Below are 113,030 nucleotides of genomic sequence, written 5' to 3'. Positions count from 1 at the left end.
GGCGGTCGGTCGTAGGGAGGTTCGACTTCATCACTGACAACGACTATGCCGCCCTCGAACCCTCCTGAGCGCAAGCCGCCGGCGAACGACACGGCGGCCAGGCCGCCACCCAGCACGACCACGGGGCCGTGCGGCGCACCGGCGGTCATTTGAGCAGGCCGCCCTTGCGGATCACCGTGAGCGCCCGGTGAACGTGCGCCGTCAGCACGGCCCCGGCGAGGTCGGCGTTGCGTGCCATCACCGCGTCGAAGATGGCCCGATGCTCATCGTGTACCTCGACAGGCGGCGGCCCCTTGATCGCTGAGACGCGGCGATAACGTTCGGACTGCTGGTACAGCAGGCTGCGAAACTTGAGCATCCAGCGCGACTTGCAGGCTCCCACCAGCGCCTCATGGAACTGGCGGTTGCAGCCCTCCCAGTCGTCGAACGCGCCCTTGGGGTCGATACGCAAGCGTTGCTCGGCCAACGACAGCTTGTGAAACGCGCTGACGACACTCGCCTCCCAGTCATCCTTGCCGAGTGCGATGCTTTCGCGTACCGCCTCGCATTCGAGCATGACGCGCATGCGAGTCAAGTCTTCGAGGTCGGCGAGCGACATCGGCGCGACGCTGAATCCGCGCTGGCCTTGCGCCATGACCAGGGAATCGGACACCAACAGCGCCAGCGCCTCGCGCAGCGTCCCGGCACTGACCTGGTAGTTCGCCTTCAGGTGCTCGACGCGCAGCTTTTTCCCGGCCGGGTGGCTCCCGTCAATGATGTCTCGGCGCAGTTGGCGGTAAGCCGTCTCGATCAGTGTTCGCGGCTCATCTCCGGCATCACGGGTTTGGAGGACGTCAGCGTCGGCGAGTGACATGGAGGAAAAGTGGGTTTGAAAGTGGACTGTCGCGAACTGGACGATTCTAAGAGAAAAATCTCGATGAAATAGCGGGTTTACACCATGAACAATAAATACAAGTATTTGCAAGAATCTCGATATTGATTTCAAATCATCCCGAAAACCAAGCCCGTCCCTGACGGCGCTGGCCACTTGACATGCCGTACTTCTTGATCAGGTTCCAATGACTACACCTCCATCTCCGGAGATCGGCAAGAGCATTGTCGCCGCCGGCTTGCGGACCAACTATCACGATGTTGGCCGGGGCTTTCCGGTGCTGATGATCCACGGGTCCGGTCCGGGTGTCAGTGCTTACGCGAACTGGCGCCTGGTGATGCCCGAACTGGCAAAGGACCGCCGTGTCGTCGCGCCCGACATGGCCGGGTTCGGGTTCACCGACCGCCCACCCGGCGCGACTTACACGATGGATGGCTGGATCGAGCAGGCGGTCGGGCTGATCGACGCCCTCGATCTGGCGCAGGTCGACCTGGTGGGCAACTCGTTCGGCGGAGCGTTGTCGCTTGCGCTCGCGATTCGCCACCCCGAGCGGGTGCGCCGTCTCGTGCTGATGGGCGCCGCCGGTGTGAACTTCGAGCTGACTCCCGCGCTCGACGCGATCTGGGGCTACACACCGTCGATGGACAACATGCGCAAGGTCATGGACTGGTTTGCCTATGACCGCAATCTGGTGAGCGACGAACTGGCCCGGCTGCGCTACGAGGCGAGCAAGCGCCCGGGCTTCCAGGAATCGTATGCCGCGATGTTTCCGGCACCGCGGCAGCGCTGGGTCGAATCGCTGACCAGCCGTGACGAAGACATTCGGAAGCTGCCACACGAGACCTTGATCATCCATGGCCGAGAAGATCAGGTGCTGCCGCTCTCGAATTCGATCCGGCTGTCGCAGCTGATCCTGCGTTCGCAGCTCCATGTGTACGGCTGCTGCGGTCACTGGACCCAGATCGAGCACGCGCAGCGCTTCGCCCAACTCGTCGGCAATTTCCTGGCCGAGGCCGACGCAGCCTGAGCGCGCGATGGACCGGACTCAAGCCATGTCCAGTGCTGCGGCGTCCGTCACTGCATGCCGGCATCTCGTTCGTCTCAGGCAGACCGGGGAGTCGTACGACTGCACCGAATCGGAGACGCTGCTGCAGGGCATGGTGAGGCTTGGCCGCAAGGGCATTCCCGTTGGCTGCGTGAATGGGGGCTGTGGCGTCTGCAAGATCAGCGTATGCGTGGGTAGCGTGCGCAAGGTGGGTGCGATGAGCCGCGCGCATGTGTCGGCCGAGGAAGAGGCGCGCGGAGTCTGCCTGGCCTGCCGGGTGTCACCGCTCCAGTGCGTCGAGGTCGAGGTGGTGGGCAAGCTGAAGAAGGCGCTCGGCTTTCAGTGGGGTGCCGGCGCTTCGTTCCGAAGCGGCCCGGCGGACGAAACGAATCAATCTCAAGGAGACATGAAATGAACGTGATGAGAATCGGGCATGTCAGCATCAAGGTGATGGACCTGGCCGCCGCCGTGAAGCACTACGAGAACGTGCTTGGCATGAAGAAGACGATGGAAGACAAGCACGGCAACGTGTACCTGAAGTGCTGGGACGAGTGGGACAAGTACTCCGTGATACTGACACCGTCCGACCAGGCGGGCTTCAATCATGTGGCCTACAAGGTCAAGAGCGATGCCGACCTGGATGTCCTGAAGATAAAGGTCGAGGCCAGCGGCATCAAGACCAAGGTGTTGCGCGAAGGCACGCTGCCCTCGACCGGCCGAATGCTGCAGTTCACGCTGCCCAGCGGCCACGACATGCGGCTGTATGCGATGAAGGAATGCGTGGGCACCGAAGTCGGCTCCGTGAACCCGGACCCCTGGCCTGATGGCCTCAAGGGGGCCGGCGCGCACTGGCTCGACCACGTTCTGCTGATGTGCCCGTTCGACCCGGGTCAAGGCATCAACAAGGTGGCCGAGAACACCAAGTTCTTCATTGACGTTCTCGGCTTCTTCCAGACCGAGCAGATCACCGTGGGGCCGGAGGGTGCGTTCCAGCTGGCCTCGTTCGTCTCGTGCTCGAGCAAGCCCCACGACATCGCGTTTGTCGGCGGCCCGACCCCGGGCCTGCACCACATCTCGTTCTTCCTCGACTCCTGGCACGACATTCTCAAAGCCGGCGACGTGATGGCGAAGAACAAGGTCCGCATTGACATTGCGCCCACACGCCACGGCATCACCCGTGGCGAAACGATCTACTTCTTTGATCCCAGCGGCAACCGCAACGAGACCTTCGCTGGCCTGGGCTACCAGGCCCAGCCGGACCGGCCCGTGACCACGTGGACCGAGGACGAGGTGGGGCGCGGAATCTTCTATCACACCGGCGTGCTGCCGGGCTCGTTCACCGAGGTCTACACCTGAGCTGCAGATGGACCAGCCACTCATCGAAGCCCTCGGCGACGAGCTCTACGCCGCCTTGCGCGGCTGCAGTGTCGTCGAGCCGCTGACGAACCGGCACGCCGACATCACCATCGCCGACGCCTACCTCGTCCAGCAGCGCATGCTGGCGCGGCGCCTGGAGGCCGGTGAGCGCGTGGTCGGCAAGAAGATCGGCGTGACCAGCGCGGCGGTGATGAACATGCTGGGCGTGTTCCAGCCCGACTTCGGCTACATGCTCGACGGCATGATCGTGGCGCAGGGCGAATCGATCGCGATGTCCACGCTGATCCAGCCCAAGGCCGAAGGCGAGATCGCGTTCATCCTCAAGCGCAGCCTGATGGGCCCGGGGCTGAGCAACGCCGACGTGCTGGCGGCCACCGAATGCGTGATGCCGTGCTTCGAGATCGTCGACTCGCGCATTCGCGACTGGAAGATCAAGATCCAGGACACGGTGGCTGACAACGCGTCCTGCGGCGTGTTCGTCCTCGGCGACAACGCCGTCGACCCGCGCCGCATCGACCTGTCGACCTGCGGCATGGTGCTCGAGAAGAACGGCGAGATCATCGCCACCGGCGCCGGCGCCGCGGCGCTCGGGTCGCCGGTCAACGCGGTGGTGTGGCTGGCCAACACGCTGGGCCGCCTGGGCATTTCGCTCAAAGCCGGCGAAGTCATTCTGTCGGGTGCGCTGGCCGCGATGTTCCCGGCCAAGGCCGGCGACAACTTCCGCGTCACGATCGGCGGCCTCGGCGGCTGCTCGGTTCGCTTCCATTGATACCGAGAGTACCCTGCCATGAAGAAGATCAAGTGCGCCCTGATCGGGCCCGGCAACATCGGCACCGACCTGCTGGCCAAGCTGCAGCGCAGCGCGGTTCTGGAGCCGGTGTGGATGGTCGGCATCGACCCCACCTCCGACGGCCTGAAGCGGGCCCGCGAGATGGGCATCAAGACCACTGCCGAGGGCGTCGACGGCCTGCTGCCGCACGTCAAGGCCGACAGCGTGCAAATCGCCTTCGACGCCACCAGCGCCTACGTGCATGCCGAGAACTCACGCAAGCTCAATGCGCTCGGGGTGATGATGATCGACCTGACGCCGGCCGCGATCGGCCCGTTCTGCGTGCCACCGGTGAACCTCGAGGAGCATGTCGGCAAGCGCGAGATGAATGTCAACATGGTCACCTGCGGCGGGCAGGCGACGATCCCGATGGTCGCCGCGGTGAGCCGCGTGCAGGGGGTCGCCTACGGCGAGATCGTCGCCACCGTGTCGAGCCGCTCGGCCGGCCCTGGCACGCGCAGGAACATCGACGAATTCACCCGCACCACGGCGGGCGCGATCGAGAAGGTCGGCGGCGCGAAAAAGGGCAAGGCCATCATCATCATTAACCCGGCAGAGCCGCCGCTGATCATGCGCGATACGGTGCACTGCCTGACCGAGGGCGAGCCTGACCAGCCCAAGATCACCGCGTCGATCCACGCGATGATCAAGGAGGTGCAGAAGTACGTGCCCGGCTACAAGCTCGTCAACGGTCCGGTATTCGACGGCAAGCGTGTCTCGATCTTCCTCGAAGTCGAGGGCCTGGGCGACTACCTGCCGAAGTACGCCGGCAACCTCGACATCATGACCGCGGCGGCCGCCCGCACCGCCGAGATGTTTGCCCAGGCAATGCTGGCCGGCAAGCTCACGCTCGAAGCCGTGGCCGCCTGAACCGCCACATCCAAGGAGAACACGGCATGACGCTCAAAGGCAAGAAGATCACGGTGCACGACATGACGTTGCGCGATGGCATGCATCCCAAGCGCCACCAGATGACGCTGGCGCAGATGAAGAGCATCGCCTGCGGCCTGGACGCCGCGGGCGTGCCGCTGATCGAAGTGACGCACGGCGACGGACTGGGCGGATCCTCCGTCAACTACGGCTTTCCCGCGCATACCGACGAGGCCTACCTGGGCACCGTGATTCCGCTTATGAAGCAAGCCAAGGTCAGCGCGCTGCTGATCCCCGGCATCGGAACCGTCGATCACCTGCGCATGGCCAAGGACCTGGGCGTGCACACCATCCGTGTGGCCACCCATTCCACCGAAGCTGATGTCTCCGAGCAGCACATCACGATGGCGCGCAAGCTGGAGATGGACACCGTCGGGTTTTTGATGATGGCGCACATGAACAGCCCCGAAGGGCTGGTCAAGCAAGCCATGCTGATGGAAGGCTACGGCGCCAACTGCATCTACGTCACCGACTCGGCCGGCTACATGCTGCCCGACGACGTCAAGTCGCGCCTGGCTGCGGTGCGCGAAGCGCTCAAGCCGGAGACCGAACTGGGCTTTCACGGCCACCACAACCTGGCGATGGGGATTGCCAACTCGCTCGCCGCCGTGGAGTGCGGCGCGAACCGCATAGACGCGGCCGCCGCCGGGCTCGGCGCCGGTGCCGGCAATACGCCGATGGAGGTGTTCGTCGCGGTGTGCGACCGCATGGGCATCGCCACCGGCGTCGACGTGTTCAAGATCCAGGACGTGGCCGAAGACCTGGTGGTGCCGATCATGGACCACGTCATCCGCATCGACCGCGACTCGCTGACGCTGGGTTATGCCGGCGTCTACTCTAGCTTTCTGCTGTTCGCCAAGCGCGCCGGCCAGAAGTACGGCATACCGGCCCGCGACCTGCTCGTCGAACTAGGGCGGCGCGGCATGGTCGGGGGCCAGGAAGACATGATCGAGGACACAGCGATGACGATGGCCCGCGAGCGCGCAGGTGCCGGACGCCTGGCGGCCTGAGGGGACGGGCAATGCAACTCGACCCCGACACCATCGCCGGCCTGGCCGAGCACCTCGAACGCTGCCAGCTCGAGGCGCGCGACACGCCCAAGATCACCGACGAACACCCCGGCATGGACTGGGAAGACGCCTACGCAGTCCAGGACGCGATCCTGAAGCGCAAGATCGGGCGCGGCGCGCGCGTCGTCGGCTACAAGGCCGGGCTTACGGCCCACGCCAAGATGAAGCAGATGGGCGTCAGCGAGCCGGTGTTCGGTTTCCTGGTCGACGAGTTCACCGTGCCCGAGGGCGGCGCGGTCAAGGTCAGCGAGCTGATCCACCCGAAGGTCGAGCCCGAGATCTGCTTCGTCACCAAGACGGTGCTCAAGGGCCCGGGCTGCCACATCGGCATGGTGCTGGCAGCCTGCGACTTCGTGCTGCCCGGCATCGAGGTCATCGACAGCCGCTACCGCGACTTCAAGTTCGACGCCAGGAGCGTGATCGCCGACAACACCTCGGCATCGCGCTTCGTGGTCGGCGGGCGCATCGCCAGCGCGCAGGATCTGGACCTGCGCACGCTGGGCATCGTGCTTGAGAAGAACGGCGTGCCGGTGGCCTTCGGTGCCGGCGCGGCGGTGGTCGGTCACCCGGCCGCGGCGGTCGCGATGCTGATCAACCACCTGGCCACGCGCGACCAGGGACTGCCGGCCGGCAGCCTGGTGTTGTCGGGTGGCATCACCGAGGCGGTGGCGGTGCAGGCGGGCGACAGCATCACACTGAAAGTGCAGCATTTGGGCAGCGTCGGTATTCGATTCGTCTGACGAAGGAAGCCCTCAGGATTTCGGGCGGAGGATGCCGGGTTTGGCACGGGTCTCTCGACTATTAACCTAACTAACGTTTGCCACTTGACTAGGAGAATCATGACATCTCAAACCATCAACTTCGTGCGCAAACCGGTCGACATCGCTGCCTTGATCGAGGACGAGCGAGTCCACGGCAGCCTGTACACCGACGAAGCCGTCTTCGAACTCGAGATGACGAAGATCTTCTACGGAGGCTGGGTCTTCGTCGGGCACGACTCCGAAGTGCCGGAAGTCGGCGAATACGTTCGGCGCACTATCGGGCGCGAAGAGGTGCTGATGGTGCGCCAGCGCGACGCCTCGGTGGCAGTGCTGGTGAATCGCTGCGCGCATCGCGGCAACATGCTCTGCGTGGCCAAGCACGGCAAGGAGAAGTACTTCACCTGCGCTTACCACGGCTGGGTCTACGATCTGGCGGGCAATCTGAAGGACGTACCCTACCCGGGTGGCTTCGCAAAGGAGAAGTCGGAGCTTGGCATGAAGGTGCTTCACACCGAACAGTACCGGGGCTTCGTGTTCGCGACTTTCAATGCGGCGACACCACCGCTGATCGATCACCTCGGGCGCGCCAAGATCCTGATCGACCGCGCCTGTGACATGTCGCCGACCGGCCGCATCAAGCTCACCGCGGGCTGGACCAAGCAGCGCTTCGAATCAAACTGGAAGATGCTGCCGGAGAACGACACCGATGGCTACCACGTCAATGACGTTCACAGTTCGTTCGCGCAGGTGATCAACTCGCAGTACGACTCTGCGGTCATCGCAGGCGAGGATACACTTTTGTCCGAAACCAAGGCCTGGGGCAATGGCCACACCGAGCTCTACTTCTCGCCGACTTACACCCAGAATCTGACCTGGCTCAATACCTCGGCTGACCGCTTTCCCGAATATCAGGCCATGATGAAGCAGGCCCATGGCGACGAGAAGGGCGGGCGCATTCTGCGCGATGGCCCGCCGCACGCGGCGATCTTCCCGAACCTGTTTCTCGGCGAGATGAACATCGTGTTCTTTGAGCCGATCAGCGCGCACGAGTGCGTGCACTGGCACACCCCGATGCTGCTCGATGGCGCGCCCGACGAGGTCAACCAGCGGATCATCCGCAACTCCGAAGCGGCGATGGGCCCTTCGGCCTTCCTTCTTGCCGACGACAGCGTGATCTCCGAGCGACAGCAGATGGCGCTGCGCGACCGTGCCGGCTGGATGGACCTGTCGCGCGGCCTGAACCGCGAGCACGTCGATGCGATGGGCGTGACTGTCGGTCACGTGACCGACGAGTGCACCAATCGCGGCTTGTGGCAGCACTACAAGAAGATCATGACGGCGCCGTCATCGTCCGCCTGAGCGCAGGCGGCGTTGACCGACCTCGCTCGAACAGGGTCACGTCCCGACAATTCGCCCGCCAAGTCGGGCACAAGGAGAATTGATGACATCCACCACGGATGCCGTGCGCACCGTCAAGCCGGACGCCATCGGAGCGGACGAGTACCGCGAGATCTGCGACTTCCTGTACATGGAGGCGCGCCTGGCCGACGAGTCGCGCTACCTCGAATGGGAAGCTCTCGTCGATGAGGACATGATGTACTGGGTGCCGCGCGGCGAGGGCGACTACGACATGAACAAGCATGTCTCGATCACCGCCGACAACCGCTCGCGGCTGCGCACGCGCATTGCACAACTTGCCACCGGCAAGCGCCACTCGCAGCTGCCGGTATCGCGCCTTCGACGCGTGGTGAGCAACATCGAAATTTCGCGTCACGAGGCAGGCGGCTGGCGCGTGCTGTCGAACTTCGTGCTCTACGAACTGCGGCGCTCCTCGACCGGCAAGATCGAGGTCTGGCCCGGCCGGGTCGAGCACCATCTGCGTCGCAAGCCGGACGGCGCGCTCGCCATGTTCTTCAAGAAGGTGATGCTGATCCACGGCGACGAGGCCGTGCCGAGCCTGGCGTTCATCATCTGATGCGTGCCATGGTCACCGCCGCGACCAAGAAGCCCCGTGCCCGTGCCGCAATCATTGGCCTGGGCTTCAGCGCGATGTCGCGCCAGCCGATCGGCACGATCCGTGAACTGGCGGCGACCGCGATCGCGGCGGCTGCCGCCGATGCCGGCTTGCGCCTGAAAGACATCGACGGCCTGCTGCTCAACAAGAGCCCGACCGCGGCCACCGACGAACTGCCGCTGCGCCTGCACAACGATCTCGGGATGCGCGACCTGGCGCTGCTGGCGGCGATGGACTCCGAAGGCTGCACCGCCGTGCAGATGGTGCAATACGCCGCGCTCGCGGTCGAGGCCGGACTGGCCAAGTCGGTGGTCTGCGTCTTCGCCGACACGCCGCTGAAAGGCAAGGGCGGCGGAGATACCTTCGCGATGGCGATGCCGCTGTCGGGCATCGAGAGCTGGGAGGCGCGGCAGGGCTTCTTCGGTGCCAGCGCCGGCTATGCGCTGGCGGCGCGCCGCCACATGGCGCTGTTCGGCACCACGCACGAGCAATTCGGTGCTTACGCCATCGCCTGCCGCCAGTGGGCGGCGCTGAACCCGCAGGCCTTCCTGCGCAAGCCGATGACGATGGCCGACTACCTGGCTTCGCCCTTCGTCGTCGAGCCGTTCCGGGTGTTCGACTGCTGCTTCCCGGTGAACGGCGCGATCGCGCTGGTCGTGACCTCGGTAGAGCGCGCGGCGGATGCGCCCCTGCCCGCCACCTACATCCACGGCATGGGCCAGGGCCACCGCGGCCGTTCGGGCCTGCGCGGCGACGAGGCCGAGGTCGACACCGGCGCCACGCAGGCCGGCAGGACCGCCTACCGCAGCGCCGGTGTCTCAGCACGCGATGTCACGCAGGCACAGTTCTACGACGCCTTCTCCTACGTGGGCTTGCTGAGTCTGGAAGGCTACGGCCTGTGCCGGCGTGGCGCGGGCGGCGCTTTCGTCGCGCGCGGCCACACCGCGCCCGGGGGCAAGTTGCCGGTTAACACGGGCGGGGGGCATCTGTCTGGCTTCTACCTGCAGGGCGTGACGCCGCTGTCCGAAGCGGTGATCCAGTCGCGCGGCGCAGGCGGCGAACGCCAGGTCGACAACGAGCTGATCCTGGTCAGCGGCAACGGCGGCTGCCTGGACTACCACGCCTGCCTGCTGGTCAGCCCGAAGAAGCGCCTGAACTGACCGTCAAGGTCAAAGGAGATCCCCATGGATCAGGTTTTCATGCATCGCTACGAGGGCGAGTTCCTCGCCGGGATCGCGGCCAAGCAGTTGCGCATTGCGGTCGACCGCCGCAGTGGCGCCGCGCTCGGGTATCACGAGCGGGCATGGTGTGCGCGCGATGACGCCAACGTGGCCTGGAAGCGTGCCAGCGGCCGCGCCGTGCTGTTGTCGTATACGGTCACGCGCCGACCGTATTCGCCCGACTTCCCTGTGCCTTTGGTGCACGGGCTGGTCGAGCTCGAGGAGGGGCCTCAGCTCGTCTGCCGCATCGTCGGAACGGCGCCCGAGGCGGTGACCGCCGGCATGGCGCTGAAGGCGAGCTACGACGACAAGGGCCTGTTATTCCGGCGCGCACGCAACGCGGCCCGCGCCACACACGCCTGAGCGAAGGAGACGAACACGATGCTGCCCAGAGACATGATCAGGCGTTGCGGACGCAACTACCCTGACAAGAACGCCTACCTGTGCGGCGAGCGCAGTGCCACCTGGCAACAGATGGACCGGCGGTCGGACCGATTCGGCGTGGCGCTGCAGAAGCTCGGGCACCGCAGCGGCGATGCCGTCGCGCTCCTGACCTTTGAGACGATCGAGGTCTACGAGCACTTCTTCGCGTGCATGAAGATCGGCGCGCCGCGGGTCGGACTGAACACGCAGTATCCGTGGCCCGAAATGGTCCACGTGCTCAAGGACAGCGAGACGCGCTACCTCCTTGTGCACGCGCGCTGCAGGCAGCTGGTGGCCGACCACTTGGCCGAGATTGCGACGCTCGGCATCACGCTCATCGGATACGGCCCCGGGCATGGCATGCCGCTCGACTACGAGCAACTGCTGGCCGATGCGGACGGCGAGCCTGCCTGGCCTGCTCTGACAGGCGACGACCTGCTGCTCATCAGCTACACCTCGGGTACCACCGGCGTGCCCAAGGGCGTGATGCTGACGCAGGAAGGCGGTGCCAACTGCATCCTTCACTCGTTGATCTCGTTCGGCTTCGCACGCGACGATGTCTGGTACGTGCCGGCGTCGTCGGCCTGGGTCGTCGTGATGATGGGCGTGTTCGGACTCGGCAACGCGATGACGGTGGCGATTCCCGACGGCGGATTCCAGATCCAGAACTTTCTGCAAGAGGTCGGGCGCTTCAAGGTCACGGTCGGCCTGCTCGTGCCGACGATGCTGCAGCGTGCGATCGCGGAAGTTCAGAGCAACCCGGTCTACGACCTGTCGTCACTGCGCCTCATGGTGTACGGCTCGTCGCCGGCCACGCCGAAGCTGATCCGCGACGCGAAGGCAAGCTTCAAGGTCGCGCTGATCCAGACCTATGCGATGACCGAAGCGACAGGCGGCTGGATCAGCTACCTCACCAACGCCGATCACGACAAGGCGCTGCGCGACGAGCCGGGGCTGCTCAAGTCGGTCGGCAAGATCGGCGTGCACTACGACTGCTCGATCCGTGATGAGCAGGGCCAGTCCCTGCCGGTCGGCGAGGCCGGTGAGATCTGGCTGCGTGGCAACACCCTGATGAAGGGCTACCGCAACCTGTCAAAGGCCACCGCCGACGCCCTCACCGAGGGCTGGCTGCGCACCAATGACATCGGTCGGCTTGACGAGCGCGGCTACCTGTACCTGATGGACCGCCAGAAGTTCATGATCATCACCGGCGCCGTCAACGTCTTCCCGACCTCGGTCGAGGCGGTGCTGGTCGAGCACCCGGCGGTCGAGGAGGTCGCGGTCGTCGGCGTGCCGCACCCGGAGTGGGGCGAGGCCGTCGTGGCCGTCGTCGTGCGCCGGGCCTCCCACGCCACGGCGACGGCGGCCGACATCGCCGGCTTTTGCGACGGCCGCCTGAGCCGTCCTGAGACACCCAAGCACGTCGTTTTTGTGGCAGCACTCCCGAAAACCACGAACGCGAAGGTGAAGAAGAACGAGCTGAAGAAATGGCTCAGCAACGAGCCGGGGCTGGTGCCCTGGAGCACAACCATCGAATGACGCCCGATCATTCCTCCAACCACGAGACATCCATGACGAAGCTTTTGAAGAATTTCAGCTACCTGGCCGCCGCCGGCGCGTTGGCAGTTGCCGCTGTCCTGAGCAGCCATCAGGCGCTCGCCCAAGGCAAGCCGCCGCTGAAGATCGGCGCCTACCTGTCGGTCACCGGACCGGCCGCCTACCTCGGCTCGGGCGCGATGAAGACGCTGGAGATGGTTGTCGACTCGATCAACGCGGCCGGCGGCATCGATGGCCGCAAGCTCGAACTGGTGCGCTACGACGACGAATCCGACCCTGCACGTGCCAACACGCTGGTCAAGCGGATGCTCGACAACGACGGTGTGCAAGTGCTGATCGGCGGCTCAACCACCGGCACGACGATGTCGGCCGCGCCGCTGGTCGAGCGTGCCGGCGTGCCGATGCTGTCGCTGGCCGGCGGCACGGTGATCATCGACCCGGTCAAGAAGTTCGTCTTCAAGATGAACCAGACCGACGCGATGGCGATCACGCGGCTTTACGAGCACATGCTCAAGAACAAGATCACGACCATCGGCGTGCTCGCAGGAACCGACGCCTTCGGCAGGGCCTGCCTGGGCGCCGCGCAGAAGCTCGCGCCAGAGAAAGGCGTGAAGATCGCGCGCGACGAGTCCTTCAACGTGAAGGACACAGACATGACCGCGCAGCTCACCAACCTGCGTCAGGCCCCGGGTGTGCAGGCGATCCTGAACTGCGGCTTCGGCGAACCGGCGGTGATCCTGACCAAGAACTACAGGCAACTGGGGATCACGTTGCCGCACTACGGCACGCACGCACTCGCGTCCGACACCTTCGTCAAGCTGGCCGGTGCGGCGGCCGAAGACATGGTGATGACCAACGGGCCGATCCTGGTCTGGGACCAGTTGCCCGCCAACGACCCGCTGCAGGGCGTGGTGCAGGCCTATGTGAAGTCCTACCAGACCAAGTACGGCGAAGCGCCGTCGTACTTCGCAGGCAATGCGCACGACGCGATGCTGGCGATACGCGAAGCCGTGCAGCGCGCCGGCAGCGTCGAACCCGGCAAGCTGCGCGACGCACTCGAGGCGAGTTCGTTCAAGGGCGTGACCGGGCCGTTCCAGATGAGCGCGACCGACCACGTCGGTCTGAGCGCCGCATCACTGCGCATCGTGCAGGTCAAGAACGGGCGCTGGAAACTGGTCGAGTGACCAGCTCGATGGACGCTGCACTCATCCAGTTCCTGTCCTCGGGCCTGACCGAGGGTGCCCGATATGCGCTGGTGGCGCTGGGATTCACGCTGATCTTCAACGCCAGCGGGGCGCTCAACTTTTCCCAGGGGGAATCCGTCATGCTCGGCGGCATGACGACCGCAGTGTTGCTGCAGGCTCAATTGCCGCTGAGCATTGCGATGCTGTTGGCTGTGGCGGTGGTGCTTTGCGTGTCGCTGCTGCTGCAGTTCCTTTTCACCCACACGCTGCGGCGTTCCGGCGTGCTGCAGGTGATCATCCTGACGGTCTCCTTCGGCATCATGCTGCGCGGGTTGGCACACGTCCTGTGGGGCACGCAGACGCGCTCGATCCCGCCATTCAGCGGCGGCGATCCGATCCGCATCGGCGGCGCCAGCATCTTGCCGCAGGCTGTCTGGGTGATCGGCGTCACGGCGGTCGCGCTCGCGGCGCTGGCCTGGTTCTTCCGTGGCAGCCGGATCGGGCGCGGCTTCGTCGCCGCATCGCTCGACCCGGTCACCGCGCAGCTTGTCGGCATCGACGTCAAGCGCGTGCTGCTGCTCGCGTTCGCGCTGTCCGGCCTGCTTGGCGCGGTCGGCGGCATCGTCACCGCGCCGATCACCTACACCTACTACGACGTCGGCGTGATGGTGGGTCTGAAGGCGATCATCGCCGCCATCATCGGCGGCATGGGCAGCCCGCTGGGCGCTGTGCTCGGCGGTTTCGCGATCGGCCTGGGCGAAGCGATGACCGCAGGCTACATCTCGTCGGCCTATAAGGACGCGGTGCCGTTCGTGATGATCGTGCTGCTGTTCATGGTCAAGCCCAACGGACTGTTCGGCAAGCCTAGGGTGGAGCGTGTCTGAATGACTCCCAACGCATCGTCGACCGCTGTAGCTGGCTTGCCGGTGGTGCCGCCGGTGGCGCGCCGCCCAAGGCGCCGCGCCTTGGTGCTGGCGGCCGTGCTCGTGCTCGCCGCGTTGCTGCCGGTGCTCGTGCCGAACCCGTTTTATCTGGCTGTGGCCAATCTGGTGCTGATCAACGCCGCGGTCGCGGTGTCGCTGACCTTGTTGATCGGTACCACCGGGCAGCTGAGCCTGGGGCACGCGGCGTTCTTCGCCACTGGAGCCTACCTGTCGGCTCATCTGTCGGCCGCACGTGGCTGGTCGGTGCTGCTGGCGCTGCCGTGTGCTGTGCTCGGCAGCACGCTATTGGCCTGGGCAGTGGGCCGCCTGTTCCTGAAGCTCTCGGGCTACTACCTCGCGGTCGCCACGCTGGGCATCGGCCTGCTGCTGGGCATCGTGCTGCGAAACGAGCAACAGTTCAGCGGTGGCCCGGATGGCATGTCGGTCGGCCCGCTCGAGATCGGTCGCCATGTGCTGAGTGGCGACGCGGCCTGGTACTGGTTGCTGCTCGTGGTGCTGGCACTCGTGGTCGGCGGGGCGCTGAACCTGATGCGCTCGCCGGCCGGGCGCGCGCTGCGTGCGCTGCATGACGCCGAGATCGCGGCCACGACGATGGGAGTGGACGTGCGCAGCTACAAGGTGCGGATCTTCGTGCTGTCGGGCGCGATCGCCGGACTGATGGGCGCGCTCTACGCCCACTACGCGGGTTTCATCACACCGGCTTCGGCATCGTTCGTGCATTCGGTGCAGTTCCTGATGATGGCCGTGATCGGCGGCATCGGCTCGATCGGCGGTGCGGTCCTGGGCGCGGCCATCGTGACCCTGCTGCCCAATCTTCTGGCGGGCGCGGCCGAGTACGAGACCCTGGTGGTGGGTGGCGGGCTGTTCGCCGCCGTGCTGTTCATGCCGCGCGGCATCGTACCGACACTGCGGGATCGCTGGCGCGCACGCCGCGCCGGAGCGCGCGCATGAGCAGCCCCGGACCGAACTTACCGGCGAAGACCACCGCCGGGGCCGCCGAGATCGTGCGCGTCGAAGCCGTGTCCAAGGATTTCGGCGGGCCGAAGGTGCTCGAGGAAGTGACGTTCTCGCTGACGCGCGGCCATGTGCATTCCTTGATCGGGCCCAATGGTGCCGGCAAGACCACGCTGTTGAACATCGTCAGTTGCCTGTACCGTCCAAGCTCGGGAAGGGTGCTCATCGACGGGCGTGACCTGGCGACTCTGGCGCCGCACGAACTGGCGGTTCTGGGCGTGGCGCGCACGTTCCAGAACCTGAAGATCTGCCGCAACATGACCATGCTGGAGAACGTGTTGCTCGGCGCCCACGTCGGCCTTCAGGGCGGGCTGTGGGTCGGCATCTTCCGGCCTGCTTCGGTGGTGCGGCGCGACAGCGAGCTGGGCGAGCGCGCGCGCAGGCTGATCGCGATGGTCGGGCTGGATGTCACGCCCGAGACGATGCCCGATGCCCTGTCGTACGGCGCGCTCAAGCGCCTCGAACTGGCCCGCGCGCTGATGAACGAGCCGGCGCTGCTGCTGCTCGACGAACCGGCGGCCGGCCTGAATCCCAGCGAGAAGCTGGAGATGGGGCGGCTCATCGGGCGGCTGGCGGAGCAGCGCATCACGGTCGTGCTGATCGAGCACGACATGAAGCTGGTGATGGGCGTGTCCGACCATGTCGTGGTCCTGAACTACGGCCGCCGCATCGCCGAAGGCACACCGCATGCGGTGGCGCGCGATCCGGATGTGATCGCCGCCTACCTTGGCACCCGCCTCTGAGAGCAAGTTGATGCCCGCTACCGCTGCCCTTTCGCCTTCCGCCGGACAGCCGCTGTTGCGCGTGAGCGCGATCGACAGCTGGTACGGCCACGTCCAGTGCCTGCACGGCGTGAGCCTGGAGGTTCTGCCCGGCCAGCTGGTGGCGCTGGTCGGCAGCAACGGCGCCGGGAAGACCACACTGCTGAAGACGGTGTCCGGCCTGCAGCCTGCGCGCCACGGCAGCGTCGCGTTCGACGGCCGCGCGCTGGGTGATTTGCCGGCGCACCGCCGCGTCGGCCTCGGGATTGCGCACTGCCCGGAAGGGCGCTGCGTGTTCAGCAACCTGTCGGTGGACGAAAACTTGCGCCTGGGCGGCCAGACACGGACGCCGGCAGAGGTCGAGCGCGGCCTGCAACGCATGTACGCGATGTTTCCGGTCCTCGCCGACAAGCGCGCACAGATGTCGGGTCTGCTCTCCGGTGGCCAGCAGCAGATGCTGGCGATCGGCCGCGCGCTGATGAGCCGGCCGCGCCTGCTGCTGCTCGACGAACCGTCGATGGGACTGGCGCCGCTGATCGTCGCGGAGGTGTTCGCGATCATCGACGGCCTGCGCCGAGAGGGAATGACCATCCTGCTGGTCGAACAGAACGCACATGAGGCGCTGCCGCTGGCCGACCACGCCTACGTGCTGGAAAGCGGGCGCGTGGTGCACAGCGGGGCCGGTGCCGATCTTCTGAATGACCCTATGGTGCGCGAGGCCTATCTCGGACTCGGCGTGGAACCCACGGAGACAAGATCATGAGTCTGTGGCTGGACCTGCTTGGCGCCTGTGTGCGCTACGTCGAGACGCCGAGCTTCGGCAACATCCGCATCGTCGAGGCCGGAGCCGGCAAGCCCGAGGCGCTGTTCCTGATGCACGGCATCGGCGGCCACCTAGAGGCCTATGCGAAGAATGTGCTGGCCTTATCGGCTGACTATCACGTCGTCGCCTTCGACTTCGTCGGCCACGGCTTGTCGGACAAGCCGCTCGAGGTCGACTACCTACCCGCCACCTACGCGCTCCAGCTCGGTGAGCTCATGGATGCCTTGGGCATCTTGCGTGCGCACATCTCGGGCGAGTCGCTGGGTGGCTGGGTCGCCGGCACGTTCGCCGCGATGTGTCCGTTTCGCGTCAAGCGCCTGATCCTCAACACGACCGGCGGCATCCCGATCGTCAGCGAGAAGGGCCGGCGCGAGCTGCAGAACCTTGAAGAACTCAGCCGCAGGAATGTTGGGCAGGTGCCGACGGTCGAGACGGTGCGCAGGCGAATGAAATGGCTGATGCACGAGACCAACTGGTCCTTGCTCGACGACGAACTTGTCGGCTCGCGGCTGGCGATCTATCTGCGGCCCGACTTCCAGCAGGCCGCCCCGAAAGTGCTCGCACTGCTGAATTCGGCCGATCCTGGCGCGAGCACGCCGGTGATGATCGAACTCGGCAAGCTGGCCTGCGACACGCTCTTCCTCTGGACGCGGTTCAACCCGATTCACGATCTCGAGGCTGCGACCGCGGCCTGCGCCCAGGTGCCCGGCGGGCAACTCTATGTGATGCGTGCCGATGCGGCGCACTGGCCGCAGTACGAGGCGCCGGCCGAGTTCAACACGGTCGTTCATCAGTTTCTGCAGACCGGGAAGGTCTGATCTTTCATCTGCTGTCCCAACCCTGGAGGTATCGACATGCACACGCCTGCCCATGATAGCGTCCGCACCCAGTCGCTGGTCTGGTCAGATCGGATCAGCCAAGTCCCGAAGGAGGTGTTCGTCAGCGAGCCGCTGTTCGAACAGGAACTCAAGACCATCTACTACGGTGACTGCTGGCACCCGGTGGCCCACGGGGGCGAGCTGCCCGAAGTCGGCGACTTCAAGACCTTCGACCTCGGTCGAATGCCCTTGCTGATCGCGCGTGGCAAGGACCGCGAGCTGCGCGTATTCCTGAACAGCTGCACCCACCGCGGCACGCAGGTGGAAACCGCGACCTGCGGCAACCGGCCGGAGTTCGAGTGCCCCTACCACCGCTGGCTGTTCGCACTCGAGGGCGACCTGGTCGGCTGCCCGGGCTCGAAGGAATTCGCACCCGACTTCGACAAGAAGAATTTCGGCCTCAAGCAGCTCCGTACCGCCGAGTACCTGGGCCTGCTGTTCGTCACCCTGGGTGAGGCCACGCCGCCGCTGGACGAATGGCTGGGCGAGAGCATGCGCTCGACGCTGCGCGTGGTGCTCGCGGGCGACGGGCGCCTGAAGCTGCTCGGCTACCAGAAGGTGCGTTATGCGGTCAACTGGAAAGCCTACAACGACAACGATGGCTTCCATGCGCCGCTGCTGCACACCGGTTTTCGGCTGCTGAACTGGCAGGGCGGGCAGGGCGCGCAGTTCATGACGCCGAACGGCCACATCGCGATCGAGGCGCAGCTCAAGCCGATCCAGAGCAGCGGCTTCCTGAAGGACCCCTCGTTGATCGAGTTCAAGGGCCAGAACCCGGAAAAGGGATCGTGCGTGGTCGAGCTGTTCCCGGTAAGCGTGCTCGTCAAGCACCTCGACGTCATCAATCTGCGCTTCGCGATCGCGCGCAGCCACGACGTGACCGAGGTCCACTACGCCTACTTCTCGCATGCTGATGACGACGAGGCGATGGTGCGCCATCGATTGCGCCAGTCGTCCAACCTGCTCGGACCTTGCGGCATGGTCAGCATGGAAGACGCTGCTATTTTTCAGCGCATCCATATCGGCAGTTTCACGCCCGGGTACGCGGAGTTCCAGAAAGGCGTTACCGGCGGCAAGGAGCCGTCGTTCGACGTCAAGCAGAACGACGAGACCGGCCAGCTGCCGAAGTGGGAGTACTACCGCCAGCTGATGGGCTTCAAGCGGGAGGCCGAAGCATGAACGCCGACACCTTGAATGCGATCGACGCCGTCCAGACCCGGCACATCGCCGCGCTCGACGCGCAGGACATGGCTGGCTGGCTCGCCACTTTCTCGAGCGATCCGGCGACGTCGTATATCTGCATCTCGGCCGAGAACGAGCAACGCGGCCTGTCCATCGCGCTGATGCTCGATGACAGCCGAGCGCGTCTCGAGGACCGCGTGTCCATCGTCACCAAGGTCTGGGCCGGGACCTACCAGGCCTACCGGACGCGCCACTTCTTTCAGCGCCTGGACTGCCGCGAGGCAGCCCCCGGCCGGTTCGAAGTGGTATCGAACTTCTTGATTGTGATGACCCCGGAAGGTGGCGTCTCGACCTTGCTTACCAGCGGCATTTACCGTGACCTGGTCGAGGTGTCGCCAACCGGGGCGTTGCTCCGGCAGCGGCGCGCCGTCTACGACGCCGACGCGTTGCCGCGATATGTCGTGTTTCCGTTCTGAATGCCTGCTGGCTGGCCGGCATTGTTTTTGCTTAATTTGAAATCTCGGTATTTCTAATGGTTATCGATAATAGACACTGCTTGTTAGATTTCAGACACTAGTGTTGCGAATCGAGTTCGTCAGACATCGCATGTATCGTAAAAAAACAGGATGCGCTGTTTGTTTCGTCGCTGCGACCGACCAACTACACACGGCGCCCGCGCCACATAGGAGACAAGATGACCACTTTCAACCGCACCGCCGTCGCTACGGCGCTGGCCGTCGCCTGTGCAATTCCGTTGCCCGCCGCCGCCCAGGGCAAGGACATCAAGGTAGGCATGCTGCTGCCGTTCTCCCAGGTCTTCGCGGTGTATGGCGAGGCAGTCAAGGAAGGCTTCGACTTGGCGGTCGAGGAGGCCGATGGGCAGGCCGCCGGACGGAAGATCGTCGTCCTGAAGGAAGACAACAAGGAAGACCCCAAGGTCACGCTGCAGCTGGTGCGGCGCTACACCAAGGACGACAAAGTGGACTTCATGGTCGGCCCGATCGCGTCCCACGTGGTGGCTGCGATCCGCGACGAGGTCGATCGCTCCAAGACCTTTCTGCTCGTGGCCAACGCCGGCAACAACGACGTGACCGGCAAGAACTGCAGTCCCTACATCGTGCGCACCTCGTTCTCGAACTGGCAGGTGAACCATTCGATGGGTCAGTACGCGGCGGAGAACCTGGGCAAGTCGGCGCTCACCGTCGCCTCCAACTATGACTCCGGGCGCGAGCAGGCCGGCGCGTTCCGGGAGGGCTTCATGCAGAAGGGCGGCAAGGCGCCGCTGGAAGAGTGGCCGGCGCTGGGCACGGCGGACTTCACGCCGCTCGTCACCAACATCCGTGCCAAGCAGGGCGAAATCGACATGGTGTGGGGGTTCCTGGCGGGGAGCGCGGCGCCGCGCTTCATCACGCAGGTGACACAGGCCGGCGTGCGCGGGCCGAAGCTGAAGATGGTGGTGCCGGTCTATGGCGCCGACGAACTGTTCTTCCCGGCGATGGGCGATGCGGCCGTCGGCGTGATGGTCAGCGGCCACTACATGGCAAGCCTCGACACCCCGCGCAACCGCGCGTTCCAGGCGCGCTTCCAGAAGAAATACGGCAAGGTCGCTCACGTCATGCACGTGCAGGGCTATGACACCGCCAAGCTGATGCTTGCGACCATCGAGGCCCTCAAGGGCGACCTGAGCGACAAGGCCAAGGTGCGCAAGACGCTGACCACCCTGCAGGTCGACAGCCCGCGCGGCTATTTCCGGATCGACCCGCGCACCGGCAACGTGGTGCAGAACATCTACATCGGCGAAGTCATCAAGCGCGCGGACGGCACGCTCGGCCACAAGATCCTGAAGACCTACGAACAGGTTGCCGACAAGGGCGAGGGCTGCGTGCTCTGACACGTGGGGCTGGCGCCGCACTCCGAATCCATTTGCCCAGCTCGTCATGCAGATCATCGTTGAACAGGTTCTGAACGCCCTGCAGATGGGGGTGCTGCTGTTCCTGATCGCCTCGGGGCTGTCGCTCGTCTTCGGGCTGATGCATGTCGTTAACCTGGCGCATGGCGCGCTGTACATGGTAGGCGCCTACTTCGGCATCACGATCGCGCGCGGCCTGGGTAATTTCTACCTCGCGGTGTTGCTCGCGCCGTTGCTCACCGCGATACTGGGCGTGCTGCTCGAGCGCACGCTGCTGGCGCGCACCTATGGGCGCGGCATGTACCCGCAGGTGTTGCTGACGCTCGGACTAGTATTCGCCTTCGACGAGCTGGTGCGCATCATCTGGGGCGCGCCGATCCAGACCCTGCCGCTGCCGCCCGGACTCGCAGGCACCGTCGCGCTGGCGGGCGCCTCGGTGCCGGTCTATCGGGTGCTGGTCGTGGTCATCGGCGCCGTGGTCATCACTGCCTTGCTGCTGGGCTTCGGCCGGACGCGGTTGGGCGCGATGGTACGCGCCGGTGTCGACGATCGCGAGATGGCCGCGGCGCTGGGGATCGACGTCACCCGTCTCTTCAGCGGCGTGTTCGCGGTCGGCGCGGCGCTTGCGGGCCTGGCGGGAGTGCTCTCGGTGCCGATCTTCAATGCGTTTCCCGGCATGGGCAGTGAGATTCTGATCTCCGCGCTGGTGGTGGTCGTGGCCGGCGGCATGGGTTCGCTGGCCGGCGCGCTGATCGCGAGCCTGCTGATCGGCGCGGCCACCGTCGTCGGCCAGATCTACGCGGCGGAGTTCTCGACCGCAGTCATCTACCTCGTGCTTGTCGCGGTGCTGCTGGTGCGCCCGCAGGGCCTGATGGGGATCGCGCGATGACTCGCGTCCGTCACTGGCCAACGCTGGCCGTGCTGGCAGTAGCCCTGGCGCTGCCGCACTTCACCCGCGGTACACAGACCGAGTTCGCGATCGAAGTCATGATCACCGGCATGTTCGCGCTCAGCCTGAACATCCTGATCGGTCGGCTCGGCCTGATCAGCTTCGGCCACGGCCTGTTTCTCGGCGTCGGCGCCTACCTGGCCGGGTTCATGCTGCGCCATCTGTCCGAGAACCTGTTCCTGCTGCTGGCGGCGGCGCTGATCGTCGGCATGCTGGTCTCCGCACTGGTCGGCGCGATGGTGTTGCGGCTCGGTGGTGTGGGCTTCGTGATGATCACGATCGCGTTCTGCCAGCTCTTCTACGTGCTGGTCTTGTCGACGCAGACCTGGTCGGGTGGGATCAACGGCATCCCGTCGATCCCGCGTCCGAAGCTGTGGCGTGGCACTGACCTGCCGGCCTGGCTGTCGCTGGACAGCGAGTTCACGTTCTACTACGTCGCACTCGTCGGGCTTGTGTTGCTGGTGTACGGGCTGAAGCGCCTGGACGCCTCGCCGCTGGGCTCGGTCTTTTCCGGCATCCGCCAGAACGCCGCGCGGATGCGCGCACTCGGCTACCCGGTGCGCCGCTTCCAGCTGATCGGCTTCGTGATGGCCGGATCGCTGGCCGCGGTGGCGGGTGCCTTGCATGCCAGCCTGTTCGGCCTGGTCGATCCTTCGCTGCTGTTCTGGACCACCTCGGGCGAGGTGATTCTGATGGTCATCCTGGGTGGCGTGGGGGTCCTGTACGGGCCGCTGGTCGGCGCGGCCCTGTTCCTCGCGTTGTTTCACTACCTCGGCACGCTGACCGATCACTGGCGTCTCGTGCTCGGTATCGTGTTCGTGGTGGTGGTGCTGTATGCCCCGAACGGCCTGGTGCCGCTGGTAACGAACGCACTGGGTCGTTGGCGCGGCGCGAAGCCGAGTGCCCGCGGTGCGGCCGTGGCGCTGCCCGAGGACGCGACGTGACCGCCGCGGCGCTGCTCGAGACCCGCGGGCTGACGCTGGCCTACGGGCGCTTTCTGGCGCTCAATGGCGTCGACCTGAAACTGCTGCCGGGCAAGCGTTACGGCGTGCTCGGGCCCAACGGTGCTGGCAAGACGACGCTGCTGAACCTGCTGACCGGAACCCTGCAGGCGACGTCGGGATCGATCCAGTTCGACGGAGTCGACATCACGGCGCTGCCGGCCGAGCGGCGCAGTCACCTCGGTATCGGCCGCAGCTTCCAGAAGACCAGCATCTTTCCCGAGTTCACGGTGGCGGAAAACGTGCGCATCGCGGTGCAGTCGCGTGAGCCGATGCGGGCCTACAACTTCTGGTCGCCGCGTGGGCGCGATCACTATTTCGACGAACGGGCTGCGGCCTGCGTCGACAAGGTCGGCCTTTCGGCCAAGGCGCACGTGCCGGCGACCGACCTGTCCTATGGCGAACTGCGCCAACTCGAGATCGCGCTGGCGCTGGCGACCGAGCCGCGCCTGTTGCTGCTTGACGAGCCCACTGCCGGCATGAGCGAGGAGGAGACGCACGATGTGGTCGACATGTTGCGTGCGACCCTGCCGGCGTCGCTGACCCTGGTGATCATCGAGCACGACCTGAAGGTGATCGAGGGGCTGACCGATCACGTGTTCGTCTTCGAGCAGGGCGCCTTGTTCGAGCAGGGCACGCCGGCCGAGATCCGCGGCAGCGAACGGGTCCAGAAGATTTACTTCAAGGGGCGCGCGCTTGCTTGAGCTGAACGACATCCGCGCCGCCTACGGCGCGACGCCGGTGCTGCATGGAATCAGCCTGCGCGCCAATGCATCGAGCTTCCTCGGCATTGTGGGACGCAACGGCGTGGGCAAGACGACGACCCTGCGCAGCATCGTCGGGCTGATGCCGTTGACCGCCGGTGACATCGTGTTCGATGGCGCATCGCTGGTCGGTCGCGCCACGCACGACATCGCGCGCCTGGGCGTGGCCTACGTGCCCGAGAACCGCGGCGTATTCCCGTCGCTGACGGTGATGGAGAGCCTGACGCTGGGGGCGCAACCGCGCGCCGACCGCGCGACCGGCTGGACCTTGGAACGCGTGCTCGAGATATTTCCCCGCCTCGGCGAACGCCGGCGCAACCGCGGCGACGCGCTGTCCGGTGGCGAGCAGCAGATGCTGGCCATCGGCCGGGCGTTGCTGGCCAACCCCCGGCTGCTGATCCTCGACGAACCGACCGAAGGCCTGGCGCCGCTGATCGTCGAGGAGATCCAGTCGGTGCTGCGCTCGCTGCGCGGCAGCGGCATGGCACTCATCGTCGTCGACCAGAACCTGGACACCGTTTTCAACGTCGCCGACGAAGTCGCGGTGATGTCGCGCGGCGCCGTCGTGGCGCGCGGGCCGAGCGCCACCGTGCGCGCGGATCACGCGCTGCTGAACCGCTACCTCGGGGTGTGACCTCGCATGCCCCGTCCTGAACATTCTGCCTCTCGCGCCGCACGCCGGGCCAGGCACTGACGTCCATCCTGTAACAGGAGAAGAGCCGATGAAAGACATCTCCAAGGTCATCAAGCTGCACGTTGACAAAGAGCGCCAGCTGTTCAAGGTGCCGCGCGCCTCGTTCACCGACACCGATGTGTTCGAGTCTGAACGGAACGCGATCTTCAACCGCTGCTGGCTCTACCTCGGGCACGCCTCCGAACTCGCCAAACCGGGCCAGTTCGTCACGCGCACGGTGGCCGGGCGCAACGTCATCTTCAACCGCGATGCCGGCGGCAAGTTCAACGCCTTCATGAACACCTGCCCGCACCGCGGAGCCACGGTGTGCCGCGACCGCTCGGGCACGGCCAAGAATTTCCAGTGCTTCTATCACGGCTGGGTGTTCGGCAATGACGGCAAGCTCAAGGACCAGCCGGGCAAGGAATCGTACTGCGAGGGCTTCAACGACCAGGGTGGCGCCGACCTGGTGCCGGCCCCACGCCACGAGGAGTACCGCGGCTTCCACTTCATCGCTTTCGACAAGGACATCGTCGACCTGCCCACGTACCTGGGCAGCGCGCGCGAGTACATCGACTTGGTGGCCGACCAGTCCGAAGTCGGCATGGCGATCGTCGGCGGCACGCAGGAGTACAGCCTGCGCGCCAACTGGAAGCTGCTGGTCGAGAACAGCATTGACGGCTACCACGCTTCGACCACGCATGCCAGCTACCTCGACTACCTGAAAGGCACGGTCGGCTCCCTCTCGCCGGTACCGTTGGTGGGCCACGGCCGCGACCTGGGCAACGGGCACGCCGTGATCGAGTACAGCGCACCCTGGGGTCGCCCAGTCGGGCAGTCGATCCCGGCCTGGGGCGATCAGGGCAAGGCCGATATCGAGAAGATCGTCGCCGGGCTGGCGCAGCGCTTCGGCGCCGAGCGCGCCCAGCGCATCGCGTTGAAGAACCGCAACCTGCTGATCTTCCCGAACCTGATCATCAACGACATCATGGCGGTCACGGTACGTACCTTCTATCCGTTGGCGCCGAATTTCCTGCACGTCAACGCATGGGCGCTGGCACCCACCGAGGAGAGCGACTGGTCGCGCAAGTCTCGTCTCGAGAATTTCCTCGAATTTCTCGGCCCGGGCGGCTTCGCGACGCCCGACGACGTCGAAGCGCTGCAGCAGTGCCAGACCGGCTACGAGAACGTGCGCGAGGCGGGCTGGAACGACATTTCCAAGGGCATGGGCAAGGCGCAGCCGGCAATGGACGACGAGATCCAGATGCGCGCCTTCTGGACCGAGTGGAATTCGCGCCTGACGCGCGCCCACGCCGCCTAAGGAGCCAGCGACATGCAGACCTTCACCCGCCCCGAAATCGAAGACTTTCTCTTCCATGAGGCCGCGCTGCTCGACGACTGGCGGCTCGAGGAATGGCTGGCCCTGTTCACCGACGACGCGCGCTACGAAGTGCCATCGACCGACCTGGCCAAGGACGCAACGCCCGACCGCAACTTGTTCTACATTGCCGACGACGCGTTCCGCCTCGGCGAGCGCGTCAAACGGCTGCAGAAGAAGACCGCCTACTCCGAGTACCCGCGCTCGAAGACGCGGCACCTCGTCAGCAACGTGCGTATCCTCGAGTCGGGCGCCGACGAGTGCCGCGTCGCCACCGCCTTCGTGACCTACCGCACCAAAGGCGGCCACACGGACACCTACATCGGCAGCAGCGAGTATTCGCTCGTGCGCCAGGCGGCGGGCCTGCGCATCCGCAAGAAGCGCTGCGTGCTCGACCTCGATTCGCTGCGCCCGCAGGGGCGCGTGAGCATCCTTCTTTGACGGAGACGAACATGAGCATGCCCTTCCGATACCGCAAGCTGGGCTACGTCGCTTTGAACGTGACCGACCTTGACCGATCGGCAGCGTTCTACACCGGCACTGTCGGTCTCGACGCCTCCGAACCGGTGGCAGGCGGGCCGGCCTTCCTGCGCTGCGGCAGCGACCATCACCACCTCGTGCTGTATCCGGCCAAGGCGCCGGGCGTAAAGCGAGTCGCGTTCGAACTCGAGAGCCGCGCCGAGATGGAGCATGCGCGCAGGCACCTCGCCGGCCTCGGTCTCGCTGTGGAGGAAATCGATGCCGAGGAGCGCGCGGCGTTGCGCCAGGGCGACGGCTTGCGCTTCGTCGAGCCGAACTCCGGGCTGACGATGGAGTTCTACACGCGCGTGCTGCAGATGGCGCTGCCGTTCCGCCAGAGTCTGACCAAGATCGTGCAACTCGGCCACGTGGTGCTGTCGGTCGAACGTTTCGACGAGATGGCCGCCTACCTGACTGCGAACCTGGGCTTCGCGATCTCGGACTTTGTCGAGGGCCGCTTCGCGTTCATGCGCTGCCAGCCCAACCCGCTGCACCACTCGTTCGCGATCGGGCGCTCGGTCGAGGGCAACCACCTCAACCACATTAACTTCATGGTCAGCGACATCGACGACATCGGCATCGCGATGAACCGGCTCAACAAGGCCGAGGTGCCGATCGTCTTCGGTCCCGGCCGGCACAAGCCCTCGGGCAGCATCTTCCTGTACTTCCTCGATCCCGACGGCATGACCGTCGAGTACAGCTTCGGCATGGAGGAGTTCCCCGAGGAGGGTGCGCGCGAGCCGCGCATGCTCGAAGCACATCCGTCGGCGCTCGACACCTGGGGCAGCGTGCCCAAGCCGGCGTTCGGCAAGGTGGGCGCGATCGAACGTCGGGTGCCGGCATGAGTGACGCCGCGCAAACCGCACCCTGGGCAACGCGCGCCAGACCGCACGAAGGCCGCGTCGCGGTGGTGACTGGTGCGGCGCGCGGCATCGGCCTGGAGATCGCGCTGCGGCTGGCGCGCGACGGCGCCAGGCTGGCGCTCGCCGACGCTGATGCGCAGGGTCTGGCGGCCAGCGCGCAGGCTGTGCGCGAGCTCGGCGTCGACGTCATCACCGAAGCCGGCGACCTGGCTCAGGAGTCCGTCGCCAACACGCTGATCGCGAGCGCGCTGGCGGCGTTCGGCCGTATTGACATCCTCGTCAACAACGCTGGCGGCGGCGTGATCCTGCCGTTCCTCGAACATACGGCGCAGACGTTGAAACAGACCATCGACCGCAACCTCTGGACCGTGATCTGGTGCTGCCGTGCGGCGCTGCCCCCGATGAAGCAGCAGCGCTATGGCCGCATCGTCATCCTCGGCGCCGATTCTGTGATGAGCGGTCTGTGGGACCACGCCGCTTACAACGCCGCCAAGGGTGGTGCGCACGGCCTGACCACCGGGCTGGCGCGCGAGTTCGCGCGCGACGGCATCACGGTGAACACGGTGGCACCGTGCGCGGTCAGCACGCCGCAGCTGGTCGAGATGAACACCAAGGACCCGGCATTGGTGGACCGGTTTGTCAGCATCATCCCGATGGGCCGTGCCGCCGAAATGGCGGAGGTCGCATCGATGGTGAGCTACGTGGCCTCGACCGAGGCGTCGTTCGTCACCGGCCAGGTAATCAGCGTCAACGGCGGCAGCACCATGCCGTGATGGGATCCGCCGGCATTGCCAGTTCGAGTGACTGGCCGCGGGTCGGCCTGTTGCTGCTTTGCGGCATGTTCGCTGCCACCCAGGTCGGCAAGCTGCCGCCGTCGATGACCGAGCTGCGCGAGCAGTACGGCGCGAGCCTCGTGCAGCTCGGCTGGATCACCTCGGTGTTCAACCTGACTGCGGCCACTGTCGGTCTGGCCGCCGGCCTGCTGGCCGATCGAATCGGCCGCCGCAACATACTCAAGCTCGGCCTGCTGGCGCTCGGCGCGGGCGCGTTGATCGGCGCGCTTAGCCCGGGCATCGGCGTGCTGTTCGCGTCGCGCATTGTGGAGGGCCTGGGATTCGTCTGCATCGTCGTTTCTGCGCCGGCGCTGATGCGCGACGCAGCGACGGCGTCCCGGTTGAAGCTGGCGCTTGGCCTGTGGAGCAGTTACATGGCGCTGGGCATGACGACGATGCTGTTGCTCGCGCCGCTGCTGATGGGCGCGCTTGGCTGGCGCGGCGGGTGGTGGGTCGGCGTGTTGGGCGCCGCGGCGCTGTTGACGCTGACGCTGTGGGCTTTTCCCGAGGATGATCGCGCGGCCGCCGCCGTGCAGGCCCCGGCTGCGCTTCTCGCCGGGCTGCAGTCGAGCACGCCCTGGCTGCTCGCCGGTTGCTTCGCCATCTACACCTTGCAGTGGATGACGATGATGGTGTGGCTGCCCACTTTCCTGCAAGATGAGTTCGGCTTCGGACTCGCGCGAGCCACCGGGTTCGTCGCAGTTGTCATTATCGTCAACGCTCCGGGCGCCTGGCTCGGCGGTTGGCTCTCGAATCGAGGTGTCTCGCCGGCGCTGCTGATGCTGGTTTCAACCTTGGTGATGGGTTTCGCTGGCTGGGGTGCGTTTGCGGCAGGTGCCGACCCGCTACCGCGCCTGGCGCTGTGCATCGCGTTCTCCTTCGTCGGCGGGGTGCTGCCGGCTGCGATCTATGCCTGCCTGCCGGCCGTTGCGGCACCCCGCCAGAACTTCGGCTCTGTCAATGGCCTGGCGGTGCAGGCGTCGAATCTCGGCGCCCTGCTCGGGCCGCCATCAGCCGCGGCACTGGTCGGACTCGGCGGATGGCACGGCATGGGTTGGGCCTATCTTGCGACCGCGGCGGCATCGGCGATGCTGATCCTGCGGGCAGCGAAGGCCCCCGAACTGCAGGCGCCCGGATCCACAAGGGCCGTCCATGGCTGACGCCCCCGTGGCCCGTACCGCGCGTCGAAAGCTGTCGGCTTCGGCGGTGCCGAAGCCCAGGCGCACGCAAGCCATGCGCAGCGGCGAGATGAAGCGCCGCATCCTCGACGCGGCCTTCGAGGTCTTGAAGGAGCGCGGCTTCGCTGGCTTCACAACGCTCGAGGTGGCGCGGCGTGCGGGCGTGTCGCGCGGAGCGCAGGTGCACCATTTCCCGAGCAAGCAGGACCTGGTGACCGCCGCAATGGAGCATGTGTTCGGCATCGCGCTTGCCGATGGCCTGAGGCTCGCCGAAGCCGCGAAGCGCTCGGGCCGGCCGGTCGAGGCGCTGATCGGCGACGCGCAGGCGTTCTACTTCGGTGACTATTTTTTCGTCGGACTCGACATGCTGCTCGCGGGCGGCAAAGACCCGACGCTGAAGGAGGCCGGTATTCGCGTCGTGCGCAACTACCGCCGTCCGGTCGAGCAGCAGTGGCTCGCGGTGATCCAGGAACTCGGGCTGCCGGCCCGGACCAGCGAGGACCTGCTGTTGCTCACCGTCAGCCTGGTGCGCGGCTTCGGCATCCGACAGCTGTGGTCGGCGGAGCCGGAGCGGGTGGCTGGGCTGCTCGCGATGTGGCAGGACATGATAGCCACCTACGTGGCGGCGAAGGTGCCCACGAAAGGCGCGGCGGCGCGCATCGCCACGCCGGCTCGAAGGCGGACCTGAACGTGACCGACCACGACAGCATCGACGTTCACACGCACGTGGTTCCGGACGAATTCCCGCCCTACCTCGGGCACCGCCTTGGCGTGCGCTGGCCATCGATGGCCCCTGCGCAGGCGTGCCACCGGCATGTGATGCTTGACGCCAAGGTCTACCGGACGGTGTCGCACCAGTGCTGGGACTGCCAGGTGCGCCTGGCCGACATGGAAACGATGCAAATCGGCCGCCAAGTGTTGTCGCCGATGCCCGAGCTGTTGTCGTACTGGCTCGCGGGCGACGATGCCACGGTGCTGACGCGCTTCCTGAACGAGGCCATCGCCGGGATGGTGCAGCAGGCACCTGCACGCTTCGTCGGCCTCGGCGCCGTGCCGCTGCAGGACGTCGAGCGCGCGATTGGCGAACTGGACCACGCTGTTCACCAGTGCGGCCTGGCCGGCGTCGAGATCGGCAGCAACATCGATGGCGTCAGCATTGGCGATGCACGCTTCCTACCCTTTTTTGAAGCGGCCGAGCGCTGGGGCGCGGCGATTTTCGTGCATGCGCTGCGGCCCGCGGGCATGGACCGGCTGGTCGGCCCGCCGATCCTCGAACAGGCGCTGGCGTTCCCGGGCGAGGTGGGGCTGGCAGCGGCCTCGCTGCTGACCGGTGGCACACTGGCGCGCTGCCCGCGACTGCGCATCGCGTTCAGCCACGGCGGCGGCACGCTGGCCCAGTTGCTGCCGCGCCTGCAGCACGCCTGGGAGAGCTTTCCGGCCCTGCGCGAAGCCGTGCCGACGGCACCGCGCGTCGGCGCGCGGGCCATGTACTACGACGACCTCGTCTACGACGCGGCGACCATCGACTACCTGCTGCAGACCTTCGGCCCCACGCAGCTGATGCTCGGCAGCGACTATCCGTTCGCCATCATGGACAAGGCGCCGGTCGGGCGGGTGCAGGCGTTGCAGCTCGACACCTCAGTGAAGCGTCTGCTCCGGCACGCGAACGCCGAACGATGGTTGGGAGCCGTCACTGCCCTAGTGGAAACCCCCGGCTCTGAATGACGATGTTTGTGTAAATATCGAGATTATGTTGGATACATGGAGATTATTGGGTGAACTCGCCTAACCCCGCGACCAGGCGGCGCGACCGCGCGAAGGTCGGCATCGTGATTGGTGATCCCTGTGGCATCGGTCCCGAGGTGGTGGTCAAGGCGTGGGCGAGCGGGCAGCTGCATGCGCTATGTCGTCCGGTACTGATCGGCAGTGCGGCCGCGGTGCGGCGGGCCATCGACCAGCACAGTCTGGACACGAGGCTGCGCGTCATCGACGCGCCCGAGCGCATGCTGGGGCGGGTGGGCACGATCGACATCATCGACTCGGGCGCGCTGGACCCGGCCGACATCACGCCCGGTGCCGACAACTTGGCCTGCGGCCGCGCCACCGGGACCTGGCTCGACGAGGCCGACAGCCTGGCGCGGGCAGGCCGCTTGGGGGCGACCGTGATGGGCCCGATCAGTTCCGGGGCCATGGAGATGGCGGGAGTGCTCGACCGGGTAGTGCAGGTCAGGCCGGGGCACAGCTATCTGTTGCTGGCATCGGGTTCTCTGCGTGTGGCGCACCTGACCGACCACATCGCGCTGCGCGAGGTTTCCGGCCTCATCACCGCCGACCTGATCGAGTCGGCTCTGCGCACGCTCGATGACGTGCTGCGGCAGTGGGGAATGGCCAGTCCGCGAATTGCGGTCGCGGGATTCAATCCGCATGCCAAGGGCGCGGAAGAGGACCTGCACATGACGCCCGGCATCCGGCGTGCACGTGGCGCCGGGATCGATGTCACCGGCCCAGTGAGTCCGGACACGGTGTTTCGCCAGTGCATCGAGGGTCGTTTCGACATTGTGCTGGCGATGTATCACGACCAGGGCCATATCGCGATCAAGACCGCTGCCTTCGCCGGCAACGTCGCGGTCATCCTGGGGCCCCCGTACCCGCATGTGACGGTGGCACACGGCACCGCCTACGACATCGTCGGCCGCGGCATTGCCGACCATTCGATGATCATGAACGCCATCGTGACCGCCGGCTCGCTGGCCGCCGGACACGCTTTCCCGACCCTGCACTGACATGTCAGCTGCCCTTGCCCAACGAGAGGACCGCTGCGTGAGCGACTCCAAGACAATGACATTCATCGCCCGCATCGACGACGTCGAGGCTGGCTACGCCCTTCAGGTGCCTGTCGAAGGGCGCGAGCCGGTGGCGCTGGTGCGCCTGGACGAAGGCTACTTCGTCTTCGACGACACCTGCACCCATGGTGCGGCGTCGATGTCCGAGGGCGACATCATCGGCTGCGAGATCGAGTGTCCGTTCCACAGCGGCCGCTTCGACGTCCGCACTGGCGCGGCCACCGCTTTTCCGTGCGTCAAGGCACTGAGAATCTACCCGGTCAAGATCGAAGGCGACGAGGTCTACGCGGCACTGGACGCGGGCACGCGTGCCGACGAATCCACTTCCTGAAGGAGCCCCACATGGACGCTGCACCCCAATCCCTGCTCGACGATGTCGTTCACCACGAAGACGGGTTGCGCGCCGTCGATCGCCGCATCTTCGTCGATCCCGAGATGTTCGAGCTCGAGCAACGCCAGATCTGGGAAAAGGTCTGGGTCTACGTCGCGCACGAGAGCCAGCTGCCCAAGCCCAAGGACTACATGACCGGATGGATTGGTCGCGCTCCGATCGTCATCAACCGCGACAAGACCGGCAAGCTGAATGCGTTCGTGAACATCTGTTCGCATCGCGGTGCAACGCTGTGCCGCACCTCCAAGGGCAACGCCAGCACCTTCGTGTGCTCGTTCCACGGCTGGGCTTACGACGGCCAGGGCAAGCTCCTGGCGGCGATGAACGAGGACGGTGCCGGCTACCCCGAAAGCTTCGACAAGAGCAAGCGCGGCCTGACCAGGGTGCGGCTCGAAAACTACCGCGGATTCCTGTTCGCGACACTGAACAAGGACGCTGAACCGCTCACGGACTATCTGGCCGAGGCCAAGACATTCATCGATATTGTGGTCGAGCAGTCGCCCCAGGGCATCGAGATACTCAAGGGCCGCTCGGTCTATACCTTCGAGGGCAACTGGAAGCTGCAGGCGGAGAACGGCGTCGACGGCTACCACGTCGATTCGGTCCACGCCAACTACGTGGAGATGATCAAGAACCGTGCCAAGATCAACGCCGAGGGCAAGGCGCTGAAGGTCATGGCAGTGGGCGACTTCAACCGCTTCCGTGGCGGCTACTACGACCTGGGCAACGGTCACACGATGCTGTGGTCGAGCGTGTCCAACCCGCAGGACCGGCCGATCTACGGCCGCCGCGAAGAGCTGACGGCCAGCATGGGCAAGGAGAAGGCCGACTGGGCCGTCCATCGCTCGCGCAACCTGGGCATCTACCCGAACATGTTTCTGATGGACCAGATGGGCACGCAGATCCGCATGTTTCGCCCGCTGTCGGTCGACAAGACCGAGGTCACGATCTACTGTTTCGCCCCGATCGGCGAACCAGCCGCCGAACGCACGAAGCGCATCCGCCAGTACGAGGACTTCTTCAATGCCTCAGGCATGGCCACGCCCGACGACCTGACCGAATTCAACGAGACGCAGAAAGGCTGCAACCACTACAGCGTGGTGCGCTGGAGCGACATGTCGCGTGGCCAGGTGCACGAAGTTCCCGGCGCCGACGACCTCGCGGTCGAGCTCGGCATCGCGCCCGGCAGCAGCGGCGCGAAAGCGTCCGACGAAGGCATCTTCATCGCCCAGCATGGGCGCTGGGCGGAGTTGATGAAGGCCACTTCGAACGGGAGCGACCGATGAGTGACGCGGCAACGCTGCACAGCGTCACGGACTTCCTCTACCGCGAAGCAGAGTACGTCGACGCACGCCGCTGGGACGACTGGCTCGCGCTGTTCGATCCCAAGGCCGAGTACTGGATTCCGTCGTGGGACTCGGAAGACGAATACACCAGCGACCCGCAGAACGAAGTCTCGTTGATGTATTACGGCGATCGCACCGGTCTTGAGGACCGTGTCTTCCGGCTGCGCACCGGGCGCTCGGCGGCATCGACGCCGCTGCCGCGCACCTGCCACCTGGTGTCGAACGTGCGCGTGACACCGGGGGCCGACGGTGCGTGTGCGGTCAAAGCCAACTTCGTCACTCACCTCTTCAAGCGCAACGTCTCGCAAAGCTTTTACGGGCGCTATGAGTACCTGCTGAGTCGCCAGGGCGAAGACTGGCGCATCCGCAAGAAGAAGATCCTCGTGCTCAACGACCTGATCGAGACGGTGCTCGACATCTACAGCGTTTGACGGTCATGTCCACGGCCGCCGCTGGCAGCAAGAGACGCGTTCGCGCCGCGGTGCGCCAGCGCTTCGAGGGCAGGACCGCAGTGGTCACCGGCGCAGCCCAGGGCATCGGCCGTGCGGTGGCGCTGGCGATGGCCGCCGAGGGCGCGCATGTCGTCCTGGTCGACCGCTCGAAGATCGTCAAGGAAGCCCGCGACGAAGTGCTGGCCCTGGGAGGCAGGGCCAGCTTCCTGCTCGCTGACGTGGAGCAGTACGCGGCCTGCAGGAAACTGATGGCCAAGGCGGCGGCGCTCGACGGGCGCATCGACGTGCTGGTCAACAACGTAGGCGGCACGATCTGGGTCCAGCCCTTCGCGCACTATCGCGAAGAGCAGATCACGGCAGAGATCAACCGCTCGCTGTTCCCGACCCTGTGGTGCTGCCACGCGGTGCTGCCGTACATGATCAAGCAAGGTGCGGGCAGCATCGTCAACGTCTCGTCCACGGCCACCCGCGGCATCCACAGAGTGCCGTACTCGGCTGCCAAGGGTGGGGTCAATGCGCTGACGGCATGCCTCGCCTGGGAATGTGCGGAGCAGGGCATTCGCGTCAACGCGGTTGCCCCGGGCGGCACCGATGTCGGGCCGCGGCGCATCCCGCGCAACACCGAAACAATGGACGAGGCGCAGCGCGGCTGGTACCAGGCGATCGTCGACCAGACCATAGCATCCACCCTCGTCAAGCGGTACGGCACGCCCGAGGAGCAAGCGGCGGCGATACTCTTTCTGGCCTCTGACGAAGCCTCCTACATCACCGGCGTGACGCTGCCGGTGGCCGGCGGTGACCTGGGCTGATCACCCTGATTGTCGACGTGGAAGCACCGCGCGCGTGCTCGACGGCGCGAGCTCGCGCTGCATCCAGGGGTGATTTCATCCTGGCTGTTCGAGGACGCTGAACACGGCGCGAGTTGATTGGATGAAGCCTTGATGGTGCCGAACGAGAAACAAGGGATTCATCGAATCCACAACATCGTCTGTTTTGGCATACCCGAACCCCAGATTGATGAATAGATCGATGCGACGCGAGGTACGCCCTATGCGCACCTTCGTTGGATCGTGTTCGGAAGAAACATGTCCCGGCTGGGTGGACTGTGTGCGCAATGGGAGGGCAGTGTGGATTTGGTCATCGTTCTGCTCTCCGATGCCGGGGCCGACTTTCAGGATGTCGCACCTCTCATCCTCGACAACGAAAACGTATCCGTTGACGAGTTCGTCTGGCTGCAAAGCGAGGATCCAACCTGTCCGTTGCCGGAGTTCGCGTGCGCAATCCGAGTCGAAGCGTCTCTTGCGCCGCAGGATTTTCCAAAGCTGCTGAGGCAACTTTCAGGGGCCGAATGACCTCGGTAAAGGTCAACGTCGTGATCAACGTGCACGCATCGTGACGCATGGCGACGCGATCGGCGCGGACAGCCGATCAGCCCAGGCGAAATCCCGCGTAGCCCTGCTGCGCCACCTCGGCCAGGCGCTGGCGGTAACGCGGCGCGCCGCCGTTGTAGATCATGTAGCGAATCTTGTCGTGGCCTTCGACGTTGGAGTTGTAGCCCGTGAACCAGGACTTGGCCTTGCGCAGCAGCAGGCCTTGGTACAGTTCCTCGACATGCGCGGTCCATTCCGCTTGGGCTTCGGCCGTGGGCTCGATACGGCGGATGCCGCGTTCCACGGCGTGCTCGAACAGCCCGCTCGCCCAGTCCACCACGGTCTCGATGCCGCGAGGGAAGTTGGTCGACAGAGATGCGCTCTGAGGACCTGCCAGCATGAACAGGTTGGGAAAGCCAACCACCTGCAGACCCAGGTAGGTGAGCGGCCCGTCGCGCCAGTTATCGCGCAGGCGCTGGCCATCGGTGCCGACGAAGTCGATCCCGTCAAAGGCGCCAGTGACGGCGTCGAACCCAGTGGCGTAGACGATGAGGTCGAACTCGTAGTCGCGCTCGCTGGTGCGGATGCCGGTGGGCGTGATGCGCTCGATCGGGGTCTCGCCGATGCTGACCAGGTGCACGTTGGGGCGGTTGTAAGCCTCGTAGTAGCGGGTCTCCATCGGCACGCGCTGCACGCCGAAGCCGTGGTCCTTTGGTATCAGCTTCTCGGCCAGCACCGGGTCCTTGACGCGCCCGCGAATCTTGTCTGCCACGAAGGCCGAGAACTCGGCGTTGGCGGCCTCGTCCATCAGTACGTCGCGGAAGTTGCCCAGCCAGATGGCGAAGCCAGGTGTGGCGTAGAGCCGCTCCCAGAAGGCCAGCCGTTCCTCGCGCGGCACCTCGGCCACACGGCGCCGGTCCGGTCCGTGAATGAAGCCGCCCGGTGTGTTGTCGCACTTCCTGAAAATCTCGGCGTAGTCGGCCCGGATCGAAGCCATCTCCGCCGCAGAGATCGGGGCGTTGTGCAGCGGCGCGCACCAGTTAGGTCGGCGTTGGAAGACGGTGAGTTGGCCCACCTTGTCGGCGATCGCACCGATCAGTTGCACGCCGGTGGCCCCGGTGCCGATCACGGCCACCCGCTTGCCGGTCAGATCCACCGGCGCCTTGGGCCAGTGGTAGGTGTGGAAAGAAGGTCCGCGGAAGCTGTCCATGCCCGTCAGGCGCGGCATCGTCGGTGCCGACAGCAGGCCGATGGCGGTAAGCAGGAAGCGGCAAGTCAGCGTACGGCCGTCGGCCAGTTCGAGCGTCCAGATGTGGTGTTCGTCGTCCCACACGGCGCGCGTCAGGTTGCAGCCGAACTGGATGTGCGTACGCAGCTCAAACTTGTCGACCACGTGGTTCACATAGCGCAGGTTCTCGGGCTGAGGCGAGAAGTGCTCGGTCCAGTCCCACTCGGCCAGCAGTTCCTTGGAGAACGAATAGCCGTAGGTATAGCTTTCAGAGTCGAAACGGCAGCCGGGGTAGCGGTTCCAGTACCAGGTGCCACCGACGTCGTCGCCGCGCTCCAGCACCGTGACGTCTGCGCCATTCCGCAGCAGCTTGTACAGCTGGTAGAGGCCGCACATGCCTGCGCCGATGATCACGAATTCGCGTGCAGGTAGTGGGTGCCCTGCTTTCGCAGGCGGCTGTTGCTTGACCAAGACTCGTCTCCGTTCGGACTCGGCGATGGAACGCGCCTGGATCGGCGTTCCGCTCGCCGGTAATGCAAACCTAACACTTGTTCGATATCATGCCGCAAATTCATGTCCTCGGTCGAGGAAAACAACCCACTGAAAGCTTTCGGCATGTGCAGCATCGAGTCTTTGTTCAAGAACAACCGCGCCTGGTCTGCTCGCTGTGTGGCCCAGGACCCGGAGTACTTCCAGCGGCTGGCCGGGCAGCAGTCACCGCGCTACTTGTGGATCGGCTGTTCGGACAGCCGTGTTCCGGCCAACGAAATCCTGGGGCTGCGCCCGGGCGAGGTCTTCGTTCACCGCAATGTGGGCAACCTGGTGGTGCACTCCGACCTGAACTGCCTGACCGTGCTGCAATACGCGGTTGAAATCCTGAAGGTCGAACACGTGCTCGTGGTGGGGCACTATGGATGCGGCGCGGTACAGGCTGTGGTGGAGCAGCGCCGCACTGGACTGGCTGAGAACTGGCTGCGGCACCTGGAAGACGTCGGCCGCAAGCACGCCGACCGGCTTGACGACAGCGCCGCCACCGAGGTCCGCGCATCCCGCCTGTGCGAGCTCAACGTGATCGAGCAAGTCAGCAACGTGTGCCGCACGACGACCGTGCGCAGAGCGTGGGATCGAGGGCAACGTGTTGAAGTGCACGGGCTGGTCTATGGGCTCGGGGACGGGCTGCTGCGACGGGTCGGCGCCAGCGTTGGTGGCATCGAAGCGCGTGACTCCGGCTACTTCGAGGCGCTGGCCACGCTTGGCGTGCCGTGACCTGCGCCGACCGCCTCAGATGCCAAGCCTGGTCTGCAACTCGGTCACAGCTTCCGGGTTGACCAGGGACGACAGGTCGCCCGGGCTCTCCCCTTTGTAGACCGCGCGGACGACACGGCGCATGACCTTCATGTTGCGCGTCTTCGGCAGGTCGCTGACCAGCAGCACTTGGCGTGGACGGTATGACGCGCCCATGCCGCGGACCACCGCGGCGGACAATTCCTGTTGCAGCGCAGTGTCGGCCGCCACGCCGGGCATCGGCACGCAGACGCAGACGATCGCGGAGCCCTTGACTTCGTCAGGCACGCCGATCACGGCCGCTTCGGACACCTTGCCGGTACCGGTCAGCAGGGTCTCGATCTCCGACGGCCCGGTGCGCTTGCCCGATACCTTGATGGTGTCGTCGCTGCGGCCGAGGATGTAGAACAGACCATCCCCGTCCCGCATGGCGAAGTCCCCGTGCACCCACAGGCCGGGAAGGGTGCGCCAGTAGCTGTCGAGGTAGCGTTCATCGTCACGCCACAGGCTCTTGGTGAAGCCGATGTTGGGGTTGCGAAGCACCAATTCGCCCACCTGGCCGGCGGCCACTGGCTTGCCGGAGTCATCGACGATGTCCGCGCCGACGCCCAGGCCGCCCATCCCGAAGGACCCGGGCCTCAGAGGGTGAAGCACGGTGCCGGTGAAGTTGCAGCCGCCGACCTCGGTGCCGCCGACGATGTTCAGGAACGGCAGTTTCTTCTTGCAGACATGCTCGAAGAACCAACGCCAGGGCGCTTCGGTCCACGCTTCACCGCCGGAGACCGTGACGCGCAGGGCGGACAGGTCGAAGCTCTCCACCTCGGCGCTGCCGTAGCGCATCAGCCCGCGGATCAGCGTCGGCGCCACGCCCACGTAAGTGACCTTGTGGTCCTGCAGCAGGCGCCAGAAGCGGCCGGTGTCCGGGAAATCGGGCGTGCCCTCGGCCACCAGCAGGCTGCCGCCGAAGTAGCTGGGGATGCAGGCGCACATGGCGCCGACCATCCAGCCCATGTCGCTCATGAAGAAAAAGCGGTCGCTGGCCTTGAAGTCGGCGCAGATGTGCATGTCGCGCGTGACCATCGAGCCCAGGAAGCTCACATGCGTCCACACGCAGCCCTTGGGCTTGCCGGTGGTCCCCGAGGTGTAGAGCAGCACGGCGGGATCGTCGGCAGCCATCTCGGTGGTTTCCAGTTGCGCAGGCTGCTGCGCCACGGCCGCGGCCCAATCCTGGTCGCGCCGGGCGGTCATTGGGCAGGCGGGCAGGGCGTCGCCCAGGTGCCGCAGCACCAGCACATGCTGCACGCTGGGCACCGACAGCAGCGCCTCGTCGAGCACCGACTTCATCGCGCCTGGCGTCCCGCGGCGCCAGGTCCCATCGACGGTCAGCACCACCTTGGCTTCGCCGTCATTCAGGCGCGCCACGATGGGCTGCGGGCCGAAGCCAGAGAACAGCGGCATGACGACGGCGCCGATCTTCATCACTGCGAAGAAGGCGATGAAGGTCTCGGGGAGGTTTGGCATGTACAGCCCGACACGGTCGCCGCGCTCCACGCCAAGAGATCGCAGCGCGCCGGCCAGGCGGCAGACTTCGGCGTCGAAATCGCGGTAGGTCAGACTGCGCTGGGCACGCCGGTCCTCGCCTTCCCAAACCAGGAACGGACGCTCCCAGGTGGGTGTGCCGCGGTGCCTGTCGATGCAGTTCAGCACGATGTTGGTGGTGCCGCCAACACACCATCGTGCCCATTCGATTCCGCGCGAGGTATCCAGCATCTGCTGCGGCGGCTGGTAGAAGCGGAAGTCGCAGAACTGGAACACCCGCTCGATCAGCCAGGCCGGGTCCGCATCGGCGCGCCGGGACAGCGCGTGCAGATCGGCTTCTCCGGAATGGCGGATGAAGGCAGTGAGATTGGACTGCGCCACCACATCCGGCGGCGGCACCCAATCGAACGGTCGTTTGGTAGAATCCATGTTGCAAGGTTAGCTGAACCCGCGTGCGCAGTCCAGTGCTCGCGGCAAGGCAAGCGCAGGGCGGATGTCGGAGTGGCAATTCTGGCGTCCACGCGCACAACACAGGAGACCTAGCCCATGCATGTCGACGATGCCATCCGCAGCCGCAAGTCGGTCCGCCGCTTCCTGCCGACACCGGTGCCGGCCGCGGTGGTCAGCCATGTCCTGCAGGTGGCTGGGCGGGCCCCCAGCGGCAACAACGTCCAGCCCTGGCGGGTGTACGTGTTGGCGGGTGAAGCGCGCGAGCGCCTGTGCGACGACATCGTGAAGGCAGCGCGGGAGGACGCCGACCGCCACCAGCCCGAGTACGCTTACTATCCGACCAGCTGGTTCGAGCCGTACATGGATCGCCGCCGCCGCTGCGGCTTCGGCCTGTACGCCTCGCTGGGCATCGCGCGCGAGGACAAAGTGGCCCGCGAGCAGCAGATGCTGCGCAACTACACCTTCTTCGACGCCCCGGTAGGGCTGCTCGTCACGCTGGACCGGCGCCTGAATACGGGCAGCTTCATGGACGTGGGCATGTTCATCCAGAACGTGATGGTGGCCGCACGCGCCCAGGGGCTGCATACATGCGCCCAGGCGGCTTTTGCCTGGTTCCACGGCATCGCTCGCCAGCACCTGCCGATGAGCGACAACGAGATGCTCCTTTGCGGCATCGCGCTCGGGCACGAGGACCCGCAGGCGCCCGAGAACGCGTTCATCACGGAACGCGCGAGCCTGGACGAATTCGTCAGCTTCCATGGATTCGGGATTCCGGCCTGAAGGGAAAGTGCTGGCGCCTCTACCCACGGACTGCCGGACGCCGCCGCGCAAGACGCTGCTCATCGTTTACCACACGATGACCGGGGGAACGCTGCAGATGGCGCGCGCCGCAGCAACCGGTGCCAGCCAGGAGCAGGCCGTGGACGTGCGGCTGGTGCCTGCCGCGCAGGCCGGCCCGGCCGACGTGCTGGCGGCGGACGGCCTGATCTTCGCCACGCCCGAGAACCTGGCCGCGATGTCCGGCCTGATGAAGGATTTCTTCGATCGCAGCTATTACGCCGCGTTCGAACGCATCAACGGCCGCCCCTACGCGTGCCTGGTCTGCGCCGGCAGCGATGGCAGCAGCGCCGTGCGCCAGATCGAGCGCATCGCCACCGGCTGGCGGCTGCGACGGGTCGCCGATGCGCTGATTGTTTGCACCCACGCACAAGCGCCGGAGGAGATCCTGCGTCCGAAGCACATTGACGCGGCCGATCTGGCGCGGTGCGAACACTTGGGCGCCGCCCTCGCGGCCGGATTGGCCCTGGGCATCTACTGACCGGTCTGGCGTCGATGCGCACAGTGCGTCTGTACAGCGCCCAATGTAGAGATGCGGCCGAACCCGGCTCCTCTACTTGTCGCTGAGGAACTCCGAAGCACGCTCGAACTTGCCGGTGGCGACATCGGCCTTCAGCAGGATCGGACGGGTACCGCTCTGGCGGATATTGGGCCCGAAGGTCAGCGGAGCCATGATTCCGTCGCTGCCGAAGTTCTTGGTCTGTTCCAGCTTCTGCACCAGGCATTCGCGGGTGAGGTTGCGGCCGCAGGCAGTGAGCGCGGATTCCAGCAGCTGCGCAGCGACCATGGCGGTCAGCGAATAGCGGTTCATCGCTTTCACTTCGTCGGCGCTGAGGTACTTGTAAGCCAGCGCATTGAGACGGCCGATGCCCTGGGTTGCCGTGTCGGTGATAGGCGGCACGTAGTCGGCCAGCAGCAGGCCTTCGGCGGCGCTACCCGCCAGGGCGAGCACCGGGCCCAGATGGGATGGATGCGGCGCCAGGCGCACGACGTTCATGCCATTCTTCTGGATTTCCTTGAGCATGGTCGCGGTTTCGGTAATGATGCCGCCGGTAAGCACGAACGTGGCGCCGGCACGCTGCACGGCCAGGACCTCTGCCGAGAAGTCCTTCGCGCCCCGCTTGTAGGAAACGGCGGCGGCACTGCTCAATCCCAGGGCCTTCAGCGCCATGTCGTAGCCGCACTTGACATCGGCACCGTAGTCGTCATCCTGGTAGATGATGGCGAACTTAGAACCCTGGAGCTTTCGCGAGGTGATCAGGTGCTTCATCACGCCATTGATCTCCTGGCAGTAAGTGGCGCCGATGTTGAAAACGGTTTTGCGCGGCGGCGTGAAATGCGCCCCAGCGACGGCGGCAAAATTCAGCGCTGGGATCCGGTTTTCGTCGATGGTCGGCATCATCGCCACGAGGTGCGACGAGCCCGACGTGCCCAGCACGGCGAACACCTTGTCGACGTCGATCAGTTTCTTCAGCGCCTGCACCGAGCGTTGCGGCACATAAGCGTCTTCCTCGACGCGCAGGTCGATCTTGCGGCCGTGGATGCCGCCGCGCGCATTGACATCCTTCTCCCAGACCCGCAAAGCGATCACGGCCGCCTTGCCAATCAGGCTCGGCGGACCCGTTTGCGGAAGGACTGACCCAATGATGATGCGATCGTCCAACACGCCGGGGTCCGCCGCATTTGCCGCTGCAGCCGAAGCGGCCAACACGCCGGAGGCAATCAAGGTACGTACAAGGCGATCAAGAGTAGTTTTCATGCTTTGCTTCCAATTCGCCTCAAAGTGGCGAGGGGTGGTGAATGAATGGATCGTGCGGCTGAGTCAACCGGCTGCGCAACGTCAATACGCGAACAATGACCCGCCCGAGCGGATCATCGTCAACTCGACGTAGTTCGAACCGTGGTGGCGATCCGCCGAGAATCGCAGCTCGTATCCCCCAACATCGAGGCGGGCACCGCTTTCAAGGCCGCTGATGAATTTGTCACGCGTCGGCTCGGTGCCGGCCAGCTTCAGGGCCTGGACGAACGCCCGGGCCGCGACGAAGCCGGTCATCGACGCATAGCCGATATGGGCGTCCTTGCCGGCTGCCTTCATCAGTTTCTGGTGCTCGATGGACACTGGCATCTTCGCACCGGCTGGCGCCGGCATGGTCTGCGCGACAACCACACCCGCTGCGTCTTTGCCCAGTTCGCGTACCAGCAGATTTGTGTCGGCGACGGAAAGCATCAGCAGGCGGACGGCAGGACTGGTCTTTCGGATCTCACGCGCGAACTCGATCGTGGCCTTTCCTGCGGAGAGCACGAGAACGGCCTGCGGACTGGCGGCCGCGATGGTCTTGGCGGCGGTGCCGGCATCGCTCGCATTGGTCTCGACAGATGCAGACACGGCGAGCGAAAGGCCGCGCCGCTTGAGAGCGGCTTCCGCGCCTGCGAGCCCGTCCTTGCCGAACGCGTTGTTCTGATACATCGCGCCGATGTTCTTGATACCGATGGTCGTCAGGTGATTGACCATCTTCTCGGTTTCATCGCCATAGGCCGCAATCACGGTGAAGAGATAGCGGCTTGGTTCCCGCCGAAGGCTGTCGGCACCGGTGAACGCGGCAAAGAGAGGGACTCGTCGTTCGGTGAGCAAGGGCATGACGGTCGCCACCGAGCCCGTTCCCAGGCTTCCGACGATGGCGAACACGCCATCTTCATCCAGCAATTTCCTGGTATTGACCAGAGCACGGTCCGAAAGATAGGCGTCATCCAGCTGGATGAGGTTGATCTTGCGGCCGTGCACCCCGCCGCGGCGGTTGGCGTCATCGATGGCAAGCTTGAAACCTTCTCCATAGTCGGTTCCGATCGCGCCCAATGGGCCCGAAAGCGAGATGCTTTGTCCGATCGTCACGCTCTTCGCCGTCACGCCCACCTCGGCAGCTCCCGCCGGCATCTGGAGGGCCAGCGCCGAGAACGCGGCCGTGACGGCCGCCTTGGCGAGGAACGAAGCGTGGCATCTCGTCGCGAGAGCCTTGACGAAAATGGGCAACTGCTCAAAGGTCAGAGTCATATCTACTCCAGGGTGGTTGGGCGCAGCGACTTCCTGCAGGGTCAGAATCTGAAGGGCCAGTGGGTCCAGAAGTGCTTGATGTCCCGCCAGCGACCGATCAGGCCATCGGGCTCGAAGCGAAGGAACAGCACGATGGCCAAACCGTAGACGATGCCTTTGACTTCGTACACGGCGGTCGACATCGCGCCGGAGCCGATAGCGCTGAACAGCAGCCCCAGGCCTTCATTCAGGCCGAAGATGAATACTGTGCCAAGCAGAGCCCCGGCCACCGAGCCGAGCCCGCCCACGATCAGCATCGACAGCGCCTCGATGGAGATCAGCAGGCTGAAGCTGTCGATGTTGAGGTAGCGGGTGTAGTAGGCCAGCAAGGCACCGGCGATGCCGGTGTAGAAGGCGCTGACCATGAAGGCCAGCAGCTTCCAGCGCACCAGGTCCACGCCCATCGCCCGGGCGGCGATGTCGTGCTCGCGGATGGCGGTGAAGGCTCGGCCGACGCGGCTGCGCAGCAGGTTCAGGGTCACGAAGACGGCCAGCACCAGCACCACCAGCACCACGAAGTAGTAGCCGCGCTCGGCCGCCAGGTCGGTCCCGAACAGGGCCGGTTGCGGCACCGACAGGCCTTCGGAGCCGCCGGTGAGGCCGCCGCCGTTGAGGATGAGATGGTTGATGATGACCGCGAAAGCCATGGTGGTGATCGCCAGGTAAAGGCCTTTCAGGCGCAGGGACGGAATGCCGACCACCAGCCCGGCGAGAGCCGCGCAGACACCCCCGGCCAGGATGCACAGCGGCATCGGCCAGCCCAGCTTGCCTGCCATGATGCCGGTGGCATACGCGCCGACCGCGAGGAAACCGGAGTGCCCCAGCGAGATGAGCCCGGTGGTGCCGGTGAGGACGTTGAGGCCCAGCACGCCAATGGCCGTGATCATCAGCAGCAGCACGAGCGAGACGTAGTACTTGCTCAACAGCATGGGCACCAGCGCCAAGGACACCACGAGCAGCGCCGTCCAGACGATGACCGGCACCGAGTCGGTCAGCGCCAGCAACTGGCGGTAGTCCTGCTTGAAATTGCCGCTGCGCATCAGACTCTTTCGATATCGGGTTTGCCGAACAGGCCGTAGGGCCTCACCATGAGGACGATCAGGATCAGCACGAAGCCGGCGATCTCTTTCATGCCGCGGCCGATGTAGCCTTCCGACATGTTCTCGACGATGCCGATCAGAATGCCGCCCAGCGCCGCCCCGAACACCGAGTCGAGGCCGCCGAGGATGACGGCCGGAAAGCTGCGAAGACCGGTCAGCCACATGCCGGGTTCGAGGTCGTAGATCACCCCCACCAGGACGCCGGCGATGGCGGCCAGACCGGCCGACAGCGCCCAGGAGAGGGCGAAGATGCGCTTGACGTTGATGCCCATCAGCAACGCCACGGTCTGCAGGTTGGCCGTCGCACGCATTGCGATGCCTACGCGCGAGTAGCGGAAGAACACCCACAGCCCGGCCACCACCATGGCCATGATGCCGAGCGCGTGCAGTTGCGCAGGATAGACGCCGGCCGGCCCGAGGCGGATCGGCGTGGTCGACAGCCCGGTGGCCAATGGCATCGGATCGGCGCCCCAGATGAGCACAACGACCGAGCGGATGATGACGGCCAGGCCGATGGTCACCATCACGGTCGAGAACACCGGCTGGCCGAGCATCGGCCGTATCAGCAGCACTTCGACAAGCAACCCGATGAGCATTGACACCGCAACGCTTGCCAGCAGCAGCGGCCAGAAGCCGAGTTTGAAGGTGGCGGCCAGGGTGAAGGCGACGTAGGCCACCAGCATCATCAACTCGCCCTGGGCGAAGTTCACCACCCCGGTGGCGCGATAGATCATCGCGAAACCCATGCCGATGAAGCCGTAGACCAGGCCTGCTGCGATGCCCGACACCAGCAACTGGATGAAATAGTCCATCAGGCGGTGCCTCCACCGTAGATCAGCTCAATCTCGCGGGCGAATTTCTTGCCGATGATCCCGCGCCGCACCTTCTGCGTCGCGGTCAACTCGCCGTCGTCGTGATCGAGTTCCTTCTCCAGGATGAGGAACTTGCGGATGTTCTCGACACGGGCGAAGAGCTTGTTGACGCGACGCACCTCCGCGTCGATCAGCTCGCGGACGTCGGGGAGCTGCGACAGGCTGCGGTACGTGGTGTAGGCCAGGCGGCGCTCCTGCGCCCACTTGCCGACGGTTTCGTAGTCGATCTGCACCAGTGCCGAGAGGAAGTGGCGTCCATCGCCGAGCACGATGGCCTCGCGCACGTAGATGCTGTCCTTGAGCGCGTTCTCGATCTCCGAGGGCGAAATGTTCTTGCCGCCGCTGGTGATGATGATGGCCTTCTTGCGGTCGACGATCATCAGTTCGCCATTGGGCGCCAGCGCCACGACGTCGCCGGTATGCAACCAGCCGTCCTGCACGGTCAGCGCAGTAGCGTTGTCGTCGTGGAGGTAGCCCTTGAAAACCGCCGGGTGCTTGACGATGAGTTCGCCGTCCTCGGCAATCTTCCAGTTCAGGCCCTTGATCGGCGTGCCCGTGGCGCCCAGTCGGCGGGCCCGTTCATGCTGGTGGAAGATCACGCCGCCCGACTCCGTCATTCCGTAGACCTGGTAGACGGGCAGGCCGATGATCCGGAAGAACTTCAGCACCTCGGGAGAAACGCTGGCGCCGCCGCAAAAGCCGCATCGCATGCGGTCCAGGCCGATGAATTTCTGCAGGTTGCGGAACATCAGAAGCCAAAGCAGGGCGAAGTGCAGCCGCTCGGCCAGGGTGCGCTCGCCGTCGCGCTCCTCCGTACGCTCGAACAGGGCCTTGCCGGCCGCGAAGCAGCGCTCGAAGGCCCAGCGCTGCAGCGGCATGGCGTCCTGCATGCGCATCACGATGCCCTGCTGCAGCTTCTCCCAGATGCGCGGGACGCCGAGGAACACCGTGGGCGCGATCTCGCGCAGATTGACCGCCACCGTGTCGATCGACTCGGCGTAGTTCACGACGCCTCCGGTCATGGTGTGCATGACCGTCGAGAAGGCTCGCTCGGCCACATGGCACAACGGGAGATAGCACACCACCTCCATGTTGTGCTGGTCAAGGTTGAAGTGGGTGCGCAGCTGGTCGGTGGTGATCAGCAGGTTGCGGTGCGACAACATGGCGCCTTTCGGCGGCCCGGTGGTGCCGGAGGTATAGACCAGCATGCAGGTGTCGTCGGGCTGCGTGGCGGCGATGCCGTCGTCGAAGGCGCGAGCCTGCTCGGGTGAAGCGGCGGCGTACCCGTCGCCCAGTTCGAGGACTTCGTCGAACGACATCAGCATGTCGCGCGGGTACAGCCGCATGCCCTTCATGTCGACGGCGATGATCCGGGTCACGTCGGGGAGGCCGACCTCGTGCCTGGCGATGGCGTCCAGCACCTTGTCAACCTGCTCCTGGTCGCCGCAGACCACGAAGCGGCTGTTGGAGTGATGGACGATGTACTGCAGCTCCGCCCATGGATTGGTCGGGTAGATGCCGACCACCACGCCACCGATGGCCTGCGTGCCCAGGTCGGCGAACATCCATTCGGGAGTGTCTTCGCTGGCGATGGCCAATCGGTCGCCGCGCCGGAAGCCAAGCGCCAGCAGGCCGAGCGCAAAGCGGCGAGCGGTGTCGTGGTAGTGGCGCCAGGTCAGGCGGTTCCAGATGCCGAGATCCTTCTCGCGGAATGCCAGGGCGTCGGGAGTACTGCTTGCCCAGTGCTGCAGCAGCTTGGGCAGCGTGTGGTCGCCGCCGCGCAGGGCCAGGTCCAGAGATTCGCTCATGCTGCCGCCTTCTGGCCGCCAAGGTAGGCATCGACAACTGCCGCGTTCGCCGAAATGTCCGCAGGCGTGCCTTCAGCGATCTTGCGGCCGAAATTGAGCACGCAGATGCGGTCGGAAATATCCATCACGATGCCCATATCGTGCTCGACCATCAGCACGGTGATTCCCAGTTCGTCGCGGATGTCGAGCACGAACCGCGCGATGTCCTCGGTTTCCTCGGTGTTCATGCCGGAGACCATCTCGTCCAGCAGCAGCAGCTTGGGTTCGGTGGCCAGGGCCCGGCCCAGTTCGACGCGCTTTTGCATGCCATAGGAAAGCGTTCCCACGGGCATGTCGCGGATGTCCTCGATTTCGAGGAAGTCGATGATTTCCTCGACCTTGCGCCGATGCTCGAGTTCCTCGCGCCGCGCGCGGCCGAAGAACCAGGCCGCGTCGAAGACATTACTGCGCATGTGGCAGTGGCGGCCGACCAGCAGGTTCTCCACCACGGTCGCATGCTTGAACACGGCCAGGTTCTGGAAGGTGCGGCCGATGCCGATGGCCGACAAGCGGTGCGAGGCCGTGCCGGTGATGTCGCGGCCCTCGAAGTGCACTGTGCCGCCGCTCGGGCGCACGACGCTGCTGATCATGTTGAAGGTGGTGGTCTTGCCGGCGCCGTTCGGACCGATCAGCGAATAGATCTCGCCACGCCGGACGTGGAAGCTGACGCCGGCCACGGCTTCGACGCCACCGAAACGCTTGGACAGGCCTTCGACCCGCAGGAGGGTGTCGTCCACTTCAGTGACTCCGCCGCACTTCGGGCGGCCGGCGACGCAGGAGAGCGGCGCAAGCGCTTCTGGGATGGGTCATGACAGCCAACGCTTCCGGCGCTTGTAGTGCTTCACGTCGCGCATGTTCTTTCGCGAACCGCCCTCGCCGAAGCCGAGGTAGAACTCGCGCACGTCCTCGTTGCGAAGCATCTTGTCGGCCGGGCCGTCGAGGACGACGCGGCCGTTTTCCATGATGTAGCCGGTGTCGGCGATGGACAGCGCCATCTGCGCGTTCTGCTCGACCAGCAGAATGCTGACCCCGTCCTGCCGGCACAGCCGGGTGACGATGGTGAAGATCTCGTCGCAGATCTGCGGCGCCAGCCCGAGCGTGGGTTCGTCAAGCATCAGGAGTTTCGGTGCCGACATCAGCGCGCGGCCGATGGCCACCATCTGCTGCTCCCCGCCGGACAGGTAGCCTGAGACGATGGCACGCTTGGGCGTCAGGCGCGGGAACGTGGCATAGACGCGCTCCAGGCCGAGCCTGGACTCGGCGACCGAGCGCGTATAGCCGCCCATCAGCAGGTTTTCCTCGACCGTCAGCTGGTCGAACAGGCGCCGGCCCTCGGGCACCATGACGATGCCCGCGCGCACGATGCGGTCGGGCGTCATGCCGGCCAGCGGCTGGCCCTCGAACGTGATCTGGCCACCCTTGACCTCGCCGTCTTCGGGGTAGAGCACGCCACTGATCGCCTTCAACGTCGTGGACTTGCCGGCTCCGTTGGCACCAAGCAGGGCGACGATCTGCTGCGGGCCCAACGCGAGCGACGCTTCGCGAACGGCTTCGATCGTGTTGTCATAGACGATCTGGACGTTGGTCAGAGTCAGCATGAGGATGAGGCGGCGGCGGGTCCGGTCGGGGTGAGCCGCTCCTGAAGCGGCATTGGCGGAAGCAGCCGGGCTGCTCTTGGCGTACTCTAACGTTAGTTAGGGACGCCTGCCCCCGGGGAAACCCGCCGTCCCGCATACGGGCCGTCCGTCGGGGCGGGCATTCCGCCCGACGCGGGGGGGGGGGTCAGGCCTTGCTGGCGCCGAACTTGCGAAAGTCGGGCTTGCGCTTTTCCAGAAACGCGCGAACGCCTTCCCTGGACTCTTCGGTGTTGTAGTACAGGCTGAGCGCCTGCATGCCGAGGCTGCCGATGCCTCGGATGTTCTCGGTCGAGGCGTTGAACGAGCGCTTGGCGATCGCGATCGCGGTCGGGCTCTTCTCGACGATCTCGCGGCCCCACTTGGCGACCTCGGCGTCGAGCTGGTCGTGCGGCACGACCACGTTGCACAGGCCCATCGCGAGCGCTTCCTGTGCGGTGTAGCGACGGCACATGTACCAGATCTCGCGCGCCTTTTTCTCACCCACGACTTGTGCCAGATAGGCCGTGCCCCAGCCGGGGTCGACCGAACCGACCTTCGGCCCGACCTGGCCGAACACCGCCTTGTCGGAAGCGATGGTCATGTCGCACAGCGTGGCGATCACGTTGCCGCCTCCGATGGCGTAACCCTGCACGCGCGCGATCACCGGCTTGGGCACGTCGCGGATCGCGCTGTGGAGTTCCTCGATGGGCAGACCCGCAGTGCCGCGGCCGTCGTACTGGCCGGAGTGAGCCGACTGGTCGCCGCCGGTGCAGAACGCGCGATCTCCGGTGCCGCCGAGCACGATCGCCGCGATATTCTTGTCCCAGCCGGCCTTCATCATGGCGTGCAGCATCTCCTCGACCGTCTGGCCACGAAACGCGTTCATGACCTCGGGGCGGTTGATCGAGATGTAGGCGATCTGATCGCGCTCCTCGTAGAGGATGTCCTGGTAGTTCATGGCGTTGTCCCTTTAGCCGATCATGCTGTAGCCACCGGAGACCGAGAGCACTTGCCCGGTCACGTGACCGGCTTTGCTCGACGCCAGGAAGGCGACGGCGTTGGCAATGTCCTGCGGCCGGCCGACCTTGCGCAACGGCAGCGCCTTGGCGATCTTGTCGAACTGCTCTGGCGTGAACATGCTGTCGGCCTTGCTCCACATGCTGTTGCCGCCGACCTCGTCGGTCGTTTCGGGAATGGTCACGCCGGGGCAGACCACATTGCAGCGGATGCCGTAGCGGCCGTTCTCCTTGGCGATCGTCTTCATGAAGCTGTTGACCGCCGCCTTCACGCCGCCGTAGACCGCCTCGCGCGGCTCGCCCTGGCGGCTGGCGTCGGAACTGATCGAGACAATCGCGCCGCCGTTCTGTTTGACCATCACGTCGAGCGCCGTCTTGGTGCAGTTCAGCACGCCGACGTAGTTGATGTCGATCACCTTGCGCCAGAAGTCGGGCGTCGTCTGTGTGAAGAACATCAGGTTGTCCCAGCCGACGTTGTTGACCAGCACGTCGACCCGCCCATGTTTGTCCGCCGCCGCCTTGAACATGGCCTGGACCTGCTCGAGGCTGGTGACGTCGGTCTTGACCACCTGAACCGATGCGGCGCCGAGTTTGGTCGCGAATTCGGCAGTCTTGTCGGCCTGCGCGGTGTCGACATCGCCGATAGTGATGTGCGCGCCTTCGCCCGCGAACGCCAACACGATGGCGCGGCCGATGTTGGAGCCGCCGCCGGTGACGATGACGGACTTGTCTTTCAGTTCGAGATCCATGGTCTTCCTTTGCCGTGAGAGCGCCTCCGCGGCGCCGGTCCCATAGTATAGCAATCAAACAGGTGTTAGTTTGATATGGGGCCGCTACTCCGCCTTGATTCCGGCAGCCTTGATGACTTTGCCGAAGCGCTCGAGATCGGCTCGGATCAGCGACTTGAACTGGTCCGGGGTGCGGTACGCGACATCCAGGCCCTGGTTCGCCAGTTGCTGTCTCACATCGGGAAGCGTCAGGACCTTGCCGATCGCGGCGGAGATCTTGTCCACGATGTCCTTGGGGGTGCCGGCCGGCGCCAGCACCCCGAACCAAAGCTGAAAGTCGTACTCCGGCAAGCCGGCTTCGGCGAAGGTGGGCACGTCGGGCAGCGCGGCCAGTCGCGCTTTGCCGGTGATGGCCAGCGCCTTGAGGCGCCCGGCCTGGACGTGCGGGATCGACGTGACCGGCGTGTCGAAGTTGAGCTGGATCTGACCGCCGATGAGGTCCGTCAACGCCGGCGCCGTGCCCTTGTAGGGCACGTGCTGCATGCGCACACCGGTCACACTCTTGAATACCTCGGCCGCCAGGTGGGTCGAACTGCCGGTGCCGACCGCAGCGAAGTTCAGCGTGTCGGGCTTGGCCTTGGCCAACGCAATGAACTCAAGCACGTTGTTCGCCGGCACCGCGGGGTTCAGAACCAGCACGAGCTGGGTGGTGACCATGGCGGCCACAGGCGTGAAGTCCCTGACCGGGTCGTAGGGCAGGTTGGCAATGAGGTGGGGCACCGTCGCATGCGTCGACGCCGCCAGCGAGATCGTGTAACCGTCGGGCGGCGATTTCGCAAGGGTGTCGGAGCCGATCACCGTGTTGCCGCCGGGCTTGTTGTCCACCACAACCGGCTGGCCCCAGCTCTCGGCCAGCTTGGCGGCGACGAGCCGCGCTACGTGGCTGGTGCTGCCGCCGGGCGCGTAGGGAACGATGAATCGGATCGGCTTGGCTGGGTAGCTCTGTGCGGTCTGCGCGTGAGCTTGAGCCAGGCAGGCCAACCCGAGCAGGGCGACCGCCGGGAATTGGCGTCTGAACATGGTTCCTCCATTGCCGGTATGCCAGGGCAGGCCGCGCGGCGACACTGCCGGCGGCGCATATCGCGCCCAGCCCACCATCCATTGTATCGTCTACCTATCGTACGTTAGGCGAGCTAAAATCATGGTCCCGCAGTGCATCGGGCGAAAGCTATGAACCGCGACGAACAGGTGGCGCTGATGCGCCAAGCATTCGCCCACATCGACGCCGGCACCACGGATCTGGCCGACGCGGTCAGCTTCAACCCGGTGAGTGCCTATACCTGCCCGCAGCGCCTGGCGCGCGAGTCGGCGCTGTTGTTTCGCAAGTACCCGCTGTTGCTGGGTCTGTCCAACCAGATCCCGCAGCCGGGCGACCACTTCACCGACGACCTCAGCGGCGTCCCGATCCTCGTGGCGCGCGGCAAGGACGGCCGGGCGCGTGCCTTCCACAATGTCTGCCGGCACCGTGGCGCACGGGTGGCCGAAGGCTGCGGGCGGCAGAAGAATTTCGTCTGCCCCTACCACGGCTGGACCTACGGCCTCGAAGGCGAGTTGCGCGGCATTCCCGACCAGCGCAACTTCCCCGGTTTGGACAAGGCTGCCTACGGCCTTGCGCCGCTGCCGCTCGCAGAGCGCCACGGCATGCTGTGGGTGCAGCCCAGCGTCGGCCCGGAGGGCCTGGAGATCGATGCCCAGCGATTCCTGGGCGAACTCGACGCCGAGTTCGCGTCCTTCGGCCTGGCCGGCTACCACCACTATGAGACGCGTGAGATCCGGCGGCAGCTGAATTGGAAGCTGGTCATCGACACCTTCCTCGAGAGCTACCACTTCAGCGTGCTGCATCGCGACTCGGTGGCGCCGCTCTTTCACCCCAACCTATGTCTGTTCAAGCCATTCGGCCTGCACCTGCGCGAGGTGCTGCCGCGGCGCAGCCTGGAGAGCCAGCGCGGCCTGCCCGAAAGCGAGTGGGACCTGATCCCTCACCACACCATCGTTTACGTGCTGTTCCCCAACACTGTCTTTGTCATGCAGGTCGACCACGTCGAGACCTGGCGGGTCTACCCGACACCAGGCAAGGTCGACGAGTGCACCATGTACCTCGACTTCCACGTGCCGAACCCGGTCGACTCCGACAGCGCGCGGCGCCACTGGCAGCGCAACATGGATCTGACCATCCGTACCGTCTGCGAGGAGGACTTCCCCGCCAGCGAAGGCATGCAGCGAGGTTTTGCATCCGGGGCGCAGACCCATGCCACTTACGGGCGCAACGAACCGGCGCTGGCCTACTTCCAACGTACCGTGGCGCAGGCCGTCGGTGAAACCACCCCACCAGGAGACGCAGCATGAGAATGAAGGAACGAGTCGTCATCGTCACCGGCGCCGCGCGCGGCCTGGGCAGAGGCTTCGCCGAGCGGCTCGCCGCCGAGGGCGCGGCAGTGGTGTGCGGCGATCTGCGGCCCTGTGAAGAGACCGTTGCCGCGATCCGCGGCGCGGGCGGTCGCGCTATGGCCGTGCGTCTGGACGTGACCGACATGGCGTCTTGCCTGGCCTCGGCCGAAACGGCCGTGGCCGAGTTCGGCCGGCTCGACGGGCTGGTGAACAACGCTGCGCTGTACGCCGACATCAAGGGTGCCCGCTTCGACCAGATCGAAGAGAAGCAGTGGGACGCGGTGATGAACGTCAACGTGAAGGGCATCTGGCAGATGTGCAAGGCAGCCGTGCCGCATGCGCAAGACCGGCGGCGGCAGCATCGTCAACATCTCGTCGCTGGCCGCCGTGCATGGCATGGCGTATGCCATCGACTACGGCGTGTCCAAGGCGGCGGTCATCGGCATCACGCGCTGCCTGGCGCGCGAACTGGGGCGCGACTGGATTCGCGTCAATTCAGTGGCGCCGTCGCTGGTGCTGACCGAGGGAACGACGAGCTACTTCGGCGCAAAGCACGAGCAGGTGACCAAGGCCATCGCCGGAAGTCAGGCGTTGCAACGCAACCTGGAGGCTGTTGACCTGGTCGGCACCATTGCCTTCTTGCTGTCGACCGACAGCCATTTCATGACCGGACAGACCTTGATGGTCGATGGCGGCACTGAGTTCCTGTAGGCCAACGGGTGCCGAACATCGTGTCGGCAGCAGCCCTTGGCGTCTTCAGGCGCGTGCGAGGGCGGCATGGGCGCCTCGGGCGGTGCCGAGCCCCACGCCCACCCTTTCGGCCTCGGCAAACAGGCCGCGGAGGGCCCCATCCGCCACTTGCGATGCCACCTCGCCGCAATAGGCCCAGTCGGACGCCGGGACGACCGCACCGACACGCACCGCGGCCAGCAGCCGCAGTAACGCCAGGCGGCGGTGCCCCATCGCCACGCTGCGTGACAGCAAGGCCAGCGCACTCGCCTGTGCGGCCGCCGCGGCCGGCGCACACGCGTCGGGGCGGGCGCCTGCGGCCAGGGCACGTTTGAACAGACGGATCGGCGGGCGGGCCATCAGTTCAGCGGTGTGAAGTCCGGCCGGTCACCCGGCGCGGCGACCGGCACCGGCTTGCCGGTGATGTAGACCGTTCCCGACACGCAGGCGATGTGCGCCTGATCACCAGCACGCTTCACGTCGACACGGTACACGCCGACCTTGCGCGAGCGCGACACCTCGGTGGCATGCGCCACCAGCCAGTCGCCCGGCTCGACGCCGGTCGAGATGCTGATGTTGCCGTCGATCAACGCGGCGATCGTGCCGTGGGAATTGCAGGCCAGGCCGAGCGCCATGTCGGCCAGGGAGAAGATGGCGCCGCCGTGGCAGCGGCCGTTGAAGTTCAGATGCTGCGGCCCCACCCTCATGCGCACGGTGGCCGTGCCACGAGCGGCGGCCACGAGTTCGAGCCCCAGATGCCTGCCGTAGCCGTCGGCGGCGATCGAACGCCCGACCAATTCGCGCGCAGCGCGGTCCTCAGTGGCGGCGTGGCGGCTGCCGCGCTGCGTGCGCTGTTCCAGCCAGTCGACCAGTTCGCGCAAGCCTTCGCCGGTGGCCGCGATGGTGCGCAAAACCGGCGGCGTGGCAGCCGGGCCGCGGCGCAGCGTGAGCATCGACAGCAGTTCATTCTCGGTTCTCTGGGCGTCGGGCAGGTCGGCCTTGCTGACTACGAAGGCGTCGGCAATCTCCAGCACGCCGGCCTTGATGGCCTGGATGTCGTCGCCCAGCCCGGGCGGGCAGACCACCAGGCGGGTGTCGGCGATGCGCGTGACCTCGACCTCGGACTGGCCGGCGCCGACGGTTTCGACGATCACCGTGTGGTAGCCGGCGGCATCGAAGACATCGACGACGTCGCTGGCCGAACGTGCCAGCCCGCCCAGGTGGCCGCGCGACGCCAGCGAGCGGATGAATACCCCTTCGTCGGCCTGGTGCTCGCCCATGCGGACGCGATCGCCGAGCACGGCGCCGCCGGTGAAGGGGCTGGACGGATCGACCGCGACCACCGCCACCGTGCGGCCGCGCCCGCGCAACTGCCTGATCAGGCCCGACACCAGCGTGGACTTGCCGCCCCCCGGTGGCCCGGTGACGCCGACGACATGCGCGCGGCCCACGTGCGCGGCCACCCCGGCGCGGACGGTGTGCGCGGTGTCGCTGTCGTTTTCCAGCGCCGTGATCGCGCGCGCCACCGCGCGCCGGTCGCCTGCCAGGATGGCTTCGAGCGAGTTCGTTCGGGCGTTCATCAAACGATCGTCAAGGGCTGACCGAAGCCCAGTTCACGACGCAGCGTGGCGCAGATCTCCCCATGCGTGGCGCAGGCTTCGGCCGCGGCGACGACCTGCGCGAAGACGTTGTCCCGCTTCGACTGCGCGGCCGCGGCCAGCGCAGCGAGCGCCTTCTCCACCGCAGAGGCGGAGCGTTCGGCCTTGAAGGCCTTGAGTCGGGTCAGGTATTCGTCCATGCGCGCGCGGTCCGGGTAGTCGAGCGCGGGATAGGCGGTCGAGTCTTCCTCGACGGCGTACTTGTTGACACCGACCACGGTCTCCTCGCCGGCGTCGACGCGCTTCTGGAAGGCCAGCGCCGAGTCGCCGATCATCTTCTGCACCAGGCCCTGTTCAACCGCCTTGTACATGCCGCCCGCGGCGTCGATTCGGTCGATGATGGCTTCGATCTTCTGCTGCATCGCGTCGGTCAACGACTCGACGTAATACGAGCCGCCCAGGGGGTCGATGACGTCGGTGAGGTGGGCTTCCTCGCGCAGGATGTTCTGCGTCGCCACGGCGATGCGCGCGGCTTCCGTCGTGGGGGTGGAGAACACCTCATCGTAGCCATCGGTATGCAACGACTGCAGGCCGCCAAAGATGCCGGCCATGGCCTGGGTGGTGACGCGGGCGATGTTGTTCAGCGGTTGCTGGCGCGTCAGGTCCACGCCCGACGTCTGGCCGTGGAACTTGAAGCGCCAGGAGCGTGGGTCCTTGGCGCCGAAGCGCTCGCGGCATAGCTTGGCCCAGATGCGTCGGCCGGCGCGGAACTTGGCCACTTCTTCGAACAGGCTGACCGAGATGTCGAAGAAGAAGGTGAAGCGCGGCAGGAAGCGGTCGGGGTCCATGCCCGCGGCGATGCAGTCTTCGGCGTACTGGATCGCCGAGCACAGGGTGAAGGCCATCGCCTCCGCCGGCGTGGCCCCCGCCTGCTGCATGTGCTGGCCGACGATGGACAGCGGGTTCCAGCCCGGCACCTGCTCGTTGGCGAAGGCGATGTGGTCGACCACGATGCGCCGCGCGCCCTGCAGCGCGATGCGGAAGAACATGTGGTTGGCGACGAAGTGCGAGATGCAGTCGCTCTGGTTCGAGGTGCCGGTGATGCGCGTCCAGGGCACGCCGCGCCGCTTGGCCACCGCCAGTTCGAAGGCCAGCAGGGTGAACGGCGAAGGGTCGTTCATGGCCGTGGACAGCTCGCCGATGGGCACGCCGTCGAGCGCGCGGTCCATGTCGCCGACGTGATTGATCACCGTGCCGCAGGTCCCCAGCAACTCGGCCGGAACCTCGTCCGCGTCGTAGCCGCGGAAGACCGAGTTGCACGGGATGAGCGACAGCGCCGACGCGCCGAGCGCCAGCATCTCCTTGACCCGGCTGTTGTAATCCTCGGGCACCCCCAGGCCGATGAGCTGGCGCTGCGACCAGCTGCGCCCCCGGTACATCGTGGGGTAGATGCCACGGGTGTAAGGGTACTCGCCGGGGAAGCCCAGGCTGTCTGCATAAGCCGTGCCCGACCAGTCGCGCGGCGTGTATAGCGGCTTGATTTCGACGCCGGACCGATTGCGCAGCGGCTCGGGTTGTCCGGCACCGGCGGCAAACTCCTGTTCCCAGCGGACCTGGGCCTGCGACAGGTCGGTTGCGGCGATTTGCGAAACGGGCTTGTTCATGTGGCGGCTCCTTGGCGGGCGTGGCGCGCGGCGGCCAGCGCGCGCACAGTGGTGACGATGTCGTCGAGCGCGGCGCCGGGGTGGAAGACCTGGGCTACGCCGGCCGCCAGCAGCACCTTCTCGTCCTTGGCGGGCACGATGCCCCCGACGATGACCTGGATGTCGGCCAGCCCGGCGGCGCGCAGCGCGTCCATCAGCCTGGGCACGATCAGGTGGTCGGTGGCCAGTGACGAGATGCCGATGACGTCGGCGTCCTCTTCCATCGCCAGCTTGACGACGGTGGGGATCTCCTGCCACGGCGGGGTGTAGATCACCTCCATGCCGGAATCACGCAGGCAGGCGGCGATGACGCGGCTGCCGCGATCATGACCGTCGAAGCCGATCTTGGTGACGATGACCTTGGGCGGGCGTTCATGCTGCATGTTGTGCTTCCTTCAGGAGCCCCACGAATTTGCGTGCCAGGCTGCGCGGGGTCTCGCGGCCTTGCGGATCGAACCAGAAGCGCGCCCAGTTGAGCGCACCGAGCAGCATCAAGCGAAGCGCGTGCCGGTCGGTCCCTGCGGGCAGGGGCAGGGCGGCCACCAGCTCGCGGAACACCTGCTCGTAGCCGGCGCGCAGCGTACGCAGGCGTTCGGCCACCGGCGGCACGTCCTCGGGCAGTACCCGGATCAGCACCTGCGCGTAGTCGCTGCTCTTGAGCACGGTCTGCAGGTGCGCCAGGCAGGCGGCTTCGAGCCTCACCCAGGGTTCGGCGCTCGGCTTCAGGGCCGCGTGCACGGCACCCTCCAGCTCGCCGACACCGGCTTCGTAGACTGCGACCAGCAGCTCTTCCTTCGACGCGAAGTGGTAGTAGACCGAGCCCGGCAGCATCTTCACGCCCAGCGCGATGTCGCGCATCGAGGTCGCGGCATAGCCGCGCTGGGCGAACAGGTTCGCGGCCACGTCCAGCAGGCCTTGCAGGCGGCTGTCGGAGCGGGGCGCGCGCAGCGGGCGGGAGGACATGGGGCGTTGACCAGCTAGCAGTTGAAAAACAATCGTTCGTTTGTTTTAAGCATGAACCAAAAGGCTGCGTTCGTCAAGAATCTTGGACAGCTGCGGGCAGGAACAGATGTCAGCCGGCCTGCCGTCGGGTGCGCCGCATCAGGGCCAGGCCACAGAGCAGCGCGGGGGCCGCGAAGGCCATGAAGGCAGCGCCGTAGCTCATGCCTGCCAGGACCATGAATGAGAAGGCCGGAGGGCCGGCAAGCACGCCGGCGAAGGTGACGAACAGCGCCCCTGCGGTTGCGACGCTCACGGCGCCGGCTGGTGCGCGCCGCGCTACCTCGGCCAGGTACACGCCGTTCCAGCCGATGGCGCTCGCGCCGAACACCGCGTAGAGCAACAGGAGCAACGGCGTGGGCCAAGCGCCGGCGAACGCGCTGACGAACGCGCACAGGCCCATCAGGCATCCCATCGCACCCATCACCCTGCGCGGCTCTCCACTGCGGTCGGCCAGGTCGCCTGACACCAGGCGCCCTGCAATGCCCGCTGCCTGCGTCACCGCCAGCGTCAGGCCGGCCTGCACCAGGCTGTAGCCTTGCTCGGTGGTCAGGTAGGTCACCAAGTAGGTGCCCAGGCACAGCTGCAATGCCGCGTAGCAGAATGAACTGAACGCCAGCGGTCGAAGGGCGGGGTCGGCCAGGGCCATGCGCGCGGGCTCGGCCAAGCTGTCCAGACCGACACGGGCGCCGGCCTGCCGGTCGGTGTCGAAGGCGGCGCGCAACGGCTGCAGCGCAAGCGCCAGCATCGCGCACGTGCCGGCCACCACCCACACCGCCACGCGCCACCCACCCCAGAGCACCAGCGGTGGCAGCAAGGCCCCGGCCAGTACAGCACCCAGGGGAACGCCGGTCTGCTTGAGCGAGAAGATCTTGGACCGATGGTGCGGCGATGCCACGCGATTCAGCAGGTGCGAGCTGGCCGGGTTCAAAGGGCCATAGCCCATGCCCAGCATGACCGCCGCGGCAGCCATGCCGGCGACGTGGCCAGTGCCGAGGAGGCAGGCGCCTGCGCAGGCGCTGAGCAAACACAGTTGGCTCAACCGCAGAGCGCCCCAGCGCCGCACCAGCGCGCCACTGATCAGCCCGGACGCCATGCTGGTGGCGTAGATCAAGGCGACGTACAGCCCCAGCCACGAGAACGGGGGGCCCGATTCGGCAACGACCGCCGGCGCCAGCACGGGCAGGGTGACGGTGGCCATCGACAGCACGGCCTGCGCGGCCAACATCGCAGCCACCGGCATCACCACACCGGAGTTGACGCTCATGCCCCGCGTCGCCGTCGGCTCATGCCGGATACCGTTGTATCAGCTGCCGAGCGATGATGAGGCGCTGCATCTCGTTGGTGCCTTCGCCGATCAGCAGCAGCGGCGCGTCGCGGTAGTAGCGCTCGACGTCGAACTCGGGCGAGTAGCCGTAGGCACCGTGGATGCGCATGCATTCAAGCGCGTTGTCCATCGCCGCCTCGGTCGCGAAGTACTTGGCCATGCCAGCTTCCATGTCGCAGCGCTCGCCGCGGTCGTAGGCACGCGCCGCGGCCTCGACCAGCAGCCGCGCGGCTTCGACCCTGGTGCCCATCTCGCCGAGCTTGAGCTGAATGGCCTGGTGTTCGCAGATCGGCTTGCCGAACGTCTTGCGCTGTTGCGAATAGGCCACTGCATCGCGCAGCGACGCCGTGGCCACGCCCAGGCCGCGGGCCGCCACGTTGATGCGGCCGAGTTCCAGCCCCGACAGCACCTGCTGCAGGCCCCGCCCTTCGACGCCGCCGATCAGCCGGTCAGCCGGCACGCGGTAGTTGTCGAACTGCAGCTCGCAGGTGTCGATGCCGCGATAGCCGAGCTTCTTCAGCTTGCGCGTGACGACGAAACCTGGGCCCTTCTCGGTGATGAACAGGCTCATGCCTTTGTGCCGCGGCTCGGCCTGAGGGTCGGTCTTGACGAGCAAGGCCAGGCAGCCGCCGTGCAGGCTGTTGGTGATCCAGGTCTTGCTGCCGTTGATGACGTAGTGGTCGCCTTCGCGCACGGCGCGCGTGCGGATGGCCTGAAGGTCGGTGCCGGCATCGGCCTCGGTCAGGCCGATACCGCCGCGCAGTTCACCGCTGGCGAAGCGCGGCAGCAGATCGCGCTTTTGTGCTTCGGTGCCGCTGCGCAGCACCGTCGCGGCCATGATGAGGTGCGAGTTGATGATGCCCGAGATCGACATCCACACCGACGCGATGCGAGCCACCACCGCGGCGTAGGTCGCGGTCGACAGGCCCAGGCCGCCGTACTCGGCCGGGATGATGCAGCCGAACAGGCCCATCTTCTTCATCTGCTCGACGATCTCGGCCGGGTACTCGTCGGCCTGCTCCAGGCGTTTGACGTGCGGCCGCACCTCGGTCTTCAGGAACCGGTCGATGGCGTCGAGGATCTGGGTATCGTGGTCGTGGTCGTGGTCGTGGTCGTGGTCGGTGGCCATGGCGAATCCGATGGAGGGTGTCAGCCGCGCGCGGCCAGAGCGCGCTGGATGTCGATCGCCGCGCAGTCGCGGTCGATCGCCAGCACCAGGTCGCGAACGCGTGCCGCACGGCCCGCGGAGGCGACGAGCGCCATGTTGTCCATGAACTTGCGCTCGACGTCGGCGTTGCTGATCGGCCGGTCGGCAGCACCGCGGTTGATGTGCTCGCGGTGTCGCAGTTCGCGCCCATCGTTCAGCGTCACGACCACTTCGCCGGAGTAGTAGGTCGGGAACGGCGAATCGGGGTCGATCTCGTACTCGACCTTGGCGGCCAGCGCCAGCACCTGCTCATCACGCAGCGCGGCGTCGTCAAGTTCGGTCAGGCCGAAGCGGCCCTTGGCCAACGCGGTGGCCACGGCATAGGGGATGCTGAACTGCGCGTCGTAGCTGTTCTGCGGGCGCTTCTTGGTCGCGACCGGCTCGCACACGGTCTTCACGACTTCCGCGGGCACCAGCGCGCGCACAGCCGCGATGTCGGCCACGCGCAGTCCGTGGCGCTCGCGCAGGATCGCCGCCGCGTCGGCGCAGGCGTGCGTGAAGTGGCAGGCCGGCAGCGGTTTGACCGTGACCTTGGCAAGTTCCCAGACCTCGCCCAGGTCGGCGGTCGCCAGGCTCAGGTCGCAGTCCTTGGCGAGCGGGCCGAGGTAGCTGTTGAAGACGCCGAAGCGGCCTTCATAGGGGCGGTCGGGGCCCTTGAAGCCATGCCGCGCCATGGTCGCCGCGGTCAGGCCGGCCACGGCCGCCCAGCCTGGATGCATGCGCTTGGTCCAGGCACCGTCCTGCAGGAACTCCAGGCTGCCCGAGGCCACCGACAGCGTGATGCCCTGGGCCATTGCCAGCTGCGCAGGATTCAGGCCGAACAGACGCCCGGCGACCAGCGTGCAGGCAAAGGCGCCGATCAGGCCGGTGGGGTGAAAACCCACTTGGTGGAAGCCGCCTTTCGCAACCGACGCCAACCGCGTGCCAACCTCCATGCCGGCGACGTAGGCGGTGAGCATGGCCTCGCCGTCGAGCCCGGCCTGCGCGGTGCAGCCCAGCGCGCACGGGAAGGTGCTCGCGGTGGCGTGGATCACGCCGGCCGCATGCGTGTCATCGTAGTCCAGGCCATGGATCAGGATGCCGTTCATCAGCATCGCATCGCGCATCGAGAGTTTCGTCGCCAACCCGATCACCGGCGTCTTGCCGGCGCCGGCCGAGAGTTCGGTCATCGCCGACAGCGAGCGATGTGCGAAGTCATAGTGGGTCGAGGCGTGGGCGATGCCTACCGCGTCGAGGAGCAGGTGGCGAGCCCGTTCGAGCACCGCCGCCGGAACCTGCTGAGGTGTCAGATCGGCGACGAATGTCGCCAGCCTGGCGGCGATGGTCGGGCCGCTGACCGATGGGGTGGGGGAATTCGACATGTCCGGCCTTTCGATATCGGTTGCCGCCGCCGTGGTCTGGGCGCCACGGAAGGCGACGGCCAGTGCGGGCGATCATGGCGCAGTTCGTGATCGAATCACTCAGCCTTGATCCTGGCGCTGCGGACAATGACGCCGAAACGCTCGTAGTCGGTCTGGATGGTTTGCGCGAAGGCATCGGGGCTGCTGGCGACGACCTCGAAGCCGAGCCCGATCAGCCGCGCCGTCATGGCCGGCTCGCGGATGATGGCAACGATCTCCCGGTTCAGCTTGTCGACGATTTCCCTGGGCGTTCCCGCAGGGGCGAGAAAGCCGACCCAGACCGACAACTCCTGGTTGGCCACCCCCGACTCTGCGAACGTCGGCACGTCGGGCAAGGTGGGGGAACGCCGTGGCGCGGCCAGGGCAAGCGGTCTGAGGGCCCCGGACTTGACATGCGGTGCCGCCAGCGGAACGTCGGCGAACGACACCTGCACCTGGCCGGCCACGACATCGGCGATCGCCGGCGCGCTGCCGCGGTAGGGCACGTGCACCATGTCGATGCCGGTGGCGGCCTTGAACGATTCACCGCCCAGGTGGCCGGCACCGCCGTTGCCGGACGTAGCGAAACTGAAGCCGCCGGGCTTGGCGCGCGCCAGCGCCATGAACTCGGCCAAGCTCTTCGCCGGCACCGACGGGTTCACGAACAGGCCCATCGCGATGGTGGTGGCGTGGACTACCGGCGTGAAGTCCTTCACCGGGTCATAGGCCAGCTTGCTGTAGACGTGGCCGTTGATGGCATGGCCCACGTTCACCAGCAGCAGCGTGTAGCCGTCGGCCGGCGCCCGCGCCACCATTGCAGCGCCCATGCTGCCGGCGCCCCCGGGCTTGTTCTCGACCAGCGTCGGCTGTCCCCAGCGCTCCTGCAGACGGCGGGCGATGTCGCGGGTCAGCACGTCGGTGCTGCCGCCAGCCGGAATAGGTGCGATGAAGCGGATGGGTCTGCTCGGGAAGTCGGCAACTGGTTCGGCACGGGCCGCCTGCGGCCCCAGCGCGATCAGCAACACGGCGAACGCGAGTTTCAGCGTGTGGGTCATCGATGCTCTCAGTACGACCGCGGCAGACCCATCACATGCTCGGCGATGTAGTTCAGCACCATCTCGCGGTTCAACGGAGCGGTGCGCAACAGACGCACCAGGCCGTACAGGTCGTAGATCCCGTACTCCTTGGTGAAGCCGTTGCCGCCGTGCGTCTGGATGGCGGCATCGACGGCATGAATTCCGGCCTCTGCACCGGCGTACTTGGCGATGTTGGCGAACTCGCCCGCCGGCTGGCCCTGGTCGAACGCCCAGGCAGCCTTCAGTGCCATCAACGAGGCCATCTCGATCTCGCTGCGTGCCATCGCCAGCGGATGCTGCACGCCCTGGTAGGCGCCAATCGGCGTCTTGTTGAATACCTTGCGGTCGTTGGCATAAGCCACCGCCTTCTTCAGCGCGAAGCGGCCGATGCCGGTGCACATCCCTGAGAGGATGATGCGTTCCGGGTTGAGCGTGTCGAACAGGATGCCGAAGCCCTTGTCCACCTCACCCAGCACGTCGTCCTCCGTCAGCGGCACGTCGTCGAAGAACACCTGCCACTGCGTCTCGGGTACCGGAAAGGCGACCGGGATCAGCGTCATGCTGATGCCCTTCTTCTTCATGTCGACCATGAAGATCGTGAAGCCGTCGGTCTTTTTCTTCACGTCCGAGCGCGGCGTGGTGCGTGTGATGACCATCGCGTAGTCGGCGCGGTTGGCGTCCGTGATGAAGACTTTCTGCCCGGTCATACGGAAGCCGCCCTTGCCGTCCGGCTTCGCGATCGTGGTGATCTCCATCGAGTTCGAGCCGGCGTTGGGCTCGGTGATGGCGAAACAGAACTTGATGTCGCCGGAGCATCCGCCCGGCAGCAGGCGGCGCTTCATGGTCTCGCTGGCGTGCTTGGCCAGCAGGCCCATGGTCATGGTGGGGCCCACAACCAGGTTCAGCAGCGGGATGCCGTTGTTGGCGAGCCCCTCCATGAACAGCAGCATCTCGGTCATGCCTTGGCCGGCACCGCCGTAGGCCTCGGGCACCATGATGCCGAGGAAACCGTCGTCGGTGATCTGCTTGTACAGCTCGGCCGGCGGTTCGCTCTTCTCCGCGTAGGCCTTCCAGTACTTGTGGTCGAAGCGTTGCGACACGCGGTCGCCGTACTCGTAGACCATGCGTTGTTCCTGGGTGAGCGCGAAATCCATGCGTGACTCCTGTGACGTGTTGCGGTGCCGCGGTGGGCTCAGACCTTGGCCGACGGGAAGTTCGCGGCGCGCTTCTCGCGCACCGCGGCCACGCCTTCCTTCACGTCGTCGCCGAAGAAGCACAGCATTTCCATGGCCAGCGAGCTCTCGAAGATCGGGCGCGCCATGTGCATCCACCCGTTGAGCGAGCGCTTCGTGAAGCGGATCGCCTGCTGGCTGCCCGAGGCCAGCTTGTTGGCGACTTCCATCGCCTTGTCCATCAGCTGCGCGCGCGGCACGCACAGGCTCACCAGGCCGATGCGCTCGGCTTCCTTGCCGGACACGAATTCAGCCGTCATCAGGTAGTACTTGGCCTTGGCCATGCCGCACAGCAGCGGCCAGCAGATCGCGGCGTGGTCACCCGCGGCCACGCCGAGCTTGACGTGGCCATCGGTGATTTTGGCCTCCTCGGCCATGATGCTGATGTCGGCCATCATCGCCACGGCCAAGCCGGCGCCGACCGCCACGCCGTTGATCGCCGAGATCACCGGTTTCTCGCAGGCCATCACGTTGTAGACGATGTCGGAGGCCTCGTTCATCACGTTGCCGATGGTCGCGGGGTTGCCGACCATGTCGTTCACCCAGTTCAGATCGCCGCCGGCCGAGAACGCCTTGTCGCCGGCGCCGGTGATGACGACCACCTTGGTCTTCGCGTCGTCGTTGGCCACGCCCCACACCTTGGTCAGCTCCCAGTGCAGTCGCGCATTGGTGGCGTTCATCACCTCGGGGCGGTTGATCGTGATCAGCAGGATGCCGTTGGGCTTGTGGTCGAATTGAAGGAACTGGAAGTCGGAGTAGTTCATGGTGGAGTCCTGTTGGAAAAATGGAAGATGCGTCCGTGGCTCAGCGCAGTGTGGCCCGGCCGTTGTTGAGCACAACGACATCACGCTCGACGACGCGCGCCCGGAACGACACGACGATGCCGCCGTCGAGCCAGACTTCGGTGCGGATCGTCTCGCCGGGATAGACCGGTGCCGAGAAGCGCGTCGCGATCGATGCGATGCGCGCAGGATCACCTGCGCCAGCCGCCTGGGTGAGCGCCCAGGCGGCGATGCCGTAAGTGGCCAGGCCGTGGAGGATGGGGCGCTCGAATCCCGCGGCGCGGGCCAGGGCGGGTTCGGCGTGGAGCGGGTTGTAGTCGCCTGACAGGCGATAGGTCAGGGCTAGCCCGGTCGGGGTCTTGCGATCGACGATCTGGTCCGGCGCTCGGGTCGGCATCTCGTGCACCGGCTTGGACGGTCCGCTCGGCCCGCCGAAGCCGCCGTCGGCGCGGCAGAACGTGGTGGAGCCGAGCGTGGCGATCAGCTCGCCGCTGGCGGCGTCGGTGATGCGGCGTTCGGTGTAGATGAGCGCGCCCTTGCCCGTGCCCTTGTCGACGATGCCGATGACCTGGGTGCGGCCGATCACCTCGCCCTCGGGCGCCGGGTGGCGGTGGATCGTCAGGCTCTGCTCGCCATGTACCAGGCGCACGGCGTCAACGCCGGTGGCCGGGTCCTTGAGCCACATGCCGGGGTAGCCGAGTACCACCGGCAGCGTCGGCAGCGCGACCAGATCCTTCTCGTAGACATAGCGCAGTTCGCCCTCGTCGGTGGGGTCGGCGCCCAGCCCCAGCCCGAGCGCATAGAGCATCGTGTCGCGCCGGGTGTAGCGATGGCGCACGTCCTCGAACGGCCAGGCCATCAGCTTGTCATAGTTGATCGCCATGACGTTCGCCTTCAGACCGGGTCCCAGGAGAACACGATGTTCGAGCTCTCGAGCGGGAAGAAGTTGGGCTTCATCGCCGGCAGCACCCTCTCGGCAATGGTCTCGGGCGTCCAGCCTTCAGAGGTGTGCATGCCGCGCACCGGGCGCGGCTGGCTCATCAGGAAGATCTCGTTGCCGCGCACCGCGAAGATCTGCGCCGTCACGTCGGCGGCTGCATCACTGGCGAGGAAGGCCGCTACCGGGGCGATTTGTGCCGTGTCGAGCTTCTTGAGCTTCTCGACGCGCGCCTGCTGTTCCGGCGTTTCGGTGGGAATCGAGCCGATCATGCGGCTCCAGGCGAAGGGTGAAATGCAATTGGAGCGCACGTTGTAGCGCTTCATGTCGCCCGCGATCGAGCGCGAAAGGGCCACGATGCCGAGCTTGGCCGCGCCGTAGTTGGCCTGGCCCAGATTGCCGATCAGGCCCGAGGTGGATGTCATGTGCACATAGGCGCCCGACTGTTGCGTCTTGAAGTGCGGTGCCGCGGCGCGCGAGACGTAGAACGTGCCGTGCAGGTGGACGTCGATCACGGCGTGCCACTCTTCGATCGACATATTGAAGAACAGCCTGTCACGCAGGATGCCGGCGTTGTTGACGACGATGTCGATGCGGCCGAAGGTGTCCGCGGCGCACTGGATGATGCGGTTAGCCGCCTTCCAGTCGGACACGCTGTCGGTCGAGAGCGCAGCCTCACCGCCGCCGGCCTTGATCTCGTCCACCACCTGCTGTCCGGGGCTGGCGTCGCTGCCTTCACCGCTGACCGAAGCGCCGATGTCGTTGATGACGATCTTGGCGCCCTGGGCCGCCATCTGCAGCGCGATGTCGCGGCCGATGCCGCGGCCCGAGCCGGTGATCACTGCCACTTTGCCTTCCAGCATCGTGCCTTTGTTCATGGTCCCAATCTCCTGTCTCGTTGAATGAAGTGCATGCGCCCGTTGTCAGGCCGGCAGCTGCAGCACGCTGGTGGCCAGAATGTTGCGCTGGATCTCGTTGCTGCCGCCGTAGATGGTGGCCGGCCGGGCGTTGTAGAAGGTGGTCAGTACATCGATGCTGCCGCCCTCGATCTCGATGTCGCCCGGCGTGCCGCCGCTGGCACCGGCAATCTCGACCAGCAGGTTGGCCAGACGCGAATAGGTCTCGGTGGCGAAGACTTTCAGCATCGACACGTCGGGACCCAGCGTCTCGCCGCGTTTGACCTGGTCGACGAAACGGGTGTAGAGCGTGCCCAGATCGGCCACGTCCAGCGCCAGCTGTGTGTAGCGATCCGTGAACACGGGGTCGTCGAACAATCCCAGCAGTTCGGCCGCCTCGCGCACCCGGGCCAGCGCGTACTGGCTCTGCTTGGGGCTGCCGAGGAAGATGCGTTCGAAGCTGAGAAGCGCCTTGGCAATCGTCCAGCCCCGGTTCAGCTCGCCGACGCGCTGGCTGCGCGGGACGCGCACGTTGTCGAGGAAGACCTCGCAGAAGTCCTCGTTGCCGGCGATGTTGCGGATCGGGCGCACGGTGATGCCCGGCGACTTCATGTCGGCCAGCAGGAAGCTGATGCCCTCCTGCTTCTTCGCCGCCTTGTCAGTGCGCACGAGCAGGAAGATGTGCGTGGCGTCCTGGGCCAGGGTGGTCCAGGTCTTCTGGCCGCTGACGATGAAGTCGTCGCCGTCTTCCACGGCCTCGGTGCGGAGGCTTGCCAGATCGGAACCCGAGTTGGGCTCGGAATAGCCCTGGCACCAGATGTCCTCGCACGCCAGGATGCGCGGCAGGTAGTGCGCGCGTTGTTCGTCGCTGCCGTGCTGGATGAGCAGAGGGCCGACCATGGAAATGCCCATGTCCGGCGCTCGGGCGATCCCGTGCCGCTCCTGCTCCTCGATGAATGCGATCAGCTTTCCGGGTGCCAGGCCCATGCCGCCGTAGCGAGCCGGCCAGCTCGGCGCCAGCCAGCCCTGGGCCGAAAGTTGGAGCGTCCAGTCGCGGATCTCGGCCCAGCGCAGGCGGCGTTTGGGGTAACGCAGGTCTTCGGGGTAGTTGCGCTCGAAGAAGCTGCGCACCGTGGCGCGGAAGTCCTCGGTATCCAGGCTGTTCCAGTCGGTGGTGTTCATTCAGCGGCTCCCGACTGAGGTGCATCGTGACGGCTCAGGGCCGCGAAGCGGCGCCGTTGGACGCCAGCGTTGCCCAGCCAGGCCGACAGCACCAGCGTGCGCTGCACGTACAGGCCCAGGTCGCAGTCGTCCGTGACGCCGATGGCGCCGTGCAACTGGACCGACTCGCGGGCGATCGTCAGCGCCGCCTCCGAGCAGCGCGACTTGACACGGGCGCCGAGCAAGGCCCGCTCGCTGCCCGTGCAGCCACGGTCGAGTTCGGCCAGCGCCTGGGCCACGAGGGCGCCACTCAGCTCCTGCTGGATCAGCATGTCCACCGCGCGGTGCTGCAAAGCCTGGAAGCTGCCGATCGGCTTGCCGAACTGCTTGCGCGTGCGCAGGTAGTCCAGCGTCATCGACAGCATCCGCCTGGCAACCGACACCAGTTCGGCGCCGGTCAGCACCAGCGTCTCGTCGTAGGCCGCGGCGAGCGCGGCGGCGGCGTCCGGGCCCATGGCCAGCAGGTGGGCCTCTGGCACGGCGACGTTGTCGAACTGCAGGCGCGCGGCGAACGTGCCATCGGCGAGCCGGTCCAGGTTGCTGACCAGCCCCGGGCATTGCGCGGGCAGCCAGACCAGCGCCATGCCCTCCGGCGATGAAGCGGTGACGATGTAGCCGGTGGCTGCCGCGCCCGGCCGCACGTGACGCTTGCCCCCGCGCAGCACGAGCTTTGCACCCTCGCGAACACAGACCGTGGCCGGTTCGGCAGGGCGGCCACTAACGTCGAAGCTGGCGGCGCCGGAGGCGTCCTCCTGCCAAGCCACGGCGGGCATTGCTCGACCAGCGGCCATCTCCGCGAGTAGCGCGTGTGCCGTCGCGCCGCCCGCGCAACTTTGCAGCAGGCGGCCTGCGAACACCAGCACCGGCGTCACGGGCTCGGGTGCGGCGTGTGCTGCCAGAGCGGCTGCCACCTCGGCCATCTCGGCGAAGCCCTGTCCGTAGCCGCCGGCGGACTCGGGCGCCAGCAGCCCGGTCCAGCCCTGCGTTGCCATGGCATTCCAGAAGCGCAGGTCGAAGCCCGGCGCCTTCGCGCGCAAAGCGCGCGCGCGCGATGCAGGTGATTCCTTGCTGGTGAAGGCGAAGGCACTGGAACGCAGCATCTCGAGTTGCTGCAGGCGGTCTGTATCGGCGATGACGGCGGACATGGGGCGGCGTGCGGTGGCGTAGCGTTGTTCGGTAGTGAGCGGGCCAATACGGGGTCAATACGACTTGGGCAGGCCCAGCACCTTCTCGGCGATGAAACACAGGATCAGTTGCGGGCTGATGGGGGCTACGCGCGGGATCAGCATCTCGCGCAGGTAGCGCTCGACCTGGTACTCCTTGGCATAGCCGAAGCCGCCCAGCGTGGCCATGGCGCGTTGACAGGCGTTGAAGCCGGCCTCGGCCGCCATGTACTTCGCGGCATTGGCGTCGGCGGCGCAGTTCAGCTTCTGGTCGTATTTCCAGGCACCGCGCATGGCCATCAGCCAGGCCGCCTCGAGTTCCATCCAGGACTGCGCCAGCGGGTGCTGGATGGCCTGGTTTTGGCCGATCGGGCGGTCGAAGACGATGCGTTCGTTGGCGTACTTGACGGCCCGCTCCAGCGCCGCCTGGCCCAGGCCGACGGCCTCGCCGGCGATCAGGATGCGCTCGGGGTTCATGCCGTGCAGGATGTACTCGAAGCCGCGCCCTTCCTCGCCGATGCGGTCCTCCAGCGGCACCTTCAGCCCGTCGATGAACAGCTGGTTGGAGTCGACTGCCTTGCGACCCATCTTGTCGATCTCGCGCACCTCGACGAACTGGCGGTCGAGGTCCGTGTAGAACAGGCTCAGGCCGAGTGTCGGTTTTGCGCAGTCCTCGGCAGGGGTGGTGCGCGCCAGGATCAGCATCTTGCTGGCCACCTGGGCAGTCGAGATCCAGACCTTCTGGCCCGACAGGACGTAGTGATCGCCTTGGCGTTCGGCGCGGGTCTTGAGTTTGGTGGTGTTCAGACCGGTGTTGGGTTCGGTGACGGCGAAGCAGGCCTTTTCCTTGCCGGCGATGAGCGGCGGTAGCATGCGGCGCTTCTGGGCATCGCTGCCGAATACGACGACCGGCTGCAGGCCGAAGATGTTCATGTGCACAGCCGAAGCCCCCGACAGCCCGGCGCCCGAGCGCGCGATGGCGGTCATCATGACCGTCGCTTCGGTGATGCCCATGCCGCTGCCGCCGTATTCCGTCGGCATGCAGATGCCCAGCCAGCCGCCGGCGGCGAGGGCGTTGTACAGCTCGTGGGGGAACCCGCCATCGCGGTCGCGCTGCAGCCAGTAGTCGTCGCCGAAGTTGGCGCAGATGCGGCCGATGGCCTCACGGATGGTTTCGTGTTCGCGGTTGTCGCTGAAGTCCATGGGTCGCGGGTCTCTGGGTCTAGAAGGTCATGGCCAGGCGTGTGCCCCGGGCGATGGCACGCAATGCATCCAGTTCGGCGGCAAGCTCGGCGCCGCCGATGACCTCGGGTGCCAGCCCCCGGCTTCGCAACGAGTCGGCCAGCGTGGTCTCGGACTCCTGCCCGGCGCAGATGACGACGGTGTCGACTTCCAGCACACGGGTTTCGGTGCCGACGCGCAGGTGCAGCCCGGCGTCGTCGATGCGCTCATAAGTGCAGCCCGACAGGGTCTGCAGCCCGCGCTGTTCGAGCCGGGCGCGCAGCGCCCAGCCGGTCGACAGGCCGAGCGTGCGGCCCGGCTTCTCCGGTTTGCGCTGCAGCAGCGTGACGCTGCGCAGCGGCCGGGGTGCCTGCGGCGGCTTCAGGCCGCCGGGCGCGTCGGGCGCGGTGTCGACGCCCCACTCGGAGAAGAACGCGCCGACGCCCTCGGCGGCGCCGTGGTCGGCACCATTGGGCGCCAGCTCGTGAAGCAGGTACTCGGCCACGTCGAAGCCAATGCCGCCCGCGCCGATGATGGCCACGCGAGGGCCCGCCTGCCTGCGCCCTGAGAGCAGGTCGGCATAGCCCACCACCTTGGAATGGCCCAGGCCTTCGATCTGCGGGGTCCGGGGACGCACGCCAGTGGCCACCACGATATGGTCGAATTTTGCCGACGCCAGTTCGGCCGCGTCCGGCCGCTGGCCGAGGCGCAGTTGCACGCCCTCCTGCGCGACGCGGACTTCGAAGTAGCGCACCAGCTCGTGGAATTCCTCTTTGCCAGGCACCGCGCGCGCCAGATTGAGCTGGCCGCCGATGGACGGCGCGGCCTCGTACAGCGTCACCTCGTGGCCGCGCTCCGCCGCGGTCACCGCGCAGGCCAGCCCGGCCGCCCCGGCGCCGACGACCGCCACGCGCAGCCTGCCCTTGGGCGCCGGCATCTGCAGGAATTCCAGCTCGCGCCCGGCGCGCGGGTTGACCAGGCAGGACGTTGGTTGGCCGGTGAAGATGAAGTCCAGGCAAGCCTGGTTACAGGCGATGCAGGTATTGATGGTGTCCGGTCGGCCGGCCGCCGCCTTGCGCACGAAGTCGGAGTCGGCCAGGAAGGGCCGGGCCATCGACACCATGTCCGCGTCGCCGCTGGCCAGGATCTCCTCGGCCACGTCCGGGGTGTTGATGCGGTTGGAGATGATCAGCGGAATGCCGATGGCGCTCTTGATGCGTGCCCCGGCGAAACGAAAGGCGGCGCGCGGCACCAGGTAGGCGATGGTCGGGACTTTGGCCTCGTGCCAGCCGAACCCGGTATTGATGGCGTCGGCGCCGGCGGCCTCGACGGCCTGCGCCAGCGCAATGACCTCGTGCGCCGGTGCGCCGCCCTCCACCAGGTCGAGCGCCGACAGGCGGTACATGATCAGGGCGCCGGGCCCCAGCCGCTGGCGGGTGCGGCGCACGATCTCCACCGGCAGGCGGTGGCGGTTGGCCATGCTGCCGCCAAACTCGTCGGTGCGGTTGTTGCAGCGCGTGGTGGTGAACTGGTTGATGAAATAGCCCTCGGAGGCCATCACCTCCACGCCGTCGAAGCCGGCTTGCATCGCCAGTTCGGCACAGTTCACGAAATCGTCGATCGTTTGCCAGACCTCGGCGGTGCTCAGGGTGCGCGGCACGCGGCGGTTGATCGGCGAAGGAATGTTCGACGCGCCGACGAGTTGTGCCGTCTTGCCGTAGCGTCCGGTGTGCAGCACCTGGAGCAGGATCTTCCCGCCTTCGGCATGGACGGCCTGCGGGATGGGCCGCAGCGCATCGGCTTGTTCCGGTGTGATGAGCTGGGGGCCGTGGTCGTCGAGCAGGGCCTCCACGTTCATGGCGAAGCCGCCGGTCACAATCAATGCGGCGCCGCCGCGTGCGCGTTCGGCGTAAAAAGCGGCGAGCCGCTCGACGCCGTGCTCCAGACCGTCGAGGCCGGTGTGCATCGAACCCATCAGGGTACGGTTGCGCACGGTGTGGGCACCGAGTCGCAGCGGTGACAGGAGGGTCGTGAATGCAGAGGGGGCGGTCATGGAAGAGTCAGTATCCCACAGCTAACTAACGTACGTTCGATGATATAGTGGATCTCGGTCCGGCGACGATCGCCTGGCCCTAGGGTTTCCACGCCCCGGGTGCCAGCCGCTGGCGGCGAACGGTGCGATGCTCCTCAACAACACCTGCAAGAACTCATCAGGTCCCGACATGACTGCCGCTGCCTACGAACCCGCCGTCCCCACCACCGACTACCTGACGCCGGGGCGCTTTGTCGACAGCGACCATCCGGCAGTGCAGGCTTTCGCGCACGCCCATGCTGACGCCGCGATGACACCACGTGATATTGGCGTCAAGCTCTACTACGCCGTCCGCGATGGCTTCCGCTACGACCCTTATCACTTCGACATGTCGGAGGTTGGTCTCAAGGCCAGTCAGGTGGTGGAGAGCGGGCGTGGCTTCTGCGTACCCAAGGCGACCTTGCTGGCCGCTGCGGCGCGCGTGCTCGGTGTGCCGGCCCGCCTGGGCTTTGCCGACGTGCGCAACCACCTCACCAGCCCGCGGCTGCGCGAGATGATGACGACCGACGTGTTCGCCTACCACGGCTACACGGAGTTGCTGATCGACGGCCGCTGGCTCAAGGCCACGCCGGCCTTCAACCTGAGCCTGTGCCAGAAAGCCGGCGTCAAGCCGCTGGAGTTCGACGGCAGCGCCGATTCGATCTTCCACGAGTTCGACAACCAGGGTCGGCGCCATATGGAGTACATCAGCGACCGCGGCGCCTATGCCGACGTGCCGCGCCAGGAAATGCTGCAGGCTTTCGAACGCCTGTACCCCAACTACAAGACGTGGATGCTGCACACGGCCAGTGCCGATTTCGAACGGGACGTCCACCCAGACGGCGTGAAATGACCCCGTCCGTGGAATCGCCTGCATCGGTACGGCATGAATTCCCCGGCTTCGACGGGGGCCCCTGGGTGGCCGACATCGCCGGCCCGAGTCGCGCACCCACGGTCTTGTTGCTGCATGGCGGTGGCCAGACCCGGCATGCCTGGGGCGGCACGGCGCTCGCCATGGCGCAGGCCGGCTGGCGCTCCGTCGCGCTGGACCTTCCAGGGCATGGCGAGTCGGCCTGGTCGGCGCAAGGGGACTACCGCATCGAGACCATGTCGCGCGACATGGCCCGCTTCTGCCAGGCGCTTGGGTCGCCGCTCGCCTTGGTGGGTGCCTCGCTGGGCGGCATGATCAGCATGGCGATGAGCGCGCGCAGCGACGCGCCTGCCATTGCTGCCCTGGCCTTGGTAGACATTGCGCCGCGCGTCGAGGCCAAGGGTGTTGACCGCATCGTCGAGTTCATGCGCGCGCATCCGGAGGGCTTCGCCACGTTGGAGGATGCGGCGCGCCACATCGCCCACTACCGGGGCCGCCCTGTCACGACCCACCCGCGCGGATTGCAGAAGAACCTGCGGCTGAATCCGGCGGGGCGCTGGACCTGGCACTGGGACCAACGCTTGATGAACGACGAGAACCACAACCACCGCAATGATCCGGGGTTCTTCGAACGCGCCTTGGCGCGGTATGCAGGCCCGCTGATGCTCGTGCGCGGCGGGCGCAGCGATGTGATCAGTCCGGCGGGCGCGAAGCAGTTCCGGCAAACGTTTCCGCAGGCCCGATTCGTCGCGCTGCCCGGCGCAGGGCACATGGTGGCAGGCGACGCCAACGATGCCTTCACGGCCACGCTGATCGATTTCCTGCGGGAGGTCATGCCGCCAGCGCCGCCTGAGCCATCCACCACTTCTTCCGCCGCCAAAGGAGAACGCGCGCCGTGACTCTCAGATCCTTTACCCTCCACGACCAGATCGAACGCAATGCCTTGCTGCACGGCAGCTGCACGGCTTTCGTCGCCGACGGGCAAACGCTCTCCCACGCGCAGTACGCCGCGCGCGTTGCGAGCCTGGCCGGCGGCTTGGCCGGTGCAGGGCTCACGGTGGGCGATCGCGTCGCGATCCTGGCGCACAACGGCCAGGCCTATGTCGACCTCGTTGGCGCCGCAGCGCGTCTGGGTGCCGTCGTGGTGCCGATCAATTGGCGCCTTTCCGTCGAGGAAGTGGCGTATGTGCTGGCGGATACCACGCCCAAGGTGCTGATCGTCGCGCCGGAGTTGCAGCCGCTGGTGGCTGGTGCCGACCTCGCTAGTGTGCGCAAGTACACCACCGGCCCGGAGGCCGGCGTGGATTGGGCGGCGCTGGCAAGCCTGTATCTGGAGTGCGCTGCCCCGCCGCCGGCCGAGATCGGTGACGATGCCGGACTGTTGATCGTGCACACCGCCGCCGTCGGCGGACGGCCACGCGGCGCGGTGCTGTCGCACCGCGGCCTGCTGGCAGCGGCGGCTAAGTCGGTGCACGCCTGGCACCTGACTGCCGCCGACGTGCAGGTCGGTGTGCTGCCCCTGTTCCACCTCGCCGGCATCGGGATGACGCTGGCCCTGATGGTCGCCGCTGGCGCCACGGTTCTGCTTCCGCGCTTCGATCCCAAGGCCGTCGTGGGGCTCATCGACGAACAGCGTGGCAGCGTCATGGGGTCGTTCCCGCCGATGCTGGGCGCGGTGCTTGACGCAGCTGCGGCCGCGGGATCCAAGCTCCGGGGTCTGCGCATCATGACGGGCATCGATGCGCCGGACACGCTGGCGCGCTTCGCGGCCGAATGCCCGGATGCCAGCTTCTGGGTCGCATATGGTCAGACCGAGACCTCGGGCTCGGTGTCTACGTCCCGCTATGCCGACCGACCGGGCAGCGCGGGTCTTCCGGTCGGGCAGCACACCGTGGCCATCGTCGACGACGAAGACCGGTCTGTCCCCCCAGGCACTGCGGGCGAGATCGTGGTGCGCGGGCCGATGGTCTTCAACGGCTACTGGAACTGCGACGCCGACAATGCCGTCACGTTCCGCTGCGGCTGGCATCACACCGGCGACATGGGCCGCTTCGACGCCGACGGCTACCTCTGGTACGTCGGCCGCTCGCCCGCCAAGGAATTGATCAAGCCAGGCGGCGAGAACGTCTACCCTGCCGAGGTCGAGCGCGCATTGCTCGAGCATCCGGCGCTGATCGAGGCGGTCGTGTTCGGGGTGCCGGATGCACAGTGGGGCGAAGCGATTAAGGCGGTCTGCGTCCTCAAGTCCGGCCAGACGCTGGCCGCCGACGCGCTGATCGAGTTCGTCGGCCAGCGTATCGCACGCTACAAGAAGCCCAAGCACGTCGTTTTCGTCGCCGCGCTGCCGAAGACGGCCGCCGGCGGCACCGACCGAGTGGCCGTCAAGGCCGCGCATGCCGCGGCCTGACGGCAATGTCAGCCCGGTGTGCTCAGCCCGCCGTTGACGCTCAGCGTCTGACCGGTGATGGCATCCGACTCCGGGCCGGCGAAAAACGCCGCGGCCTGCGCGATGTCGGCGCAGTGCACCGGAAACAGCATGCGCTTTCTCAGGTTGTCGATCATCCCCTGGCCGTGCGCACCGGCCAATGCGGGCGAGCCGCCGCCCCAACGCGGTTCGGCGTCCCAGATGTAGCTCATCGCCACGGCGTTGATGCGGATGCCGTCACGCCCGAGTTCGCGCGCCAGCACCCGGCACATCTGCATCATGCCGCCCGTGGCGCCACCGATGAAGGACTCGCCCACAGTGGCAACGCGCCCGGCATCGGTGCCGATGGCCACGATCTTGCCGTGGCGCTGCGCGCGCATCGCCGCCGCCGCGGCCTGGATGGCGTGCGCGCGGCTCAGCCAGTGCGAACGGATGTAGGTCTCGAAGTCGGCTCCCTCCATCTCCATGAACAACTTGAAGGCCAGGGAGTCGCTGCTGGCGCCGGCGCCGCTAGCCACCAGCACGTCGAGCCGGCCGTGGCGTTGCACGATGCGTCCGACCATCGCCCGCACCGCCTCGCGGTCCGTCAGATCGGCGGCTTCGAATTCGGCGCGGCCACCGGCGCTTTGGATCTCGTCGACCACGGCATGGCCGCTGTGGGCGTTGCGGCCATTGACGACAACGTGGGCGCCGCGGCGCGCCAGTTCCAGCGCCGCGGCGCGGCCGATATAGGCCGTGGCACCGGTGACGAGGGCAATCCGATCTTGAAGAGTTTTCATATTAGTCCTATCGTGTGACCTAACGATTGTTTGGTTCAATGGCATTGTCAAGGAGTTCGAGGTCGATGGGCAAACCTGAAGCAGTGATCGTCGGCGTCGCCGACGCAGCCTTGAGAGACGGCAAGGTGCTGACGCCGATGTCGGTGCTGCAACTGCAGGCACTGGCGGCGCGAGATGCATTGGCCGACGCCGGCATCCCGATGAGCGAGGTCGACGGCCTGCTCACGGCCGGGATGTGGGGGGTGCCGGGGCCAGGGCAACTGGCCACGGTCACGCTGTCCGAGTACCTGGGCATCGTGCCGCGCTTCGTTGACGGCACCAACATTGGCGGCTCGGCTTTCGAGGCCCATGTGGCACATGCGGCCATGGCCATCGAGGCCGGGCGCTGCGAGGTGGCGCTGATCACCTACGGCAGCCTGCAGCGCAGCGAGGCCAGCCGCAACCTGGCGGGGCGGCCTTCCGTGCTGACCATGCAATACGAGACGCCCTGGGGCATGCCTACGCCGGTGGGTGGCTACGCGCTGGCGGCGATGCGCCACATGCACGAGTTCGGCACGACCCCGGAACACCTGGCCGAGATTGCCGTGGCCACGCGCAAGTGGGCGGCGCTGAACCCGGGTGCGACGAATCGCGGGCCGCTGTCGATCGACGACGTGTTGAACAGCCCAATGATCTCGGACCCGCTGCACCTGCTCGACGCCTGCCTGGTCACCGACGGCGGCGGCGCCATCGTCATGACCACCGCGGCGCACGCGAAGGCGCTGGGCCGCAAGGCCGTGCACGTGCGCGGCTACGGCGAGGCGCACACCCACTGGACCATCGCCGCGATGCCCGACCTGGCACGCCTGACGGCCGCCGAGGCGGCCGGACGCGATGCCTTCGCGATGGCTGGAATCGGCCACGAGGCCATCGACGTGGTGGAGGTCTACGACTCGTTCACCATCACCGTCCTGCTCACGCTCGAGGCCCTGGGCTTCTGCAAGCGCGGCGAGGGCGGGGCTTTCGTCGCCGGCCAGCGCACGGCGCCGGGCGGCCCGTTCCCGCTCAACACCAACGGCGGCGGACTCTCCTACGCCCATCCCGGCATGTACGGCATCTTCCTGCTGATCGAGGCCGTGCGCCAGTTGCGCGGCGAGTGCGGCGAGCGGCAGATCAAGAACGCCGTCACCGCCCTCGTCCACGGCACCGGCGGAACGCTGTCGAGCGGCGCGACCTGCATCCTCTCCACCCGCTAAGCAGCAGACGATCACCATGTACGACAAGCCCCTGCCCGTGGTCGACCCCGAAAGCGCACCTTACTGGTCGGCGCTGAAGGACAAGCGCCTCATCCTCAAGTACTGCCGCGATTGCGGGCGGCACCACTTCTACCCGCGCGCGCTGTGTCCGCATTGCCATTCCGACGCGCTGGAGTGGACCAACGCCCGCGGCACCGGCAGAATCTACAGCTTCACCATCGCCCGGCGCCCGGCCGGCCCGGCCTTCAAGGCCGACGCGCCCTACGTAGTGGCCGTGATCGACCTGGACGAGGGCGCGCGCATGATGACCAACATAGTCACCGACAACGTCGAGGCGGTGCGCATCGGCCAGCGGGTGGCGGTGCATTTCGACGCCGTCACCGACGACATCACGCTGCCCAGATTCAAGCTGGCCTGACAAGGCGCGTCTTCATGAATTTCGACATCGAGCCCGACACCACGGCCATCGCCGAGGCCGTACAGCGCTTCATCGAGCGCGAGGTGCTGCCGCTGGAAGCCCGGCACCAGTCCGTGCTGGGCAGCGAGCGCACCCTGTTCCAGGCCGACGGCCGCTACGTGCCCGAGGCGCTGGCGCTGCGCCGCCAGGTGCGAATGCGCTCGGCCGAACTCGGCTACTACAACCTGTTCGGCGACGAGAAGCTCGGCGGCGCCGGCCTGGGCGCGCAGGTGATGGCCCATGTGCAGGAGGCCATCAACCAGCGCTTCGGGCCGGGGCATCCGCTGATCCAGACCGTGGTGCTGCCATCGCCGTTCACCAACGGCCTGTCGCCGGTGCTGCGCCACCTGGACGCCAGCGTCTTCGAGCTCTACCGCGACGGCATCACCAGCGGCGACAAGACGCTGTGCTTTGCGCTCAGCGAGCCCGACGCAGGCTCCGATGTGTTCGCGATGAAGACGCGCGCCGTGCGCGACGGCGAGCACTGGGTTCTCAATGGCACGAAGCAATGGATCACCAACTCGCCGTATGCCGACCACGCGATGGTGTTCGCGCTGACCGACCTCGAGGCGGCGGCGCAGCACAAAGGCGGCGTGACCGGCTTCTTCGTCGACACCCGCTCCCCCGGTTTTTCCGTGCCGCGCCTGATCAATACCGTCGGCCACCTGGGTGGCGACACCGGTGTGGTGGTGCTGGACAACGTGCGCGTGCCCGATGACAACCGACTTGGCGCGGTCGGCCGCGGCCTCGCGGTGGCGATGGACGGGGTGAACGCCGGGCGCATGGGCATGGCCGCCACCTGCCTGGGCCTGGCGCGCTGGGCGCTGGACCAGGCCATCGAATACGCCAAGGTGCGCAAGACCTCGGGCGTGCCGATCGCCGAACATCAGGCCATCCAGTTCATGCTGGCCGATTGCGCCATGGACATCTACGCCGCCAAGTCGATGATCCAGAACTGCGCCTGGCGCATCGACCAGGGTCTGCCGGCCACCGCGCAGGTCAGCATGGTCAAGGCGTTCTCCACCGAGATGCTGGGCCGGGTGATGGATCGCAGCATCCAAGTGCATGGCGCGATGGGCCTGACCAACGAGCTGCGCATCGAGGAAGGCTACCGCTTCGCCCGAGTGATGCGGATCCCCGACGGCACCGCCGAAATCCAGCGCCGCACCATCGCTCGCCAGTTGCTGGCCGGGCGCGGCGAGCTGTAGACGGCGCTCGTCGAACGCCGTCCCGAAACGGTACATCCCGCGTGCGCGACAGGGTGCCAGGAGGCTTCAAGATGAATCCAGCAGCAATTCGTGTGGACCGCCTGGCTGCCGCAGTTGGCGCCGAGATCTCCGGAATCGATCTGCGTGAACGCATGACTGCCGAACAGCTCGCTGTGATCCGGCGCATCTGGCTCGAGAACGGCGTCGTGTTCGTGCGCGACCAGCAACTGACGCCGGACCAGTTCCTGGCGTTTGCCCAAGCGATCGGTACGCCGGTGGAGTACCCCTTCGTCCATGGCATCGCCGGCTACCCCACGATCATCGAAGTCAAGAAGCTCGAACACGAGAAGGTCAACTTCGGTGGTGTCTGGCACACCGACACGGCCTACCTCGACCGGCCTCCGATGGCCACGCTGCTGCTGGCGCGCGAGGTGCCGCCGCAGGGGGGCGACACCTTGTTTGCCAGCCAGGGGGCGGCCTACGAGGCCTTGTCAGACGGCATGAAGCGGCTGCTTGCGACCCTGGAGTGCGTGAACAGTTCCGACAAGGCCGATACCTCGCGCACCCGTGAAGACCGCATCGCAGAAGGTGGCCGGACCGAGCGGCGCAGCTACGAGGCCGTGCACCCGGCGGTGCGCGTGCACCCCGAAACCGGCCAGCGCGCGCTGTACATGAACGCCGGCCACACGGTGCGCTTTGCCGGCATGACCGAGGCCGAGAGCGCACCGCTGCTGGACTACCTGTTCGAGCATCAGAAGAAGGAGGAATTCACCTGCCGCTTTCGCTGGCACGAAGGCTCGCTCGCGTTGTGGGACAACCGCTGCGTGCAGCACTACCCCGTCAACGACTATCACGGGCACCGCCGCGTGATGCACCGCATCACGCTGGAGGGCGATGTGCCGAAAGCTGCGTCGTCGAGCGCGGCGATCTGACCCGCCGCCACCCCTTGACGCGGCGTCAGCCTTTGAACGCCGCGGCGTGCTCTTGCGCGAACTGGCGGAAGCTGCGCGGGGCCTGCCCGGTCACCGACTTGACCGTGTCTGCGACATAGGCCAGATGTCCGGCCGGTCCGAGGGCGTAGAGCTCGTTCATCATGTCGGCCAGCTTGGCGGGCATGCCGGCATCCAGCATCCCTTGCCTAGCCGCCGCGAGCGGGACGTCGACATGGTTGACCGTCTTGCCGAGGACGTCCGAGAGGGTGCGTGCCATCTCGGCGCACGTCAGCGCCTCGCCCCCGGTGAGCGGGTAGGCCTTGTTCTCGTGCCCCGCCTCGGTCAGCGCCTTGGCGCCGACGAGCGCGATGTCGCGTGCATCGACCCAACTCACCCTGGATTCGCCGAGCGGCAGGTAGAACGCGCCTTGGCCGCGAATCGCGTCCGCGAACATCATCATGTTCTGCATGAAGAAAGTCGGCTGCAGGAACGTATAGGGAATGCCGGTCGCGATGACTTCTTCCTGGCTCCTGCCGTGCGAGCGCCCGATTTCGACACCTGCTTGCGGCCCGGCACCGATGCCGGTGGACATCACGAGATGTCTGACACCGGCCTGCTTGGCCGCCTGGATCGCTGCCGATTTCATCGCGACCTGATCGAGATGCAGCGGGGTAACCAGAAAAACCTTCTCGACACCTTTCATGGCCTGGGCCAATGACGCGGGTTGTTCCAGATCGCCTTGCACGACCTGGACCTTCGGTCCCAGCGCGGCCTTGGCCTTCGCCTCGTCCCGGGCCAGAGCCCGCACAGTGGCTCCCGCCTTCACCAGAAGATGCGCTACTTCGGTACCGATATTGCCGGTAGCTCCGATCACCAGGATCATTGTTCGTCCTCCAAGAGACAGTATTGAGATGACTGACCAACGATATTGCAGAACGCTCGGCAAAACCTCCAAGTGTTCTTCAATGGAACCCCCGCCGCTTAGCGCTGCCCCCATGCGAGTGCACTTCAGACCCCCGGCAGGCTGCCACTGAGCCACTTCACCGCCGCGACCATATCGCTGTAGAACACGCGGTACTCGCCCTCTCCAAACGCAAGCCGTGCCAGATACGCCAGCCGGCTATTGGGCACGACAATGGCTCGGCGCAGGCGAAGTCCGCCGAGGGCCGCGTCCAGTTTGCGCTGTTCGAAGGTGAGGTCCACGCTGGGGGGGTCCATCTCAAGCGCGTCATAAAGCACCCGTTCCCGTCCGGAGTCGCGGGCGAGCGTCACGACTCGCTCCTGGCAGTCCTGCAGGACTTGGGCACTGACGGTGCCACGCATGCGGGCCACAATCAGGTCCCCGACGCATTCGACCCATACCTGTTCGTTCATGCTGGATGTTCTCGTGAGTGGGAGTGGCTCGCGTGCGCAACGTCAACCGGCTCCGGAAGCCATGCGGATGATGCGCTGCAGTGCGGCCAGCACCACATCCCGAGCCCTGTGCTGTGGGTCATGCCCGACGCCGGGAAGGGCCGTGACTTCCAGAGGCATTGTGCCGTGGTTGACCAAGGCACTGGCGCTGGGTCGCCAGCCGTAATCGTCGGCTTGGCCGAACAGCGCGGCCACCGGGCACCGCACTTGTGCCATCTGTTCGGCCATGGACCAGTGGATCGCGTCTTCGGTCGACCACGGTGCGTGCCAGCCCCAGAACATGGCATCAGTCTTGTCGCCGTGGTGTCGCATGAGCCGATCGCGCAGGCCGCCCTGCTCGAAGGCCTGACGTGCGCCTGCCATGCCGCGCACCATGTGCAGATCCAGGGCGATGGTGGGTGAGCAGGCGCAGACTGCACGCACCGCCTCGGGATGGGCCGCCGCGGCCAACAGCGACATAGCGCCCCCGTCACTGTGGCCGAACAGTACGGCCCTGGCGATGCCGAAGTGACGCAGCAGGTCGCCGAACACCGGACCGGACTCCTCGAATCGATAACTTCGCTCACGGCGGCCGGTCAACGCGTCGGAGCCCCCGTACCCCCAACGGTCGTAGGACAGCACGGGCAGCTGGGTCGTGTCCGCGATCACCTGCGGCAGGTCTCTCCATGTGCTGGTGCAATCCAGGCCGCCGTGCAGCATCACAATGACCGGGCGAGTGCTGTCGATGCGGCCCCAGGTCCAGGCGCTCAGGCGGTGCCCGCCGGCGACGACATCATGCTGCTGCATCAGTAAGACTTCGGAAGCCCGAGCACATGCTCGCCAATGTAGTTCAGCAGCATCTCGTTGTTGATCGGTGCGATCTCCAGCAGGCGGATCATCGGCCACAGTGTGACGACGTCATAGTCGCGGTCGAAGCCGTAGCCGCCATGGGTCTGCAGCGCCGCCTCCACCGCGGCCACCGCGGCGCGCGAGGCCAGCAGCTTGGCCATGTTGGCGTGGGCCCCGGCGTCCTCGCCGTTGTCGAATCGGTCGGCGGCGTCGTAGGTCATCAGCCGCGCGGCCTCGAGTTCGGCCTTGGCCAGCGCCATGCGGTGCTGCAGCGCCTGGTAGCTGCCGATGGGCTTGCCGAAGGGTTTGCGGTCCTTGGCGTAGGCCACGCCCTTGGCCAGTGCGTAGTCGCCCAGACCGAGCGCAGCGCCCGCGGCCAGCAGGCGCTCGGAATTCAGGCCCTCGAACATGAGCTTGGCCCCTTTGCCAGGCTCGCCGATCACGGCGTCGGCGGGCAACTGCACGTTGTCGAAGAACACCATGTACTGGCGCTCGGCCGTCTCGACCTGGATGTTGAGCTGCTTGAGCGTGATGCCGGGCGTCTTCATGTCGATCACGAACAGCGACATCCCGTCGGTGCGGTGCTTGACCTCGCTCGCTTTTGTCGTCCGTGCCACCACCATCATGGTGTCGGCGTCGCGCGCGCCGGAGATGAATACTTTCTGCCCGTTCAGCGTCCAGCCGCCGCCCGCGTTGGGCGTGGCCAGGGTCGTCATCGCGAAGCTATTGGTGCCGGCGTTGGGCTCGGTGATGGCGAAGCACATCTTTTTCTCGCCGGTGCAGGTCGGCGTCACGTACCTGGCGATCTGCTCGCGCGTGCCGTTGCGCACGATGGGCACGCGGGCCAGGCCCGTGACGACCAGGAACAGTGTCGGCACGCCGGCCAGCGCCAGGGCCTCGTTCAGCGCCGTGATCTCGAGCACGCCGCCGCCGGAACCACCGTACTCTTCGGGGATCGACAGGCCGAGCAGGCCGAACTTGCCGAGCGCCTGCCAGAGTTCTTCGGGGAAGCGATCTTCCTTGATGCACTGCAGGATGTAGCTGCGCGGGTACTGTGCGGTGACCCCGCGCGTGGCCTCCTGGATGTCGCGCACCCGCGACTGGATCTGCGAAGAAGCGGTCTTGCGACCGGTGGGCGAAGTGACGGTGTTCATGAGAGGTCCTTTCGGGGGCTGTGCCAGGAAGCGAGACGTCGCGGAGGAGGGGTCAGAGGGCCAAGTCGGCGGGTATGGGCACCGGATGGTCGAGCAGCATCTGCGCGAAGGCTTTGCCCTGCGAATCCATGCGCACCGACGCGATGCCGCCGCCGCCCAGGGCCTGCTGCAGGGTGAAGTTCAGTGCCTGTGTGCCCGGCAGGTCATAGCGTTGCACCTTGCCGTGGACGAGGTGGGCGAACCAGCGCGCCACCGCTTCTTCGGTGATGGCCGCGCGGATGTAGGGCAGGAATTCAGGCCTGCGCGCGATGATGCCGATATTGGCCGAGTCGCCTTTGTCGCCGCTGCGGCCCCAGGCCAGCTGCACCAGCGGCACGGTGCGCGCTCCGCGCGCGAAGGCCTCGGCTGCGGGCAGCGGGCCGCCGACGGCCGGCAGAGTGGCCGGGTCCAGCGGCTTGCCGGCCAGTTGCGGCGCGGCCACCTGCTGCGTGCCCATGTCGATGCTGACTCCCAGGTGCGCCTTGGGCACCAGGCACGAGAACAGCCGCGCCACCGGCTGCACCTTGGGCCGCCCGCCGGTGAAGCCGGTGATCGCCGGCGCGGACATCAGCGCCATCGGCGCAACCTCGCGCGAGAACAGCTCGAGGGCGTCCTTCAACGGGTGGCGCACGCCGACCTTGAGCATCACCTCGCGCGCCGACACGCGGGCATGCGCGCCGTAGGTGTCCTCGGCGCCGATGGCCTCGACGCTGGCCTCGGTGAAGTCGGGCCAGCCACGCGCGGCATAGTGGCGCCGCATGCGCGCCAGCATCGCCGCGCCGGTGCGGCGCGCCTTGGCGCCGGCGTCGATGCCGCCGATCATGAACAGGCTCATCGCGCGGAAGCCGTCGGCGTAGGTCAGGCTGGCCTTGGCCTGGTCGGTGGGCGGGCGGCCGCGCGCGCCCTTGACCTCGACGCGATCCGGGCCCACCTGCGTCAGCGTGACCGCGGTGAAGTCGCACACCACGTCGGGCAGGATGTAGGCGCGCGGGTCGCCGATCTCGTAGAGCATCTGCTCGCCCACGGTGGACGGGCAGACCAGCCCGCCGGTGCCGGCCGGTTTAGTGACGACGAAGCTGCCGTCGGCGCGGCACTCGGCGATGGGAAAGCCCATGTCGTCCCAGCCTGGAACGCTGGCCCAGTCGGTGTAGTTGCCGCCGGTGGCCTGCGTGCCGCACTCGATCAGGTGGCCGGCCAGGCTGCCCTGCGCCAGCTTGTCCAGGTCGTCGGCCTTCCAGTTGAACCGGGCGACGAGCGGCGCCAGCGTGACCGCGCTGTCCACGCAGCGGCCGGTGACGACGATGTCGGCGCCGGCGGCCAGCGCCGCGGCGATCGGGAAGGCGCCTAGGTAGGCGTTGGCGCTCATCACCTTGGCCGGGAAGGCGGCGCCGGAGAACATCTCCGCCGTGCCCGCAGCGCGCATGGCCTCGAGCTGCGGCATCAGGTCATCGCCCAGTACTGCGGCGATCTTCAACTCGACGCCTTCGGCCTGCGCCGCAGCCACCAGCGCGTCGCGGCAGGCGGAAGGGTTCACGCCGCCGGCGTTGGCGATGACCTGGATGCCGCGCGCCTTGATCTGCTTCATCAGCGGCTTCATGGTCGCGACGAAGTCGGGCGCATAGCCCTGAGTCGGGTCCTTGGCCTTGGCGCGGATCAGCAGCGACATGGTGATCTCGGCCAGATAGTCGAAGACCAGCACGTCGATGTCGCCGCGCTCGACCAGTTGGGCCGCGGCGAATTCGGTGTCGCCCCAGAATCCTGAGGCGCAGCCGATGCGAAGGGTGTCTTTGCTCATGGGGGTTTGTCTCCACGTGTTCGGTTCGTTCTTTAGGGCTGGTCCGGTGCTGCGTCGCGCGGCCAGAAGACGCGCCAGATGCCCTTGGCCGTGGCGCAGGTGCGACCCTGCGCATCGAGCAACTCGCCTTCGGCGAAGGCGATGTTGCGGCTGGCGCGCACGACCTTGCCGTGGGCCTCGAAGTGGTCGCCGCTGGCGGCGTCGATGTAGCTGATGTCGAGATTGATGGTCGACTGGCGCAGCCGCTGCGGGTCGATGCCGCGCATCTCGGGACGTGCGAGCAAAGACGAAGCGATCGCGCAGCCCAGCGCGCCGTCGAACATGTAGGCGATGACGCCGCCGTTGAGCACGGCGTCGGAGCCGCCGCCGCCGCGCTGCGTCGCCATCACCTGGGGCAGGCGCACCACGGCTTCGCCGACGCCGACGATCTCGACCTCCAGCCCTTGCGCGCGCATGAAGAGGTTGTTGCCCCAGCGTTGCCAGAACGCGTCGAGGACATGCTGGGGGAGATGGTTGTCGCTCAACGGCGGGTCTCCGTTTCAGGAAGCCAGGCCCAGCGCCTGGATGCGTTCGACATGGGCCAGCAGCGAGCGCCTGGCCATCGGCCACAGGGCCTTGGGCGTGTCGGCGTAGGCCAGCGGAACCCAGTCGTCGGGGCCGCCGTCGGGCTGGTGGCGCATCGCGGCGACGACCTTGGCCTCGCGCGCCAGGCGGTGCGCCTTGAGCCTGGCGATGGTCTCGGCGGCTGCGCCCATCACGTGGCCATGTGCCGGCAGGATGAAGCGGATGGCATCGCTGCCACACACCGCGCTCAGCACGTCCAGAGAATCGAGGTAGTCAGCCATGCTGCCATCCGGAGGATCGATGATCGTGGTGCTCCCGTTCAGGACGTGGTCGCCCGAGAACAGCAGGCCGTCTTCTTCGACGATAAGGCACAGGTGGTTGGCGGCGTGCCCCGGTGTGTGGATCGCGCGCAGCGTCACCGGGTGCTCCGGGTCGTCCAGCTGCACACGCTCGCCGTCGCCGAGTTCACGGTCGGGCACGAACAGCGAATGCGCGCGCGCGGTCGGTGCCGACGACATGCCCAGGATGGGCGGGGACCGGCCGGACCTTTGTGCGCAGAGCTCGGCGAGTGGTCCGGCGCCGGGCGAATGGTCGGGGTGCGAGTGGGTGCACAGGATGGCCCGGATGTTCCCCGCGGTCGCCTCGAAGAGGCGCGCTACGTGCTTATGGTCGGGCGGGCCGGGATCGATGACGACGAAGCCGCCGGCTGCGCTGCCAACGATGTAGCTGTTGGTGCCAGGGCCGGTCATCACGCCGGCGTTGGGTGCGGTCAGCCGCCACAGGTGGCGCAGCAACTGCACCGGGCGCTCGCACTGCCAGTCGAGGGCGTGTTCGAGCTGGCCGTCGGGACAGACCAGTTCCAGCTCGCCGAAGGGCAGGTCGGACTCCATGAAGCGTTGCGGCTTGCCGCCGACGAGCGCGCCGCGGGGGCACGAGTCCCACAACGCCTGGCCGCCGGCGCAGGCCTGCAGGACGGCGTCGATGTCGTCGAAGCGGGCCAGCCACTGCAGCGTGCGCAGGGTCGGGAAGATCAGCGGCAAGCTGCCTTGCTGGTGGCGCTGCAACGCAAGCTCGGCGCGCAGCCAGACCGGCTCGAACTGCTCGGCGTCGTCGGCCACGGGGGTCTGGCCCTCTGGCATGCGGGCGATCAGGAAGGCGGTGCTGAAGCGGCGCGGGCCGACGCTGCGGTCGGTGGTCCAGCTCGCCAACGTGTGTACTTCGGTGGCGGCCAGCCTGAGGCCGCGCTCGCGCAGCTGCGGGTACAGCGGCTGGTCGCGGCGGACGGCGGCCAGCTCGGCCGCGGCCAGGGGCCGACCGTCAGCGTGCCGTGCGTGAAGCACGCCCAGTTCCTCGAAGCTCTCGCGCAATGCCGCGAGCGCGGCGGTCAGCTGCGCCGCGGCGGTACCCTCGCGGCCGTGCACAAGGTCGTGGGCGCCCGCGTCTTCGTCGTCAATGCGGCCGCCCGGGAACACGAACACGCCGGGCAGGAAGCTGGCCGTTGGCGAGCGCCGGGTCAGCAGCACCTCGGGGCCGGCGGCGGTGGGGCGCAACCAGAGCAGGGTGGCCGCCGGCCGTGGCTCGACGGGCTGGCGCGCCGGGTGCAAGTGCAGGGTGGGGCGGACCATGTCACCGGTCTTCTTCAGGCGCTGGCGCTGTTCGTGCGCAGCAACTCATCCAGCGTGCGCTCGAGGTGGCGCAGCGAATTGCATTCGCGCGCGATGTGGCAGTAGGGCGCGTAGCGTTTCATCTCCGAATCGCCCAGGCCCCAGAACGACACCGGCTCGGGGTTCAGCCAGATCACGCGCCGCGCGCGCCCGTACAAGGTCTTCATGATTTCGGCATGCGCCTCGCCGCGGTTGTTGCGCGCGTCGCCCAGGATCAGCACCGTGGTGCGGCGGTCGATGCGGTGCATCAGCTGTTCGTCGATGTCCTCCAGCACTTGGCCGTAGTCGGTGCCAGAGCCGCCCACCGCCTGCATCACCTTGTCGACCGCCTGCTCGACCGGCAGCGCGGCGAAGGTGGCGCTGACGTCGATCAGGTGGTTGGTGAAGGCGAAGGACTGTACGTCGGAGACCAGCTCGTCCAGGCTGTACAGGAACAGCAGCAGGAAACGGGCGTACTGGCGTACCGAGCCGCTCACGTCACAGATGGCCACCACGCGTGGGCGCTCGATCTTGGTGCTGCGCCAGAAGGTCTCGAACATCACGCCGCCGTAGGCCGCATTGGCGCGTATGGTGCGGCGGAAGTCGAGCTGGCCGCGCTGTTCGCGCCGCTTGCGGCGCGCATGGCGTTCGGCCAGACGGCGCGCGATCTTGCGCACGATCTCGTGCATGCGGGCGAAGTCGCGGCGGTCGATGTTGGACAGCTTCTGCGTCTGCAGGAAGTCGTCGTGCAACTCGCGAGTGGGCGCCGTGCCGTACATTGACAGCTTGCGTTCGACGAAGTTGCGCACTTCGTTGAACAAGTGCTTGCGTGCGCGTTCGAGCTCGGCCACGCGCTGCGGCGTCTGGGTCTGCCGGCGCGCCTCGGTGATCTCGCGGTCGAGCAGGTCCAGCCCCATGGCCTGCTGGATCTTCTGCGTGTAGTAGCCCTTCTGCGTGAAGAACCAGATGTCGGTCAGGCCGACGTCGCGCGCCGCCTGCTGCATGCGGCGCGACAGCGTGGCCGAGTCGCCGGCCAGCAGCAGCTGCGACAGGGCCTGCCCGGCGCTGCCCTGGCAGCCGCCGGGGCCGCCGCTGCCCTGGCTGCTGCCTTCGGCGTTGGATTGCAGCTGCTCGTCGGGCGGCGGCACGGCAGCGGGCGCCGCGCCGGGCTGGCCCGCCGGGCGCGTGCCGAAAGTATCGAAGTGGAAGAAGCGATCGAAGGTCCGGTCGAAGATGGCCCGGTCGGGCACGGTCTTCACCAGCGTCGCGCCGAGGGCGCTCTTCAGCAGCTCGCGTTCGCGCCAGCCCACCAGCGCGGTGGCGCGCGCAGCATCGATCTGCGCGTTCAGGCTGACTTCGATGTCGCTGCCGCGCAGCGCCTTGAAGAAGTCTTCAAGCGTGGCTTGCATGATGGCTCGAAAGCGGCAGCTCCGCGTCCTTGCGCGCCTGCGCCAGCAGCGCCGGGAGCTGCTCGGTGGCCGAAGCAATGTCCTGCTCGAACTTGAGGAACACGTTGAGTGTGTCGCGCACCAGATCCAGGCTCAGGTGCTCGGCGTTGAGCAGCAGCAGCGTCTTCGCCCAGTCGATGGTTTCGCTGACCGAGGGCTGCTTCTTCAGGTCGATGGCGCGCACCGCCTGCACGAAGGCCACCAACTCGCGGTTCAGGGTCTGCGACAGCCCGGGTACGCGGCGCTCGAGGATGGTGCGCTCGACCCTGGCCTCGGGGAAGGGGATGTGCAGGTGCAGGCAGCGGCGCTTGAGCGCGTCGCTCATCTCGCGCGTGTTGTTGCTGGTCAGGAACACCAGCGGCTTGACCTTGGCCACGATGGTGCCGATCTCGGGCACCGAGACCTGGAAGTCCGACAGCACTTCCAGCAGGAAGGCCTCGAACTCGGGGTCGGACTTGTCGATCTCGTCGATCAGCAGAACGCAGCCGCGCTCCTGGTGCAGCGCCTGGTACAGCGGCCGCGGCTCGAGAAAGTGCTCGGAGAAGAACAGGTCGTCGTGGCTGTGCAGGCGCTCGATCGACGCCGCCAGGCCGACCGCGCCCTGCATCATCTCGGCCAGCTTGTCCTTCAGCAGCTGCGTGTAGAGCAGTTGCTTGCCGTACTTCCATTCGTACAGGGCCTTCGATTCGTCCAGGCCCTCGTAACACTGCAGGCGGATCAGCGGCACGTCCAGGATGGTGGCCATGCTCTTGGCCAGTTCGGTCTTGCCGACGCCGGCCGGGCCTTCGACCAGGATCGGCTTCTCCAGGTTGAAAGCCAGGTAGACCGCGGTGGCGAGCTCCCGGGTGCAGATGTAGTCGACGTCCGCGAGGCGGGACGACACCACGTCGACGGTGTCGAAATGCGAGTCATGCAGGGATTTCATGGTTTTCCTTGGTACTGACCAGGCCGGTGCCGGCCTTCAGATGGCGTGCTTCGCCGACTCCGCGCGCAATGCCGAGCACGATGCGCAGATCGCCGGCGATGTCGGGAAGTCGGGTTTCGTGATCGTTGAGCTGGGCGGCAAAGGCTTCGCATCCCGCCTGCCAGCGCTGGAGGATGAGACGCAGGCCGGCGTTGAGATCGGCCAGCTGTTCTCCGGGTCCCTCGCGAGCGAGTTGTCGCGCCGACTGCGCGACCAGGGTGTCGATCGCCATCAGCTCCAGCCGGAGCGCGCCCAAGCGCCTGAGGGTGTCCGGCGTTGGCCTGGCGCCTCGCTGCCAGCGGGCGAGCGCATCGAGTTCGGCCTGCATCGCGCCCGCCATGGCGCCGCCGAGCAGGGTGTCTTCAAGGGTCCGAAGCGGTTTGGCAATCAGGTCGAAGGCGTTGCTCTCGGTGCCCAGACGCCGCGCATCGGGGACAACACAGCCGTCCAGCGCCAAGGCGCAGTGGCCCAGCGGCGGCAGCACCGCCTCATGGCCAGTCGGTCGCCGCACGAGCCCCGGACTGTCGGCATCGACGACGAAGGCGTCGAAGCGATTGCGCCCCTCGATCACGCCCGTGACCGCCAGCACGACGAAGGCATCGGCCGCCGGGCCGTTGCTGACGAAGGATTTCTCGCCATCGAGCAACCAGTGGCCGTCGTGCCGGCGCGCCGCGCACCGCAGCAGCTTGGGGTGGGCCCCAGCCTGGGGCTCGGAGATGGCCAGTGCAACGAGTTTGTGGCCTCCGGCCATGCCGCGCAGCAGGGCGCGGTGGCCATCATTGCCGACATGTGGGCCGATGACGAAGCGGCCGAGCATCTCGTTCATCAGCCAGCCCAGGGCCAACCCCACGTGTGCCGTTTCGCGCGCGATGGTGCCCGCCAGCGCGGCCACGGCCGGCCAGTCCGCACGGGACTCGTTTCCATCGGGATCGAATCCCACGCCAAGCATGGCCCGCGCGCCCAGGTGCTGCCACCAGGCGCGAGGGAATGGATCGCCGCGCGACACCGCGGGCGCGGTGCGCAGCGCCTCGCGCATCGCGGCGCCAAGGCGGGCCGTTGCGACGTCCTCGGTGACAGGCTGGTCCATCATTGGAACCCCAACTGCCGCGCTGCCAAGTCGCGCATCACCTCTTCGGCGCCGCCGCCGATGGTGTTGACCTTGACCTCGCGGTAGATGCGCTCGACCTTGACGCCGCGGATGAAGCCGGCGCCGCCGTGCATCTGCACCGCCTCGCTGGCACAGTGGGCCATAGTCTGGGTGGCCTGATTCTTCAGCAGGCAGATCTCGCCGACGGGCGCTTCGCCCTGCTCGACGCGCCAGGCCAGCAGCTCCAGCAGGGCCTGCGTGGCCTCGATCCGCATCGCCATATCGGCCAGCTTGTGGCGCGTGACCTGCTGGTCAATGAGCCGGCCGCCGAACATCTCGCGCTGCTGCGCCCAGGCCAGGGCCTCGTCCAGGCAGACGCGGGCAAACCCGTTGGCCCCGGCGGCCAGGAAAATGCGCTCCCGGTTGAAGTTGAGCATGATGGCCTTGAAACCCTGGTTTTCGGCGCCAACCAGGTTAGCCACGGGGACGCGGCAGTCTTCGAAGTGCAGGGTGGCGGTGTCCGAACACAGCCAGCCCATCTTCTCCAGTCGGGTCTGGGTGAAGCCGGGCGTGCCCTTTTCCACCAGCAGCAGCGACACCCCGCCGGCGCCCTGCCCGCCGGTACGCACGGCCACGGTGTAGAAGTCGGCGCGTATCCCCGAGGTGATGAAGGTCTTGGAGCCGTTGAGCACGAAGTGATCGCCGTCCCGCCGCGCCGTGGTCTTGAGGTTGGCCACGTCCGAGCCCCCCGAGGGCTCGGTGATCGCCAGCGCGCTGATCTTCTCGCCGCGCAGCACCGCCGGCAGCACCCGGCGCTTGATTTCGTCGGAGCCGACATTGACGATCGGCGGGCAGCCGATGGTGTGCGACAACAGGCTGGCCAGCACGCCGCCGGCGCCGCAGCGGGCCAGCTCCTGGGCGGCGATGATGGTCATGAACAGGTCGCCGTCGTTGCCGCCCCAGGCTTCGGGGAAGCCCAGGCCGAGCAGGCCGATCTCGGCGGCCTTGCGGTACAGCTCCACCGGGAAGCTGGCCTGCGCCTCCCAGGCCTCCACGTGGGGTGTGATCTCGCGTGCCACAAAGCGGCGCATGGCATCGCGGAAGGCCGCGTGCTCGGAATCATAGAAGGGGCTGCTGTTGGCGGTGGTACTCATGGTGGCCCTCGGTGGTCGTTCAGACCGGCGCGGCGGCTTCGACCAGGGTGGCGATGACGGCGCGCGTGGCCACCTGGTCGCCGACGCGCACGGCCACGCGCTCGACCACGCCGTCGCGCCGGGCGACGAGCTGGTGCTCCATCTTCATGGCTTCCAGAACCGCCAGGCGCTGGCCCTTGGTGACGGCATCGCCCGCCTGCACCAGCACTGCCAGCACGCGCCCGTTCATCGGCGCGCTGATCGTCGACTCGGCCGCCTGCTCGCTGCCGCGCGGCGGCGCGTAGGTCACGTCGTCGAAGGTGGCGACGCAGCCATCCAGCGCCAGATGCAGACTGCCGCCGGCAGCCATCGCTGTGACGCGAGTGTGCAGACCGTCGATCGACAGCGGCCGGTCGGCGCTGTCGGCAGCCCCGAGTTCGATGTCGTGCGCAACGCCGCCGTCGAGCTCGACGTGCAGGTGCCCCGGCCCGCGCACCGTCACGTACACGGCATGCCGGCACTCGCTCTCCGCCAGATCCATCGGCCAGCGCGCCGGCCCGTTGGAGCGCCAGCCGGCCTGCGCGCCGCGATAGGAGGTGGTGTCGAAGCACAGCGCGGCGGCGGCAGCCAGCACACGGGTGCCGGGCGCCCGCGCCTGCAACTGCTTGGGCCCGAAGTGGTGGCCGATGAAGGCCGTGGTGGCAGCGCCGGCGGCGAACACTTCATGCCCGGCTGCCGCCATCAGGAAGCCCAGGTTGGTCGGCAGCCCCAGCACACGGGTGGCGCGCAGCGCACCGAGCAGGCGGCGGCGCGCCTCGTCGCGCGTGGCGCCATGGGCGACGATCTTGGCAAGCATCGGGTCGTAGTAGGGGCTGATGGCCTGGCCGCTGGCCAGGCCGTGGTCGACGCGGATGCCCGGGCCTGCAGGTGGCCGCCACAGCGCGACGTCGCCACTTTGCGGCAGAAAGTCGGCCTGCGGGTCTTCGGCGTACAGGCGCACCTCGATGGCATGGCCCTGCAGCCGAACCTGGTCCTGCGTCAGCGGCAGCGGTTCTCCGCGCGCCACGGCCAGCTGCCAGGCCACCAGGTCCTGGCCGGTGATGCATTCGGTGACCGGGTGCTCGACCTGCAGCCGCGTGTTCATTTCCAGAAAGTAGAAGCGGCCTTCGCGGTCGAGCAGGAACTCGACCGTGCCGGCGCCGACGTACTGCACCGCCCTGGCGGCAGCCACCGCCGCCGCGCCCATGCGCTCACGCAACGCGGCATCGACAGCAGGCGAGGGCGCTTCCTCGAATACCTTCTGGTGCCGTCGCTGGATCGAACAGTCGCGCTCGCCGAGGTGGATGACGTTGCCGAGTCGGTCGGCGAAGACCTGCACTTCGACGTGCCGCGGTTCGACGACCGCGCGTTCCAGGATCAGCTCGTCCGAGCCGAAGGCGTTGGCTGCCTCGGACCGCGCCGTGGCGAGCGCCGCGGGCAGGTCGGCGAGGTCGGCCACCAGGCGCATGCCGCGCCCGCCGCCGCCGGCCGCGGCCTTGACCATGATGGGTACGCCGATCTCGCGCGCCTGTGCAATCAGCGTCTTGTCGGACTGGTCGGCGCCCTGGTAGCCGGGCACGCAGGGCACGCCGGCATTCAGCATCAGGCGCTTGGCAGCGGCCTTGTTGCCCATCTGCTCGATGGCGTGCGGGTCGGGGCCGATGAACACCAGCCCGGCGGCCTGCACCGCGCGCGCAAACGCGGCGTTCTCGGACAGGAACCCGTAGCCGGGGTGGATCGCGTCGGCGCCGCTGGCGACGGCAGCGCGCAACACGGCGTCGATGCTGAGGTAGCTTTCGCGCACCGGCGGCGGGCCGATGCACAGCGCCTGGTCGGCCTGCCGCACATGCAGCGCGCCGGCATCGGCCTCGCTGTACACGGCCACCGTGCGGTAGCCCTCGGCGCGCGCGGTACGGATGACACGGCAGGCGATCTCGCCGCGGTTGGCGACCAGGACCTTGCTGAAAGTGGTGCTGCTCATCGCCTGCTCACATCCGCGCCACGCCGAAGCTGCTGGGCCGCAACGTGCGCGCCCGGCCTTCACGGCAGGTGGCCAGCGTCATCGCCAGCACCTGGCGCGTGTCGCGCGGGTCGATGATGCCGTCGTCCCACAGTCGGGCGGTGGCGAACAGCGCGTGCGACTCCATGTCGAAGCGTTTCAGGATCTCGGCGCGCATCGCGTCCAGCTGGGCCGGTTCGGGGGCCTTGCCGGCGCGCGCCATCTTCTCTTCGGTGACGATGCGCATCACCGTAGCCGCCTGCTCGCCGCCCATGACCGCCACCCGGGCATTGGGCCAGGCGAAGACGAACTGCGGGTCGTAGGCCCGCCCGCACATACCGTAGTTGCCGGCGCCGAACGAGGCGCCGATCATCAGCGTGATGCGCGGTACCGTGCAATTGGTGACGGCCTGGATCATCTTCGAGCCGTGCTTGATCATGCCGACCTGTTCGACGTCCTTGCCCACCATGAAGCCGGTGGTGTTCTGCAGGTACACCAGCGGCGTGCCCGACTGATTGCACAGCTGCATGAATTGCGTGGCCTTGTTCGACCCCTGCGGATCGATCGGGCCGTTGTTGCCGATGAAGCCGCAGGGCTGGCCTTCGATGGCGCCGTGGCCGCAGACGGTGGCGGCGCCGAAATCGGGCTTGAAGTCGAGGAAGTCCGAGTCGTCGATGAGCCGCGCCAGCAGTTCGCGCACGTCGTAGGGCTGGCGGTAGTCGGGCGGCACGAGGCCGGCTATGTCATCGGCCGCGTAGCGCGGCGGCTTCCAGGCGCGCAGCGGCGCGGTCGGCGGGTTGTTGTTCCAGGGCAGGCGGGCCAGTACGTCACGCGCAATGCGGATGCCGTCGGCGTCGTCCTCGGCCAGGTACTCGGCGACTCCCGATACGCTGGTATGCATCTCGGCGCCGCCCAGTTCCTCATCCGTCGCGATCTCGCCGGTGGCTGCCTTCAGCAGCGGCGGGCCGGCGAGGAAGGCCTTGGCCCGGCCGCGCACCATGATCACGTAGTCCGACATGCCCGGCAGGTAGGCGCCGCCGGCGGTGGAGTGGCCATGCATCACCGTCACCTGCGGAATGCCGGCGGCCGACAGTCGCGCCTGGTTGGCGAAGCCGCGACCGCCTTCGATGAAGACCTCGCCCACATGCATCAGGTTGGCTCCGCCGGACTCGACCAGCCGCACCACCGGCAGCTTGTTTTCCAGCGCGATGGCTTCGGCGCGAAGGCTCTTCTTCATGCCCATCGGCGTGATCGTTCCGCCCTTGATGGCGCTGTCGGACGCGAAGATCATGCAACGCACGCCCGAGACGATGCCGATGCCGGTGACGATGCCGCCGCCCAGCACGTTCTTTTCGCCGTCGTCGTCGTGCATGCGAAGGCCGGCCAGGGTGGACAACTCCAGCCAGGGCGAGCCGCGGTCGAGCAAGCGCGCGACGCGCTCGCGCGGCAGCAACTGCTTGCGGGCGCGGAACCTGGACTCCATCGCGTTGGACGTATCGCGCACTCGGCCCTCGAAGCCGCGGAACGATTCGACAAGGGCGAGCATCTGCGCCCGGTGGCGGACAAAAGGTTCCGAGCCGGAATCGATCTGGGACTGCAGGACGGGCATGGGTCGCGATGGTTCGTTCGATGCGGATGGAAGGATCGAAACGCAGGCCGGAGTCCGCGGGGGCGGACAGAGAGCCCCGCCCCTCGAATGACCAGACAATCGCTGACCTAACAACCGTTAGAAGATGCAATGGTACAGGAAAGCCGCGCCGTCGTCACTTGCCGCGCGGCATGCTGGAGTGTCGCTGATCGAGCTGCACGCGCGCCGCGGTTGGACTCGGGCCAGTGCCGGCGTCCAGTGCCGGCACTGCATCGACCTAACGTTCGTTAGCTGATAAAATATGAAACATGAACGACGCAGGCGACACAAGCCGCAGGAGCCTGATCCTGAAGACCGCGGCGAAGCTCTTTCGCCAGCACGGCTACGAGCGGACCTCGGTGCGGCAGATCGCCGAGGCCCTGAGCATGACCTCGGGCTCGATCTTCTATCACTTCACCTCCAAGGAAGAGTTGCTGGTCACTGTGATGGAAGAAGGCGTGCGAGACATCCTGAGCGGGGTTCAGAACGGCCTCGCAGGCGAGTCACGCCTGCCGGAACGCATGCTGGCGATGGTGCGTTGCCATCTGACCGCCCTGTTGGGGCCGAAGCTGGACGCGATGACCGTGATGCTCTACGAATGGCGCAGCCTGTCCGAGCCGGCACGGGCACGCGTGCTGACCTCGCGCGACGCCTATGAGGAACTCTGGATGGCGCCGATCGACGAGGCTGCCGCCCTGGGCTTGGTGGACGCCGATACCGGCCTGGTGCGCCACACCGTGCTGGGCGCGCTCAACTGGACTGGCCAGTGGTATCGACCGGACCGTCGCGTGGGCGTGGAACTGCTGGCGCAGCACATGTTTCACTTCCTTTTCCCGCGCCTCGCCCAGCGCTTGGGCTCGGTCGTGACCGAGGGCATTGGACGGGGGAACGGCGGAAGCCGCAGCTCGCTCCAGCTTCTGCAGACTGGAATGTAAAACCGATGGAGAAAAAGTGAAAGTACTTGTCGCCGTGAAACGGGTGCTCGACTACAACGTCAAGGCCCGCGTGAAGTCGGACGGTTCGGGAGTCGATCTCGCGAACCAGAAGCTGTCGATGAACCCCTTCGACGAAATCGCCTGCGAAGAGGCGGTGCGGCTGAAGGAGGCCGGCGTGGCCACCGAGATCATCGCCGTCTCCTGCGGTCCGGCCGGCTGCCAGGAGACGCTGCGCAGCGCCATGGCCATCGGCGCCGACCGCGCTGTCTTGGTCGAGACCAACGACGCGCTTGAACCGCTGGCCGTGGCCAAGCTGATGCAGCACGTGGCCGCCAAGGAAGGCGTTCAGGTTGCCATCTTCGGCAAGCAGGCGATCGACGACGATGCCGGGCAGACCGGTCAGATGTTCGGCGCGCTGATGGGCTGGGCCCAGGCCACTTTTGCCTCGCAGGTGAAGATCGAGGGCGGCACGGCGACCATCGGCCGCGAGATCGACGGTGGCCTGGAGACGCTGCAGATGAAGCTGCCGGTGGTCATCACGACCGACCTGCGCCTGAACGAGCCGCGCTTCATCACGTTGCCCAACATCATGAAGGCCAAGAAGAAGCCGCTCGAGGTGATCAAGGCTGCCGACCTGGGCCTGGACCTGGCGCCGCGCACCGTCACTCTGCGCGTGGACGAACCGGCGGCGCGCAAGGCCGGTATCAAGGTCGCCGATGTGGCCGAACTCGTCAAGCGACTCAAAGAAGAAGCGAAGGTGATCTGATGACAACCCTGATCATTGCGGAACACGACGGCGCGGCGATCAAACCCGCCACACTCAACACCATCGCCGCCGCCATGAAGATCGGAGGGCCGGTGCATGTGCTGGTGGCCGGAAGCGGCTGCGCCGCCGCCAGCCAAGCCGCCGCGGCGGTGGCCGGCGTCGCCAAGGTTCTGGTGGCCGACGCTGCCCACTACGGCGCTCAACTGGCCGAAAACCTCGCCGCGCTGGTGGTCCAGCAGGTGGGCGCCGATGCCTCGTGCACGCACGTGCTGGCGCCGGCCACGGCCTTCGGCAAGAACGTGTTGCCGCGCGTGGCCGCGCTGCTTGACAGCTCGCAGCTGTCCGACGTGACGGCTATCGAGTCGCCCGACACCTTCCAGCGCCCGTTCTACGCCGGCAACGCCGTGGCCCGTGTGCAGTCCAGGGACAAGGTCAAGGTGCTGAGCATTCGTACCACGGCCTTCGACCCGGTGGCGGCCAGCGGTGGCTCGGCCGCGGTGGAAAGCGTCGCCGCGGCTGCCGAACTGGGCCTGACGCAGCTGGTCGGGCGCGAGGTGGTCAAGCTCGAACGCCCCGAGCTGACGGCCGCATCCATCATCGTCTCGGGCGGCCGCGGACTGGGTGCGGCCGACAAGTTCCATGGCGTGCTCGAGCCGCTGGCCGACAAACTGGGCGCGGCGCTCGGCGCGTCGCGCGCCGCGGTCGACGCCGGCTATGCACCGAACGACTACCAGGTCGGGCAGACCGGCAAGATCGTGGCGCCGCAGTTGTATGTTGCGGTCGGTATCTCCGGCGCCATCCAGCACCTGGCGGGCATGAAGGACAGCAAAGTCATCGTGGCCATCAACAAGGACGCCGAGGCGCCGATCTTTCAGGTCGCCGACTACGGACTGGTGGCTGACCTGTTCCAGGCCGTGCCCGAACTCGTTTCGGCGCTGTAGGTCTGCCCATGCCCATGTCCGATGCCCACGAACGTCACCCTGAACTGCGAGCGGCCCTGCGCGAGTTGTGCAGCCGGTTCCCCGACGAGTACTTCCGCCGCATCGATGACGCGCGAGGCTACCCCGAGGCCTTCGTCGATGCCCTGACACAGGCTGGCTGGCTGGCGGTGATGATCCCCGAGGAATACGGCGGCGCCGGGCTGGGCCTGGCCGAAGCCTCGGTGGTGATGGAAGAGGTCAACCGCAACGGCGGTAACGCCGGCGCCTGCCACGGCCAGATGTACAACATGGGCACCCTGCTGCGCCATGGTTCGGACGAGCAGAAGCGCCGCTACCTGCCCAAGATCGCCACCGGTGCGCTGCGCCTGCAGTCCATGGGCGTGACCGAGCCGAGCGCCGGCACCGACACCACGAAGCTCAAGACCACCGCGCTGCGCAGCGCCAGCGGCGACCGCTACGTCGTCAACGGCCAGAAAGTTTGGATCTCGCGCGTCCAGCACAGCGACCTCATGATCTTGCTGGCGCGTACCACGCCGCTGGCGGAGGTCAAGCGCAAGTCCGATGGCATGTCGATCTTCATCGTCGACCTGCACCAGGCTACGGCCAAGGGGATGACCGTGCGCCCAATCCGCAACATGGTCAACCACGAGACCAACGAGTTGTTCTTCGAAAACCTCGAGATCCCGGCCGAGAACCTGATCGGGGAGGAAGGCAAGGGCTTCAAGTACATCCTCGATGGCCTGAACGCCGAGCGCACGCTGATCGCCGCCGAATGCATCGGCGACGGGCGCTGGTTCGTCAAGCGCAGCGCGGCCTACGCCTGTGATCGCCGCGTTTTCGACCGCCCGATCGGGCAAAACCAGGCCGTGCAGTTTCCGATCGCCGAGAGCCACATCGAGCTGGAGGCCGCCGACCTGATGCGCTGGCGCGCCTGTGACCTGTTCGACGCCCACGAACCCTGCGGCGCCGAGGCCAACATGGCCAAGTACCTGGCGGCCAAGGCCTCCTGGGAAGCTGCCAACGCGGCGATCCAGACCCATGGCGGATTCGGCTTTGCCTGCGAATACGACATCGAGCGCAAATTCCGCGAGACGCGGTTGTACCAGGTGGCGCCGATCTCGACCAACCTGATCCTGTCCTACGTGGCCGAGCATGTGCTCGGCCTTCCGCGTTCCTTCTGAAAAGGGTTCCGATGCTTCCGTTGCAAGGCATGCTGGTCGTCACACTGGAACACGCCATCGCTGCGCCGTTCTGCACCAGGCAACTGGCCGACCTCGGTGCACGCGTCATCAAGGTCGAGCGCCCTGGCGAGGGCGACTTCGCCCGCGCCTACGACACGCGTGCACGCGGCTCGGCCTCGCACTTCGTCTGGTGTAATCGCAGCAAGGAAAGCCTGACGCTGGACCTGAAGAACCCCGGCGCGCGGGCAGTTCTGCAGAAGCTGGTGGAGCGCGCGGACGTGCTGGTGCAGAACCTCGCGCCCGGTGCGACCGCACGCATGGGCCTGGACCATGCCAGCCTCGCGCCCATCCACCCGCGCGTCGTGGTCTGCGACATCTCGGGGTACGGCGACGGCGGCCCGTACACCGAGAAGAAGGCCTACGATCTGCTGATCCAGAGCGAATCGGGCTTCGTCTCGGTGACCGGCACGCCCGAGCATCCGTCCAAGGCCGGGCTGTCCATCGCCGACATCGCCGCCGGCATGTACGCCTACAGCAGCGTGCTGGCCGCGTTGCTGGAGCGTGGGCGTACCGGCCGTGGCCAGCGGCTGGAGATCTCAATGCTCGAGGCGATGTCGGAATGGATGGGCTACCCGCTCTTCTACACCTTCGAGGGCCAGCCGCCGCCGGTGCGTGCCGGTGCCTCGCACGCCGCCATCTACCCCTATGGCCCCTTCACCTGTGGCGACGGCAAGTCGGTGGTACTGGGCGTGCAGCACGACCGCGAGTGGACGGCCTTCTGCAACAAGGTCCTGCTGCAGCCGGCGCTGGCCAAGCAGTACCTGGGCAACGCCAACCGCTTGGCGCAGAAAGACAAGCTGTTCGGCATCATCGACGCCGTGTTTTCGAAGCTGACGGCGGCACAGTTGATCGAGCGCCTGGAAGACGCGCAGATCGCCAACGCCCAGCTCAACGAGATGGCCGATCTGTGGAAGCATCCGCAACTGCGGGCGCGCCAGCGCTGGGCGGAGATCGGCACGCCGGGCGGGCCGGTGCCGGCGCTGTACCCGCCGCACCACCTGTCGGGCGACGAGCCGCCGCCTATGGGGCCGGTGCCGGCCCTTGGCCAGCACACCGATGCCATCCTGGCCGAACTGGGCTACAGCGCGGCTGACATCGCGCGTTTGCGTGCCGAGCGCGCAGTTTGACCATGAAGGGCTGTTCATGAGCTCGCAAGACACTCCAGGCGCCAGGCTGGCCGCCTTCGCCGCCGGCCTGCGCTTCGAAAGCATTCCGGCGCCGGTGCTGCGGCGCACCGAAGACCTTTTCCTGGACTGGGTCGGCTCCGCGCTGGCCGGCAAGAGCGCCCGCGCGGTACAGGCCATCGAGGCCTATGCGTCCAGCATGGGGCCGGCCGATGGCAGCGCCGAAGTGCTTATGACGCGGCGCATGACCTCACCGCATTTCGCCGCCATGGTCAACGCGGCGGCCTCGCATGTGGTCGAGCAGGACGACGTGCACAACGGCTCGGTGTTCCACCCTGCGGCGGTGGTCTTTCCGCCCGCACTGGCGGTGGCGCAGGCCATCGGTGCCAGCGGGCGCGAGTTCCTGGCCGCAGCGGTGGCGGGCTACGAGGTCGGCATCCGTGTCGGCGAATTCCTCGGCCGTTCGCACTACCGCATCTTCCACACCACCGCCACGGCGGGCACGCTGGCCGCCGCCGCCGCCACCGGGCGGCTGCTGCGGCTGGACGCGGCGCAGATGCTGCACGCCTTCGGCAGCGCTGGCACGCAGGCGGCCGGGCTGTGGGAGTTCCTGCGCGATGCCGCCGATTCCAAGCAATTGCACTGCGCCCATGCAGCATCGGCCGGGCTGGCTTCGGCCTACCTGGCACAGGCCGGTTTCACCGGTGCGCGCCAGATCCTCGAAGGCGCGCAAGGCCTCGCGGCCGGCATGTCGAGCGACGCTGACCCTGCGCGCCTGACTGCCGGGCTGGGCAGCCGCTGGGCGACGGCCGAGACTTCGTTCAAGTACCACGCCTCGTGTCGCCACACCCACCCCAGCGCCGATGCGCTGCTGCTGCTGATGCGCGAGCACCGGCTGAAGCCCGATGACATCGCCGCCATCACCGCGCAGGTCCACCAAGGCGCCATCGACGTGCTGGGCCGCGTCGTTGTGCCCGGCACCGTCCACCAGGCCAAGTTCTCGATGGGGACGGTGCTCGCCCTGGTGGCCGAACATGGCTATGCGGGCCTGGACGAGTTCGATCGCCACTTCCTGGCGCCCCGCATCGCCGTGTTGCGTGACAAGGTCACGATGCAGCTCGACACAGAGGTCGACACGGCCTATCCGCAGCGCTGGATCGGCAAAGTCAGTGTCCGCACGCAGGACGGTCGCACGATGCAAGCACGTGTCGACGAGCCCAAGGGTGACCCGGGCAATACCCTCAGTCGCCCCGAGCTCGAGGACAAGGCGCGCCGTCTCGCTGCCTACGGCGGTGCGGCGACGCCGGCCGAAATGGACGGGCTGATCGCCCGCACCTGGGGCGTGGCTGACGCTCCCCGCATGGGCCGCTGGCTGCCGGCATGAGCAACGCCGTCGCCGCCGGCGCGTCGCCACGCGCCTATCTGTTTGTTCCCGCCGACCGGCCCGAGCGTTACGCCAAGGCGCGCGCCTCGGGCGCCGACGCGGTGATCGTCGATCTCGAGGATGCGGTGGCACCCGCAGCGAAGGCCGGCGCGCGCGACGCTCTGGCCAATGCGCTGGACGAGGCCGCGCCGGTGGTGGTGCGCATCAATGCCGCTGGCACGCCGTGGTTCGAGGACGACCTCGAGTTGTGCCGGCACCCCGGCGTGGCGGGCGTGATGCTGCCCAAGGCCGATGGCATTGACGCCGTCTGCAGCGCCTTCGAGGCCTGCTTCAAGGACGTGCTGGCGATCATCGAATCGGCGCGTGGCATCGAGGAGGCGCGCAACATTGCGCGTGTGCCGGGCGTCGTCCGGCTGGCCTTTGGCAGCGTCGACCTGGCGCTGGACCTGGGCGTTGACTGCGACCCTGATGGCACAGAGGATGAACTGCTGCACTTCCGTTCGCAGGTGGTGCTGGCCTCGCGACTGGGCGGGCTGGACGCGCCGGCCGACGGCGTCAGCACCGCCATCGACGATGCGGTGCGGTTGCGCGCCGACGCCGAGCGCGCGCGGCGCCTGGGCTTCGGCGCCAAGCTTTGCATCCACCCCAGACAGGTGGCAGCGGTGCAGGCCGCCTTCATGCCCGACGCCGAACGCGTCGCGTGGGCGCGCCGCGTTTGCGCAGCGTTTGCCGCCGCCGCCGGAGCTGCCGTGGCCGTTGACGGCCAGATGGTTGACAGGCCGCTGCACGAGCGCGCCCTGGCCATCCTACGCAGGGCCGGCGGCACTGCCTGAATCACCAACGCAACAAAGGAAACCTTAATGGCCCGCAAGACCAAACCCATCCGATCGGACATCGCCTGGAGCACGCCCGACAGGATCGAGGTCCACGGCAAGAGCCTGCCCGACGAACTGCTGGGCCACATCAACCTGGGTGACATGGCCTTCCTGCAGATCGTGGGGCGGATGCCGACGGCGCCGGAATCGAAGCTGTTCAATGCGGTGGCGGTCACGCTGGTTGAACATGGCATCACGCCCAGCGCACTGGCTGCGCGGCTGACCTACGCTGGCGCACCCGAATCGCTGCAGGCCGCAGTTGCGGCCGGGTTGTGCGGCCTGGGCACAGTGTTTGTGGGTTCGACCGAGGGCACCGCGAAGATGCTGTACGAGGCGCTGCCGCCCGGCACGAAAGGCGCGGACCTGGAGAAGATCGCGCGCGAGGTCGTCGCCGGTTTCCGTGCCCGGGGGCAGATCGTCCCCGGCTTGGGCCACCCGCTGCACAAGCCCGTGGACCCGCGCGCACCGCGCCTGTTCCAGATCGCCAAGGAGAACGGCTTCTCGGGCGACTACGTCAAGCTCGAGCAGCTGATCTGCGCCGAGGCCGAGCGGCTGTCGGGCAAGATGCTGCCGGTCAATGCCACCGGCGCGATTGGTGCCATCTGCTGCGAGCTCGGTCTGCCATGGAAGATCGTGCGCGGCATCGGGGTGCTGGCGCGCGCCATCGGCCTGGTCGGCCACATCCTCGAGGAAAGCAACAACCCGATGGCCATCGAAATCTGGCAGCGGGTGGAGGACGAGGCGACGGCGCACATCCGTCCGGGCGCCGCCTGATAGTCCACTGATTGACCACAGCCCCCTTTCACTCAACCGACGCGGCCTCATCATGTCTGACCTCACAAGCCCCGTTTCCAAGCCGATCGAGCTGTTCCGCCAGATCCCGCGCCAGAGGAGCAGCGACGGGGTGCAACGCTGGCCGGTCGACGCCGTGGTCGAGCTGCTCGAGCTGCCCTTCAACGACCTGATCTTCCGTGCCCAACAGGTCCACCGCGAGCACTTCGATCCCAACGAAGTCCAGCTGTCGACTCTGCTGTCGATCAAGACCGGTGGCTGCGAGGAGGATTGCGGCTATTGCCCGCAATCGGTGCACTATGACACCGGGGTCGAGGCCACCAAGCTGCTGGAGCCCGCCATGGTGGCCGCCGCGGCGCGCGCGGCACGTGAGCAGGGCGCGTCGCGCTTCTGCATGGGCGCGGCCTGGCGTGCGCCCAAGGACCGCGACATCGACAAGGTGGCCGAGCTGGTGCGCGTGGTCAAGGCCGAGGGTCTGGAGTCCTGCTGCACGCTGGGAATGTTGACCGACACCCAGGCGCGTGCGCTGAAGGAGGCCGGGCTCGACTACTACAACCACAACCTCGACACCGCGCCGGAGGCCTACGGGCGCTTCATCTCCACACGCACCTACGACGACCGGCTACAGACCCTGCAGCGCGTACGCGAGGCCGGCATCAATGTCTGCTGCGGCGGCATCGTCGGCATGGGCGAATCGCGCCGCGAGCGTGCCGGTCTGGTGGCGCAGATCGCCAATCTCGACCCGTACCCGGAATCGGTGCCCATCAACCAGCTGGTGCAGGTGGAAGGCACGCCGTTGCACGGCACCGAGGCGCTCGAGCCGTTCGAGTTCGTCCGCACCATCGGCGTGGCGCGCATTACCATGCCCAGGGCTCGCGTGCGTCTGTCGGCCGGTCGCCAGCAAATGGGCGAGGCGGTGCAGGCGCTGTGCTTCCTGGCCGGCGCGAACTCGATCTTCTACGGCGACAAGCTGCTGACCACCGGCAACCCCGACTGGACGGCCGACCAGCGCCTGCTCGGCGCGCTGGGCATCGCGGCGCGCTGAGACCCTCACTCGGATTCACTTGGCTAGCTGCGACAGCAGGTTCACGGTTCACGTGGTGAGGCACCGAGAGATTGAGATGGGTCCCCCAGGTGGAAAGCGCCGCAAACCTTGCGGGCCGCGACGTCGGGGAGCGAGCGTCCGGCTCCTCAGGTTGAGCCGGCTCCTGCTGTTTGGATAACTCCCACTATCGATGGGTCGCATCGGCCATTCACACCCTGAACGACGCAGTGGTGTCGATCGGCTGCTTTGGGTGAAAACATCGAGCGGCGGATTCATAGTCCGCCGACCGGACCACTGCCTTGATTCGGCAGTGCTCAAGACGAGAGACGAGACGGCTGCTTTGGGTCGTTCTCAGACATCGAGTGACCCGAACTCCCTCTGAGTGAGGCCTCGAGGGCAGAGTTCGGCCAAAGGACTAAACCGCTACGCGGTAGCCCCTCCGGCGACATCGGGGTAGCTCGAACCGGTGGCGATTCTGCGATGTTGGCGAGCGAGGCAATCCGCCTCGTTCACCCACAGGAGCAGGACCATGACTCCATCGACCGCGACCGTCACGCCGCTGCGCCAGCGCATGCTCGACGATATGCGCATGCGCAACCTGGCGCCCAAGACCCAGAGCGCCTACATCCGGGCAGTGCGCAGCCTCACCCGGTACCTGCGACGCCCCCCTGACACGGCCACCCCCGAGGACCTGCGCCTGTTCCAGCTGCACATGGTTGACGCAGGAACGTCGCCGGTCTCGCTGAACGCCACGCTCACGGGCCTGAAGTTCTTCTTCGACGTGACCCTGGAGAGCGGCGACGTGATGGCCAGGGTGCGTCCGGTTCGCACGCCGCGCAGGCTGCCCGTGGTCTTGAGCCAGGAGGAAGTCTCGCGGCTGATCGCTGCGGCGCCCAACATCAAGTACCAAACCGCCCTGTCGGTGGCCTACGGCGCCGGGCTGCGGGTGGGCGAGATCGTGCGGTTGCGTGTCGCCGACATCGACAGCCAGCGCATGACGCTCCGCGTGGATCAGGGCAAGGGGCGCAAGGATCGCTACGCGATCCTGCCCCCGCTGCTGTTGCAGCGCCTGCGCGCCTGGTGGAAGGCCGCGCATGCCGAAGGCGCCATCCGCGCCGAAGGCTGGCTCTTTCCTGGCCGAGACCCGGTGCAGTCCATGAGTACACGGCAGCTCAATCGTGTTGTGCACGAGGCGGCTGCGGCCGCCGGCATCGGCAAGCGGGTGGCCATGCACACGCTGCGCCACAGCTTCGCCACCCACCTGCTGGAGCAGAAGGTCGACATCCGTGTGATCCAAGTGCTGCTCGGGCACGCGAAGCTGGAGACCACCTCGATGTACGCCCAGGTGGCCACCGAAGTGCTGCGCGAGGTGATCAGCCCCATCGAGACGCTGCCGCCCGGGTAGCGCCCCGCCCGTGGAGCGGCCTGTCCTGGAGGTCGCCGACATCTTCCGCCGGTACGGGCCGGCCTGGCGCGCCGACCAGTGCGGCCACCTGAGCCTGGGCCAGCTGAAGGTCATGACCGCCATCGAACGGTGCCGCACCGCGGCACTGGGAGGACACGCGCTGCGCTGCGACGGCTGCGGCGCTGCCCAGTTGGCGTACAACTCCTGCCGCAACCGTCATTGCCCCAAGTGCCAGGCGAGCGCCGCCCAGCGCTGGCTGCAGGAGCGCCAGGCCGACCTGCTGCCAGTCGAGTACTTCCACGTGGTGTTCACGCTGCCGGCCCCGGTGGCGACCGTGGCCTACCAGAACAAGGCGCTGGTCTACGGCATGCTGTTCGACGTCGCAGCCGAAGTGCTGCAGACGATTGCCGGCGACGCGAAGCATCTGGGTGCTCGCATCGGCGTGACGCTGGTGCTGCACACCTGGGGCTCGGCGCTGACGCACCACCCGCACGTCCACGGGATCGTGCCGGGCGGTGGCCTGGCGCGGGACGGCAGCCGGTGGGTCTCCTGCCGGCGCGGGTTCTTCCTGTCGGTGCGTGTGCTCTCTCGCCTCTTCCGGCGGCGCTTCCTCGAAGAGCTGCAGAGGGCCCACGGCGAAGGTCGGCTACGGCTGCTGGGCGATCTGGCAGCGCTCGCCGATGGCGCAGCCTTCGCCCGCTGGGCGGCACCACTGCGCAAGACCGAATGGGTGGTCTACGCGAAGCGGCCCTTCGCCGGGCCGCAGGCCGTGCTGGCCTACCTCTCCCGATACACCCACCGGGTGGCGATCTCCAACAGTCGCCTGATCGGCATGGCCGATGGCCAGGTGACCTTCCGCTGGAAGGACTACCGGGCCAAGGGTCGCACCAAGCACAAGGCGATGACGCTGGAGGCGCCGGAGTTCATCCGGCGCTTCCTGCTGCATGTGCTGCCCGCCGGCTTCCACCGGATTCGGCACTACGGCTTGCTGTCCAACGCCAATCACAAGCAGGACATCGCTCAAGCGCGGCAGCTGCTTGGTGTGCAAGGGTCCCAAGAGCGGACTCAACATGCCGAGGAGCTATCGAAGACGCAGGCTGAAGGCACCGCGCCGGCGTTCGTCTGCCGCCACTGCGGCTGCGCCATGACGATCGTCGAGATCATTCTTCGGGTGCAGAACATCCGCGGACCACCGCCAACAGGACCACCGCCGTGACCGTCTGCCATGCTCGGCGTCGTGAGTGCTTAGCAAGCACTCGGGGCATGCTCGTGCCGATCAAGCGGAACGTGCCGCTGAAGCGCCACGGCAACCGTGCGTACGGACGCCGCTGGCCTGCACATCGCGCGAATGCGGGCGGACGGGCGACGATCACCCCGCGGGCGTTACCCTCGCCAACGCTCGCGACCATGCAATCGCCATAGCTTGCGTCCTCAGCCGTGGGCGTGCCCCGCGGTTTCCTCCCTTGAGGCTTGTCCGACACCTGCCCTTCTGTCGTAGCAGGGGAGCGTCGTCACGCTCGCCGGGCAGGTATCCGACACTTTTTCTGCGCGGAGATGATGTCTTTGGCCATCTTTTTCATCTGCGGCTCCTTGCCGTCCTTGAGTTCCGCTTCGGCCATATGGATCGCGCCCTCGTGATGAATCCGCATCATCATGGCGAAATCGACGTCCGGCTTTCCGGTCATCGGCATGGAGGACATCTTGTCGTGCATGTCCTTCATCATTGACTTCATGTCCATCTTGCCTGCCGGCATGGAAGAGGGAGCCGCCATGCCTGCCATCGGCGCGGCGCCCGGCTTGGCCGGCGTTTGGGCATATGCCAGAGGTTGCAGGAACGCGAGCGCCAAGGCGATGGTGACTGCGTGTTTGTTCTGATTGGTCATGTTGGTCTTTCGGTGAGGGGAATTCAAGCCATTGCGGCCATCTTGCGGCATTCCTGGCCGCACTGATGGCAGGCCTTCGCGCACTGCTGGCAGTGCTCCATGCCGTGTTTTGCACATTCGTCGCCGCAAGACTGGCAAATGTCGGCGCACAGGCTGCAGATGGCCTTCGCATGCTCACTGCCACGAGCCATGGCGGCGGCCGCCAGCTGACAGATCGCGGCGCAATCCATGTCCAGCGCGATGCAGCGCGCCATCATCTTCACGTCCGGCTCTTGCAGACAGGAGGCGGCGCAATGGTTGCAGGCTACCGCGCAGGCGTGGCAGGCTTCAATGCAAGAGAGGTGTTTCTGGTGGGGCACGATGTTTCTCCAAGGCTGGTTGGCCGCCCATGGCGGCTGGCGGCACAACGCCGCGACGACTTCCAGCGCCGCCGGCGCCGACTGCTGCCCCTGCTCCCTTTGAACAAACCCGCGCAGACGGGCGTTCGCCACTCACTTGTGCACGCAGTCCCCGCAGCTATAGCTACCGCTTTCGAGACTTACGTACGCGCGGACCGCGCTGCCTGGGCTTGCCCAGTCCACGCCGCTTCTCGCGCCAGACCGCAAACAAGACGAAACCAACCAAGCAAGCCGCACCCAGCCCTCCGCCCACCAATATCAAGGTCAACGTCTCCCGGGAGGCGCTGGCCAGCTTGAACATCTCATGGGACATGGCCGGGGCGAAATCACTTGGCTGGCAGGATCTCGGTGACCGTGAACTTGCCGCCGTCGCCGTTGGCCCTGAAGCGGATCTTGTCGCCGGCCTGGACCTTGTCCAGCATGGACGCATCACTGACCCCGAACACCATCGTCATGGGCGGCATATCCAGATTCTTGATCGCGCCATGCTTGAGCGTGATCTTCTTGCTGTCCTTGTCGACCTTGCGCACCTCTGCCTCGGTCGCTTCTCCCGCTGCCGCCGCTGCCGCGGGGGTTGATCCGGCGGCGGTGGCCTGGGCCAAGCTGGCCAAGGGGACGGTCGACACCGCGGCGCCGAGGGCGGCGGTCCACAGGATGTTTTGGAGGGACTTCATGACTTGCTTCCTTCATAGCGTTGATAAATCTTGGCGCTGGCATCCTTGGCCAGCAGCATCACGTTGTAGGGATCCTTGCGGTTCCCATAAGGCCCGCCATCCATGCCGGGCGAGCCGACCGGCATGCCAGGCACAGCCAGACCCAGGGCGGTCGGCCTTTCCTTGAGCAATCGATGGATCTCACGCACCGGCACATGGCCCTCGATGACATAGCCGCCGATGAGAGCGGTGTGGCAGGAGCCGTACTTGGGATCCACGCCCAGCCTGGCGCGCATGACTTCGTTGCCTGTGTCGTTGACCTTGACCTTGAAGCCACCGGCTTCCAGGTGGGCCACCCAGTCCTTGCAGCAGCCGCAGTTCGGGTCCTTCCAGACTTCGGCGAAGATCGCCTTCGCCGAGGCCGGGCCGTGCATGACCAGAAGCGCGCCGCCGATGGCGCCGACCAGGGCAGCGCGGCGGCTGAGGACTTCGTCAGTGCTTGTGGCTCGTGTGTCCATCACTCTTCCCTGCCGCGACCACCTTGATCTTGCCGACCATGCCGGCTTGGTAGTGGCCCGCAATCAGGCACGCAAAATCAAAGTCGCCCGGGCGGTTGAAGGTCCAGACCACCTCGCCTGTCTTGCCCGGCGCCACGTGCGCCATGTAGGGCTCGTCGTGCTCCATTTTCGGAAACTTCAGCATCAGCGCGGCGTGCTCATCGAGCACCTTTTTCGTGCCGATGACGATCTCGTGCATCTGCTGGCCGGTGTTCTTGACGACGAACTTCACCGTGTCGCCTTGCTTGACTTCGAGCTTGTCCGGGGTGAAGCGCATGTTGTCGCTCATGACCAGTTCGACGGTCCGCTTGACGGCCTTCGCGTCCCCCGCGATGCCCCAGTCCTTCTGTTCCTTCTTGACCGGGCCGGCCTTCTTCTTGTGGTCCTCTCCTTCGTGAGCGGCGGCGCCCAGCGATGCGCCCATCAGGGCCGCGGCCAGCAGTGCGTTCAGTAGTTTCATCTCGAATGTCCTTTCAGTGAGACAGATTGGCGAATCGCCGGGGGTTAATGGCCGGTATGGCCGCTGGGTTTACGGATCTGGACCTCCACGTCCTTCTTTGGCTTTCCCTGCACCGGCATGGAGCCTGTTCCTTCGGACTGGAAACGCGCCGGATTGGGGAGCTGGCCCTTGAACTCGTAGGCCACGGTGCCCGCGGGATGCTTGAACCAGTCGGTGTTTTTGTAGTCGCCAGGCTTTTGATCGCCCCTGACCTTGACGACGGTGAACATGCCGCCCATTTCGACGGAGCCGAAAGGACCCTGTCCGCCCATCATGGGTTCGGTGTTGTCCGGCAGTGGCATCGTCATCTCCGCCATGTCGGCCATGCCGCGCTCGCCCATCACCATGTAGTCGGGCACCAGGTTGACGATGTCCTTGACCACCTTGCGGTGGTCCACGCCGATCATGGTCGGCACGTCATGGCCCATCGCATTCATCGTGTGGTGGCTCTTGTGGCAGTGGAACGCCCAGTCGCCCTCCTCGTCGGCCAGGAATTCGATCTGGCGCATCTGGCCCACGGCCACATCGGTCGTCACTTCGTACCAGCGCGTGCTCTTGGGCGTTGGGCCGCCGTCGGTGCCGGTGACGAGGAACTCATGCCCATGCAGGTGAATGGGATGGTTGGTCATCGTCAGGTTGCCGATGCGGATGCGCACCTTGTCGTTCTTGCGCACGTTCATCGAGTCGATGCCCGGGAAGATGCGGCTGTTGAAGGTCCAGAGATTGAAGTCCAGCATCGTCATGATCTTGGGCGTGTACGCACCCGGATCGACGTCATAGGCGTTGAGCAGAAAGACGAAATCGCGATCCACCTCGTCGATCAGCGGGTGCTTGGCTTTGGGGTGCGTGACCCAGAAGCCCATCATCCCCATTGCCATCTGCGTCATTTCGTCCGCGTGCGGGTGGTACATGAAGGTGCCGGGGCGGCGTGCCACGAACTCGTAGACGAAGGTCTTGCCCGGGTCGATCGCCTTCTGGTTCAGCCCCGCCACCCCGTCCATGCCGTTCGGTAGGCGCTGGCCGTGCCAGTGGATGCTGGTGTGCTCAGGCAGCTTGTTGGTGACGAACACCCGCACCCGGTCGCCCTCCACCACCTCGATGGTGGGGCCTGGGGACTGGCCGTTGTACCCCCACAGGTGCGCCTTGAACCCTGGCGACATCTCGCGCACGACCGGCTCGGCGACCAAGTGAAATTCCTTGATGCCGTTGTTCATGCGCCAGGGCAGCGTCCAGCCGTTGAGCGTGACGATGGGGTTGTAGTGCCGCCCGGTGTTGGGCACCAGGGGCGGCATGGTGTCCGGCTTAGTCTGAAGCACCGGCTCGGGTAACGCCGCCATCGCGACCTTGCTAATCGAGGCTGCGGCGATGGCGCCCGTGATAGCGCCCGCGCCGGACAAAAAATTGCGTCTACTGGTCATTGTTTTGGTTCCGTATATGGTCTGCGGCGAGCCATCAATGGCCCGGCCCTTCCGAGCCGCCAGCGGTGCTGGTGGAGACCGGCGTCGCGCCCATGGCCATTGGCTTGCCGATGATCGAAGCGGCGAGGCCGGCGTCGGCCAGCCAGAACTGCTGCTGTGCATTGATGGCCTGCATGACGCTGGTGACTTGGTCCCGGCTGTCGGCCAGCAACTCGAAAACGCCGATCAACATGCCGTTGTAGCGAAGCACGTTCTCCTCTGCCATCACTTTGCGAAGCGGCACGATCTCGTCGCGGTAGTGCCTGGCCAGGTCGTAGGCCGTACGGTAGGCCGAGTAGCTCTCTCGCAGCTGCGACGAAGCAGAGCGCACCACGGCCTCGTACCGGTTGGCTGCGGCCAGGTGCGTATTTCGGCCCAACTTGGACACCCCGTTCGGAACCCGCTGGACACCAGGTTCGGCGCGACCTGGTCACTCTTTCGGCGAGGCGGTCACTGTCATGAAGCGAACAACCTGCCAGTAGTCGACGC

At 66.6% G+C, this 113,030-nt stretch carries 111 protein-coding genes and 2 pseudogenes (1 of these 113 running past the window's edge); 60 read left to right on the top strand and 53 right to left on the bottom strand.

The features are described 5' to 3' along the window. Both FN976_RS10180 and FN976_RS10175 read right to left on the bottom strand, forming a co-directional pair. Positions 1–149 carry the start of an NAD(P)/FAD-dependent oxidoreductase gene (locus tag FN976_RS10180; protein ID WP_145892904.1) on the bottom strand. Its footprint begins 1,078 nt before the window's first position, so 149 of the gene's 1,227 nt are visible here — the first part of the coding sequence; it begins with the start codon at positions 147–149; its stop codon lies off the left edge, out of view. Further along, the gene (locus tag FN976_RS10175; RefSeq protein WP_145892903.1) at positions 146–853 is read right to left on the bottom strand and encodes a GntR family transcriptional regulator; all 708 of its coding nucleotides are present in this window, start codon (positions 851–853) and stop codon (positions 146–148) included. The genes FN976_RS10180 and FN976_RS10175 overlap by 4 nt, the downstream gene beginning before the upstream one ends. Positions 854–1,058: 205 nt before the next feature. On the opposite strand from FN976_RS10175, the gene FN976_RS10170 reads away from it, so the two are divergent. The 37 genes from FN976_RS10170 to FN976_RS09990 all read left to right on the top strand — a co-directional run bounded on the left by FN976_RS10170 (position 1,059) and on the right by FN976_RS09990 (position 34,791). Further along, positions 1,059–1,898 carry an alpha/beta fold hydrolase gene (locus FN976_RS10170; protein WP_145892902.1) on the top strand — a complete coding sequence of 280 codons (840 nt, stop codon included), beginning with the start codon at positions 1,059–1,061 and terminating at the stop codon, positions 1,896–1,898. Positions 1,899–1,923: 25 nt separating this feature from the next. Then, the gene (locus tag FN976_RS10165; RefSeq protein WP_145893162.1) at positions 1,924–2,331 is read left to right on the top strand and encodes a 2Fe-2S iron-sulfur cluster-binding protein; all 408 of its coding nucleotides are present in this window, start codon (positions 1,924–1,926) and stop codon (positions 2,329–2,331) included. Beyond that, positions 2,328–3,272 carry a catechol 2,3-dioxygenase gene (locus tag FN976_RS10160; protein WP_145892901.1) on the top strand — a complete coding sequence of 315 codons (945 nt, stop codon included), beginning with the start codon at positions 2,328–2,330 and terminating at the stop codon, positions 3,270–3,272. Before FN976_RS10165 ends, FN976_RS10160 begins: the two co-directional genes overlap by 4 nt. 7 nt (positions 3,273–3,279) lie before the next feature. Next, a complete protein-coding gene (dmpE, locus tag FN976_RS10155; protein ID WP_145892900.1) occupies positions 3,280–4,062 on the top strand; it encodes a 2-oxopent-4-enoate hydratase in 783 nt (260 codons plus the stop codon). A gap of 18 nt (positions 4,063–4,080) precedes the next feature. Next, positions 4,081–4,992 carry an acetaldehyde dehydrogenase (acetylating) gene (locus FN976_RS10150; protein WP_145892899.1) on the top strand — a complete coding sequence of 304 codons (912 nt, stop codon included), beginning with the start codon at positions 4,081–4,083 and terminating at the stop codon, positions 4,990–4,992. A gap of 26 nt (positions 4,993–5,018) precedes the next feature. Then, positions 5,019–6,062 carry a 4-hydroxy-2-oxovalerate aldolase gene (gene dmpG / locus FN976_RS10145; protein ID WP_145892898.1) on the top strand — a complete coding sequence of 348 codons (1,044 nt, stop codon included), beginning with the start codon at positions 5,019–5,021 and terminating at the stop codon, positions 6,060–6,062. An 11-nt stretch (positions 6,063–6,073) separates the two neighbouring features. Further along, positions 6,074–6,862, top strand: coding sequence for a 2-oxo-3-hexenedioate decarboxylase (gene dmpH, locus FN976_RS10140; protein WP_145892897.1), 789 nt, complete (start codon positions 6,074–6,076; stop codon positions 6,860–6,862). A gap of 123 nt (positions 6,863–6,985) precedes the next feature. Then, positions 6,986–8,242, top strand: coding sequence for an aromatic ring-hydroxylating oxygenase subunit alpha (locus FN976_RS10135; protein WP_222432796.1), 1,257 nt, complete (start codon positions 6,986–6,988; stop codon positions 8,240–8,242). Between the two features lie 82 nt (positions 8,243–8,324). Beyond that, positions 8,325–8,858 carry an aromatic-ring-hydroxylating dioxygenase subunit beta gene (locus FN976_RS10130; protein WP_145892895.1) on the top strand — a complete coding sequence of 178 codons (534 nt, stop codon included), beginning with the start codon at positions 8,325–8,327 and terminating at the stop codon, positions 8,856–8,858. Continuing rightward, positions 8,858–10,057: a thiolase family protein gene (locus tag FN976_RS10125; protein ID WP_222432795.1), complete on the top strand. Its 1,200-nt coding sequence runs from the start codon at positions 8,858–8,860 to the stop codon at positions 10,055–10,057. Before FN976_RS10130 ends, FN976_RS10125 begins: the two co-directional genes overlap by 1 nt. A 24-nt stretch (positions 10,058–10,081) precedes the next feature. Then, positions 10,082–10,480 carry a Zn-ribbon domain-containing OB-fold protein gene (locus tag FN976_RS10120; protein WP_145892894.1) on the top strand — a complete coding sequence of 133 codons (399 nt, stop codon included), beginning with the start codon at positions 10,082–10,084 and terminating at the stop codon, positions 10,478–10,480. 18 nt (positions 10,481–10,498) lie between these two features. Continuing rightward, entirely contained in the window at positions 10,499–12,079 is a 1,581-nt protein-coding gene (locus FN976_RS10115; RefSeq protein ID WP_145892893.1) for a class I adenylate-forming enzyme family protein, read from the top strand. Positions 12,080–12,111: 32 nt separating this feature from the next. Further along, complete coding sequence (locus tag FN976_RS10110) at positions 12,112–13,281, top strand: ABC transporter substrate-binding protein (protein ID WP_186510810.1); 1,170 nt, start codon at positions 12,112–12,114, stop codon at positions 13,279–13,281. Positions 13,282–13,289: 8 nt separating this feature from the next. Then, complete coding sequence (locus FN976_RS10105) at positions 13,290–14,165, top strand: branched-chain amino acid ABC transporter permease (RefSeq protein ID WP_145893160.1); 876 nt, start codon at positions 13,290–13,292, stop codon at positions 14,163–14,165. Then, positions 14,166–15,176, top strand: a complete 1,011-nt coding sequence (locus FN976_RS10100; protein WP_145892891.1) for a branched-chain amino acid ABC transporter permease — start codon at positions 14,166–14,168, stop codon at positions 15,174–15,176. After that, positions 15,173–15,982, top strand: a complete 810-nt coding sequence (locus tag FN976_RS10095) for an ABC transporter ATP-binding protein (RefSeq protein WP_145892890.1) — start codon at positions 15,173–15,175, stop codon at positions 15,980–15,982. Before FN976_RS10100 ends, FN976_RS10095 begins: the two co-directional genes overlap by 4 nt. A 52-nt stretch (positions 15,983–16,034) precedes the next feature. Then, entirely contained in the window at positions 16,035–16,763 is a 729-nt protein-coding gene (locus FN976_RS10090; RefSeq protein WP_145893159.1) for an ABC transporter ATP-binding protein, read from the top strand. Continuing rightward, entirely contained in the window at positions 16,760–17,641 is an 882-nt protein-coding gene (locus FN976_RS10085) for an alpha/beta fold hydrolase (RefSeq protein WP_145892889.1), read from the top strand. The genes FN976_RS10090 and FN976_RS10085 overlap by 4 nt, the downstream gene beginning before the upstream one ends. A gap of 36 nt (positions 17,642–17,677) precedes the next feature. Beyond that, complete coding sequence (locus tag FN976_RS10080; RefSeq protein WP_145892888.1) at positions 17,678–18,880, top strand: aromatic ring-hydroxylating oxygenase subunit alpha; 1,203 nt, start codon at positions 17,678–17,680, stop codon at positions 18,878–18,880. Further along, positions 18,877–19,359: an aromatic-ring-hydroxylating dioxygenase subunit beta gene (locus FN976_RS10075; protein ID WP_145892887.1), complete on the top strand. Its 483-nt coding sequence runs from the start codon at positions 18,877–18,879 to the stop codon at positions 19,357–19,359. The genes FN976_RS10080 and FN976_RS10075 overlap by 4 nt, the downstream gene beginning before the upstream one ends. Before the next feature lie 218 nt (positions 19,360–19,577). Continuing rightward, positions 19,578–20,774, top strand: coding sequence for an ABC transporter substrate-binding protein (locus tag FN976_RS10070; protein ID WP_145892886.1), 1,197 nt, complete (start codon positions 19,578–19,580; stop codon positions 20,772–20,774). Between the two features lie 46 nt (positions 20,775–20,820). Then, positions 20,821–21,681, top strand: a complete 861-nt coding sequence (locus tag FN976_RS10065; RefSeq protein WP_145892885.1) for a branched-chain amino acid ABC transporter permease — start codon at positions 20,821–20,823, stop codon at positions 21,679–21,681. Beyond that, positions 21,678–22,685, top strand: coding sequence for a branched-chain amino acid ABC transporter permease (locus FN976_RS10060; RefSeq protein WP_145892884.1), 1,008 nt, complete (start codon positions 21,678–21,680; stop codon positions 22,683–22,685). Before FN976_RS10065 ends, FN976_RS10060 begins: the two co-directional genes overlap by 4 nt. Continuing rightward, entirely contained in the window at positions 22,682–23,446 is a 765-nt protein-coding gene (locus FN976_RS10055) for an ABC transporter ATP-binding protein (RefSeq protein ID WP_186510809.1), read from the top strand. Before FN976_RS10060 ends, FN976_RS10055 begins: the two co-directional genes overlap by 4 nt. Next, positions 23,439–24,140: an ABC transporter ATP-binding protein gene (locus tag FN976_RS10050; RefSeq protein ID WP_145892882.1), complete on the top strand. Its 702-nt coding sequence runs from the start codon at positions 23,439–23,441 to the stop codon at positions 24,138–24,140. Before FN976_RS10055 ends, FN976_RS10050 begins: the two co-directional genes overlap by 8 nt. Before the next feature lie 88 nt (positions 24,141–24,228). Beyond that, positions 24,229–25,500, top strand: a complete 1,272-nt coding sequence (locus tag FN976_RS10045) for an aromatic ring-hydroxylating oxygenase subunit alpha (RefSeq protein WP_145892881.1) — start codon at positions 24,229–24,231, stop codon at positions 25,498–25,500. 12 nt (positions 25,501–25,512) lie between these two features. Then, the gene (locus tag FN976_RS10040) at positions 25,513–25,998 is read left to right on the top strand and encodes an aromatic-ring-hydroxylating dioxygenase subunit beta (RefSeq protein ID WP_145892880.1); all 486 of its coding nucleotides are present in this window, start codon (positions 25,513–25,515) and stop codon (positions 25,996–25,998) included. An 11-nt stretch (positions 25,999–26,009) separates the two neighbouring features. Then, the gene (locus FN976_RS10035) at positions 26,010–26,921 is read left to right on the top strand and encodes a VOC family protein (RefSeq protein WP_145892879.1); all 912 of its coding nucleotides are present in this window, start codon (positions 26,010–26,012) and stop codon (positions 26,919–26,921) included. Further along, entirely contained in the window at positions 26,918–27,712 is a 795-nt protein-coding gene (locus FN976_RS10030) for an SDR family oxidoreductase (RefSeq protein WP_145892878.1), read from the top strand. The genes FN976_RS10035 and FN976_RS10030 overlap by 4 nt, the downstream gene beginning before the upstream one ends. Continuing rightward, entirely contained in the window at positions 27,712–28,932 is a 1,221-nt protein-coding gene (locus tag FN976_RS10025) for an MFS transporter (protein ID WP_145892877.1), read from the top strand. The genes FN976_RS10030 and FN976_RS10025 overlap by 1 nt, the downstream gene beginning before the upstream one ends. Next, positions 28,925–29,638 carry a TetR/AcrR family transcriptional regulator gene (locus FN976_RS29165; protein WP_145892876.1) on the top strand — a complete coding sequence of 238 codons (714 nt, stop codon included), beginning with the start codon at positions 28,925–28,927 and terminating at the stop codon, positions 29,636–29,638. The genes FN976_RS10025 and FN976_RS29165 overlap by 8 nt, the downstream gene beginning before the upstream one ends. Positions 29,639–29,640: 2 nt before the next feature. Then, positions 29,641–30,675, top strand: coding sequence for an amidohydrolase family protein (locus FN976_RS10015; protein WP_255440278.1), 1,035 nt, complete (start codon positions 29,641–29,643; stop codon positions 30,673–30,675). Positions 30,676–30,725: 50 nt separating this feature from the next. Beyond that, a complete protein-coding gene (locus FN976_RS10010) occupies positions 30,726–31,733 on the top strand; it encodes a PdxA family dehydrogenase (protein ID WP_222432794.1) in 1,008 nt (335 codons plus the stop codon). A 55-nt stretch (positions 31,734–31,788) separates the two neighbouring features. Next, positions 31,789–32,124 carry a non-heme iron oxygenase ferredoxin subunit gene (locus tag FN976_RS10005; protein ID WP_145893156.1) on the top strand — a complete coding sequence of 112 codons (336 nt, stop codon included), beginning with the start codon at positions 31,789–31,791 and terminating at the stop codon, positions 32,122–32,124. Positions 32,125–32,135: 11 nt separating this feature from the next. After that, entirely contained in the window at positions 32,136–33,470 is a 1,335-nt protein-coding gene (locus FN976_RS10000; protein ID WP_145892875.1) for an aromatic ring-hydroxylating oxygenase subunit alpha, read from the top strand. Then, on the top strand, positions 33,467–33,961 hold the full coding sequence (locus tag FN976_RS09995) for an aromatic-ring-hydroxylating dioxygenase subunit beta (protein ID WP_145892874.1): 495 nt from the start codon (positions 33,467–33,469) through the stop codon (positions 33,959–33,961). Before FN976_RS10000 ends, FN976_RS09995 begins: the two co-directional genes overlap by 4 nt. Before the next feature lie 5 nt (positions 33,962–33,966). After that, on the top strand, positions 33,967–34,791 hold the full coding sequence (locus tag FN976_RS09990; protein ID WP_222432793.1) for a 1,6-dihydroxycyclohexa-2,4-diene-1-carboxylate dehydrogenase: 825 nt from the start codon (positions 33,967–33,969) through the stop codon (positions 34,789–34,791). Positions 34,792–34,866: 75 nt separating this feature from the next. Here FN976_RS09990 and FN976_RS29160 read toward each other — a convergent pair whose 3' ends face one another. Continuing rightward, positions 34,867–35,220 carry a hypothetical protein gene (locus FN976_RS29160; protein WP_222432792.1) on the bottom strand — a complete coding sequence of 118 codons (354 nt, stop codon included), beginning with the start codon at positions 35,218–35,220 and terminating at the stop codon, positions 34,867–34,869. 190 nt (positions 35,221–35,410) lie between these two features. After that, positions 35,411–36,994: a flavin-containing monooxygenase gene (locus FN976_RS09980; RefSeq protein ID WP_222432791.1), complete on the bottom strand. Its 1,584-nt coding sequence runs from the start codon at positions 36,992–36,994 to the stop codon at positions 35,411–35,413. A 159-nt stretch (positions 36,995–37,153) separates the two neighbouring features. On the opposite strand from FN976_RS09980, the gene can reads away from it, so the two are divergent. After that, the gene (gene can, locus FN976_RS09975; protein ID WP_432417861.1) at positions 37,154–37,846 is read left to right on the top strand and encodes a carbonate dehydratase; all 693 of its coding nucleotides are present in this window, start codon (positions 37,154–37,156) and stop codon (positions 37,844–37,846) included. Between the two features lie 15 nt (positions 37,847–37,861). Here the strand turns inward: can and FN976_RS09970 are convergent, their stop codons facing one another. Continuing rightward, a complete protein-coding gene (locus FN976_RS09970; protein ID WP_145892872.1) occupies positions 37,862–39,832 on the bottom strand; it encodes an AMP-binding protein in 1,971 nt (656 codons plus the stop codon). 117 nt (positions 39,833–39,949) lie between these two features. Here FN976_RS09970 and FN976_RS09965 point away from each other — a divergent pair, with 117 nt between their 5' ends. Together FN976_RS09965 and FN976_RS09960 are read left to right on the top strand one after the other, a co-directional pair. Continuing rightward, complete coding sequence (locus FN976_RS09965) at positions 39,950–40,633, top strand: nitroreductase (RefSeq protein WP_145892871.1); 684 nt, start codon at positions 39,950–39,952, stop codon at positions 40,631–40,633. 10 nt (positions 40,634–40,643) lie between these two features. After that, entirely contained in the window at positions 40,644–41,171 is a 528-nt protein-coding gene (locus FN976_RS09960) for a flavodoxin family protein (protein WP_349291372.1), read from the top strand. A gap of 72 nt (positions 41,172–41,243) precedes the next feature. Here FN976_RS09960 and FN976_RS09955 read toward each other — a convergent pair whose 3' ends face one another. From FN976_RS09955 to FN976_RS09910, 10 genes are all read right to left on the bottom strand, one after another. After that, positions 41,244–42,416, bottom strand: coding sequence for an ABC transporter substrate-binding protein (locus FN976_RS09955; RefSeq protein WP_255440277.1), 1,173 nt, complete (start codon positions 42,414–42,416; stop codon positions 41,244–41,246). 114 nt (positions 42,417–42,530) lie between these two features. After that, a complete protein-coding gene (locus FN976_RS09950; RefSeq protein WP_145892868.1) occupies positions 42,531–43,739 on the bottom strand; it encodes an ABC transporter substrate-binding protein in 1,209 nt (402 codons plus the stop codon). A gap of 41 nt (positions 43,740–43,780) precedes the next feature. After that, on the bottom strand, positions 43,781–44,818 hold the full coding sequence (locus FN976_RS09945) for a branched-chain amino acid ABC transporter permease (RefSeq protein WP_145892867.1): 1,038 nt from the start codon (positions 44,816–44,818) through the stop codon (positions 43,781–43,783). Beyond that, the gene (locus FN976_RS09940; protein WP_145892866.1) at positions 44,818–45,690 is read right to left on the bottom strand and encodes a branched-chain amino acid ABC transporter permease; all 873 of its coding nucleotides are present in this window, start codon (positions 45,688–45,690) and stop codon (positions 44,818–44,820) included. Before FN976_RS09940 ends, FN976_RS09945 begins: the two co-directional genes overlap by 1 nt. Then, positions 45,690–47,558 carry an AMP-dependent synthetase/ligase gene (locus FN976_RS09935; protein ID WP_145892865.1) on the bottom strand — a complete coding sequence of 623 codons (1,869 nt, stop codon included), beginning with the start codon at positions 47,556–47,558 and terminating at the stop codon, positions 45,690–45,692. The genes FN976_RS09940 and FN976_RS09935 overlap by 1 nt, the downstream gene beginning before the upstream one ends. Then, a complete protein-coding gene (locus FN976_RS09930; protein ID WP_145892864.1) occupies positions 47,555–48,334 on the bottom strand; it encodes an ABC transporter ATP-binding protein in 780 nt (259 codons plus the stop codon). The genes FN976_RS09935 and FN976_RS09930 overlap by 4 nt, the downstream gene beginning before the upstream one ends. Before the next feature lie 69 nt (positions 48,335–48,403). Further along, on the bottom strand, positions 48,404–49,195 hold the full coding sequence (locus FN976_RS09925; protein WP_145892863.1) for an ABC transporter ATP-binding protein: 792 nt from the start codon (positions 49,193–49,195) through the stop codon (positions 48,404–48,406). A gap of 184 nt (positions 49,196–49,379) precedes the next feature. After that, the gene (badI, locus tag FN976_RS09920; RefSeq protein ID WP_145892862.1) at positions 49,380–50,171 is read right to left on the bottom strand and encodes a 2-ketocyclohexanecarboxyl-CoA hydrolase; all 792 of its coding nucleotides are present in this window, start codon (positions 50,169–50,171) and stop codon (positions 49,380–49,382) included. Between the two features lie 12 nt (positions 50,172–50,183). Beyond that, positions 50,184–50,978, bottom strand: coding sequence for an SDR family NAD(P)-dependent oxidoreductase (locus tag FN976_RS09915; protein WP_145892861.1), 795 nt, complete (start codon positions 50,976–50,978; stop codon positions 50,184–50,186). Positions 50,979–51,062: 84 nt separating this feature from the next. After that, positions 51,063–52,115 carry a Bug family tripartite tricarboxylate transporter substrate binding protein gene (locus tag FN976_RS09910; RefSeq protein ID WP_145892860.1) on the bottom strand — a complete coding sequence of 351 codons (1,053 nt, stop codon included), beginning with the start codon at positions 52,113–52,115 and terminating at the stop codon, positions 51,063–51,065. A gap of 72 nt (positions 52,116–52,187) precedes the next feature. On the opposite strand from FN976_RS09910, the gene FN976_RS09905 reads away from it, so the two are divergent. Both FN976_RS09905 and FN976_RS29770 read left to right on the top strand, forming a co-directional pair. Next, on the top strand, positions 52,188–53,363 hold the full coding sequence (locus FN976_RS09905) for an aromatic ring-hydroxylating oxygenase subunit alpha (protein WP_145892859.1): 1,176 nt from the start codon (positions 52,188–52,190) through the stop codon (positions 53,361–53,363). Beyond that, positions 53,360–54,103, top strand: a pseudogene (locus tag FN976_RS29770) (SDR family NAD(P)-dependent oxidoreductase); the annotation flags it as partial. The gene FN976_RS09905 and the pseudogene FN976_RS29770, both read left to right, overlap by 4 nt. Positions 54,104–54,161: 58 nt before the next feature. On the opposite strand, the gene FN976_RS09890 reads toward FN976_RS29770, so the two are convergent. The 17 genes from FN976_RS09890 to FN976_RS09810 all read right to left on the bottom strand — a co-directional run bounded on the left by FN976_RS09890 (position 54,162) and on the right by FN976_RS09810 (position 72,928). After that, a complete protein-coding gene (locus FN976_RS09890) occupies positions 54,162–54,494 on the bottom strand; it encodes a hypothetical protein (protein ID WP_145892856.1) in 333 nt (110 codons plus the stop codon). Then, positions 54,494–55,714 carry a methylmalonyl Co-A mutase-associated GTPase MeaB gene (meaB, locus tag FN976_RS28815; protein ID WP_186510807.1) on the bottom strand — a complete coding sequence of 407 codons (1,221 nt, stop codon included), beginning with the start codon at positions 55,712–55,714 and terminating at the stop codon, positions 54,494–54,496. Before meaB ends, FN976_RS09890 begins: the two co-directional genes overlap by 1 nt. Then, on the bottom strand, positions 55,714–57,396 hold the full coding sequence (locus FN976_RS09880) for an acyl-CoA mutase large subunit family protein (RefSeq protein ID WP_145892855.1): 1,683 nt from the start codon (positions 57,394–57,396) through the stop codon (positions 55,714–55,716). Before FN976_RS09880 ends, meaB begins: the two co-directional genes overlap by 1 nt. After that, positions 57,393–57,818 (bottom strand): cobalamin B12-binding domain-containing protein, encoded by a 426-nt coding sequence (locus FN976_RS09875; RefSeq protein ID WP_145892854.1) that lies wholly within the window; start codon positions 57,816–57,818, stop codon positions 57,393–57,395. Before FN976_RS09875 ends, FN976_RS09880 begins: the two co-directional genes overlap by 4 nt. After that, positions 57,808–58,398 (bottom strand): TetR/AcrR family transcriptional regulator, encoded by a 591-nt coding sequence (locus FN976_RS09870; protein ID WP_145892853.1) that lies wholly within the window; start codon positions 58,396–58,398, stop codon positions 57,808–57,810. Before FN976_RS09870 ends, FN976_RS09875 begins: the two co-directional genes overlap by 11 nt. Before the next feature lie 109 nt (positions 58,399–58,507). After that, the gene (locus FN976_RS09865; RefSeq protein ID WP_145892852.1) at positions 58,508–59,701 is read right to left on the bottom strand and encodes an MFS transporter; all 1,194 of its coding nucleotides are present in this window, start codon (positions 59,699–59,701) and stop codon (positions 58,508–58,510) included. A gap of 19 nt (positions 59,702–59,720) precedes the next feature. After that, positions 59,721–60,890, bottom strand: coding sequence for an acyl-CoA dehydrogenase family protein (locus FN976_RS09860; protein ID WP_145892851.1), 1,170 nt, complete (start codon positions 60,888–60,890; stop codon positions 59,721–59,723). Between the two features lie 20 nt (positions 60,891–60,910). After that, positions 60,911–62,329 carry an MmgE/PrpD family protein gene (locus FN976_RS09855; RefSeq protein WP_145892850.1) on the bottom strand — a complete coding sequence of 473 codons (1,419 nt, stop codon included), beginning with the start codon at positions 62,327–62,329 and terminating at the stop codon, positions 60,911–60,913. A 95-nt stretch (positions 62,330–62,424) separates the two neighbouring features. Further along, complete coding sequence (locus FN976_RS09850; protein WP_145892849.1) at positions 62,425–63,402, bottom strand: Bug family tripartite tricarboxylate transporter substrate binding protein; 978 nt, start codon at positions 63,400–63,402, stop codon at positions 62,425–62,427. An 8-nt stretch (positions 63,403–63,410) separates the two neighbouring features. Beyond that, positions 63,411–64,577 carry an acyl-CoA dehydrogenase family protein gene (locus FN976_RS09845; protein WP_145892848.1) on the bottom strand — a complete coding sequence of 389 codons (1,167 nt, stop codon included), beginning with the start codon at positions 64,575–64,577 and terminating at the stop codon, positions 63,411–63,413. Between the two features lie 38 nt (positions 64,578–64,615). Then, positions 64,616–65,419, bottom strand: a complete 804-nt coding sequence (locus FN976_RS09840) for an enoyl-CoA hydratase/isomerase family protein (RefSeq protein WP_145892847.1) — start codon at positions 65,417–65,419, stop codon at positions 64,616–64,618. A 40-nt stretch (positions 65,420–65,459) separates the two neighbouring features. Continuing rightward, on the bottom strand, positions 65,460–66,320 hold the full coding sequence (locus tag FN976_RS09835) for a MaoC/PaaZ C-terminal domain-containing protein (protein ID WP_145892846.1): 861 nt from the start codon (positions 66,318–66,320) through the stop codon (positions 65,460–65,462). A gap of 11 nt (positions 66,321–66,331) precedes the next feature. Further along, a complete protein-coding gene (locus FN976_RS09830; protein WP_145892845.1) occupies positions 66,332–67,252 on the bottom strand; it encodes an SDR family oxidoreductase in 921 nt (306 codons plus the stop codon). A 45-nt stretch (positions 67,253–67,297) separates the two neighbouring features. Then, positions 67,298–68,452, bottom strand: a complete 1,155-nt coding sequence (locus FN976_RS09825) for an acyl-CoA dehydrogenase family protein (protein ID WP_145892844.1) — start codon at positions 68,450–68,452, stop codon at positions 67,298–67,300. Beyond that, the gene (locus tag FN976_RS09820; RefSeq protein ID WP_145892843.1) at positions 68,449–69,636 is read right to left on the bottom strand and encodes an acyl-CoA dehydrogenase family protein; all 1,188 of its coding nucleotides are present in this window, start codon (positions 69,634–69,636) and stop codon (positions 68,449–68,451) included. Before FN976_RS09820 ends, FN976_RS09825 begins: the two co-directional genes overlap by 4 nt. Positions 69,637–69,690: 54 nt before the next feature. After that, complete coding sequence (locus tag FN976_RS09815; RefSeq protein ID WP_145892842.1) at positions 69,691–70,857, bottom strand: acyl-CoA dehydrogenase family protein; 1,167 nt, start codon at positions 70,855–70,857, stop codon at positions 69,691–69,693. Between the two features lie 19 nt (positions 70,858–70,876). Then, a complete protein-coding gene (locus FN976_RS09810; RefSeq protein ID WP_145892841.1) occupies positions 70,877–72,928 on the bottom strand; it encodes an FAD-dependent oxidoreductase in 2,052 nt (683 codons plus the stop codon). A 169-nt stretch (positions 72,929–73,097) separates the two neighbouring features. On the opposite strand from FN976_RS09810, the gene FN976_RS09805 reads away from it, so the two are divergent. From FN976_RS09805 to FN976_RS09795, 3 genes are read left to right on the top strand one after another with little or no spacing between them, the layout of a single operon-like run. Then, positions 73,098–73,799: a transglutaminase-like domain-containing protein gene (locus FN976_RS09805; RefSeq protein ID WP_145892840.1), complete on the top strand. Its 702-nt coding sequence runs from the start codon at positions 73,098–73,100 to the stop codon at positions 73,797–73,799. Next, positions 73,796–74,716: an alpha/beta fold hydrolase gene (locus FN976_RS09800; RefSeq protein ID WP_145892839.1), complete on the top strand. Its 921-nt coding sequence runs from the start codon at positions 73,796–73,798 to the stop codon at positions 74,714–74,716. Before FN976_RS09805 ends, FN976_RS09800 begins: the two co-directional genes overlap by 4 nt. Beyond that, on the top strand, positions 74,713–76,224 hold the full coding sequence (locus tag FN976_RS09795; RefSeq protein WP_145892838.1) for an AMP-binding protein: 1,512 nt from the start codon (positions 74,713–74,715) through the stop codon (positions 76,222–76,224). Before FN976_RS09800 ends, FN976_RS09795 begins: the two co-directional genes overlap by 4 nt. Before the next feature lie 8 nt (positions 76,225–76,232). Here the strand turns inward: FN976_RS09795 and FN976_RS09790 are convergent, their stop codons facing one another. Beyond that, positions 76,233–77,021: an SDR family NAD(P)-dependent oxidoreductase gene (locus tag FN976_RS09790; RefSeq protein WP_186510806.1), complete on the bottom strand. Its 789-nt coding sequence runs from the start codon at positions 77,019–77,021 to the stop codon at positions 76,233–76,235. 65 nt (positions 77,022–77,086) lie between these two features. On the opposite strand from FN976_RS09790, the gene FN976_RS09785 reads away from it, so the two are divergent. The 4 genes from FN976_RS09785 to FN976_RS09770 all read left to right on the top strand — a co-directional run bounded on the left by FN976_RS09785 (position 77,087) and on the right by FN976_RS09770 (position 80,853). Further along, positions 77,087–78,256, top strand: a complete 1,170-nt coding sequence (locus FN976_RS09785) for an acetyl-CoA acetyltransferase (protein WP_145892836.1) — start codon at positions 77,087–77,089, stop codon at positions 78,254–78,256. A gap of 16 nt (positions 78,257–78,272) precedes the next feature. Then, positions 78,273–78,674 carry a Zn-ribbon domain-containing OB-fold protein gene (locus tag FN976_RS09780; RefSeq protein WP_145892835.1) on the top strand — a complete coding sequence of 134 codons (402 nt, stop codon included), beginning with the start codon at positions 78,273–78,275 and terminating at the stop codon, positions 78,672–78,674. Positions 78,675–78,688: 14 nt separating this feature from the next. After that, positions 78,689–79,921, top strand: coding sequence for an acyl-CoA dehydrogenase family protein (locus FN976_RS09775; RefSeq protein WP_145892834.1), 1,233 nt, complete (start codon positions 78,689–78,691; stop codon positions 79,919–79,921). Between the two features lie 71 nt (positions 79,922–79,992). Further along, on the top strand, positions 79,993–80,853 hold the full coding sequence (locus FN976_RS09770; protein WP_145892833.1) for a TauD/TfdA dioxygenase family protein: 861 nt from the start codon (positions 79,993–79,995) through the stop codon (positions 80,851–80,853). 25 nt (positions 80,854–80,878) lie between these two features. On the opposite strand, the gene FN976_RS09765 is transcribed toward FN976_RS09770, so the two are convergent. The 13 genes from FN976_RS09765 to FN976_RS09705 all read right to left on the bottom strand — a co-directional run bounded on the left by FN976_RS09765 (position 80,879) and on the right by FN976_RS09705 (position 96,568). After that, entirely contained in the window at positions 80,879–81,736 is an 858-nt protein-coding gene (locus tag FN976_RS09765) for an SDR family oxidoreductase (protein WP_186510805.1), read from the bottom strand. 125 nt (positions 81,737–81,861) lie between these two features. Beyond that, positions 81,862–82,227: an STAS/SEC14 domain-containing protein gene (locus tag FN976_RS09760; RefSeq protein WP_145892831.1), complete on the bottom strand. Its 366-nt coding sequence runs from the start codon at positions 82,225–82,227 to the stop codon at positions 81,862–81,864. A gap of 42 nt (positions 82,228–82,269) precedes the next feature. After that, the gene (locus FN976_RS09755; protein ID WP_145892830.1) at positions 82,270–83,052 is read right to left on the bottom strand and encodes an alpha/beta fold hydrolase; all 783 of its coding nucleotides are present in this window, start codon (positions 83,050–83,052) and stop codon (positions 82,270–82,272) included. Beyond that, positions 83,052–84,248 (bottom strand): acyl-CoA dehydrogenase family protein, encoded by a 1,197-nt coding sequence (locus FN976_RS09750; protein ID WP_145892829.1) that lies wholly within the window; start codon positions 84,246–84,248, stop codon positions 83,052–83,054. The genes FN976_RS09755 and FN976_RS09750 overlap by 1 nt, the downstream gene beginning before the upstream one ends. A gap of 52 nt (positions 84,249–84,300) precedes the next feature. Next, positions 84,301–86,082, bottom strand: coding sequence for an acyclic terpene utilization AtuA family protein (locus FN976_RS09745; protein ID WP_145892828.1), 1,782 nt, complete (start codon positions 86,080–86,082; stop codon positions 84,301–84,303). Positions 86,083–86,114: 32 nt separating this feature from the next. Next, on the bottom strand, positions 86,115–86,606 hold the full coding sequence (locus tag FN976_RS09740) for a PaaI family thioesterase (RefSeq protein ID WP_145892827.1): 492 nt from the start codon (positions 86,604–86,606) through the stop codon (positions 86,115–86,117). A 15-nt stretch (positions 86,607–86,621) separates the two neighbouring features. After that, a complete protein-coding gene (locus tag FN976_RS09735; protein WP_145892826.1) occupies positions 86,622–88,271 on the bottom strand; it encodes an MBL fold metallo-hydrolase in 1,650 nt (549 codons plus the stop codon). Positions 88,272–88,285: 14 nt separating this feature from the next. Next, a complete protein-coding gene (locus FN976_RS09730) occupies positions 88,286–89,698 on the bottom strand; it encodes a vWA domain-containing protein (protein WP_145892825.1) in 1,413 nt (470 codons plus the stop codon). Continuing rightward, positions 89,682–90,662 (bottom strand): AAA family ATPase, encoded by a 981-nt coding sequence (locus FN976_RS09725; RefSeq protein ID WP_145892824.1) that lies wholly within the window; start codon positions 90,660–90,662, stop codon positions 89,682–89,684. Before FN976_RS09725 ends, FN976_RS09730 begins: the two co-directional genes overlap by 17 nt. Next, positions 90,646–91,791, bottom strand: coding sequence for an acyl-CoA dehydrogenase family protein (locus tag FN976_RS09720; protein WP_145892823.1), 1,146 nt, complete (start codon positions 91,789–91,791; stop codon positions 90,646–90,648). The genes FN976_RS09725 and FN976_RS09720 overlap by 17 nt, the downstream gene beginning before the upstream one ends. Then, positions 91,788–92,942, bottom strand: a complete 1,155-nt coding sequence (locus FN976_RS09715; RefSeq protein WP_145892822.1) for an acyl-CoA dehydrogenase family protein — start codon at positions 92,940–92,942, stop codon at positions 91,788–91,790. Before FN976_RS09715 ends, FN976_RS09720 begins: the two co-directional genes overlap by 4 nt. Positions 92,943–92,961: 19 nt before the next feature. Then, complete coding sequence (locus tag FN976_RS09710; RefSeq protein ID WP_145892821.1) at positions 92,962–94,941, bottom strand: acetyl-CoA carboxylase biotin carboxylase subunit; 1,980 nt, start codon at positions 94,939–94,941, stop codon at positions 92,962–92,964. A 7-nt stretch (positions 94,942–94,948) separates the two neighbouring features. Then, positions 94,949–96,568: an acyl-CoA carboxylase subunit beta gene (locus tag FN976_RS09705; RefSeq protein WP_145892820.1), complete on the bottom strand. Its 1,620-nt coding sequence runs from the start codon at positions 96,566–96,568 to the stop codon at positions 94,949–94,951. Positions 96,569–96,855: 287 nt separating this feature from the next. On the opposite strand from FN976_RS09705, the gene FN976_RS09700 reads away from it, so the two are divergent. The 11 genes from FN976_RS09700 to FN976_RS09650 all read left to right on the top strand — a co-directional run bounded on the left by FN976_RS09700 (position 96,856) and on the right by FN976_RS09650 (position 108,310). Then, positions 96,856–97,521 carry a TetR/AcrR family transcriptional regulator gene (locus FN976_RS09700; RefSeq protein WP_145892819.1) on the top strand — a complete coding sequence of 222 codons (666 nt, stop codon included), beginning with the start codon at positions 96,856–96,858 and terminating at the stop codon, positions 97,519–97,521. Positions 97,522–97,537: 16 nt separating this feature from the next. After that, the gene (locus FN976_RS09695) at positions 97,538–98,287 is read left to right on the top strand and encodes an electron transfer flavoprotein subunit beta/FixA family protein (protein ID WP_145892818.1); all 750 of its coding nucleotides are present in this window, start codon (positions 97,538–97,540) and stop codon (positions 98,285–98,287) included. Further along, positions 98,287–99,228, top strand: coding sequence for an electron transfer flavoprotein subunit alpha/FixB family protein (locus tag FN976_RS09690; RefSeq protein WP_145892817.1), 942 nt, complete (start codon positions 98,287–98,289; stop codon positions 99,226–99,228). Before FN976_RS09695 ends, FN976_RS09690 begins: the two co-directional genes overlap by 1 nt. A gap of 14 nt (positions 99,229–99,242) precedes the next feature. Next, positions 99,243–100,409 (top strand): acyl-CoA dehydrogenase family protein, encoded by a 1,167-nt coding sequence (locus tag FN976_RS09685; protein ID WP_145893152.1) that lies wholly within the window; start codon positions 99,243–99,245, stop codon positions 100,407–100,409. A gap of 11 nt (positions 100,410–100,420) precedes the next feature. Then, the gene (locus tag FN976_RS09680; RefSeq protein ID WP_145892816.1) at positions 100,421–101,596 is read left to right on the top strand and encodes a CaiB/BaiF CoA transferase family protein; all 1,176 of its coding nucleotides are present in this window, start codon (positions 100,421–100,423) and stop codon (positions 101,594–101,596) included. A 16-nt stretch (positions 101,597–101,612) separates the two neighbouring features. Beyond that, positions 101,613–102,977: an MmgE/PrpD family protein gene (locus FN976_RS09675; RefSeq protein WP_145892815.1), complete on the top strand. Its 1,365-nt coding sequence runs from the start codon at positions 101,613–101,615 to the stop codon at positions 102,975–102,977. Beyond that, positions 102,974–103,810, top strand: coding sequence for an HpcH/HpaI aldolase/citrate lyase family protein (locus tag FN976_RS09670; protein WP_145892814.1), 837 nt, complete (start codon positions 102,974–102,976; stop codon positions 103,808–103,810). The genes FN976_RS09675 and FN976_RS09670 overlap by 4 nt, the downstream gene beginning before the upstream one ends. 27 nt (positions 103,811–103,837) lie before the next feature. After that, on the top strand, positions 103,838–104,626 hold the full coding sequence (locus FN976_RS09665; RefSeq protein ID WP_145892813.1) for a citryl-CoA lyase: 789 nt from the start codon (positions 103,838–103,840) through the stop codon (positions 104,624–104,626). Positions 104,627–104,678: 52 nt separating this feature from the next. Then, the gene (gene bioB, locus FN976_RS09660) at positions 104,679–105,689 is read left to right on the top strand and encodes a biotin synthase BioB (protein WP_145892812.1); all 1,011 of its coding nucleotides are present in this window, start codon (positions 104,679–104,681) and stop codon (positions 105,687–105,689) included. Between the two features lie 529 nt (positions 105,690–106,218). Continuing rightward, a complete protein-coding gene (locus tag FN976_RS09655) occupies positions 106,219–107,094 on the top strand; it encodes a tyrosine-type recombinase/integrase (RefSeq protein WP_145892811.1) in 876 nt (291 codons plus the stop codon). A gap of 10 nt (positions 107,095–107,104) precedes the next feature. Beyond that, positions 107,105–108,310 (top strand): IS91 family transposase, encoded by a 1,206-nt coding sequence (locus FN976_RS09650; RefSeq protein ID WP_145892810.1) that lies wholly within the window; start codon positions 107,105–107,107, stop codon positions 108,308–108,310. 295 nt (positions 108,311–108,605) lie between these two features. Here the strand turns inward: FN976_RS09650 and FN976_RS09645 are convergent, their stop codons facing one another. From FN976_RS09645 to FN976_RS09615, 7 genes and pseudogenes are all read right to left on the bottom strand, one after another. Further along, positions 108,606–108,977, bottom strand: coding sequence for a DUF305 domain-containing protein (locus FN976_RS09645; protein WP_255440273.1), 372 nt, complete (start codon positions 108,975–108,977; stop codon positions 108,606–108,608). 23 nt (positions 108,978–109,000) lie between these two features. Next, positions 109,001–109,468, bottom strand: coding sequence for a four-helix bundle copper-binding protein (locus FN976_RS09640; protein WP_432417860.1), 468 nt, complete (start codon positions 109,466–109,468; stop codon positions 109,001–109,003). Positions 109,469–109,701: 233 nt separating this feature from the next. After that, the gene (locus FN976_RS09635; RefSeq protein ID WP_145892809.1) at positions 109,702–110,049 is read right to left on the bottom strand and encodes a copper-binding protein; all 348 of its coding nucleotides are present in this window, start codon (positions 110,047–110,049) and stop codon (positions 109,702–109,704) included. Further along, on the bottom strand, positions 110,046–110,546 hold the full coding sequence (locus FN976_RS09630; protein WP_186510804.1) for a DUF411 domain-containing protein: 501 nt from the start codon (positions 110,544–110,546) through the stop codon (positions 110,046–110,048). The genes FN976_RS09635 and FN976_RS09630 overlap by 4 nt, the downstream gene beginning before the upstream one ends. Continuing rightward, complete coding sequence (locus FN976_RS09625) at positions 110,521–111,045, bottom strand: cupredoxin domain-containing protein (protein WP_145892808.1); 525 nt, start codon at positions 111,043–111,045, stop codon at positions 110,521–110,523. The genes FN976_RS09630 and FN976_RS09625 overlap by 26 nt, the downstream gene beginning before the upstream one ends. A 44-nt stretch (positions 111,046–111,089) precedes the next feature. After that, the gene (locus FN976_RS09620) at positions 111,090–112,502 is read right to left on the bottom strand and encodes a multicopper oxidase family protein (protein ID WP_145892807.1); all 1,413 of its coding nucleotides are present in this window, start codon (positions 112,500–112,502) and stop codon (positions 111,090–111,092) included. A gap of 34 nt (positions 112,503–112,536) precedes the next feature. After that, positions 112,537–112,902, bottom strand: a pseudogene (locus tag FN976_RS09615) (TolC family protein); the annotation flags it as partial. Positions 112,903–113,030: the final 128 nt, after the last annotated feature.

This window comes from Caenimonas sedimenti, assembly GCF_007833165.1.
In the GTDB taxonomy this organism is placed as follows: Bacteria; Pseudomonadota; Gammaproteobacteria; order Burkholderiales; family Burkholderiaceae_C; genus Ramlibacter; species Ramlibacter sedimenti.
The sequence above is the reverse complement of the archived record's forward strand: the minus strand, read 5'-3'. Positions and strand labels throughout refer to the sequence as shown.

Coding starts and splice junctions, on each gene's coding strand:
- FN976_RS09820 (WP_145892843.1), bottom strand. CDS start 69,636: ATGTCCGCCGTCATCGCCGATACAGACCGCCTGCAGCAACTCGAGATG.
- FN976_RS09800 (WP_145892839.1), top strand. CDS start 73,796: ATGACCCCGTCCGTGGAATCGCCTGCATCGGTACGGCATGAATTCCCC.
- FN976_RS10080 (WP_145892888.1), top strand. CDS start 17,678: ATGCACACGCCTGCCCATGATAGCGTCCGCACCCAGTCGCTGGTCTGG.
- FN976_RS09775 (WP_145892834.1), top strand. CDS start 78,689: ATGAATTTCGACATCGAGCCCGACACCACGGCCATCGCCGAGGCCGTA.
- FN976_RS09620 (WP_145892807.1), bottom strand. CDS start 112,502: ATGACCAGTAGACGCAATTTTTTGTCCGGCGCGGGCGCTATCACGGGC.
- FN976_RS10150 (WP_145892899.1), top strand. CDS start 4,081: ATGAAGAAGATCAAGTGCGCCCTGATCGGGCCCGGCAACATCGGCACC.
- FN976_RS09670 (WP_145892814.1), top strand. CDS start 102,974: ATGAGCAACGCCGTCGCCGCCGGCGCGTCGCCACGCGCCTATCTGTTT.
- FN976_RS09780 (WP_145892835.1), top strand. CDS start 78,273: ATGTACGACAAGCCCCTGCCCGTGGTCGACCCCGAAAGCGCACCTTAC.
- bioB (WP_145892812.1), top strand. CDS start 104,679: ATGTCTGACCTCACAAGCCCCGTTTCCAAGCCGATCGAGCTGTTCCGC.
- FN976_RS10045 (WP_145892881.1), top strand. CDS start 24,229: ATGAAAGACATCTCCAAGGTCATCAAGCTGCACGTTGACAAAGAGCGC.
- FN976_RS10100 (WP_145892891.1), top strand. CDS start 14,166: ATGACTCCCAACGCATCGTCGACCGCTGTAGCTGGCTTGCCGGTGGTG.
- FN976_RS09965 (WP_145892871.1), top strand. CDS start 39,950: ATGCATGTCGACGATGCCATCCGCAGCCGCAAGTCGGTCCGCCGCTTC.
- FN976_RS10030 (WP_145892878.1), top strand. CDS start 26,918: ATGAGTGACGCCGCGCAAACCGCACCCTGGGCAACGCGCGCCAGACCG.
- FN976_RS09785 (WP_145892836.1), top strand. CDS start 77,087: ATGGGCAAACCTGAAGCAGTGATCGTCGGCGTCGCCGACGCAGCCTTG.
- FN976_RS10005 (WP_145893156.1), top strand. CDS start 31,789: ATGACATTCATCGCCCGCATCGACGACGTCGAGGCTGGCTACGCCCTT.
- FN976_RS10075 (WP_145892887.1), top strand. CDS start 18,877: ATGAACGCCGACACCTTGAATGCGATCGACGCCGTCCAGACCCGGCAC.
- can (WP_432417861.1), top strand. CDS start 37,154: ATGTCCTCGGTCGAGGAAAACAACCCACTGAAAGCTTTCGGCATGTGC.
- FN976_RS10065 (WP_145892885.1), top strand. CDS start 20,821: ATGCAGATCATCGTTGAACAGGTTCTGAACGCCCTGCAGATGGGGGTG.
- dmpG (WP_145892898.1), top strand. CDS start 5,019: ATGACGCTCAAAGGCAAGAAGATCACGGTGCACGACATGACGTTGCGC.
- FN976_RS10120 (WP_145892894.1), top strand. CDS start 10,082: ATGGATCAGGTTTTCATGCATCGCTACGAGGGCGAGTTCCTCGCCGGG.
- FN976_RS10125 (WP_222432795.1), top strand. CDS start 8,858: ATGCGTGCCATGGTCACCGCCGCGACCAAGAAGCCCCGTGCCCGTGCC.
- FN976_RS10000 (WP_145892875.1), top strand. CDS start 32,136: ATGGACGCTGCACCCCAATCCCTGCTCGACGATGTCGTTCACCACGAA.
- FN976_RS09705 (WP_145892820.1), bottom strand. CDS start 96,568: ATGCCCGTCCTGCAGTCCCAGATCGATTCCGGCTCGGAACCTTTTGTC.
- FN976_RS29165 (WP_145892876.1), top strand. CDS start 28,925: ATGGCTGACGCCCCCGTGGCCCGTACCGCGCGTCGAAAGCTGTCGGCT.
- meaB (WP_186510807.1), bottom strand. CDS start 55,714: ATGAACGCCCGAACGAACTCGCTCGAAGCCATCCTGGCAGGCGACCGG.
- FN976_RS09715 (WP_145892822.1), bottom strand. CDS start 92,942: ATGAGTACCACCGCCAACAGCAGCCCCTTCTATGATTCCGAGCACGCG.
- FN976_RS09710 (WP_145892821.1), bottom strand. CDS start 94,941: ATGAGCAGCACCACTTTCAGCAAGGTCCTGGTCGCCAACCGCGGCGAG.
- FN976_RS09655 (WP_145892811.1), top strand. CDS start 106,219: ATGACTCCATCGACCGCGACCGTCACGCCGCTGCGCCAGCGCATGCTC.
- FN976_RS09825 (WP_145892844.1), bottom strand. CDS start 68,452: ATGAACACCACCGACTGGAACAGCCTGGATACCGAGGACTTCCGCGCC.
- FN976_RS10060 (WP_145892884.1), top strand. CDS start 21,678: ATGACTCGCGTCCGTCACTGGCCAACGCTGGCCGTGCTGGCAGTAGCC.
- FN976_RS09850 (WP_145892849.1), bottom strand. CDS start 63,402: ATGACCCACACGCTGAAACTCGCGTTCGCCGTGTTGCTGATCGCGCTG.
- FN976_RS09835 (WP_145892846.1), bottom strand. CDS start 66,320: ATGGCGATCAACTATGACAAGCTGATGGCCTGGCCGTTCGAGGACGTG.
- FN976_RS09745 (WP_145892828.1), bottom strand. CDS start 86,082: ATGAGCAAAGACACCCTTCGCATCGGCTGCGCCTCAGGATTCTGGGGC.
- FN976_RS09995 (WP_145892874.1), top strand. CDS start 33,467: ATGAGTGACGCGGCAACGCTGCACAGCGTCACGGACTTCCTCTACCGC.
- FN976_RS10130 (WP_145892895.1), top strand. CDS start 8,325: ATGACATCCACCACGGATGCCGTGCGCACCGTCAAGCCGGACGCCATC.
- FN976_RS09865 (WP_145892852.1), bottom strand. CDS start 59,701: ATGAGCGTCAACTCCGGTGTGGTGATGCCGGTGGCTGCGATGTTGGCC.
- FN976_RS09635 (WP_145892809.1), bottom strand. CDS start 110,049: ATGAAGTCCCTCCAAAACATCCTGTGGACCGCCGCCCTCGGCGCCGCG.
- FN976_RS09760 (WP_145892831.1), bottom strand. CDS start 82,227: ATGAACGAACAGGTATGGGTCGAATGCGTCGGGGACCTGATTGTGGCC.
- FN976_RS09810 (WP_145892841.1), bottom strand. CDS start 72,928: ATGACCGCCCCCTCTGCATTCACGACCCTCCTGTCACCGCTGCGACTC.
- FN976_RS10175 (WP_145892903.1), bottom strand. CDS start 853: ATGTCACTCGCCGACGCTGACGTCCTCCAAACCCGTGATGCCGGAGAT.
- FN976_RS10165 (WP_145893162.1), top strand. CDS start 1,924: ATGTCCAGTGCTGCGGCGTCCGTCACTGCATGCCGGCATCTCGTTCGT.
- dmpH (WP_145892897.1), top strand. CDS start 6,074: ATGCAACTCGACCCCGACACCATCGCCGGCCTGGCCGAGCACCTCGAA.
- FN976_RS10170 (WP_145892902.1), top strand. CDS start 1,059: ATGACTACACCTCCATCTCCGGAGATCGGCAAGAGCATTGTCGCCGCC.
- FN976_RS09890 (WP_145892856.1), bottom strand. CDS start 54,494: ATGGCCCGCCCGCCGATCCGTCTGTTCAAACGTGCCCTGGCCGCAGGC.
- FN976_RS09685 (WP_145893152.1), top strand. CDS start 99,243: ATGTCCGATGCCCACGAACGTCACCCTGAACTGCGAGCGGCCCTGCGC.
- FN976_RS09720 (WP_145892823.1), bottom strand. CDS start 91,791: ATGATGGACCAGCCTGTCACCGAGGACGTCGCAACGGCCCGCCTTGGC.
- FN976_RS09750 (WP_145892829.1), bottom strand. CDS start 84,248: ATGAACACCGTCACTTCGCCCACCGGTCGCAAGACCGCTTCTTCGCAG.
- dmpE (WP_145892900.1), top strand. CDS start 3,280: ATGGACCAGCCACTCATCGAAGCCCTCGGCGACGAGCTCTACGCCGCC.
- FN976_RS09830 (WP_145892845.1), bottom strand. CDS start 67,252: ATGAACAAAGGCACGATGCTGGAAGGCAAAGTGGCAGTGATCACCGGC.
- FN976_RS09840 (WP_145892847.1), bottom strand. CDS start 65,419: ATGAACTACTCCGACTTCCAGTTCCTTCAATTCGACCACAAGCCCAAC.
- FN976_RS09860 (WP_145892851.1), bottom strand. CDS start 60,890: ATGGCCACCGACCACGACCACGACCACGACCACGACCACGATACCCAG.
- FN976_RS09805 (WP_145892840.1), top strand. CDS start 73,098: ATGACTGCCGCTGCCTACGAACCCGCCGTCCCCACCACCGACTACCTG.
- FN976_RS09870 (WP_145892853.1), bottom strand. CDS start 58,398: ATGTCCTCCCGCCCGCTGCGCGCGCCCCGCTCCGACAGCCGCCTGCAA.
- FN976_RS09700 (WP_145892819.1), top strand. CDS start 96,856: ATGAACGACGCAGGCGACACAAGCCGCAGGAGCCTGATCCTGAAGACC.
- FN976_RS09950 (WP_145892868.1), bottom strand. CDS start 43,739: ATGACTCTGACCTTTGAGCAGTTGCCCATTTTCGTCAAGGCTCTCGCG.
- FN976_RS10105 (WP_145893160.1), top strand. CDS start 13,290: ATGGACGCTGCACTCATCCAGTTCCTGTCCTCGGGCCTGACCGAGGGT.
- FN976_RS09645 (WP_255440273.1), bottom strand. CDS start 108,977: ATGACCAATCAGAACAAACACGCAGTCACCATCGCCTTGGCGCTCGCG.
- badI (WP_145892862.1), bottom strand. CDS start 50,171: ATGAACTACCAGGACATCCTCTACGAGGAGCGCGATCAGATCGCCTAC.
- FN976_RS09875 (WP_145892854.1), bottom strand. CDS start 57,818: ATGCAGCATGAACGCCCGCCCAAGGTCATCGTCACCAAGATCGGCTTC.
- FN976_RS09680 (WP_145892816.1), top strand. CDS start 100,421: ATGCTTCCGTTGCAAGGCATGCTGGTCGTCACACTGGAACACGCCATC.
- FN976_RS09630 (WP_186510804.1), bottom strand. CDS start 110,546: ATGGACACACGAGCCACAAGCACTGACGAAGTCCTCAGCCGCCGCGCT.
- FN976_RS09905 (WP_145892859.1), top strand. CDS start 52,188: ATGAACCGCGACGAACAGGTGGCGCTGATGCGCCAAGCATTCGCCCAC.
- FN976_RS09940 (WP_145892866.1), bottom strand. CDS start 45,690: ATGGACTATTTCATCCAGTTGCTGGTGTCGGGCATCGCAGCAGGCCTG.
- FN976_RS09925 (WP_145892863.1), bottom strand. CDS start 49,195: ATGCTGACTCTGACCAACGTCCAGATCGTCTATGACAACACGATCGAA.
- FN976_RS10095 (WP_145892890.1), top strand. CDS start 15,173: ATGAGCAGCCCCGGACCGAACTTACCGGCGAAGACCACCGCCGGGGCC.
- FN976_RS09730 (WP_145892825.1), bottom strand. CDS start 89,698: ATGCAAGCCACGCTTGAAGACTTCTTCAAGGCGCTGCGCGGCAGCGAC.
- FN976_RS09690 (WP_145892817.1), top strand. CDS start 98,287: ATGACAACCCTGATCATTGCGGAACACGACGGCGCGGCGATCAAACCC.
- FN976_RS09725 (WP_145892824.1), bottom strand. CDS start 90,662: ATGAAATCCCTGCATGACTCGCATTTCGACACCGTCGACGTGGTGTCG.
- FN976_RS09880 (WP_145892855.1), bottom strand. CDS start 57,396: ATGAACAAGCCCGTTTCGCAAATCGCCGCAACCGACCTGTCGCAGGCC.
- FN976_RS10070 (WP_145892886.1), top strand. CDS start 19,578: ATGACCACTTTCAACCGCACCGCCGTCGCTACGGCGCTGGCCGTCGCC.
- FN976_RS09770 (WP_145892833.1), top strand. CDS start 79,993: ATGAATCCAGCAGCAATTCGTGTGGACCGCCTGGCTGCCGCAGTTGGC.
- FN976_RS10035 (WP_145892879.1), top strand. CDS start 26,010: ATGAGCATGCCCTTCCGATACCGCAAGCTGGGCTACGTCGCTTTGAAC.
- FN976_RS09990 (WP_222432793.1), top strand. CDS start 33,967: ATGTCCACGGCCGCCGCTGGCAGCAAGAGACGCGTTCGCGCCGCGGTG.
- FN976_RS10115 (WP_145892893.1), top strand. CDS start 10,499: ATGCTGCCCAGAGACATGATCAGGCGTTGCGGACGCAACTACCCTGAC.
- FN976_RS09625 (WP_145892808.1), bottom strand. CDS start 111,045: ATGAAACTACTGAACGCACTGCTGGCCGCGGCCCTGATGGGCGCATCG.
- FN976_RS09755 (WP_145892830.1), bottom strand. CDS start 83,052: ATGCAGCAGCATGATGTCGTCGCCGGCGGGCACCGCCTGAGCGCCTGG.
- FN976_RS09970 (WP_145892872.1), bottom strand. CDS start 39,832: ATGGATTCTACCAAACGACCGTTCGATTGGGTGCCGCCGCCGGATGTG.
- FN976_RS10160 (WP_145892901.1), top strand. CDS start 2,328: ATGAACGTGATGAGAATCGGGCATGTCAGCATCAAGGTGATGGACCTG.
- FN976_RS10025 (WP_145892877.1), top strand. CDS start 27,712: ATGGGATCCGCCGGCATTGCCAGTTCGAGTGACTGGCCGCGGGTCGGC.
- FN976_RS09855 (WP_145892850.1), bottom strand. CDS start 62,329: ATGTCGAATTCCCCCACCCCATCGGTCAGCGGCCCGACCATCGCCGCC.
- FN976_RS09815 (WP_145892842.1), bottom strand. CDS start 70,857: ATGGACTTCAGCGACAACCGCGAACACGAAACCATCCGTGAGGCCATC.
- FN976_RS10085 (WP_145892889.1), top strand. CDS start 16,760: ATGAGTCTGTGGCTGGACCTGCTTGGCGCCTGTGTGCGCTACGTCGAG.
- FN976_RS09790 (WP_186510806.1), bottom strand. CDS start 77,021: ATGAAAACTCTTCAAGATCGGATTGCCCTCGTCACCGGTGCCACGGCC.
- FN976_RS09675 (WP_145892815.1), top strand. CDS start 101,613: ATGAGCTCGCAAGACACTCCAGGCGCCAGGCTGGCCGCCTTCGCCGCC.
- FN976_RS09665 (WP_145892813.1), top strand. CDS start 103,838: ATGGCCCGCAAGACCAAACCCATCCGATCGGACATCGCCTGGAGCACG.
- FN976_RS10040 (WP_145892880.1), top strand. CDS start 25,513: ATGCAGACCTTCACCCGCCCCGAAATCGAAGACTTTCTCTTCCATGAG.
- FN976_RS09910 (WP_145892860.1), bottom strand. CDS start 52,115: ATGGTGGGCTGGGCGCGATATGCGCCGCCGGCAGTGTCGCCGCGCGGC.
- FN976_RS09845 (WP_145892848.1), bottom strand. CDS start 64,577: ATGGATTTCGCGCTCACCCAGGAACAACGCATGGTCTACGAGTACGGC.
- FN976_RS09935 (WP_145892865.1), bottom strand. CDS start 47,558: ATGAGCGAATCTCTGGACCTGGCCCTGCGCGGCGGCGACCACACGCTG.
- FN976_RS09915 (WP_145892861.1), bottom strand. CDS start 50,978: ATGGATCTCGAACTGAAAGACAAGTCCGTCATCGTCACCGGCGGCGGC.
- FN976_RS09735 (WP_145892826.1), bottom strand. CDS start 88,271: ATGGTCCGCCCCACCCTGCACTTGCACCCGGCGCGCCAGCCCGTCGAG.
- FN976_RS10110 (WP_186510810.1), top strand. CDS start 12,112: ATGACGAAGCTTTTGAAGAATTTCAGCTACCTGGCCGCCGCCGGCGCG.
- FN976_RS09945 (WP_145892867.1), bottom strand. CDS start 44,818: ATGCGCAGCGGCAATTTCAAGCAGGACTACCGCCAGTTGCTGGCGCTG.
- FN976_RS09765 (WP_186510805.1), bottom strand. CDS start 81,736: ATGATCCTGGTGATCGGAGCTACCGGCAATATCGGTACCGAAGTAGCG.